The 110003-nt window shown below is 66.0% G+C and carries 112 protein-coding genes and 4 tRNA genes (1 of these 116 running past the window's edge); 81 read left to right on the forward strand and 35 right to left on the reverse strand.

Features of this window, described 5'->3' with window-relative positions; genetic code table 11:
• Nucleotides 1-643 (forward strand): EF-Tu C-terminal domain-related protein (locus tag RSW2DRAFT_RS03895; protein WP_008028250.1); only part of this gene is annotated, 643 nt, incomplete at its 5' end.
• A 246-nt stretch (nt 644-889) separates the two neighbouring features.
• Nucleotides 890-965 (forward strand) — tRNA-Trp (locus tag RSW2DRAFT_RS03900).
• A gap of 40 nt (nt 966-1005) precedes the next feature.
• Here RSW2DRAFT_RS03900 and RSW2DRAFT_RS03905 read toward each other — a convergent pair.
• A complete protein-coding gene (locus tag RSW2DRAFT_RS03905; protein WP_008028252.1) occupies nt 1006-1776 on the reverse strand; it encodes an alpha/beta fold hydrolase in 771 nt (256 codons plus the stop codon).
• Between the two features lie 95 nt (nt 1777-1871).
• Here RSW2DRAFT_RS03905 and RSW2DRAFT_RS03910 point away from each other — a divergent pair, with 95 nt between their 5' ends.
• A complete protein-coding gene (locus RSW2DRAFT_RS03910; RefSeq protein ID WP_008028255.1) occupies nt 1872-2240 on the forward strand; it encodes a hypothetical protein in 369 nt (122 codons plus the stop codon).
• 93 nt (nt 2241-2333) lie between these two features.
• Here the strand turns inward: RSW2DRAFT_RS03910 and glyA are convergent, their stop codons facing one another.
• On the reverse strand, nt 2334-3620 hold the full coding sequence (glyA, locus tag RSW2DRAFT_RS03915; RefSeq protein ID WP_008028258.1) for a serine hydroxymethyltransferase: 1287 nt from the start codon (nt 3618-3620) through the stop codon (nt 2334-2336).
• A 163-nt stretch (nt 3621-3783) separates the two neighbouring features.
• Here glyA and RSW2DRAFT_RS03920 point away from each other — a divergent pair, with 163 nt between their 5' ends.
• Nucleotides 3784-4539, forward strand: coding sequence for an NAD kinase (locus tag RSW2DRAFT_RS03920; protein ID WP_008028260.1), 756 nt, complete (start codon nt 3784-3786; stop codon nt 4537-4539).
• Between the two features lie 41 nt (nt 4540-4580).
• On the forward strand, nt 4581-6590 hold the full coding sequence (locus RSW2DRAFT_RS03925; protein WP_008028262.1) for a M3 family metallopeptidase: 2010 nt from the start codon (nt 4581-4583) through the stop codon (nt 6588-6590).
• Nucleotides 6591-6660: 70 nt separating this feature from the next.
• On the opposite strand, the gene RSW2DRAFT_RS03930 is transcribed toward RSW2DRAFT_RS03925, so the two are convergent.
• Nucleotides 6661-7623, reverse strand: coding sequence for a GlxA family transcriptional regulator (locus tag RSW2DRAFT_RS03930; protein WP_008028265.1), 963 nt, complete (start codon nt 7621-7623; stop codon nt 6661-6663).
• A gap of 72 nt (nt 7624-7695) precedes the next feature.
• Between RSW2DRAFT_RS03930 and RSW2DRAFT_RS03935 the strand changes: the two genes are divergently transcribed.
• The 7 genes from RSW2DRAFT_RS03935 to RSW2DRAFT_RS03965 all read left to right on the forward strand — a co-directional run bounded on the left by RSW2DRAFT_RS03935 (nt 7696) and on the right by RSW2DRAFT_RS03965 (nt 16329).
• Nucleotides 7696-8610 (forward strand): BKACE family enzyme, encoded by a 915-nt coding sequence (locus tag RSW2DRAFT_RS03935; protein WP_008028268.1) that lies wholly within the window; start codon nt 7696-7698, stop codon nt 8608-8610.
• Nucleotides 8607-8900: a hypothetical protein gene (locus RSW2DRAFT_RS03940; protein WP_008028270.1), complete on the forward strand. Its 294-nt coding sequence runs from the start codon at nt 8607-8609 to the stop codon at nt 8898-8900. The genes RSW2DRAFT_RS03935 and RSW2DRAFT_RS03940 overlap by 4 nt, the downstream gene beginning before the upstream one ends.
• Nucleotides 8901-8941: 41 nt before the next feature.
• Nucleotides 8942-10399, forward strand: a complete 1458-nt coding sequence (locus RSW2DRAFT_RS03945) for a carnitine 3-dehydrogenase (RefSeq protein WP_008028271.1) — start codon at nt 8942-8944, stop codon at nt 10397-10399.
• The gene (locus RSW2DRAFT_RS03950) at nt 10399-11562 is read left to right on the forward strand and encodes an acyl-CoA dehydrogenase family protein (RefSeq protein WP_008028273.1); all 1164 of its coding nucleotides are present in this window, start codon (nt 10399-10401) and stop codon (nt 11560-11562) included. Before RSW2DRAFT_RS03945 ends, RSW2DRAFT_RS03950 begins: the two co-directional genes overlap by 1 nt.
• Nucleotides 11563-11813: 251 nt before the next feature.
• Complete coding sequence (locus tag RSW2DRAFT_RS03955; protein WP_040671572.1) at nt 11814-13811, forward strand: acetate--CoA ligase family protein; 1998 nt, start codon at nt 11814-11816, stop codon at nt 13809-13811.
• On the forward strand, nt 13808-14605 hold the full coding sequence (locus tag RSW2DRAFT_RS03960) for a carnitinyl-CoA dehydratase (protein ID WP_008028276.1): 798 nt from the start codon (nt 13808-13810) through the stop codon (nt 14603-14605). Before RSW2DRAFT_RS03955 ends, RSW2DRAFT_RS03960 begins: the two co-directional genes overlap by 4 nt.
• Nucleotides 14606-14715: 110 nt before the next feature.
• Nucleotides 14716-16329 (forward strand): GMC family oxidoreductase, encoded by a 1614-nt coding sequence (locus tag RSW2DRAFT_RS03965; RefSeq protein ID WP_008028278.1) that lies wholly within the window; start codon nt 14716-14718, stop codon nt 16327-16329.
• 100 nt (nt 16330-16429) lie between these two features.
• Here the strand turns inward: RSW2DRAFT_RS03965 and betC are convergent, their stop codons facing one another.
• The gene (betC, locus tag RSW2DRAFT_RS03970) at nt 16430-17950 is read right to left on the reverse strand and encodes a choline-sulfatase (protein WP_008028280.1); all 1521 of its coding nucleotides are present in this window, start codon (nt 17948-17950) and stop codon (nt 16430-16432) included.
• Between the two features lie 190 nt (nt 17951-18140).
• Here betC and RSW2DRAFT_RS03975 point away from each other — a divergent pair, with 190 nt between their 5' ends.
• From RSW2DRAFT_RS03975 to RSW2DRAFT_RS04000, 6 genes are all read left to right on the forward strand, one after another.
• Nucleotides 18141-19577: an alkaline phosphatase PhoX gene (locus tag RSW2DRAFT_RS03975; protein WP_008028282.1), complete on the forward strand. Its 1437-nt coding sequence runs from the start codon at nt 18141-18143 to the stop codon at nt 19575-19577.
• 151 nt (nt 19578-19728) lie between these two features.
• A complete protein-coding gene (locus RSW2DRAFT_RS03980) occupies nt 19729-21726 on the forward strand; it encodes a CocE/NonD family hydrolase (RefSeq protein WP_008028283.1) in 1998 nt (665 codons plus the stop codon).
• A gap of 101 nt (nt 21727-21827) precedes the next feature.
• A complete protein-coding gene (locus RSW2DRAFT_RS03985) occupies nt 21828-23411 on the forward strand; it encodes an ABC transporter substrate-binding protein (protein WP_008028285.1) in 1584 nt (527 codons plus the stop codon).
• Nucleotides 23408-24376: an ABC transporter permease gene (locus RSW2DRAFT_RS03990; protein ID WP_008028287.1), complete on the forward strand. Its 969-nt coding sequence runs from the start codon at nt 23408-23410 to the stop codon at nt 24374-24376. Before RSW2DRAFT_RS03985 ends, RSW2DRAFT_RS03990 begins: the two co-directional genes overlap by 4 nt.
• On the forward strand, nt 24373-25191 hold the full coding sequence (locus RSW2DRAFT_RS03995) for an ABC transporter permease (protein ID WP_008028290.1): 819 nt from the start codon (nt 24373-24375) through the stop codon (nt 25189-25191). Before RSW2DRAFT_RS03990 ends, RSW2DRAFT_RS03995 begins: the two co-directional genes overlap by 4 nt.
• Nucleotides 25184-26830 carry an ABC transporter ATP-binding protein gene (locus RSW2DRAFT_RS04000; protein ID WP_008028292.1) on the forward strand — a complete coding sequence of 549 codons (1647 nt, stop codon included), beginning with the start codon at nt 25184-25186 and terminating at the stop codon, nt 26828-26830. The genes RSW2DRAFT_RS03995 and RSW2DRAFT_RS04000 overlap by 8 nt, the downstream gene beginning before the upstream one ends.
• A 114-nt stretch (nt 26831-26944) precedes the next feature.
• Here RSW2DRAFT_RS04000 and RSW2DRAFT_RS04005 read toward each other — a convergent pair whose 3' ends face one another.
• Nucleotides 26945-27859, reverse strand: a complete 915-nt coding sequence (locus tag RSW2DRAFT_RS04005) for an alpha/beta hydrolase (RefSeq protein ID WP_008028294.1) — start codon at nt 27857-27859, stop codon at nt 26945-26947.
• Between the two features lie 220 nt (nt 27860-28079).
• Between RSW2DRAFT_RS04005 and RSW2DRAFT_RS04010 the strand changes: the two genes are divergently transcribed.
• On the forward strand, nt 28080-28460 hold the full coding sequence (locus RSW2DRAFT_RS04010) for a hypothetical protein (RefSeq protein WP_008028297.1): 381 nt from the start codon (nt 28080-28082) through the stop codon (nt 28458-28460).
• A gap of 79 nt (nt 28461-28539) precedes the next feature.
• On the opposite strand, the gene RSW2DRAFT_RS04015 is transcribed toward RSW2DRAFT_RS04010, so the two are convergent.
• Entirely contained in the window at nt 28540-28746 is a 207-nt protein-coding gene (locus RSW2DRAFT_RS04015) for a cold-shock protein (protein WP_008028299.1), read from the reverse strand.
• 290 nt (nt 28747-29036) lie between these two features.
• Here RSW2DRAFT_RS04015 and RSW2DRAFT_RS04020 point away from each other — a divergent pair, with 290 nt between their 5' ends.
• From RSW2DRAFT_RS04020 to RSW2DRAFT_RS04040, 5 genes are all read left to right on the forward strand, one after another.
• A complete protein-coding gene (locus tag RSW2DRAFT_RS04020) occupies nt 29037-29564 on the forward strand; it encodes a PhnA domain-containing protein (protein WP_008028301.1) in 528 nt (175 codons plus the stop codon).
• A 128-nt stretch (nt 29565-29692) separates the two neighbouring features.
• Nucleotides 29693-30985, forward strand: coding sequence for a crotonyl-CoA carboxylase/reductase (gene ccrA, locus RSW2DRAFT_RS04025; protein WP_008028302.1), 1293 nt, complete (start codon nt 29693-29695; stop codon nt 30983-30985).
• A 164-nt stretch (nt 30986-31149) separates the two neighbouring features.
• Nucleotides 31150-31344 (forward strand): hypothetical protein, encoded by a 195-nt coding sequence (locus RSW2DRAFT_RS04030; protein ID WP_008028305.1) that lies wholly within the window; start codon nt 31150-31152, stop codon nt 31342-31344.
• A gap of 45 nt (nt 31345-31389) precedes the next feature.
• The gene (locus tag RSW2DRAFT_RS04035; protein WP_008028307.1) at nt 31390-32916 is read left to right on the forward strand and encodes an ATP-dependent DNA helicase; all 1527 of its coding nucleotides are present in this window, start codon (nt 31390-31392) and stop codon (nt 32914-32916) included.
• Between the two features lie 55 nt (nt 32917-32971).
• Entirely contained in the window at nt 32972-33208 is a 237-nt protein-coding gene (locus RSW2DRAFT_RS04040; protein ID WP_008028310.1) for an Lrp/AsnC family transcriptional regulator, read from the forward strand.
• 73 nt (nt 33209-33281) lie between these two features.
• Here RSW2DRAFT_RS04040 and RSW2DRAFT_RS04045 read toward each other — a convergent pair whose 3' ends face one another.
• Together RSW2DRAFT_RS04045 and RSW2DRAFT_RS04050 are read right to left on the reverse strand one after the other, a co-directional pair.
• The gene (locus tag RSW2DRAFT_RS04045) at nt 33282-34343 is read right to left on the reverse strand and encodes a quinone-dependent dihydroorotate dehydrogenase (RefSeq protein ID WP_008028311.1); all 1062 of its coding nucleotides are present in this window, start codon (nt 34341-34343) and stop codon (nt 33282-33284) included.
• Nucleotides 34340-34678 (reverse strand): DUF952 domain-containing protein, encoded by a 339-nt coding sequence (locus RSW2DRAFT_RS04050; RefSeq protein WP_008028314.1) that lies wholly within the window; start codon nt 34676-34678, stop codon nt 34340-34342. The genes RSW2DRAFT_RS04045 and RSW2DRAFT_RS04050 overlap by 4 nt, the downstream gene beginning before the upstream one ends.
• A gap of 156 nt (nt 34679-34834) precedes the next feature.
• Between RSW2DRAFT_RS04050 and RSW2DRAFT_RS04055 the strand changes: the two genes are divergently transcribed.
• Nucleotides 34835-36355, forward strand: a complete 1521-nt coding sequence (locus tag RSW2DRAFT_RS04055) for a bifunctional metallophosphatase/5'-nucleotidase (RefSeq protein ID WP_008028316.1) — start codon at nt 34835-34837, stop codon at nt 36353-36355.
• Between the two features lie 81 nt (nt 36356-36436).
• On the opposite strand, the gene RSW2DRAFT_RS04060 is transcribed toward RSW2DRAFT_RS04055, so the two are convergent.
• The gene (locus RSW2DRAFT_RS04060; RefSeq protein ID WP_008028318.1) at nt 36437-37339 is read right to left on the reverse strand and encodes a choline/ethanolamine kinase family protein; all 903 of its coding nucleotides are present in this window, start codon (nt 37337-37339) and stop codon (nt 36437-36439) included.
• On the opposite strand from RSW2DRAFT_RS04060, the gene RSW2DRAFT_RS04065 reads away from it, so the two are divergent.
• The 3 genes from RSW2DRAFT_RS04065 (at nt 37338) to RSW2DRAFT_RS04075 (ending at nt 38995) form a co-directional block, all read left to right on the forward strand.
• Nucleotides 37338-38057 carry a class I SAM-dependent DNA methyltransferase gene (locus RSW2DRAFT_RS04065; RefSeq protein WP_232209646.1) on the forward strand — a complete coding sequence of 240 codons (720 nt, stop codon included), beginning with the start codon at nt 37338-37340 and terminating at the stop codon, nt 38055-38057. The two genes, RSW2DRAFT_RS04060 and RSW2DRAFT_RS04065, sit on opposite strands and share 2 nt — an antisense overlap.
• A gap of 149 nt (nt 38058-38206) precedes the next feature.
• A complete protein-coding gene (locus tag RSW2DRAFT_RS04070) occupies nt 38207-38878 on the forward strand; it encodes an SOS response-associated peptidase (protein WP_008028322.1) in 672 nt (223 codons plus the stop codon).
• 43 nt (nt 38879-38921) lie between these two features.
• Nucleotides 38922-38995: transfer RNA gene (locus RSW2DRAFT_RS04075), tRNA-Gly, on the forward strand.
• A 20-nt stretch (nt 38996-39015) separates the two neighbouring features.
• On the opposite strand, the gene RSW2DRAFT_RS04080 is transcribed toward RSW2DRAFT_RS04075, so the two are convergent.
• Genes RSW2DRAFT_RS04080 through fabA form a run of 5 tightly spaced genes read right to left on the reverse strand, consistent with a single transcriptional unit; the run spans nt 39016 to nt 42544 of the window.
• Nucleotides 39016-39414: a VOC family protein gene (locus RSW2DRAFT_RS04080; protein WP_008028324.1), complete on the reverse strand. Its 399-nt coding sequence runs from the start codon at nt 39412-39414 to the stop codon at nt 39016-39018.
• Between the two features lie 56 nt (nt 39415-39470).
• On the reverse strand, nt 39471-40259 hold the full coding sequence (locus RSW2DRAFT_RS04085; protein ID WP_008028326.1) for an enoyl-ACP reductase FabI: 789 nt from the start codon (nt 40257-40259) through the stop codon (nt 39471-39473).
• A 7-nt stretch (nt 40260-40266) separates the two neighbouring features.
• Complete coding sequence (gene fabB / locus RSW2DRAFT_RS04090; protein ID WP_008028328.1) at nt 40267-41496, reverse strand: beta-ketoacyl-ACP synthase I; 1230 nt, start codon at nt 41494-41496, stop codon at nt 40267-40269.
• A 10-nt stretch (nt 41497-41506) separates the two neighbouring features.
• Complete coding sequence (locus tag RSW2DRAFT_RS04095; RefSeq protein ID WP_008028330.1) at nt 41507-42022, reverse strand: YfbU family protein; 516 nt, start codon at nt 42020-42022, stop codon at nt 41507-41509.
• A 12-nt stretch (nt 42023-42034) separates the two neighbouring features.
• The gene (gene fabA, locus RSW2DRAFT_RS04100; RefSeq protein WP_008028331.1) at nt 42035-42544 is read right to left on the reverse strand and encodes a bifunctional 3-hydroxydecanoyl-ACP dehydratase/trans-2-decenoyl-ACP isomerase; all 510 of its coding nucleotides are present in this window, start codon (nt 42542-42544) and stop codon (nt 42035-42037) included.
• Nucleotides 42545-42708: 164 nt separating this feature from the next.
• Here fabA and irrA point away from each other — a divergent pair, with 164 nt between their 5' ends.
• Entirely contained in the window at nt 42709-43125 is a 417-nt protein-coding gene (irrA, locus tag RSW2DRAFT_RS04105; RefSeq protein WP_156790625.1) for an iron response transcriptional regulator IrrA, read from the forward strand.
• A 100-nt stretch (nt 43126-43225) separates the two neighbouring features.
• On the opposite strand, the gene RSW2DRAFT_RS04110 is transcribed toward irrA, so the two are convergent.
• Together RSW2DRAFT_RS04110 and RSW2DRAFT_RS04120 are read right to left on the reverse strand one after the other, a co-directional pair.
• Entirely contained in the window at nt 43226-43888 is a 663-nt protein-coding gene (locus RSW2DRAFT_RS04110) for a hypothetical protein (protein ID WP_156790626.1), read from the reverse strand.
• An 88-nt stretch (nt 43889-43976) separates the two neighbouring features.
• Nucleotides 43977-44846: a hypothetical protein gene (locus tag RSW2DRAFT_RS04120; protein WP_008028337.1), complete on the reverse strand. Its 870-nt coding sequence runs from the start codon at nt 44844-44846 to the stop codon at nt 43977-43979.
• A 141-nt stretch (nt 44847-44987) separates the two neighbouring features.
• Between RSW2DRAFT_RS04120 and miaB the strand changes: the two genes are divergently transcribed.
• The 3 genes from miaB (at nt 44988) to RSW2DRAFT_RS04135 (ending at nt 47430) form a co-directional block, all read left to right on the forward strand.
• Nucleotides 44988-46310: a tRNA (N6-isopentenyl adenosine(37)-C2)-methylthiotransferase MiaB gene (miaB, locus tag RSW2DRAFT_RS04125; RefSeq protein WP_008028339.1), complete on the forward strand. Its 1323-nt coding sequence runs from the start codon at nt 44988-44990 to the stop codon at nt 46308-46310.
• 179 nt (nt 46311-46489) lie between these two features.
• Entirely contained in the window at nt 46490-47062 is a 573-nt protein-coding gene (locus RSW2DRAFT_RS04130; RefSeq protein ID WP_008028341.1) for an OmpA family protein, read from the forward strand.
• A 5-nt stretch (nt 47063-47067) separates the two neighbouring features.
• A complete protein-coding gene (locus tag RSW2DRAFT_RS04135) occupies nt 47068-47430 on the forward strand; it encodes a hypothetical protein (RefSeq protein ID WP_008028344.1) in 363 nt (120 codons plus the stop codon).
• A 241-nt stretch (nt 47431-47671) separates the two neighbouring features.
• Here the strand turns inward: RSW2DRAFT_RS04135 and RSW2DRAFT_RS04140 are convergent.
• From RSW2DRAFT_RS04140 to RSW2DRAFT_RS04150, 3 genes are all read right to left on the reverse strand, one after another.
• A tRNA-Cys gene (locus RSW2DRAFT_RS04140) sits at nt 47672-47745 on the reverse strand.
• Nucleotides 47700-48686, reverse strand: a complete 987-nt coding sequence (locus RSW2DRAFT_RS17110) for a DMT family transporter (protein ID WP_008028346.1) — start codon at nt 48684-48686, stop codon at nt 47700-47702. The genes RSW2DRAFT_RS04140 and RSW2DRAFT_RS17110 overlap by 46 nt, the downstream gene beginning before the upstream one ends.
• Nucleotides 48683-49570, reverse strand: a complete 888-nt coding sequence (locus RSW2DRAFT_RS04150; protein ID WP_008028348.1) for a LysR family transcriptional regulator — start codon at nt 49568-49570, stop codon at nt 48683-48685. The genes RSW2DRAFT_RS17110 and RSW2DRAFT_RS04150 overlap by 4 nt, the downstream gene beginning before the upstream one ends.
• Nucleotides 49571-49925: 355 nt before the next feature.
• On the opposite strand from RSW2DRAFT_RS04150, the gene ffh reads away from it, so the two are divergent.
• The 12 genes from ffh to RSW2DRAFT_RS04210 all read left to right on the forward strand — a co-directional run bounded on the left by ffh (nt 49926) and on the right by RSW2DRAFT_RS04210 (nt 57129).
• Nucleotides 49926-51419, forward strand: coding sequence for a signal recognition particle protein (gene ffh, locus RSW2DRAFT_RS04155; protein WP_008028351.1), 1494 nt, complete (start codon nt 49926-49928; stop codon nt 51417-51419).
• Nucleotides 51416-51922, forward strand: coding sequence for a GNAT family N-acetyltransferase (locus RSW2DRAFT_RS04160; protein WP_008028353.1), 507 nt, complete (start codon nt 51416-51418; stop codon nt 51920-51922). Before ffh ends, RSW2DRAFT_RS04160 begins: the two co-directional genes overlap by 4 nt.
• Nucleotides 51919-52434, forward strand: a complete 516-nt coding sequence (locus RSW2DRAFT_RS04165) for a GNAT family N-acetyltransferase (RefSeq protein ID WP_008028355.1) — start codon at nt 51919-51921, stop codon at nt 52432-52434. Before RSW2DRAFT_RS04160 ends, RSW2DRAFT_RS04165 begins: the two co-directional genes overlap by 4 nt.
• Nucleotides 52431-52715: a chorismate mutase gene (locus tag RSW2DRAFT_RS04170; RefSeq protein ID WP_008028357.1), complete on the forward strand. Its 285-nt coding sequence runs from the start codon at nt 52431-52433 to the stop codon at nt 52713-52715. Before RSW2DRAFT_RS04165 ends, RSW2DRAFT_RS04170 begins: the two co-directional genes overlap by 4 nt.
• A 41-nt stretch (nt 52716-52756) precedes the next feature.
• Nucleotides 52757-53110, forward strand: a complete 354-nt coding sequence (rpsP, locus tag RSW2DRAFT_RS04175) for a 30S ribosomal protein S16 (RefSeq protein ID WP_008028359.1) — start codon at nt 52757-52759, stop codon at nt 53108-53110.
• Between the two features lie 12 nt (nt 53111-53122).
• Nucleotides 53123-53755 carry a 5,6-dimethylbenzimidazole synthase gene (gene bluB, locus RSW2DRAFT_RS04180; protein WP_008028361.1) on the forward strand — a complete coding sequence of 211 codons (633 nt, stop codon included), beginning with the start codon at nt 53123-53125 and terminating at the stop codon, nt 53753-53755.
• Entirely contained in the window at nt 53756-54259 is a 504-nt protein-coding gene (gene rimM, locus RSW2DRAFT_RS04185; protein ID WP_008028363.1) for a ribosome maturation factor RimM, read from the forward strand.
• Nucleotides 54260-54317: 58 nt separating this feature from the next.
• Nucleotides 54318-54905 carry a hypothetical protein gene (locus RSW2DRAFT_RS17115; protein WP_008028365.1) on the forward strand — a complete coding sequence of 196 codons (588 nt, stop codon included), beginning with the start codon at nt 54318-54320 and terminating at the stop codon, nt 54903-54905.
• A gap of 76 nt (nt 54906-54981) precedes the next feature.
• Nucleotides 54982-55716 (forward strand): tRNA (guanosine(37)-N1)-methyltransferase TrmD, encoded by a 735-nt coding sequence (trmD, locus tag RSW2DRAFT_RS04195; protein ID WP_040671612.1) that lies wholly within the window; start codon nt 54982-54984, stop codon nt 55714-55716.
• A 249-nt stretch (nt 55717-55965) separates the two neighbouring features.
• The gene (gene rplS / locus RSW2DRAFT_RS04200; protein WP_008028369.1) at nt 55966-56349 is read left to right on the forward strand and encodes a 50S ribosomal protein L19; all 384 of its coding nucleotides are present in this window, start codon (nt 55966-55968) and stop codon (nt 56347-56349) included.
• 11 nt (nt 56350-56360) lie between these two features.
• Nucleotides 56361-56582 (forward strand): 50S ribosomal protein L31, encoded by a 222-nt coding sequence (gene rpmE / locus RSW2DRAFT_RS04205; RefSeq protein WP_008028370.1) that lies wholly within the window; start codon nt 56361-56363, stop codon nt 56580-56582.
• 124 nt (nt 56583-56706) lie between these two features.
• Nucleotides 56707-57129 carry a hypothetical protein gene (locus tag RSW2DRAFT_RS04210; RefSeq protein ID WP_156790627.1) on the forward strand — a complete coding sequence of 141 codons (423 nt, stop codon included), beginning with the start codon at nt 56707-56709 and terminating at the stop codon, nt 57127-57129.
• A gap of 4 nt (nt 57130-57133) precedes the next feature.
• Here RSW2DRAFT_RS04210 and RSW2DRAFT_RS04215 read toward each other — a convergent pair whose 3' ends face one another.
• Entirely contained in the window at nt 57134-57751 is a 618-nt protein-coding gene (locus RSW2DRAFT_RS04215) for an NYN domain-containing protein (RefSeq protein ID WP_008028376.1), read from the reverse strand.
• 184 nt (nt 57752-57935) lie between these two features.
• On the opposite strand from RSW2DRAFT_RS04215, the gene RSW2DRAFT_RS04220 reads away from it, so the two are divergent.
• Nucleotides 57936-58745, forward strand: a complete 810-nt coding sequence (locus RSW2DRAFT_RS04220; protein WP_008028377.1) for a division plane positioning ATPase MipZ — start codon at nt 57936-57938, stop codon at nt 58743-58745.
• On the opposite strand, the gene RSW2DRAFT_RS17810 is transcribed toward RSW2DRAFT_RS04220, so the two are convergent.
• Complete coding sequence (locus tag RSW2DRAFT_RS17810; protein ID WP_008028380.1) at nt 58714-58866, reverse strand: hypothetical protein; 153 nt, start codon at nt 58864-58866, stop codon at nt 58714-58716. The two genes, RSW2DRAFT_RS04220 and RSW2DRAFT_RS17810, sit on opposite strands and share 32 nt — an antisense overlap.
• A gap of 186 nt (nt 58867-59052) precedes the next feature.
• Between RSW2DRAFT_RS17810 and RSW2DRAFT_RS04225 the strand changes: the two genes are divergently transcribed.
• Nucleotides 59053-60561, forward strand: coding sequence for a malonate--CoA ligase (locus tag RSW2DRAFT_RS04225; RefSeq protein ID WP_008028382.1), 1509 nt, complete (start codon nt 59053-59055; stop codon nt 60559-60561).
• 56 nt (nt 60562-60617) lie between these two features.
• Here the strand turns inward: RSW2DRAFT_RS04225 and RSW2DRAFT_RS04230 are convergent, their stop codons facing one another.
• Nucleotides 60618-60956, reverse strand: coding sequence for an ArsR/SmtB family transcription factor (locus RSW2DRAFT_RS04230; protein ID WP_008028383.1), 339 nt, complete (start codon nt 60954-60956; stop codon nt 60618-60620).
• A 229-nt stretch (nt 60957-61185) separates the two neighbouring features.
• Here RSW2DRAFT_RS04230 and RSW2DRAFT_RS04235 point away from each other — a divergent pair, with 229 nt between their 5' ends.
• From RSW2DRAFT_RS04235 to RSW2DRAFT_RS04255, 5 genes are all read left to right on the forward strand, one after another.
• On the forward strand, nt 61186-61530 hold the full coding sequence (locus tag RSW2DRAFT_RS04235; RefSeq protein WP_008028384.1) for an AtpZ/AtpI family protein: 345 nt from the start codon (nt 61186-61188) through the stop codon (nt 61528-61530).
• A 2-nt stretch (nt 61531-61532) separates the two neighbouring features.
• A complete protein-coding gene (locus RSW2DRAFT_RS04240; protein WP_008028387.1) occupies nt 61533-62279 on the forward strand; it encodes a F0F1 ATP synthase subunit A in 747 nt (248 codons plus the stop codon).
• Nucleotides 62280-62334: 55 nt separating this feature from the next.
• Nucleotides 62335-62571, forward strand: coding sequence for a F0F1 ATP synthase subunit C (locus tag RSW2DRAFT_RS04245; protein WP_008028390.1), 237 nt, complete (start codon nt 62335-62337; stop codon nt 62569-62571).
• A gap of 72 nt (nt 62572-62643) precedes the next feature.
• Complete coding sequence (locus RSW2DRAFT_RS04250) at nt 62644-63195, forward strand: F0F1 ATP synthase subunit B' (protein ID WP_040671584.1); 552 nt, start codon at nt 62644-62646, stop codon at nt 63193-63195.
• A complete protein-coding gene (locus RSW2DRAFT_RS04255; RefSeq protein WP_040671586.1) occupies nt 63192-63755 on the forward strand; it encodes a F0F1 ATP synthase subunit B in 564 nt (187 codons plus the stop codon). Before RSW2DRAFT_RS04250 ends, RSW2DRAFT_RS04255 begins: the two co-directional genes overlap by 4 nt.
• Before the next feature lie 114 nt (nt 63756-63869).
• On the opposite strand, the gene RSW2DRAFT_RS04260 is transcribed toward RSW2DRAFT_RS04255, so the two are convergent.
• Both RSW2DRAFT_RS04260 and RSW2DRAFT_RS04265 read right to left on the reverse strand, forming a co-directional pair.
• On the reverse strand, nt 63870-64526 hold the full coding sequence (locus RSW2DRAFT_RS04260; RefSeq protein WP_008028397.1) for an OmpA family protein: 657 nt from the start codon (nt 64524-64526) through the stop codon (nt 63870-63872).
• A 106-nt stretch (nt 64527-64632) separates the two neighbouring features.
• Nucleotides 64633-65490 (reverse strand): methylated-DNA--[protein]-cysteine S-methyltransferase, encoded by an 858-nt coding sequence (locus RSW2DRAFT_RS04265; RefSeq protein WP_008028399.1) that lies wholly within the window; start codon nt 65488-65490, stop codon nt 64633-64635.
• Nucleotides 65491-65592: 102 nt separating this feature from the next.
• Between RSW2DRAFT_RS04265 and nth the strand changes: the two genes are divergently transcribed.
• Both nth and RSW2DRAFT_RS04275 read left to right on the forward strand, forming a co-directional pair.
• On the forward strand, nt 65593-66237 hold the full coding sequence (gene nth, locus RSW2DRAFT_RS04270; RefSeq protein ID WP_008028401.1) for an endonuclease III: 645 nt from the start codon (nt 65593-65595) through the stop codon (nt 66235-66237).
• Nucleotides 66234-67223 (forward strand): adenosine kinase, encoded by a 990-nt coding sequence (locus RSW2DRAFT_RS04275; RefSeq protein ID WP_008028402.1) that lies wholly within the window; start codon nt 66234-66236, stop codon nt 67221-67223. Before nth ends, RSW2DRAFT_RS04275 begins: the two co-directional genes overlap by 4 nt.
• 286 nt (nt 67224-67509) lie before the next feature.
• Here RSW2DRAFT_RS04275 and RSW2DRAFT_RS04280 read toward each other — a convergent pair whose 3' ends face one another.
• The gene (locus RSW2DRAFT_RS04280) at nt 67510-68328 is read right to left on the reverse strand and encodes a sulfotransferase family protein (RefSeq protein WP_008028404.1); all 819 of its coding nucleotides are present in this window, start codon (nt 68326-68328) and stop codon (nt 67510-67512) included.
• Nucleotides 68329-68477: 149 nt separating this feature from the next.
• Between RSW2DRAFT_RS04280 and RSW2DRAFT_RS04285 the strand changes: the two genes are divergently transcribed.
• Together RSW2DRAFT_RS04285 and RSW2DRAFT_RS04290 are read left to right on the forward strand one after the other, a co-directional pair.
• On the forward strand, nt 68478-70055 hold the full coding sequence (locus RSW2DRAFT_RS04285) for a DUF5928 domain-containing protein (protein WP_008028405.1): 1578 nt from the start codon (nt 68478-68480) through the stop codon (nt 70053-70055).
• Nucleotides 70056-70058: 3 nt separating this feature from the next.
• Entirely contained in the window at nt 70059-70430 is a 372-nt protein-coding gene (locus RSW2DRAFT_RS04290; RefSeq protein WP_008028407.1) for an HIT domain-containing protein, read from the forward strand.
• A 1-nt stretch (nt 70431) separates the two neighbouring features.
• Here RSW2DRAFT_RS04290 and RSW2DRAFT_RS04295 read toward each other — a convergent pair whose 3' ends face one another.
• Together RSW2DRAFT_RS04295 and mnmD are read right to left on the reverse strand one after the other, a co-directional pair.
• Entirely contained in the window at nt 70432-71304 is an 873-nt protein-coding gene (locus RSW2DRAFT_RS04295) for a DMT family transporter (RefSeq protein WP_008028410.1), read from the reverse strand.
• Nucleotides 71301-72002: a tRNA (5-methylaminomethyl-2-thiouridine)(34)-methyltransferase MnmD gene (gene mnmD / locus RSW2DRAFT_RS04300; protein WP_008028411.1), complete on the reverse strand. Its 702-nt coding sequence runs from the start codon at nt 72000-72002 to the stop codon at nt 71301-71303. The genes RSW2DRAFT_RS04295 and mnmD overlap by 4 nt, the downstream gene beginning before the upstream one ends.
• A gap of 84 nt (nt 72003-72086) precedes the next feature.
• Here mnmD and RSW2DRAFT_RS04305 point away from each other — a divergent pair, with 84 nt between their 5' ends.
• From RSW2DRAFT_RS04305 to RSW2DRAFT_RS04360, 13 genes are all read left to right on the forward strand, one after another.
• Nucleotides 72087-73139: an NAD(P)/FAD-dependent oxidoreductase gene (locus RSW2DRAFT_RS04305; protein WP_008028413.1), complete on the forward strand. Its 1053-nt coding sequence runs from the start codon at nt 72087-72089 to the stop codon at nt 73137-73139.
• A 126-nt stretch (nt 73140-73265) separates the two neighbouring features.
• The gene (gene infA / locus RSW2DRAFT_RS04310; RefSeq protein ID WP_008028414.1) at nt 73266-73484 is read left to right on the forward strand and encodes a translation initiation factor IF-1; all 219 of its coding nucleotides are present in this window, start codon (nt 73266-73268) and stop codon (nt 73482-73484) included.
• Nucleotides 73485-74063 (forward strand): Maf family protein, encoded by a 579-nt coding sequence (locus RSW2DRAFT_RS04315; protein WP_008028416.1) that lies wholly within the window; start codon nt 73485-73487, stop codon nt 74061-74063. It begins immediately after the preceding gene.
• The gene (locus RSW2DRAFT_RS04320; RefSeq protein ID WP_008028418.1) at nt 74060-75103 is read left to right on the forward strand and encodes a ribonuclease E/G; all 1044 of its coding nucleotides are present in this window, start codon (nt 74060-74062) and stop codon (nt 75101-75103) included. Before RSW2DRAFT_RS04315 ends, RSW2DRAFT_RS04320 begins: the two co-directional genes overlap by 4 nt.
• Nucleotides 75100-75276, forward strand: a complete 177-nt coding sequence (locus RSW2DRAFT_RS04325; RefSeq protein WP_008028420.1) for a DNA gyrase inhibitor YacG — start codon at nt 75100-75102, stop codon at nt 75274-75276. The genes RSW2DRAFT_RS04320 and RSW2DRAFT_RS04325 overlap by 4 nt, the downstream gene beginning before the upstream one ends.
• 108 nt (nt 75277-75384) lie before the next feature.
• A tRNA-Phe gene (locus RSW2DRAFT_RS04330) sits at nt 75385-75460 on the forward strand.
• A 404-nt stretch (nt 75461-75864) separates the two neighbouring features.
• Nucleotides 75865-76764: a UTP--glucose-1-phosphate uridylyltransferase gene (locus RSW2DRAFT_RS04335; protein ID WP_008028422.1), complete on the forward strand. Its 900-nt coding sequence runs from the start codon at nt 75865-75867 to the stop codon at nt 76762-76764.
• Between the two features lie 30 nt (nt 76765-76794).
• A complete protein-coding gene (locus tag RSW2DRAFT_RS17815) occupies nt 76795-76962 on the forward strand; it encodes a hypothetical protein (RefSeq protein WP_008028424.1) in 168 nt (55 codons plus the stop codon).
• A complete protein-coding gene (locus RSW2DRAFT_RS04340; protein WP_008028426.1) occupies nt 76959-85259 on the forward strand; it encodes a GH36-type glycosyl hydrolase domain-containing protein in 8301 nt (2766 codons plus the stop codon). Before RSW2DRAFT_RS17815 ends, RSW2DRAFT_RS04340 begins: the two co-directional genes overlap by 4 nt.
• The gene (locus RSW2DRAFT_RS17820) at nt 85256-85672 is read left to right on the forward strand and encodes a hypothetical protein (RefSeq protein WP_040671588.1); all 417 of its coding nucleotides are present in this window, start codon (nt 85256-85258) and stop codon (nt 85670-85672) included. The genes RSW2DRAFT_RS04340 and RSW2DRAFT_RS17820 overlap by 4 nt, the downstream gene beginning before the upstream one ends.
• A gap of 7 nt (nt 85673-85679) precedes the next feature.
• Complete coding sequence (locus RSW2DRAFT_RS18220) at nt 85680-86273, forward strand: Fic family protein (RefSeq protein ID WP_269629441.1); 594 nt, start codon at nt 85680-85682, stop codon at nt 86271-86273.
• Between the two features lie 12 nt (nt 86274-86285).
• The gene (locus tag RSW2DRAFT_RS04355; RefSeq protein WP_008028428.1) at nt 86286-87608 is read left to right on the forward strand and encodes an ABC1 kinase family protein; all 1323 of its coding nucleotides are present in this window, start codon (nt 86286-86288) and stop codon (nt 87606-87608) included.
• An 18-nt stretch (nt 87609-87626) separates the two neighbouring features.
• Entirely contained in the window at nt 87627-88634 is a 1008-nt protein-coding gene (locus RSW2DRAFT_RS04360; protein WP_050786772.1) for an SLAC1 anion channel family protein, read from the forward strand.
• 25 nt (nt 88635-88659) lie between these two features.
• On the opposite strand, the gene RSW2DRAFT_RS04365 is transcribed toward RSW2DRAFT_RS04360, so the two are convergent.
• The 4 genes from RSW2DRAFT_RS04365 to RSW2DRAFT_RS04380 form a co-directional block, all read right to left on the reverse strand.
• Nucleotides 88660-89040 (reverse strand): NifB/NifX family molybdenum-iron cluster-binding protein, encoded by a 381-nt coding sequence (locus tag RSW2DRAFT_RS04365; RefSeq protein ID WP_008028432.1) that lies wholly within the window; start codon nt 89038-89040, stop codon nt 88660-88662.
• 84 nt (nt 89041-89124) lie between these two features.
• The gene (petA, locus tag RSW2DRAFT_RS04370) at nt 89125-89694 is read right to left on the reverse strand and encodes a ubiquinol-cytochrome c reductase iron-sulfur subunit (protein ID WP_008028436.1); all 570 of its coding nucleotides are present in this window, start codon (nt 89692-89694) and stop codon (nt 89125-89127) included.
• 262 nt (nt 89695-89956) lie between these two features.
• The gene (locus RSW2DRAFT_RS04375; protein WP_008028438.1) at nt 89957-90559 is read right to left on the reverse strand and encodes a cytochrome b/b6 domain-containing protein; all 603 of its coding nucleotides are present in this window, start codon (nt 90557-90559) and stop codon (nt 89957-89959) included.
• A gap of 3 nt (nt 90560-90562) precedes the next feature.
• Nucleotides 90563-91018: a c-type cytochrome gene (locus RSW2DRAFT_RS04380; protein WP_008028440.1), complete on the reverse strand. Its 456-nt coding sequence runs from the start codon at nt 91016-91018 to the stop codon at nt 90563-90565.
• Nucleotides 91019-91462: 444 nt separating this feature from the next.
• Between RSW2DRAFT_RS04380 and RSW2DRAFT_RS04385 the strand changes: the two genes are divergently transcribed.
• The 8 genes from RSW2DRAFT_RS04385 to RSW2DRAFT_RS17365 all read left to right on the forward strand — a co-directional run bounded on the left by RSW2DRAFT_RS04385 (nt 91463) and on the right by RSW2DRAFT_RS17365 (nt 100303).
• Nucleotides 91463-92944, forward strand: a complete 1482-nt coding sequence (locus tag RSW2DRAFT_RS04385; protein WP_008028442.1) for a sugar ABC transporter ATP-binding protein — start codon at nt 91463-91465, stop codon at nt 92942-92944.
• Nucleotides 92945-92970: 26 nt separating this feature from the next.
• Nucleotides 92971-93966 (forward strand): ABC transporter permease, encoded by a 996-nt coding sequence (locus tag RSW2DRAFT_RS04390; protein ID WP_008028445.1) that lies wholly within the window; start codon nt 92971-92973, stop codon nt 93964-93966.
• A 95-nt stretch (nt 93967-94061) separates the two neighbouring features.
• Entirely contained in the window at nt 94062-95048 is a 987-nt protein-coding gene (locus RSW2DRAFT_RS04395) for a substrate-binding domain-containing protein (RefSeq protein ID WP_008028448.1), read from the forward strand.
• Between the two features lie 78 nt (nt 95049-95126).
• Entirely contained in the window at nt 95127-95894 is a 768-nt protein-coding gene (locus RSW2DRAFT_RS04400; RefSeq protein WP_008028450.1) for a GolD/DthD family dehydrogenase, read from the forward strand.
• A gap of 10 nt (nt 95895-95904) precedes the next feature.
• Nucleotides 95905-96897, forward strand: a complete 993-nt coding sequence (locus RSW2DRAFT_RS04405; protein WP_008028452.1) for a dihydroxyacetone kinase subunit DhaK — start codon at nt 95905-95907, stop codon at nt 96895-96897.
• Nucleotides 96898-96906: 9 nt separating this feature from the next.
• A complete protein-coding gene (dhaL, locus tag RSW2DRAFT_RS04410) occupies nt 96907-97545 on the forward strand; it encodes a dihydroxyacetone kinase subunit DhaL (protein WP_008028454.1) in 639 nt (212 codons plus the stop codon).
• Nucleotides 97546-97583: 38 nt separating this feature from the next.
• Nucleotides 97584-98228, forward strand: a complete 645-nt coding sequence (dhaL, locus tag RSW2DRAFT_RS04415; protein WP_008028456.1) for a dihydroxyacetone kinase subunit DhaL — start codon at nt 97584-97586, stop codon at nt 98226-98228.
• Nucleotides 98228-100303: a bifunctional sugar-binding transcriptional regulator/dihydroxyacetone kinase subunit DhaK gene (locus tag RSW2DRAFT_RS17365; RefSeq protein WP_008028458.1), complete on the forward strand. Its 2076-nt coding sequence runs from the start codon at nt 98228-98230 to the stop codon at nt 100301-100303. Before dhaL (RSW2DRAFT_RS04415) ends, RSW2DRAFT_RS17365 begins: the two co-directional genes overlap by 1 nt.
• Before the next feature lie 175 nt (nt 100304-100478).
• Here the strand turns inward: RSW2DRAFT_RS17365 and RSW2DRAFT_RS04425 are convergent, their stop codons facing one another.
• From RSW2DRAFT_RS04425 to RSW2DRAFT_RS04440, 4 genes are all read right to left on the reverse strand, one after another.
• On the reverse strand, nt 100479-101786 hold the full coding sequence (locus RSW2DRAFT_RS04425; RefSeq protein ID WP_008028460.1) for an AMP-binding protein: 1308 nt from the start codon (nt 101784-101786) through the stop codon (nt 100479-100481).
• A 95-nt stretch (nt 101787-101881) separates the two neighbouring features.
• Nucleotides 101882-103153, reverse strand: a complete 1272-nt coding sequence (locus tag RSW2DRAFT_RS04430) for a bifunctional folylpolyglutamate synthase/dihydrofolate synthase (RefSeq protein WP_008028462.1) — start codon at nt 103151-103153, stop codon at nt 101882-101884.
• Nucleotides 103150-104319 carry an acetyl-CoA carboxylase, carboxyltransferase subunit beta gene (gene accD / locus RSW2DRAFT_RS04435; RefSeq protein WP_008028465.1) on the reverse strand — a complete coding sequence of 390 codons (1170 nt, stop codon included), beginning with the start codon at nt 104317-104319 and terminating at the stop codon, nt 103150-103152. The genes RSW2DRAFT_RS04430 and accD overlap by 4 nt, the downstream gene beginning before the upstream one ends.
• A 186-nt stretch (nt 104320-104505) precedes the next feature.
• Nucleotides 104506-105249 (reverse strand): sulfotransferase family 2 domain-containing protein, encoded by a 744-nt coding sequence (locus RSW2DRAFT_RS04440; protein ID WP_198008069.1) that lies wholly within the window; start codon nt 105247-105249, stop codon nt 104506-104508.
• 157 nt (nt 105250-105406) lie between these two features.
• Here RSW2DRAFT_RS04440 and RSW2DRAFT_RS04445 point away from each other — a divergent pair, with 157 nt between their 5' ends.
• From RSW2DRAFT_RS04445 to RSW2DRAFT_RS04465, 5 genes are all read left to right on the forward strand, one after another.
• Nucleotides 105407-105988, forward strand: coding sequence for a cation transport ATPase (locus tag RSW2DRAFT_RS04445; RefSeq protein WP_156790628.1), 582 nt, complete (start codon nt 105407-105409; stop codon nt 105986-105988).
• 148 nt (nt 105989-106136) lie between these two features.
• Nucleotides 106137-106910: a DUF6478 family protein gene (locus RSW2DRAFT_RS04450; RefSeq protein ID WP_008028470.1), complete on the forward strand. Its 774-nt coding sequence runs from the start codon at nt 106137-106139 to the stop codon at nt 106908-106910.
• Nucleotides 106911-106919: 9 nt separating this feature from the next.
• Entirely contained in the window at nt 106920-107294 is a 375-nt protein-coding gene (locus RSW2DRAFT_RS04455) for a hypothetical protein (RefSeq protein ID WP_008028472.1), read from the forward strand.
• A gap of 167 nt (nt 107295-107461) precedes the next feature.
• On the forward strand, nt 107462-109477 hold the full coding sequence (locus RSW2DRAFT_RS04460; protein WP_008028473.1) for an NADPH-dependent 2,4-dienoyl-CoA reductase: 2016 nt from the start codon (nt 107462-107464) through the stop codon (nt 109475-109477).
• A gap of 81 nt (nt 109478-109558) precedes the next feature.
• Nucleotides 109559-110003, forward strand: partial view of a DUF6544 family protein gene (locus tag RSW2DRAFT_RS04465; protein WP_008028475.1) — the 5' portion only. It continues 386 nt past the right edge of the window; the window shows 445 of its 831 coding nt (coding positions 1-445); its start codon is at nt 109559-109561; its stop codon lies off the right edge, out of view.

The following is a 110003-nucleotide window of genomic DNA, read 5'->3' on the forward strand; positions in this document are numbered from 1 at the left end:
TCCGGAAATCGGTGAAAGCTCGGTGCGCGCGCTGATGAAGGCGGTGGACGAGTATATCCCGACCCCGGCCCGCGCCGTTGACCAGCCGTTCCTGATGCCGGTCGAAGACGTGTTCTCGATCTCGGGCCGCGGCACCGTTGCCACCGGCCGGATCGAGCGCGGCATCGTCAAGGTCGGCGAGGAAGTCGAAATCGTCGGCATCCGCGCCAACAAGAAATCGGTCTGCACCGGCGTGGAAATGTTCCGCAAGCTGCTGGACCAGGGCCAGGCGGGCGACAACGTCGGCCTGCTGCTGCGCGGCATCGACCGCGAGGGCATCGAGCGCGGCCAGGTGATCTGCAAGCCGGGTTCGGTGAAGCCGCACACCAAGTTCGAGGCTGAAGCCTATATCCTGACCAAGGAAGAGGGTGGCCGTCACACGCCGTTCTTCGCCAACTACCGGCCGCAGTTCTACTTCCGCACCACCGACGTGACTGGCACTGTCCAGTTGCCCGAGGGCACGGAAATGGTGATGCCGGGCGACAACCTGAAGTTCAACGTCGAGCTGATCCAGCCGATCGCCATGGAAGAAAAGCTGCGCTTCGCCATCCGCGAAGGCGGCCGCACGGTTGGGGCAGGGGTCGTTTCCAAGATCATCGCATGATGATCCGGGAAACTCGGGGCGGCGCCGGCGTCGTTTCGAAAATCATCGCCTGATTTCGGCGACATCGCGTAGGAAAGGCCGTCCTTCGGGGCGGCCTTTTCGTTTGCACCCGGCGTTACCGCCGTCCGGAACCAAAATCCTTCGAAGGATTTTTGCCAAGGCTTTTGCAAAAGCCTTGTTCTTTCCCGACCGCCAAAAAGCCCTCTTGATTTCCGCGCCCTGCTGCAATACCTCCCGCTCAGGCCTAGGAGTTTAGCTCAGTTGGTAGAGCATCGGTCTCCAAAACCGAGGGTCGTGGGTTCGAGTCCCCCAACTCCTGCCAGCCTGTTTCCTGCATGGCGTCTGAGGTTTTTCGTGTCGCCTCAGGCGTTCAGGAAGGCCCGCAGGGTTTCCTCGAATTCGCGCGGCTTGTCGGCGTGCAGCCAGTGTCCGGCACCGGTGATGCGGGCAAAGCGGGCCTTGGGAAACAGCGCCAGAATCGCCGGGCGGTGTTCGGCGCGGACATAATCGGACAAGCCGCCGGTAACGAACAGCGTCGGGCCGTCGAACCGGCCTTGCGGGTTGGGCCAGCCGACGATCTTGCCCATCTCGGCGGCCAGCACGGGCAGGTTCAGCCGCCAGCGGACCGGATGCGCCTTCAGGTCCAGCGATTGCAGGAAGAACGCCCGCAGCGCCGGGTCTGGGATGCTGGCGGCCAGCCGCCGGTCCGCCTCGCCGCGCGTGGTCAGCCCGTCCAGCGGCAGCGCCAGCATGGCCGCGACATGGTTGCTGCGGTCATGGCCGTAGGCCACCGGGGCGATGTCGGCCACCACCAGACGGCGCACCAGATGCGGGGCGGTCACGGCCAGCATCATCGCCGCCTTGCCGCCCATCGAATGACCCAGCACATCGGCTTGCCCGCCGTGGGCCACGATCACCTCGGCCAGATCGGCGGCCATCTCGGCATAGCCTTGGGTGGCAAAACGCGGGCTGTCGCCGTGGTTGCGCATATCCACCGCCAGCACCTCGCGGTCGTCGGCCATGCGGCGGGCGATCACCCCCCAGTTGCGCGCCGAGCCGAACAGGCCGTGCGCGATCAGCAACGGCGGGTTGCCTTGCGGGGTGACGGCGGGGTGATGGAGGGTGTGCAACATTCTGCCTCAATACCGCGCAGGTGGGCGGTCAGCCAGAGGTGTTGATGCAAGGCCCGCGCTGGCGTAGAGTTTGCCAGCAATTCCAAGGGGCCAGCATGGGCGCGGTAACGATACAGCAGATGGCCGACCGGGTGGCCGGGCTGATGGAGGAACGCTTGGGCGTCAAGGGCACCGGGCTGGCGGAAAAGCTGGCGCGGGGCGGGCGGGGGTTGCCGCGCAAGGTGCGAAACGCGGCCGAGGATCTGGCGAAGTTTGCCGAAATGGCGCAGAACCCCAGGCTGCTGTTGCAGGTCGATGAGGCGGCGGTGGCCGAGGCCTATGACATCTGCGTCCGGCATCTGGGCGGGCTGGCAGTCGCCGGGCGTGGCTTGGCGCTGGCGGGGCTGCTGCCCTCGGTGCTGGGCAGCCTGCTGGTGCTGGCGGCGCTGGTGATCGGACTGCTGGCCTGGCGCGGCTTTATCTGAGCCGCTCCTCAGGCCGGGGACGGCCTTCCTCGCTTGCGCGGGTTCAGCGAGGAAAGCCCGGCCGGGCTTGACGAGCGCCCGGCCAGGGCTGTTTCACAGCGTCGGGTAGATCGGGAAGGCGCGGCACAGCGCCTCGACCTTGGCCTTCACCGCCGCCTCGATCGCGGCATTGCCGTCCTCGCCGTTCGCCGCCAGCCCATCGACCACTTCGACGATCCATTTGCCGATCTGGCGGAACTCGGCCTCGGCAAAGCCGCGGGTGGTGCCGGCAGGCGTTCCCAGCCGCACGCCCGAGGTGATGGTGGGCTTTTCCGGGTCGAACGGGATGCCGTTCTTGTTGCAGGTGATGTTGGCCCGGCCCAGCGCCTTTTCGGTGGCATTGCCCTTCACGCCCTTGGGCCGCAGATCGACCAGCATCACATGGGTGTCGGTGCCGCCGGTGACGATGGCGAGGCCACCCTTCATCAATTCATCCGCCAGCGCCTGCGCGTTGCGGATGACCTGCGCCGCGTAGGCCTTGAATTCGGGCCGCAGCGCCTCGCCAAAGGCCACCGCCTTGGCGGCGATCACATGCATCAAGGGGCCGCCCTGGATGCCGGGGAAAATGGCAGAGTTGACCTTCTTGGCGATTTCCTCGTTGTTGGTCAGGATCATGCCGCCGCGCGGGCCGCGCAGGGTCTTGTGCGTCGTGGTGGTCGCCACATCGGCATGGGGGAAGGGCGAGGGATGCGCGCCACCCGCCACCAGCCCGGCAAAATGCGCCATGTCCACCATGAGGTATGCCCCGACCTTGTCGGCAATGGCGCGGAAGCGGGCGAAGTCGATCTGCCGCGGGATGGCCGACCCGCCGGCGATGATCAGCTTGGGCTGATGCTCAATCGCCAAAGCCTCGACCTGGTCATAGTCGATCAGATTGTCTTGCGGGCGCACGCCATACTGGATGGCGTTGAACCACTTGCCCGACTGGTTGGGCGCCGCGCCATGGGTCAGGTGGCCGCCCGAGGCCAGGTTCATCCCCAGAATGGTGTCGCCCGGCTTGATCAGCGCCTGGAACACCCCCTGGTTGGCCTGCGAACCGGAGTTGGGCTGCACATTGGCAAAGCCGCAGCCGAACAGCGCCTTGGCCCGCTCGATCGCCAGATTTTCCGCCACATCGACGAATTCGCAGCCGCCATAGTAGCGCTTGCCCGGATAGCCCTCGGCATATTTGTTGGTCATCACCGAGCCTTGCGCCTGCATCACCGCGCGGGAAACGATGTTCTCGGAGGCGATCAGCTCGATCTCGTGGCGCTGGCGGCCCAGTTCGCTGGTGATGGCGGCGAACAGCGCCGGGTCCGAGGTGGCAAGGTCTTCGGTGAAGAAACCTGATTGGGCGGGCATCGGCGGCTCCTGTGCGGTGGCTTGGGTTGGCGGCTATGTAAAGCACGGCGGGCGGCGCAGAAAGGGGGGAATGCGACGCACGGCATGGTTTGCGCGAAATCGGCGGGGGTTGAGTTCGCCGCCCGGCGCGGTCAAGGTGCACGGGGCACAGCGGAGGCGGCGGATGCGGATCGGCTTTACGGCAAGCACGGCAGAGGCGGCGCAGGTGGCGCTGGCCGATCTGGTGGCGGCTTACGGCCAGTCGCCGCTGGACAAGGCCGAGGTGATCGTGGCGCTGGGCGGCGATGGTTTCATGTTGCAGACGCTGCACGACACCCAGAAGCTGGGCCTGCCGGTTTACGGCATGAACTGCGGCACCATCGGCTTTTTGATGAACGCCTACGAGGCCGAGGGTCTGCCGGAACGGCTGGCGGCGGCGGTGGAGGAAGTGATCCATCCGCTGGCGATGCGGGCGGTAACGTCCGAGGGGCATGTGCACGAGGCGCTGGCGATCAACGAGGTCAGCCTGCTGCGCGCAGGCCCGCAGGCCGCCAAGCTGCGCATCAGCATCGACGGGCGGCAGCGGCTGGCCGAACTGGTCTGCGACGGCGCGCTGGTGGCGACGCCTGCGGGATCGACCGCCTACAACTATTCGGCGCATGGGCCGATCTTGCCGATCGGTTCGGGTGTGCTGGCGCTGACGGCGATGGCGGCGTTCCGGCCGCGGCGCTGGCGCGGCGCGTTGTTGCCGCAGACCGCCGTGGTGCGGTTCGACGTGCTGGAGCCGGAAAAGCGCCCGGTGATGGCCGATGCCGATGGCCGCTCGGTGCGCGATGTGGTGATCGTCGAGATCCGCTCGGAAGCCGGGGTCAGCCACCGCATCCTGTTCGACCCCGGCCACGGGCTTGAAGAACGGCTGCTGAACGAGCAGTTTGCCTGACACCCCGCGGCGCCATGCCGAATTTCATGACGGAGACTGCCATGCCCAATGCCTTGCTGGACCCCTGGACCACGCCCTTTGGCTTGCCGCCGTTCGCGGCGATCCGGGATGAGGATTTCGGGCCGGCCTTCGATGTGGCGCTGGCCGAAGCGCGGGCCAATATCGCGGCGATTGCGGGGGCGGCGGAAGCGCCGACATTTGCCAACACCATTGCGGCGATGGAACTGGCCGAGGCGGCGTTGGACCGGGTGTCGGGGGTGTTCTACAATCTGGCGGGGGCCGACAGCACACCGGCGCGCGAGGCGTTGCAGCGCGATCTGGCGCCGAAGCTGAGCGCCTTTGCCTCGGAAATGACCAACAACCGGGCGCTGTTTGATCGGGTCGAGGCGGTCTGGCAGGGGCGCGAGGCCTTGGCGGGCGAAGAGCGGCGGGTGCTGGAGTTGTATCGGCAGATGTTCGTGCGGTCGGGTGCCAAGCTGGAGGGCGAGGCTGCGGCGCGGCTGACGGCGGTAAAGTCGCGGCTGGCGGTGCTGGGCACGCAGTTCAGCCAGAACCTTTTGGCGGATGAACGCGAGTGGTTCATGGAACTGGCCGAGGCCGATCTGGAAGGCCTGCCGGATTTCGTGCGGGATGCGGCGCGGGCGGCGGGGGTGGAAAAGGGTGCCTCGGGGCCGGTGGTGACGCTGAACCGATCCTTGATCGTGCCGTTCTTGCAGTTTTCGCCACGGCGGGATTTGCGGCAAAAGGCGTATGCTGCCTGGGGCGCGCGCGGGGCGAATGGCAATGCCACCGACAACCGCGGGGTGGCGGCGGAAATTCTGGCGCTGCGCGACGAGCGGGCCAAGTTGCTGGGCTATGCCAGTTTTGCCGATTACAAGCTGGAGCCGGAGATGGCCAAGACCCCGGCCGCGGTGCGCGATCTGTTGCTGCGGGTCTGGGAACCGGCCAAGCGGCAGGCCGAGGCCGATGCGGCGGTCTTGCAGGCGATGATGGCCGCCGATGGGGTGAACGGGCCGCTGGAGGCCTGGGACTGGCGGTATTATTCCGAGAAACGCCGCAAGGCCGAGCATGATCTGGATGAGGCGGCGCTGAAGCCGTATCTTTCCCTGGAGTCGATGATCGCGGCGGCATTCGACTGTGCCAACCGCTTGTTCGGGCTGGAGTTTCGCGCCCTGCCGGGGCCGTTCTACCATGCGGACGTGCGGGGCTGGGAGGTGACGCGCAAGGGCGCGCATGTGGCGGTGTTTCTGGGCGATTACTTCGCGCGCGGCTCGAAACGTTCGGGGGCCTGGTGTTCGGCGATGCGCAGCCAGCGCAAGCTGGGGGCGGATGTGCGGCCGATCGTGGTGAACGTCTGCAACTTCGCCAAGGGCACGCCTTCGCTGCTGTCTTATGACGACGCGCGCACGATGTTCCACGAGTTCGGCCATGCGCTGCATCAGATGCTGTCGGATGTGACCTACGGCTTCATCTCGGGCACCTCGGTAGCGCGGGATTTCGTCGAATTGCCAAGCCAGCTTTATGAGCATTGGCTGGAGGTGCCGCAGGTGCTGGAGCGGCACGCGCGGCACTGGCAGACCGGCGAGCCGATGCCTGCCGACATGTTGAAGCGGCTGCTGGCGGCGGGGACTTACGATCAGGGCTTTGCCACGGTGGAGTTTGTGGCCTCGGCACTGGTGGATCTGGCGTTTCACGAGGGCGCAGCCCCGGCGGACCCGATGGCGATGCAGGCGCAGGTGCTGGAAGGGCTGGGGATGCCACGGGCGATTTCCATGCGCCACGCCACGCCACATTTCGCGCATGTGTTTTCCGGCGACGGCTATTCCTCGGGCTATTACAGCTACATGTGGTCCGAGGTGATGGACGCCGACGCCTTTGCTGCCTTCGAGGAAGCGGGGGATGCATTTGATCCTGCGGTGGCGGCGCGGCTGGAGAAGTTCATCCTGTCGGCGGGTGGCAGTCAGGAGGCCGAGGCGCTGTATCTGGCGTTTCGGGGGCGGATGCCGGGGGTGGAGGCTTTGCTGAAGGGGCGTGGGCTGGACGCGGCTTGAGTGTGGCAGGCGCCGGGGGTTTCACACCCCCGGGCCCCCGTGGGATACTTTTGCAGAGAAGAAACCGGGGTTAGCGAAGTGCGCTGGGTGGCTGGCCAAAGGCACGGCGGAAGGCGCGGCTGAGGCTGGCGGCGGAGGAAAAGCCGGTGCGCAGGGCAATCTCGGCCAGCGGGTGGTGGGTGTCGGTGGTCAGGCGGCGGGCGGTTTGCAGCCGCAGGTGCAGCACATAGGCGCCGGGGGTCAGGCCGAGGTTTTCGCGGAAAAGCTGTTCAAGGCGGCGGGGCGACAAGTTCAGGGCGGCGGCAGTGGCGCTGACGGGTTCGGGGGCGTCGATGCGGGCTTCCATCCGGGCGATGGCGGCGGCGACGCGGGGGTTCAGGCGGGTTTTCGGCGGCTGGGGGCCGAGTTGTGGCTCGTGGCCGGGCCTCGCGGTGGTGATGAACGAGGCCGCCACTGCAAGTGCCAGCGCCGGGCCGTGGCGGGCGGCGATCAGGTGCAGCATCAGGTCGGCGGCGGGGGCGGCACCACCCGCGGTAAAGCGGTTGCCCGACAGCACGAAACGGTCCGGCGCCACCTCGATCTGCGGGTGGGCGGCGGCGAGGTCTTCCAGATCCTCCCAATGCACGGTGGCGCGGTGGCCGTTCAGCAGGCCCGCGCGCGCCAGCACCCAGGGCCCCGCGTCGATGCCGCCGATGGCGGTGAACCGCGGCGCCATGCGGGAAAGGTCGCGGATCAGCGGCGCGGTGGCGACCTGCGACTGGCGGAACCCGGCGATCACGATCAGCACATCGGCCCCGGCGGCGGTTTGCAGCGGGCCAGCGGAGGGCAACTGGATACCGCAGGTCAGCGGCACTGGCTGGCCATCGGGCGACACCACGCGCCAGCGGAACGCGTCCTGCCCCAGATGCCGGTTGGCGGAGCGCAGCGGGTCCAGCGTGCTCGCCACCTCCAGGATCGAGGATTGTGGCAGCACCAGCAGGGCGATCGACAGCGGCTGCGTTGACGGGGCAAAGATCGTTGCGGTTTTTGACATGTTTCTTTCGTAAAACGCCAAGCGCCGGTCTGCAAGGGCGTTAGGGTTGGCGGTAACATCTGGAGGACGCCCATGCCGCTTGCCATCAACCGCGAGGTTTTCATCACCTGTGCCATCACCGGCTCGGGTGGCACGCAAGACCGCTCGCCGCATGTGCCGCGCAGCCCGGCGCAGATTGCCGAAAGTGCTATTGCGGCGGCCCAGGCCGGGGCGGCGGTGGTGCATTGCCATGTGCGCGACCCCGAAACCGGCAAGGCCGCGCGCGATCCGGCGCTTTATCGCGAGGTGACCGAGCGCATCCGCGACAGTGCCACCGACGTGGTCTTGAACCTGACGGCGGGGATGGGCGGCGATCTGTTGTTCGACGGCACCGAGGCGATGGGGCGGCCCTCGCCGCGCAGCGACATGGCGGGTGCTGCCGAACGGGTGGCGCATGTGGTGGAGTGCCGGCCCGAGATCTGCACGCTGGATTGCGGCACGATGAACTTCAACGAGGCCGATTACGTGATGGTCAACACCCCCGGCATGTTGCGCGACATGGGCGCACGGATGCGCGATTCCGGCGTGCGGATCGAGATCGAGGCCTTTGATACCGGGCATCTGTGGTTCGCCAAGGAACTGGTCAAGGAAGGCATCATTCCGGCGCCGGTGCTGGTGCAACTTTGCATGGGCGTGCCCTGGGGGGCGCCGGACGATCTGAACACCTTCCTCGCCATGGTCAACAACGTGCCTGCCGACTGGCACTGGTCGGCGTTCTCGATCGGGCGGCACCAGATGCCCTATGTGGCGGCCGCCGTGCTGGCCGGGGGCAACGTGCGGGTGGGGCTGGAGGACAACCTCTGGCTGGACAAGGGCGTGCTGGCCACCAACGCGCAACTGGTGGAGCGGGCGGTTTCCATCATCTCGAACCTGGGGGCGCGGGTGATCACGCCTGCGGAGGTGCGGGCGAAACTGGGGTTGGAGAAACGCGCGCCGGTCGCAAAATGAGGCGGGTTCTGGCACTGGCGTTGCTGCTTGCGGCCTGCGTGCCGCAATCGAAAGCCGAGGATGCCGGGCAGCCGCAGGCCGACTGCCCGGGCGGCAAGATGGTGGTCACCATGTCTGGGCCGACCTGCGTCAGGCTGCTGCCGGATGCGGGCAAGGCCTGCACCTCGAACGACCAATGCGAGGGGTCGTGCATGGCCGACAGCCGGACCTGTTCGGCCTCGACGCCGATGTTCGGCTGTTTCTCGACGCTGGAAAACGGCGTCGCCACCCCGATGCTCTGCGTCGATTGAACGGAATTGCGGTGCGGCTGCACCGATGCGGGAGAAGTTTCATGGCGCGCAAGGCGGCAATCATTGGCGGCGGGGTGATCGGTGGCGGCTGGGCGGCGCGGTTCCTTCTGAACGGCTGGGATGTTTCGGTGTTCGACCCCGACCCCGAGGCGGGCCGCAAGATCGGTGAAGTGCTGGCCAACGCCCGCGCCAGCCTGCCGGCACTTTCTGACGTTCCCATGCAATCCGAGGGTGCGCTGTCGTTTGCCACCAGCATCACCGAAGCCGTTGAAGGTGCGGATTACATTCAGGAATCGGTGTCGGAGCGGCTGGACCTGAAGCACCGGGTTTTTGCACAGATCCAACAATCCAGCCACGGCGTGCCGATCGGCTCTTCGACCTCGGGGTTCAAGCCCAGCGAGTTGCAGCAGGGGGCGGCGGATCCATCGGTGATCTTTGTCGCCCATCCGTTCAACCCGGTTTACCTTTTGCCGCTGGCCGAAGTGGTGCCCTCGGCGCAGACCGACGCGGGCCTCGTGGAACGCGCCAAGGAAACGCTGCGCGAGATCGGCATGTTCCCCTTGCATGTGCGCAAGGAGATCGATGCCCACATCGCGGATCGGTTCCTGGAGGCGGTGTGGCGCGAGGCCTTGTGGCTGGTGAAGGATGGCGTCGCCACCACCGAGGAGATTGACGAGGCGATCCGCATGGGCTTTGGCTTGCGCTGGGGCCAGATGGGGCTGTTCGAGACCTACCGCGTGGCGGGTGGCGAGGCCGGGATGAAGCATTTCATGGCGCAGTTCGGGCCGTGCCTGACCTGGCCCTGGACCAAGCTGATGGACGTGCCGGAGTTCAACGACGAGTTGGTGGACCTGATCGCCGGGCAGTCCGATGCGCAATCGGGGATGCACAGCATCCGCGAGCTGGAACGCATCCGCGACCAGAACCTGATCGGTTTCCTGCGGGTCTTGAAGGAACGCAACTGGGGTGCAGGCAAGGTGCTGCTGGAGCATGACGCGCTGCGGCGGGCGGCGCTTCCCGTGCCCGTGCCGGGCACTGGTCCGCTGGAAATGGCGCACCTGACGGTGCTTCCGGGCTGGATCGACTACAACGGCCACATGACCGAAAGCCGCTATCTGTTCGCGGCTTCGGAAACCTCGGACGCTTTCTTGCGCTTTATCGGGGCGGATGTGGCCTATGTCGGCACCGGCTACAGCTATTACACCGCCGAGACCCACATCATGCATCTGGGCGAGGCGAAGCTGGGGGATGCACTGACGGGCTCGGTGCAGGTGCTGGCGGCGGATGAAAAGCGGCTGCACATCTTCATCCGCATCCTGAAAGGCGGCGAGGCGGTGGCGACGCTGGAACAGATGCTGCTGCATGTCGATATGGCGGCGGGCAAGACCTGCGCGGCACCCAAGGCGATCCTGGACCGGCTGCTGCCGATCGCCGCCGCCCATGCACCGCTGCCGCGCCCCGAGGCGGCGGGTCGCCACGTCGGCCAAAGGAAAGCGTGATGGATTTCGGCCTGTCCGACGAACAGCGGATGATCGTCGCCACCACGCGGGCCTTCGTGGAGGCCGAGTTGTATCCGCATGAGGCGATGGTCGAACGCACCGGCCATCTGCCGATGGAGGTGATCCGCGAGGTGCAGGCCAAGGCGATTGCCGCCGGGCTTTACGCCGCCAACATGCCCGAGGAGGTGGGTGGTGCCGGTCTCGATACCCTGACCTGGCTTTTGTATGAAAAGGAACTGGGCCGAGCGAATTATGCGCTGCACTGGACCTGCGTGGCGCGGCCCTCCAACATCCTGCTGGCGGGCACGGCCGAGCAGCGCGAGCGGTATCTGCTGCCTTGCGTGCGCGGCGAGAAATGGGATTGCCTGGCGATGACCGAACCCGGCGCCGGGTCCGATCTGCGCGGCATGAAAGCCACGGCGCGGCTGGAGGGCGGCGACTGGGTGCTGAACGGCACCAAGCATTTCATCAGCCACGCCGATCTGGCGGATTTCGCCATCGTGTTCATGGCGAGCGGCGAGGAAGACACTCCGCGTGGGCGAAAGAAGCGGATCACCGCGTTTTTCGTGGACAAGGGCACGCCGGGCTTCACGGTGCGCGACGGCTACCGCAACGTCAGCCACCGGGGCTATACCAACGCGATCCTGGAGTTCGACAACTGCCGCCTGCCCGCGGCGCAAGTGCTGGGCGAGGCCCACAAGGGGTTTGATGTCGCCAACACCTGGCTGGGGGCGACCCGGTTGCAAGTCGCCTCCACCTGCCTTGGCCGCGCCGAACGGGCGCTGGGGCTGGCGATCAGCTATGCCGCCGAGCGTCGGCAGTTCGGCCAGCAGATCGGCAAGTTCCAGGGCGTGTCGTTCAAGCTGGCCGATATGGCGATGGAGTTGAAGGCGGCAGAACTGCTGACCCGCGAGGCGGCGTGGAAGTTCGATCAGGGCACGGTGACCGAGGCCGACATGTCGATGGCCAAGCTGAAGGCGACCGAAGTGCTGGCAATGGTGGCGGACGAGGCGATCCAGATCCATGGCGGCATGGGGCTGATGGACGAGTTGCCGCTGGAACGGATCTGGCGCGACGCGCGGGTGGAGCGGATCTGGGAGGGCACCTCGGAAATCCAGCGCCATATCATCAGTCGCGAGCTGCTGCGGGCGGTGGATGGCTGACAGGCCGGGGGTTTTCCACCCCCGGACCCCCGGAGGATATTTGAGAACAGATGAAACGAAATGTTAACCTTGAGTCGGCAGATTGGTTGCACGGTACAGGCGGGGACGCCGATGACCGTAACAGGTGAAGATTCCCTGCTCCCTTGGCTGGGGGCAGGGCGTCTCCTTTCCTCATTCATCTGTTTGAAGATATCCTCGGGGGTCCGGGGGCAGACAGCCCCCGGCTGGTTCAGCCAGCGCGGGCACCAGACATGACAGACCTGTCGCGCCTGCTGCGCCCGAGGTCTATTGCGGTGCTGGGCTCGGTCTGGGCCGAGAATGTGATTGCGCAATGCCGCAAGATGGGGTTCGCGGGGCCGGTCTGGCCGGTGCATCCCTTAAAGCAGAACATCGGCGGTCTGCCTGCTTATCCCTCGCTGGCCGATCTGCCCGGCGTGCCGGATGCCACCTTCATCGGGGTGAACCGGCATGCCACGGTCGAGGTTGTACGCGAGCTGGCGGCGATGCGGGCGGGGGGGGCGATCTGTTTTGCTTCGGGCTGGACCGAGGCGGGCGAGCCGGGGTTGCAGGCGGCTTTGGTAGCGGCGGCGGGGGAAATGCCGATCCTGGGGCCGAACTGCTATGGGGTGATCAACTACCTCGACGGCGCGCTCTTGTGGCCCGACCAGCATGGCGGGCGGCGGGTGGAGCGCGGGGTGGCGCTGCTGTCGCAATCCTCCAACATCGTGATCAACCTGACGATGCAGGCCCGCGCTTTGCCGGTGGCCTATGTGGCCTGTCTGGGCAATGCCGCACAGGTGGGGTTGGCGGAACTGGCGGGCGCCTTGCTGGATGACGAGCGGGTGACGGCCATTGGCATGTATGTCGAGGGTATCGACGATGCGCCCGGCTTTGCGGCTTTGGCGCAAGCGGCGCGGGCGGCGGGCAAGGGCGTGGTTTGCCTGAAATCCGGCAAGACCGAGCTTTCCCGCACCGCGGCGGCCTCGCATACCGCGTCCTTGGCGGGGGGCGGCGCGGCCTCCAGCGCCTTTCTGCGGCAGGCGGGGGTGGCGGAGGTTTCGACCTTGCCGGAACTGCTGGAGACGCTGAAAATCTTCCACGCCCACGGGCCGCAGATCGGCACGCGGCTTTGTTCGCTGTCGTGCTCGGGCGGCGAGGCGGGGTTGGTGGCGGACCTCGCGGCGCCGTTCGGGATCGACTTTCCGCCGCCCTCGGCAGAGCAGCGGCAGCGGTTGGGCGAGGTACTGGGGCCGATTGTCACCATTGCCAACCCGCTGGATTATCACACCTTCATCTGGGGCGACGGGCCGCGCACCACCGAGGTTTTCACCACCATGCTGGCGGGCTATGACGCGGGCATCTTCATTATCGACCCGCCGCGGCCCGACCGCTGTGACCCGGCAAGTTTCGGCCCGGCGCTGGAGGCGATTGTTGCGGCGGGGCAGGCGACCGGAAAACCGGCCTTTGCCGTGGCCTCCTTGCCGGAGAATTTCGACGAGGCATTGGGCGAGGACATGCTGGCGCGCGGCGTGGTGCCGCTGATGGGGCTGGAGGCGGCTTTGGGGGCGATCAAGGCGGCGCAGACGCCGGGCGGGGTGCCGGGGTGGCGGCCTTTGGCGGCGGGGCCGGAGCGCGACGCGCGGCTTTTGTCGGAGGCCGAGGCCAAGGGGTTGCTGGTGGCGGCGGGCGTGGCGGTGCCGCTGTTCGTGGCGGCGGAGACGTTGGCGGAACTGATGCCGAAGGCTGCGGCTTTGGTGCCGCCGTTGGCGCTGAAAGGCTTGGGGTTTGCCCACAAGACCGAGGCTGGGGCGGTGAGGTTGGGGCTTGCCACGCTGGCAGGTCAGGCCGAAATGCCGGGGGCCAGCGGTTATCTGGCCGAGGAGATGGTGACGGGTGCGGTGGCCGAGGTGCTGCTGGGGCTGCGGCGAGACCCGGTCTATGGGGTCAGCCTGACGCTGGGCCTCGGCGGGGTGACGGCGGAACTGCTGGCGGATACGGTGACGCTGATCCTGCCGGTGACCGAGGCCGAGGTGCTTGCGGCCTTGCGACGGCTTCGGCTGTGGCCGTTGCTGGACGGCTATCGCGGCCGGGTGCGGGCGGATGTGCCGGCGCTGGTTGCGATGGCGATGCGGCTGGCGGCGCTGATGCAGGCCGACGCCAGCCTTGAGGAAATTGAGCTTAACCCGGTGCTGCTGCGCGAGACCGGTGCCGTGGCGGTGGATGCGCTGATCAGAAAGGTGATGCCATGATGCAGATGTTGACCGATGGCCCGATCCGCACCCGGCGCGAGGGGGCGGTGCTGGAGGTGACGCTGGACCGCCCGAAAGCCAACGCAATTGACCTGATCACCAGCCGGATCATGGGGCTGGTGTTCCGGGATTTCCGCGATGACGACAGCCTGCGCGTGGCGATCCTGCGGGCGGCGGGCGAGAAATTCTTCTGCCCCGGCTGGGACTTGAAGGCGGCGGCGGGTGGCGATGCCGTGGACGGCGACTATGGCGTGGGCGGCTTTGGCGGCCTGCAGGAACTGCCCAATCTCAACAAGCCGGTGATTGCGGCGGTGAACGGCATCTGCTGCGGTGGCGGGCTGGAACTGGCGCTGTCTTGCGATCTGATCCTGGCGTCGGCCACCGCAACCTTCGCGCTGCCGGAGATCCGGTCGGGCACGGTGGCCGATGCTGCCAGCATCAAGCTGCCCAAGCGCATCCCCTATCATGTGGCGATGGACCTGCTGCTGACCGGGCGCTGGTTCGATGCCGAGGAGGCCCTGCGCTGGGGCCTGCTGCGCGAAGTTTGCGCGCCGGGGGATTTGCTGGCCAAGGCCTGGGATCTGGCGCGGATGCTGGAGGCCGGGCCGCCGCTGGTCTATGCCGCGATCAAGGAAGTGGTGCGCGAGGCCGAGAACATGCGGTTTCAGGACGCGCTGAACCGCATCACCAAGCGGCAGATGCCGACAGTGGACCGGCTCTATTCCAGCGAGGATCAATTGGAGGGGGCCAAGGCATTCGCCGAAAAGCGCGACCCGGTGTGGAAGGGGCGCTGATATTTGCGACGGTTTTGTGTCGCGGATGCGCGGGGGCGCCCGGCCTTGCGGCGCTAGTCTGGTGGCAAGGCCGCATCGGGTATGTGTGCCGGAAAAACGCCGGAGCGGGTGTGGACGAGACCGATTTCATCATCGTGGGCGCGGGGTCAGCGGGATGCGTGCTGGCCAACCGCTTGACGGAATCCGGCAAATTCCGGGTGACGCTGCTGGAGGCGGGCGGCTCGGACCGGCGATTTTTCGTGGCCTTGCCATTGGGTTACGGCAAGCTGTTCTACAACCCTGCGGTGAACTGGCTTTACAAAACCGAACCTGACCCCGGTCTGGCCGGGCAAAGCGACCACTGGCCGCGGGGCAGGCTGCTGGGCGGGTCGTCCTCGATCAACGCGATGGTGTGGATCAGGGGGCACCGGGCGGATTACGAGGAATGGGGGGCCGAAAACCCCGGCTGGGGCTGGCCGGACGTGCTGGCCGCCTATCGCGCCATCGAGGATACCGAGGCTGGCGGCGATGACTGGCGCGGCACCGGCGGGCCACTGTTCATCGCGGCCAATCGCTCGGGTTTGCATCCGCTGGTGCAGGACTATGTGGCGGCCTGCGAAAGTGCGGGGCTGCCGTTCAACCCGGATTTCAACGGCGCCGAGCAGGAAGGTTGCGGCAGCTACCAGATGACCATCAAGGCCGCGCGACGCAACTCGACGGCGCGGGCGTTTCTGCGACCGGCGATGCGGCGGGCCAATCTGCGGGTGGAAACCGGGGCGCAGGTGACGCGGGTGCTGATCGAGCAGGGCCGCGCGGTGGGGGTGGAATACCGGCAGAGCGGGGTGACGCGCGTCTTGCGGGCGCGGGCCGAGGTGATTTTGGCGGGCGGCGCGGTGAACTCGCCGCAGCTTTTGCAACTGTCGGGCATCGGGCCGGGTGGGCTGTTGCAGGGCCTTGGCATCCCGGTGCTGCGCGACAACCCCAATGTCGGCGACCATCTGAGTGACCATCAGGGCATCAACTACACCTGGCGGATGCAAGTGCCGACCTATAACGACCAGTTGCGTCCGTGGTGGGGCAAGCTGCGGGCCGGGTTGCAATATGTCTTGGGCGGGAATGGGCCGCTGGCGAAATCCATCAACCACGGCGGCGGGTTCTTCCGCACCTCGCCTGATTTGCCACGCCCCAACATGCAACTGTATTTTCAGGCGTTTTCCACCCTGATCCCGCGCAATGGCGAACGGCCCTTGCTGACGCCCGACCCGTTTTCCGGCATGTCGATCGGGCTTTCCAACTGCCGCCCGACCAGCCGCGGCCATATCCGCATCCGCTCGGCCGACCCATTGGCGCATCCGGCAATCACCGCCAATGCATTTGCCACTGAACATGACGTGGCCGAAATGCTGGCGGCGGTGAAGTTCCTGCGCCGGATCGCGGCACAACCGGCGATGGCCCGGCTGATCGCCGAAGAATTGCGCCCCGGCCCTGCGGTCACCAGCGACGAGGCGCTGACCGACGATTTCCGCCACCGCTCCGGCACGGTCTATCACCCCTCCTGCACGGCGCGGATGGGGCCGGACCCGGCGACGTCCGTAGTCGATGCCCGGCTGCGGGTGCATGGCGTGGATGGCCTGCGGGTGATCGACGCCAGCGCCTTTCCCAACCTGATCGCCGGCAACACCAACGCGCCCGCGATCCTGATGGGCTGGAAAGGTGCCGATCTGGTGCTGCAAGACCGGCGCTAAGGCTTTCACCTTTGCACAAATATCCCCCGCGGAGCGTCCTGCCTCTGCCGCAAGAACCGCCGCTCATCGGGCGTGACCGCCCTCTTCGCAATCCGGCGTCCTATTCGCCGCGCGGAAACCGCTTGAACTCTTCCAGCACGTTCAGGTCCATGTGGTTGCGCATGTAGCGTTCCGAGGCCTGCTGCAACGGCTGATGATCCCAGGGGAAATACGCCCCGTTGCGCAGCGCCTCGTAAACCACCCAGCGCCGCGCCTGGCTTTCGCGCACCGCCGCGTCGAACCGCGGCAAGTCCCAGCGGGCATCGGCCAGGCCGCGGAAATGCGCCAGCATCGCGGCCCCCCGCGGGTCGGCGGCGAGGTTGTGGCGTTCCTCGGGGTCGGTTTCCAGATCGAACAGCACCTCGGGGTCGGCAGCGCAACGGACATATTTCCAGCCTCCCTGCCGCAGCCCGACCATCGGGGTGATCGAGCCTTCGGCGGCATATTCCATCGCCACCGGGCTGCTGCGGGCAAAGCCGCGCGCCAGCGGCACCAGGCTTTCGCCGTCCGTCCACGGCATCACCGCTTCCATCGAAATCCCCGCCAGATCGCACACCGTCGGCGTCACATCCAGCGTCGAGACCGGGGTTTCCACCAGGCCGGGCTCCAACCCTGCCGCGGAAATCATCAGCGGCACCCGGGCCGCGCCTTCGAAGAAGTTCATCTTGAACCACAGCCCGCGCCGCCCCAGCATCTCGCCGTGGTCGGACACGAACACCACCACCGCTTCCTGTCGTGTCGCCTCCAGCACCGCCAGAACCTCGCCGATCTTGTCGTCGATATACGAGATGTTGGCGAAATAGCCCTGCCTTGCGCGGCGGATATGCTCGGGCGTCACCTCGGTGGCGCGGAAGTCGCAGGCATCCAGCAGGCGTTGGGAATGTGGGTCCTGATCTTCGTAGGCGATGGCCTCGGGCGGCTCCAGATGGGCGCAATCGTTGTAGAGATCCCAGTATTTGCGCCGCGCCACGAAGGGGTCGTGCGGGTGGGTGAACGACACCGTCAGGCTCCAGGGCCGGGGGTCGGCGCCGCGGGCCAGATCGTAAAGCTTCTGGCAGGCCATGTGGGCCACGTCGTCGTCATATTCCAACTGGTTGGTGATCTCGGCCACGCCGGCACCGGTGACCGAGCCGAGGTTGTGATACCACCAGTCGATCCGCTGCCCCGGTTTGCGGTAATCGGGGGTCCAGCCGAAATCGGCGGGGTAGATGTCGGTGGTCAGGCGTTGCTCGAAGCCGTGCAACTGGTCGGGGCCGACGAAATGCATCTTGCCGGACAGGGCGGTCTGATAGCCCGCGCGGCGCAGATGGTGGGCGTAGGTCGGGATGTCCGAGGCGAACTCGGCGGCGTTGTCATAGACCCTTGTGCGGCTGGGCAGTTGCCCCGACATGAACGACGCGCGGGCCGGGGCGCAGAGCGGCGAAGCGGTATAGGCATTGGCAAAGCGCACCGAGCGGTCGGCCAGCGCCCGCAGGTTGGGGGCATGCAGCCAATCCGCCGGGCCATCGGGGAACAGCGTGCCGGTCAGTTGATCCACCATGACGACCAAAATGTTGGGCAGGATGTTGGGTTGGTCGGTCATGGCGGGCTCCGGCTGTGGCGGTTGGGGTGCAGCCTAGCCATCCAACCGACCGGGCGATAGCGCAGAAAAGACCGCTCCGGGCGCGGATACGAACTGCGCAGGCCCGTCATCAAAGCGTCTTTGGCGGGTCAAATGGGCGTTACCGAAAGCCGTCATGGCTCGGGCGACCCTCGCAGCCATGGAGACCATGATGAGAACGACGATCCTCGCCACCCTGCTTCTGACCGCCGCTCTGCCCGCCGCCGCCGAAGATTTCGGCGTCATGGTCGATCAGATGCTGGCCGAGAAATCCGCAGCCCTGTTCGGCATTGCCAAGCCGCTGGCCGAAAGCGCCGCGGAAAGTGCCGAATTCGGCTATCGCAAGCCCGAATCCACGGCTGCCGACAGTGTCGCGCTGGCCGAGGGCCTGACCGCCAGCTTCCTGACCCGCGATGCCGCCGATTCCACCGACATGATGGCGTTCTTCCCGGCTGACAATCCGACCCACATCATCGCCTGCGTCGAAGGCGATGCCGAAGAGGTGGCGGCCGGCAAGATGCAGCCCGGCGTGCAGCGCATCGCACTGGCGGATGGCAAGGTTGAAACCATCGTGCGCGGCACCTCGTCCTGCGACGGCATCCGCACCACCGCCTGGGGCACCATCCTGTTCACCGAAGAGGATGACCGCGGCGGCGCCTACGAGCTTTACGATCCGCTGACCACCACCAACGTCACCATCCTGGACCGCGACACCGGCGAAAGCTCGGACCCGGCCAAGGTGGTGCGCCGCATGGCGCTGCCGACGATGGCCTGGGAAGGCATCGAGGTGATGGCCAATGGCGTGGTCTATGCCGGCGACGAGTTGCGCCCCGGTGACGGCGACCTGATCGGCAATGACGGCGGCGCGATCTTCAAGTTTGTGCCCGAAACCCCGGCTGCGGGCGGCATGATCACCGATCCGGCGGCCTCGCCCTTCGCGGCGGGCAAGCTCTATGCGATGCAGGTGTCGTGCTATGGCGACAAGGTGCAGTTCGGTCAGGGCTGCGAAACCGGCGTTGCCGGCTGGATCGAGGTGAAGGCCAACAAGGCGCGGGCCGAGGCGAACTTCAAGGGTGCGACCGGCTATTATCGCCCCGAGGACCTGCACGCCGACTCCAGCTATACCGGCGAAGGCCTGCGGTTCTGCTGGACCAACACCGGCAACGAAGGCGCGCAAAACTTTGCCGAAACCATGTGCGCGGTCGATCTGGCGCCGATGGAAGTGAAGATGGGCGAGAAAGACGGCAAGGAGTTCTTCAACACCTCGGTCGTGCGCTTCATCGAGGGTGACAAGGACATGAACGCGATGGACAACCTGGCCTTCCAGCCCGGCACCGGCGTTCTTTACGTCATCGAGGACCATGACAACGGCGATATCTGGGCCTGCCTGCCCGATGGTGCTGACCGCAACCTCAAGACCGACGGCTGCATCAAGGTTCTGTCGGTGAAGGACACCGGTGCCGAGCCGACCGGCTTTGTTTTCGCGCCGGATGGCAAGACCGCCTATGTCTCGATCCAGCATTCCGACGACAGCGCGATGCCGAAGGTCGATGATTACGGCACCGACGATGTGCTGGTGATCTCGGGCTTTGGCGACGTGGCCAAGTAACGCCAGCAAACGTTGTGAAGCGATAGGAAGGGGGGCGGAAACGCCCTCCTTTGTCGTATTCCGGCCGGGAAGTGGCGCGAACGGGCGGGGATGTTGCGGGTCTGCGGCATCAGATGAGGCAGCACGTCAGAAAAACCGGGAAAGGCAGGGCATGGCCGTCAGAACCGCGTTTGCACATTCGATTGTCGAACATGAGGACATGGGCATCGTGATGTCCGATGGTTGCCGGTTGTCGGCGCGGGTGTGGATGCCTGTTGATGCCGGGGAAAACCCGGTTCCGGCGGTGCTGGAATACATCCCCTACCGCAAGCGCGACGGCACGCTGCCACGGGACGAGCTGATGCACCCCTATGTCGCGGGGTATGGTTATGCCTGCGTGCGGGTGGACATGCGCGGCAATGGCGACAGCGAAGGGCTGATGGACGACGAATACACAGCACTTGAACTGGCGGATGCCTGTGCGGTGATTGGCTGGCTGGCGGCGCAGCCGTGGTGCAGCGGCTCTGTGGGGATGATGGGAAAAAGCTGGGGTGGCTTCAACTGTTTGCAGACCGCCGCCCTGCGCCCGCCGGCGTTGCGGGCGGTGATTTCGGTCTGTTCGACCACCGACCGTTTTGCCGATGACATCCATTTCAAGGGCGGGTGTCTCTTGAATGAAAACCTCGGCTGGGGGGCGGTGATGTTGTCCTATTCCTCGCGCCCTGCGGACCCTGTGTTGCGGGCGGATTGGCGCGCGGATTGGCTGAAGCGGCTGGAGGCGCAGCCGTTTCTGGCGCCGCGCTGGGCCGGGCATCAGGCGCGGGATGGCTATTGGAAACACGGCTCGATCTGCGAGGATTGGGCGGCGGTGCAGGTGCCGGTGCTGTCGATCGGCGGCTGGGCCGACAATTACATGAACACCGTGGGGCATCTGCTGGAACATCAGCAAAGCCCGGTGCAGGGGATCATCGGGCCTTGGGTGCATCAGTATCCGCACACGGCGGTGCCGGGGCCGGCCATCGGTTTTCTGCAACTGGCGGTTCGGTGGTGGGACCGCTGGCTGAAGGGCATCGCCAATGGGGCCGAAAACGACCCGGCGTTGCGGGCCTACATGCTGCACTCCGCGCCGCCCGACGCCAGCGCCGCGCATCGCGCCGGGCATTGGCTGACCGAGGCGGAGTGGCCGTCCTCGCGGGTGCAGCGGCGGGTGATGCCGCTGTCGGCGGGCGGGGTGCTGGGCGGCGAGGGCGGGTCTCTGGCGGTGAAGGTGAAAACCCCGCAGCACCTTGGCCTGCATACCGGCGAGTTCTTCCCGATGGGGCTGAACGCCGAAATGCCGGGCGATCAGGCGGCGGATGATGCGCTGTCGGTGTGTTTTGATACCGCACCGCTGGACGCAGCGCTGGACCTGCTGGGAGCGGCGCGGCTGTCGTTGCGGCTGACCTGCGATCAGCCGTTTGCCTTTGTGGTGGCGCGGCTGTGCGATGTGGCGCCTGATGGCAAATCGGTGCGCATCTGCCATGGCATGCTGAACCTGCGGCACCGCGACAGCATGGAAGCCCCGATACCGGTGCCGGTGGGGGCTGCGTTTGGCGCAAGTTTCGATCTGGACCTGACCGGCTACCGCCTTGTCCCCGGGCACCGGCTGCGGCTGGCGCTTTCGACGACCTATTGGCCGTTCGTCTGGCCCAGCCCGAAGGCCGCGACGTTGACGCTGCTTTCGGGGGCGCTGGACTTGCCGGTGCATCGGGGCAGCGATGCCGAATGGACGCCGCCCGAACCCGAAGCCGCAGCACCCTGGAAACACCGGGTGCTGCGCCAGGGCAAGGCGGTGCGGCGGATCGAGACCGATCTGATTACCGGCCGCGTGGCGCTGCTGGTGGAAGACGACGGCGGCACGGTGGAGAACCTGACGCACGGCCTGATCACCGGCGAGACCATGGCCGAGCGCTGGCGCATCCATCCCGACGATCCCACCCAAGCCCATGCCGAAATCCGCTGGACGCAAAGCCTTGCGCGCGGGGCGTGGTCGGTGCGCACCGAGGCCGAGGCCGAAATGCGTGCCAGTGGCGATTCCCTGACTTTGACCGCGCGGCTGCGGGCTTGGGAGGGCGAGGCGCTGGTGTTTGACCGCAACTTTGCCGAGCAAGTGAGACGCGACCACATTTAGGCGGAATCCGACGCTTCTGGCCCGCGAAAAAGATTGTCGCAAACCGCCCGGATGCGCCATGCTCGGGCAAAACATAACAAGACATTCAGGGAGGAACACCAATGAAAGACGATCTTGCACGACTTGTGGACCGGATCGACGCCGCGCGGATCAGCCGCCGGTCGTTTCTGAACCGCACCGCGGCTTTCGGGCTGACGGCGGCGCTGGGCACCTCGTTCCTGCCGGGGTCGGCGCGGGCCGAACCGAAGCAGGGCGGTATCCTGAAAATCGGTCTGGGCGGCGGCGAGACCACCGATGCGCTGGACCCGGGGCTGGCCGATGGTCCGGCCTCGTTCGCGGTGGGGCGGCAGTGGGGCGACACGCTGGTCAACGTGACGGCCACCGGCGAGATCGAACCGTTGCTGGCGGAATCCGTGACTGGCAATGCCGAAGGCACGGTCTGGACCTTCGCGATCCGTCAGGGCGTGAAATTCCACAATGGTGCGGCGCTGACCACAGATGACGTGGTGGCAACGCTGAAGCGCCATTCCGACGAGGCCTCGAAATCCGGGGCCTTCGGGGTGATGCAGGGTATTACCGAGATCAAGGCCGATGGCACCAACGTGGTGGTGACGCTGGCCGCCGGCAACGCCGACCTGCCGTATCTGATGGCCGATTACCACCTGATCGTGCAGCCCAACGGCGGGCTGGATGACGTGAACGCCGCCATCGGCACCGGGCCTTACAAGCTGGTCACCGCCGAGGCCGGGGTGCATTACAGCTTTACCAGAAACACCGACGACTGGAACACCGCGCGCGGCCATTACGACGAGGTCGAGCTGCTGATCATCAACGATGCCACCGCGCGGTCTTCGGCCCTGCAATCGGGCCAGGTTCACATGATCAACCGGGTGGAGCCGAAGGTGGCCAAACTGCTGGGCCGCTCGCCCGGCGTCATGGTCAAGAACGTCTCGGGCCGCGGGCATTACGTGTTCATCATGCATTGCAATACTGCGCCGTTCGACAACAAGGACCTGCGGCTGGCGCTGAAATACGCCATCGACCGGCAGGAGATGGTCGACAAGATCCTCGACGGCTTTGGCGGTATCGGCAACGACATCCCGATCAATGCCTCGTATCCGCTGTTCGACGAAACGCTGGAGCAACGCCCGTTCGACCTGGCCAAGGCCACCGAGCATTACAAGGCCTCGGGGCATGACGGCAGCCCGATCGTGCTGCGGGTGGCCGATGGCGCATTCCCCGGTGCCGTGGATGCGGCGGCGCTGTTCCAGCAATCGGCGGCCAAGGCGGGTATCCCGCTGGAGATCAAGCGCGAGCCCGACGATGGCTACTGGTCCAACGTCTGGAACGTGCAGCCGTTCTGCGCGTCCTATTGGGGCGGGCGGCCGGTGCAGGACCAGATGTATTCCACGGCCTATCTTTCCACCGCCGACTGGAACGACACCAAATACAACAACCCCGAGTTCGACGCGCTGATCCTGCAGGCAAGGTCGGAAACCGACCTGGCCAAGCGCAAGGAGCTTTACAGCAAGGTGGCCCACATCCTGAACGACGACGGCGGCGTGATCTGCCCGATGTTCAACGACTTCATCGATGCCCATACCGACCAGGTCACCGGTTGGGAGGGCGATCCCAACTACGAAATGATGGGTGGCTTTGCCTCGTCGAAAACCTGGTTTGCGTGAGCCATCCCGGGCATCCGATCATCAAACTCGTGGTCCAGCGCCTGGCGCTGGGCCTGATACTGCTGTGGGCGGCCTCGGTGCTGATTTTCGTCGGCACCCAGATCCTGCCCGGCGATGTGGCGCAAAGCATCCTGGGCCAGTCGGCGACGCCGGAGACCCTAGCCAACCTGCGGGCCGAACTGGGGCTGAATGAACCAGCACTTGGCCGCTATCTGCACTGGGCTGGCGGCGTGCTGCATGGCGACCTGGGAAAGGCGCTGACCAACGGCCAGGACATCGCGCACGAGATGGCCGGGCGGCTGGCCAACACGCTGTTTCTGGCTGGTTGCGCCGCGGCGATCGCGGTGCCGCTGGCGATCTTTCTGGGCTTGCTGGCGGTGCGCTACCAGGGGCGCTGGCCCGACCGGCTGATTTCCGGGGTGACGCTGGCGACGGTTTCGGTGCCCGAGTTCCTTTTGGGCTATATCGCGATCTACTTCCTGGCGGTGCGGTTCCGGCTGCTGCCGTCGCTGGCCACGATCTATGACGGCATGACTCTGGGCGAGAAGATTTACGCGATTTCGATGCCGGTGCTGGTGCTGGTGCTGGTGGTGCTGGGCCACATGATGCGGATGACCCGCGCCGCCATCCTGAACGTGATGCAGTCGCCCTACGTGGAAACCGCCGAGTTGAAGGGCCTGCGCCCGTTCACCGTGATCGCCCGCCACGCCCTGCCCAACGCGGTGGCGCCGGTGGTCAACGTGGTGATGTTGAACCTCGCTTACCTCGTGGTGGGCGTGGTGGTGGTCGAGGTGGTGTTCGTCTATCCCGGCATGGGGCAGTACCTGGTCGATCACGTCAGCAAACGCGATGTGCCGGTGGTGCAGGCCTGTGGCCTCGTGTTCGCCGCGGTCTATATCGGGCTGAACCTGCTGGCGGATGTGATCTCGATCCTGGCCAACCCGCGGCTGAGGCACCCGAAATGAGGCGCATCCCGCTGGCAGCGCTGATCGGCCTTGTGTTCACCGGCGGCTATTTCTTCTGCGCCATCTTTGCCGGATGGATCGCCCCCTACGGCATGGCCGAAGTGGTGGGCGACAGTTGGGAGCCGTGGTCGGCCACCCATTGGCTTGGCACCGACTCCATCGGCCGCGACCTGCTGAGCCGGATGATCTGGGGTGGCCAGACCACGATTTTCGTGGCCACCGCCGCCACGGTGCTGTCGTTCACGCTGGGTGCCAGCCTTGGGTTCCTCGCGGCGGTGCGCGGCGGCTGGGTGGATCAGGTGCTGTCACGGCTGGTCGACCTGGTGATGTCGATCCCGTCGCTGATCTCGGCGCTGGTGGTGCTGTCGGTGATGCCGGTGACGCTGCCGATCCTGATCCTGGTGATGGGGCTGCTGGACGCCACCCGGGTGTTCCGCCTGAGCCGCGCCGTGGCGGTGGACATCACGGTGATGGATTATGTCGAGGCGGCACGGCTGCGCGGCGAGCGGCAGGGCTGGATCATCTTCCGCGAGATATTGCCCAACGCCCTGTCGCCGCTGATCGCGGAAATGGGGCTGCGCTTCATCTTCATGGTGCTGTTCATCTCGACCCTGTCGTTCCTCGGCCTTGGCGTGCAGCCGCCGATGGCCGACTGGGGCGGCATCGTGAAGGAAAACAAGGAGGGCATCGTCTACGGCATCCCGGCGGCGCTGATCCCGGCGTTTGCGATTTCCACACTGGCGATCTCGGTCAACCTGGTGGCGGATTGGGTGCTGACCCGCACCACCAGCCTGAAAGGCGGGCGCGGTGCCTAAACCCCCCGAAATCGTGCTGAAGGTGCAGGGTCTGCGGATCGAGGCCACCTCCTATCCGCCGGGCGAGGCGCCGCGCGAGGTGGTGCTGGTGCAGGATGTGTCCTTCGCGCTGGAAAAGGGCAAGGTGCTGGGGTTGATCGGCGAATCCGGGGCGGGGAAATCGACGATTGGTCTGGCCTCGATGGCCTACGGGCGCGGCGGGGTGCGGATCACCGGCGGCCAGGTCTGGCTGAAGGGCCGCGACATCCTGCAGGGGCGCGCCCGTGATCTGCGCGACCTGCGGGGGCGGCAGGTCACCTATGTGGCGCAATCGGCGGCGGCGGCGTTCAACCCGGCGCGGCAGTTGATGGAACAGGTGATCGAAACCACCCTGAGCCATGGCCTTGCCACCCGCGCCGAGGCCGAAGCCCGCGCCGTGGCACTGTTCACCCGGCTTGGCCTGCCCAACCCCGAAAGCATCGGCAAACGCTATCCGCATCAGGTGTCGGGCGGCCAGTTGCAGCGGGTGATGACGGCGATGGCGCTGTGCCCGCAGCCCGACCTTGTGGTGTTCGACGAGCCGACCACGGCGCTGGACGTGACCACGCAGATCGAGGTGCTGGCGGCGATCAAGGAGGCGATCCACCTGACCGGCGTTGCGGCCTTGTATATCACCCATGACCTTGCCGTGGTGGCGCAGGTCAGCGACGACATCATGGTGCTGCGCGGTGGCCGGATGGTGGAATACGGCACGGTGCAGCAGATCATCGAGGAGCCGCGCGAGGAGTATACCCGCGCGCTGGTCTCGGTCCGTTCCATTGATCATGCCGAAAAGGCCGATGGCGCGGCGGCGGTGCTGTCGGTGGCCAATGTCACCGCGCGGTATCGGGGGACGAAGTTCGACGTGCTGAAGACCGTCACGCTCGATCTGCCTGCCGGGCAGACCCTTGCCGTGGTGGGCGAAAGCGGGTCGGGCAAATCGACACTGGCGCGGGTGATCACCGGGCTTTTGCCCGCCGCCAAGGGACGGATCACCTTTTCGGGACGCGTGCTGGCCCCGGCCTTGGCCGACCGCAGCAAGGACGATCTGCGCGAGTTGCAGATGATCTACCAGATGGCCGACGTGGCGATGAACCCGCGCCAGACCGTCGGCACCATCATCGGCCGACCGCTGGAGTTCTATTTCGGCCTGAAGGGCGAGGCCAAACGCGCCCGGGTGCAAGACCTGCTGGAGCAGATCGAGATGGGCCGCGGCTTCATCGACCGCTACCCGGCGGAACTGTCGGGCGGCCAGAAGCAGCGGGTCTGCATCGCGCGCGCCCTGGCCGCCAAGCCGCGGCTGATCATCTGCGACGAGGTGACTTCGGCGCTGGACCCGCTGGTGGCCGATGGCATCCTGAAGCTGCTGTTGAACCTGCAAGCGCAGGAAGGCGTGGCCTATCTGTTCATCACCCACGACCTTGCCACCGTGCGCGCCATCGCTGACCGCATCGCAGTGATGTATCGCGGCGAGGTGGTGCGCTATGGCCCTAAAAGCCAGGTGCTGGCGCCGCCGTTCGACGACTACACCGACCTTTTGCTGTCCTCGGTGCCCGAGATGCAACTGGGCTGGCTGGAAAACGTCATCGCCACCCGCAAGATGCACAGCGCGGGCAACTGACCTACGCTTGCTTCAACTCTGCCCGGCGCTCGGCGCGTTCCGGCCTGAAACGCTCCACTGGAGCGTTTCCGAGACGGCCTTCACCCCCGCCGGAGGCTCCCGCAGCGCGGCCACTCACCGGCCTGCCAATTGCGAGATCGCCGCACAGATGCGGCCAAAGCTGGCAGCGGCGCGCGGCACGGTTGTGCGGGCGCGCAGGTAGCCATGTACCAGCCCCGGCTCCAGATGCCACTCCGCCCAACCACCGGCGGCCAGAAGGACGTCGCGGTAGTCGCGGCCATCATCGGCCAGCGGGTCACATTCGGCCGAGAAGATCACCGTCGGCGGCAGGCCGGTGAAATCGGTATCCTGCAACACGGCGGCGGTGGGGTCGGCCTTGGGTTCCTGCCCGGCATGGCGGATTGCGGCGTAGTAAAGCACGTCCTCGCGCGTCAGCATCGGCGCATCGGCATGGGTCAGGTAACTGCCGCGGTCGCGGTTGCCGCCAAGGCCGGGATAGATCAGCACTTGTCCCGTGATCTGCGGCCCATTTCGGCAGGCATGGGCAACCGAAGCCGCCAATGCGCCCCCGGCGCTGTCGCCTGCCAGAAGCAACGGGCCGGGAAAGGCCACAGCCGCGGCGCGGGTGGCGGCCAGACAATCGTCAAAGGCAGCGGGGTGGGGGTGTTCAGGCGCGAGGCGGTAATCGACGCTGATCACCCGCAACCCGGTGGCGGCGCAAATCTCGGCGCAGACATCGTCGTGGCTGTCCAGACCGCCGACCACAAACCCGCCGCCGTGAAAATACAGCAGCGTGGCGGCGGGATTGGCCGGTTCATAGCGCCGCACCAGCACGCCGGACATGGCATGATCGCTGACCGCCACGCCCGCCGGGATGCCACGGTGGAAGGCGCAGCACATCCGGTCATAGACCGCGCGCTGCGCGGCGATCGACAGGCCAACCGCATCCGGCGGATAGAAATCGGCGGTCTGGCGGATGAAATCCCAGGTCGGGCTGTCGATAAGGGTTTGGTAATCCGGCTGCGGCATGATGGGTCATCCTCGGGTTTGCCGGGCCTTGCGTCAACCGAATCGGATTGGCCGGGTGGGTGCTGCGGATATGGGCAAGAATTGCCGCAATTCTCTCAAATTTTAGCCTTGAACAGATGTTAGCAGAAAAAGGTCACAAGGCTTCTCCTTGCCCGGAGGTTACGATGCAGGTCTTTCGTCCCATTGAACAGGATTCCACGCTCGTCGGTTGGGGGTTCGGGTGCTTTTGCTCGGCAAGACCGATTCGGAGGGCGTCGTCACCGCCAGCAAGCGAATCGCGGGCTTTGGTGGCACGGTGGAACTGGAGACCGAGATGTATGCGGCGCTAAGCGCGCTGCTGGAGGATCCGGTCAATTACGGCCTGTTCGTGATGGATTGCGACGCATTTGGCGGCATCGAGGCCGGGATGAAGGCCTTTGCCATGCTGGGGATGCTGCGGGCGCAGATGCCGGTGATCCTGATTTCGAAGGACTGCGCTGTGCAGACCTTCCCCGAGGACCGCTCGGCGCCGATCCAGTTGCGGGCGCCGTTGTCGGCGGTGTCGCTGCGGGTGGGGTTCGAACATGCGCTGCGCGAGCGGCGTCTGTGGCGGGCTGCTTAAGATATTGATCTGAAAGCAAACGGGGCGGATCCTGCGATCCGCCCCGTTGCTATTTCGCGGGTCCGAAGACCCTTGCCAATCAGGCCAGAGCCAGGTTGGTGGCCGATTCACGACCGTCACGACCGGCTTCGATATCGAAGGTCACGGCTTGGCCATCGGCCAGCGAACGGATGCCGGCGCGCTCAAGCGCGGTGATGTGAACGAACACGTCCTTCTTGCCGCCTTCCGGGGCGATGAAACCGAAACCTTTGGTGGCGTTGAACCATTTCACGGTGCCTTTGGCCATCGTGATGTCTCCTTCAAGTGGGCCGCCCGCGGAAGTGCGGCGGTGTGGCTCGTCAGGGCAAGATCGATAGACTGTTGCCTGGGAAGGAAGACAGTGGTCGATAGAGATAACGTCGCGAGATGGATATTGGGCCAATTGGGCAAAAAAGCAAGGAAATTTGCGCAGCCAGTCGGTGCGGCACATGCAGCCTGAGCAAGAATTTGCCGCAATTTGCGCTAAATCTCTGGCGCATTGCCTTGGCACGGGGGGCGGGTTATGGCCGGGAAAACCCATCGAAAAGGACCGGTGCCGTGGCAAATGACGATCTGATGACCCGCGCGGGCGGGGTTTGCGAGTTCTGTGGCGCGGCCGAGGCGCTGGCCGCGGTCGATATGCCGCCTGCGGGCGAGGTGCTGCTCTGCGCCATCTGCCGCGACGAGGCCGAGGCACCGGCCGGGCACTGGCGTTGTCTGGAAGGTGCCGCCTGGTCGGGCGAGCCTGCGGTGCAACTGGCGGTCTGGCGCAAACTGGGGACGCTGGAGGAAACCTGGGCCATCGAGGCGCGTGACGGCATGGACCTATCGCCGCAGGTGCGGGACTGGGCCGAGGCGGTTTCGGTCGGTGGCATCGAGCACCGCGACAGCAACGGTGTGCTGCTGGCGGCGGGCGACACGGTGGTTCTGATCAAGGATCTGGTGGTCAAAGGCGCCAATTTCACCGCCAAACGTGGCACTTCGGTGCCCCGGATCGCGCTGGTGGCCGACAATGCAGCACAGATCGAGGGCCGGGTCGAAGGCCAGCGCATCGTCATCCTGACCGAGTTCGTCAAGAAGCGCTGACGCTGCGTTGCGGCGGACATAAAATTACAAAACTACCGGCGCAACTATTGCAATCTTGCGCAAACCCGATATTTCTTGCCGCAAGCCTGCGCCGATTCTGCGGCGCGGCATTCGCATGTGAGGACGCCATGGCACTCGACACCCAGCCCGAAATCGCCGCCTACGACGCGCCGCAGAAAGACCTGTATGAGGTCGGTGAAATGCCGCCGCTGGGCTATGTGCCCAAGTCGATGTATGCATGGGCAATTCGCCGCGAACGCCACGGCGAGCCCGATACCGCGATGCAGGTCGAGGTGGTCGATACTCCCACCATCGACAGCCACGAGGTGCTGGTGCTGGTGATGGCGGCGGGGGTCAACTACAACGGCGTCTGGGCGGCCTTGGGTATTCCGATCAGCCCGTTCGACGGCCACAAGGCGCCGTATCACATTGCCGGATCGGATGCCGCGGGCATCATCTGGGCGGTGGGCGACAAGGTGAAACGCTGGAAGGTCGGCGACGAGGTTGTGGTGCATTGCAACCAGGACGACGGCGACGACGAGGAATGCAACGGCGGCGACCCGATGTTCAGCCCCAGCCAGCGGATCTGGGGCTACGAGACCCCGGATGGGTCGTTTGCGCAGTTCACCCGGGTGCAGGCGCAGCAGTTGATGCCGCGGCCGCGCCACCTGACCTGGGAGGAATCGGGCTGCTACACTTTGACGCTGGCCACCGCCTACCGGATGCTGTTCGGCCATCGGCCGCACATCCTGAAGCCGGGTGACAACGTGCTGGTCTGGGGTGCTTCGGGTGGCTTGGGCTCGTTTGCCATCCAGTTGATCAACGCGGCGGGCGCCAATGCCATCGGGGTGATTTCCGAGGAAGACAAGCGCGGTTTCGTCATGGGGCTGGGCGCCAAGGGCGTGATCAACCGCAAGGATTTCAACTGTTGGGGCCAGATGCCCACCGTCAACACCCCGGAATATGCCGCCTGGTTCAAGGAAGCCCGCAAGTTTGGTGCGGCGATCTGGGCGATCACCGGCAAGGGCAACAACGTCGATATGGTGTTCGAGCACCCCGGCGAGGCGACGTTTCCGGTGTCGGTGTTCGTGGTGAAGCGCGGCGGCATGGTGGTGATCTGCGCCGGAACCACCGGTTACAACCTGACCTTCGACGTGCGCTATCTGTGGATGCACCAGAAGCGGGTGCAGGGCAGCCACTTTGCCAACCTCAAGCAGGCGGCGGCGGCCAACAAGCTGATGCTGGAGCGGCGGATCGACCCCTGCATGTCCGAGGTCTTCCCCTGGGAGGAAATTCCCGCGGCCCACATGAAGATGCGGCGCAACCAGCACAAGCCGGGCAACATGGCCGTGCTGGTGCAGGCACCGCGCACCGGCTTGCGCACTTTCGAGGACACGCTGGAAGCCAGTCGCGACCGTTGATCGCTGCTGGCGCAGCACATCCGCCGCAGGTCAGCCCGCGCTGCGGCGGATAATTGCGTTGCATTTTACCTTTTGGTGACAATCTATTGACCTCTTGCCGGATACTGTCACGTTGAAACGGACTCTTTGTTTCCGATTCATAAACAGTGAGTGGCGGAGGCTTCATGCGCAATGAGTGGATTTTTGATGTTCTGAGCGACCTGAGGTCCTTTGCGCAGAAGAATAACCTACCGGCACTGGCGGCGCAGGTGGACATGGCGCTGAACGTGGCGCGGGCCGAAATCGCTGATCTGCAAGGCCATGCAACCGGCGAGGCCGACGGGCAGAACAGCGCGCCAACCTGCGGGCGACCGCACTGAAAGCGGGGTCTCGCCTCGGGCGGCGGGCTCGACTATGGTCGCGCCATGAATTTGCCGTCCCTGTCGTTTTCCGAAGATCAGGCCGAGGCCTTTGACCGCGTGGCCGATGCGCTGCGCGGCATGGGCATTGATCTGGAAAACTCTGCGCTGACCCCGATGGCCGAGGGCAAAGCCTCGGTGCTGGCGGTGGTGGGCAAGGCGGGGTCGGGCAAGACCATGCTGCTGGGCAGTCTTTACAAGGCGCTGGTGGCGGCGGGGGTCGAGGTGGTCTCGGGTGATTACGAGGGCAAGCGCCGCAAGGACCGCCGCACGCTGGCGGTGCTGGCGCCGACCAACAAGGCGGCCTCGGTGCTGCGGCTGCGCGGGGTGCCCGCGACCACGATCCACCGCATCCTGTATACCCCGGTTTATGACCCGCAATACGAGAAGATCGCCGAATGGCTGGCCGGCAACGGCCCGCGCCCGGCGGTGGAGGGGTTGACCGAACTGGCGCTGGACCGCGCGCAGGCGTTTTATGCGCAGGTGGCCTCGATCCCCGGCGCGCTGGCGGCGGCGGGGTTGCGCGGCAGCGATTTCATCAAGGGCTGGAAGCGCCGCGAGGAGCCGCTGGATGTGGGGTTCGTCGATGAAAGCTCGATGCTGGACGAGCGGCAGTTCGACGACCTGCGGGCGATCTTTCCGACGCTGGTGCTGTTTGGCGACCCGGCGCAGTTGGCCCCGGTCGGCCAATCGGGCGAGATGGTGTTTGACCGGCTGGAAGGCGCGGCGCGGCTGAATCTCAGCCGGATTCACCGGCAGGCGATCGGCAACCCGATCCTTGATCTGGCACATGCGCTGGCCGACCCCGCCATCGGCTTCGAGGCCTTCGAGCGGTTGGTGGAAGCCGCCGCCGCGCGCGACGACCGGGTGGTGGTGGCGCAGCGGGTGGACAGCGATCTGATGGCGCGATCCCCGGTGCTGGTCTGGCGCAATGCCACCCGCATCCGGCTGATCACCGCGTTTCGCGCAGCCCAGGGCGCGCCGGAGTTCGAGCTGCTGCCCGGCGAGCCGCTGATCTGCGACGGCATCGAACTGCCGCTGAAACACCGCAAGAAGCGGATCGATCTGGAGGCGCGCGGGCTGATCAAGGGGGCGCAGGTCATCTATCTTGGCCCCGGCAACCGCGACGGTTTTGCCAAGCTGCATGTGGTGGGCGCCGAGGAGCCGCAGGTTTCCGCCGCCTCGATCATCAAGATCGAGAAGCCCGACGAGGCCGAGCCGTTCATCCCCTCGGCCGCGCGGATGGGGGCGGCGTTTCTGCATGGGGCGGCGGTGACGATCCACAAGGCGCAGGGCAGTCAGTGGGAAACCGTGCAGGTCTTCGCGCCCGACCTGTGGGCGGCCAGCCAGTCGGGGCGGATGGAGGCCGGGTTGCCGCTGTGGAAACGGCTGGCCTATGTGGCGATCACCCGGGCGGAAAAGCGGTTGCTGTGGGTGGTGCGCAACCGTTTGGGGCGGCCGGTGCAGCCCTTGGGGGTGGAGGATCTGCGCGCAGGCCCGGCACCGATGGTGCTGAGCGGCGGCGAAGACTGAGGCTTTCGCTGCCGCGGTTGCGGCGTTAGCATGGGCAAAAAATGAGGAAGCTGCCATGATCTGTGTCTTTGTCCAATTCCGCTGCACCCCCGGCCAGACCTACCAGGTGGCCGATGCGATCTATGACCGCGAGGTGGTTTCGGAGCTGTTCTCGACCTCGGGAGAGTATGACCTGATTGCCAAGATCTACATCCCCGATGGCGAGGATGTGGGGCATTACCTGTCGGGGCGGCTGTTCGACATTCCGGGGATCGTGCGGACGCTGACCACGATGACGTTCAAGGCGTTCTGAGCGTGGCAGGCGCCGGGGGCTGTCTGCCCCCGGACCCCCGAGGATATTTTCCCAGAGGTGAATGAGTGAAGCCTTAGAGCCAGCTTGCCCGGTCGGTGCCGATGGCGGCTGACAGGGTGGCGTGGCCGTCGCGGGCCAGCAGGGCGTCGAGGCCCTGGGCGATTTTTGGAATCAGGCTGAGACCTTCATAGACCATGGCGGTGTAGATCTGCACCGCGCAGGCGCCGGCGCGGATCTTGGCATAGGCCTGTTCGGCGTTGCCGATGCCGCCGACGCCGACCAGCGGCAGGGCGCCATCGGTCAGTTGCGACAGCCGCGCCAGCACGCGGGTGGATTTTTCGAACAATGGTGCGCCGGAAAGCCCGCCTTTTTCGTCGCGGTCTGCACTTTTCAAACCTTCACGCGAGAGCGTGGTGTTGGTGGCGATGATGCCCGAGATGCCGGTGGCAAGCGCCACTTCGGCAATGTCGGCCAGATCGTCGTCATGCAGGTCGGGGGCGATCTTCAGGAAGATCGGGATGGCGCGTGGCAGCCGGGCGCGGGTGTCCATCACACCCGACAGCAGGGCGGTCAGCGCGGCCCGGCCTTGCAGGTCGCGCAGTTTCTCGGTGTTGGGCGAGCTGACATTGACGGTGGCGAAATCGACATGCGGGCCGCAGGCGGCCAGCACGGCGGCGAAATCGGCGGCGCGGTCGGGGCTGTCCTTGTTGGCGCCGAGGTTCAGGCCCACCGGCACCGGGCCGGGCGGGCGCAGCGCCAGCCGTGCGGCGATGGCGGCGGCACCCTCGTTGTTGAAGCCGAAGCGGTTGATGGCGGCGCGATCCTCGGTCAGGCGGAACAGCCGGGGTTTGGCGTTGCCGTCCTGCGGGCGCGGCGTCGCGGCCCCGACCTCCAGAAAGCCGAAACCGGCGCGCATCAGGGGGGCCAGCGCCACGGCGTTCTTGTCGAACCCGGCGGCAAGGCCGATCGGGTTGGACAGTGCCAGCCCGGCCAGCGTGCAGGCCAGCCGCGGCGAGGTGATGACACCCGGCAGCGGCACCAGCCCGCAGCGCAGCGCCTGCAACGACAATCCATGTGCGGTTTCCGGATCGACCCGGTGCAGCAGGGCCAGGCCCGCGCGTTCGGTCAGGCTCACCACAGGCCCTCGGGGAAAATGTGGCCGCTGAGGCCGAGGGGCAGCGATTTGTCCCACAGCACGTCAGAAAGCGTCATGGGGCGGTAAAGATGCGGGAACAATGCGTTACCGCGCGATGGCTCCCATTTCAGATCCGCGCCGAGCGCGTCCGCCTGCAAGGCCAGCAGCACCAGATCGCTTTGGGTGGCAAAGTGCCTGGCGGCGGTTTCGGCCACCTGGGCGGCGGTGGAAAAATGGATGAAGCCATCAACGAGGTCGATGCCGAAACCGGCAGTGGCACCCGCGGCGCGGAAAGCATCCCAGTCGGGGCGGCGAAGGATCTTGAAGATCAGCATGGCGGTTTCATGCACGTTGGCGGCAGCGCGGTCAATGGCGGATGCGGGCTGTCATTTGCCCGTGATGATGGCACGGCAAGCTGCGGCGAAGGCCTTTGACTCAACCGCAAGGGCGGCGCAATGTGGCGCCATTCATACCCGATAAAGGAGTTCGCGATGTTCCTTCCTGTGCGTCGTTCGACGGTTTCGCTGCTGGGGGCCTGCGCCCTTGGTGCCCTGATGGCAGCGCCAGCGCTGGCTGAAACCGTAAAGCTGACCATCCTCGGGGTGGGCGATGTCTATGAATTCGGTGGCGAAGAGGGGCGCGGCGGCTTCGCGCGGCTGAACGCGGTGGCGCGGGCGGAACGGGCCGCCAACCCCAACACGCTCTATCTGTTCGACGGTGACATGTTGTCGCCTTCGCTGTTGTCGGGGTTCGACAAGGGGCAGAACACAATTGATCTGACCAATCTGGTGCCGTTCGATCTTGCGGTGCCGGGCAATCACGAGTTCGATTTCGGGCCGCAGAATTTCCTCGAGAAGATGGCGGCGTCGAAATACCCCTGGGCTGCGATCAACATCACCAATGCCGATGGCAGCCCGATTGCCGGTCTGGGCGGGGTGATGGTGAAGGACATGGGTGGGGTGAAGGTGGCGCTGATCCCGGTGGCGCAGGACACCACGCCCGAAGTGGCAAGCTCGGGCGATCTGAAATTCCTGCCGACGGTCGAGGGCGGCATTGCGGCGGCGAAAGCGGCGCGCGAGGCCGGGGCCGATCTGGTGGTGGGCGTGTTCCAGACCAACAATGACAATGACCGGGCGCTGATCGCCAGCAAGGCGTTTGACGTGATCCTGTCGGGGGATGACCATTCCTACGGCACCTATTACGACGGCATCACCGCCTATGTGGAAACCTCGCTGGATGCGCGGTTCCTGTCGCCCGTCGATCTGACCGTGGAGATCGGCGAGAAGGACGGCGAGCGCACGGTGAAATGGGTGCCGAACTTCCGCTTTATCGACACGGCGGCAGTGACGCCCGACCCGGAAAGCCAGGTGCTGTCGGATGCGCTGGCCAAGCAGTTGGACGATTCGCTGAATGTGGTGGTGGGCACCACCGAAGGGCCGCTGGATTCGCGGCGCAACGTGGTGCGGGCCGAGGAATCGGCGATGGGCAACCTGATTGCCGATGCGATCCGCGATGCCACCGGGGCGGATGTGGCGATCACCAATGGTGGCGGCATCCGGGCCGACCGCACCTATGATGCGGGCACGGTGCTGACCCGTCGCGACATCCTGTCGGAACTGCCGTTCGGCAACGTGACGGTGGTGACGGAACTGCCGGGCAGTCAGGTGCTGGCGGCGCTGGAGAACGGCTTTTCTCAGGTCGAGAAGGGGGCGGGGCGGTTCGTGCAGGTCTCGGGGATCGAGGTGGTTTATGATCCGACTGCCGAGCCGGGCAGCCGCGTGGCGCAGGTCAAGATCAACGGTGCCGATCTGGAGCCGGACAAGCTCTACAAGGTGGCGACCAACGATTACATGCTGGGTGGCGGCGATGGGTTCTCGGCGCTGGGTGGCGGCAAGGTGCTGACCAACACCGGCGAGGGCGGGCTGATGGCAAATGACGTGATGCGCTATATCGAGAAAACCGGCAAGGTCACGGCCAAGGTCGAGGGCCGGATTCAGGTGGTGGGCAAGTAACTTACGAGCGCTCTTCCCTTCCTGCCGGTCGGTCATCGCGGGGATAGCGATGACCGGCCGCACGGGCGGGAAGAGCGGCCTTCAGGCGGAGATCGCGGCCAGGTGGCGGGCAAAATCGTCGGTCGCCATCAGCGCCTTGCAGCGGGCGAACCGGGTGTCGGCATAGGCGCGGAAATCATCCGCTGGGTTGGCGTTGGCCAGTTGGATCAGGCCCCACAGCGTCCACAGCAGATCGCACATCGCCTTGTAGATCACCATGCGGCCATGGTCGGCGGCAGAGGCAAGACCCTCGAAATAGGCCTGCAGCAGTTCGGCGTCCTGTTCGGCGTCGAAGCCTGCTTCCACCGACAGATCGCCCAGATCCCACATCGGGTCGTTCATGCCGGAATATTCCCAATCGACGATCCACATCCGCTCGCCGGTATCGAGGAAATTCTCGCACAGCGGGTCGCAATGGCACGGGGCCAGCGGCAGCGGTCTGGCGGCAAGGGCTGCGCGCACCGCACCCGAGGCGGCCAGAATATCGTGATAGCCGTCCGGCAGGGCGACATCCTTTCCCGCCAGCAGCCGCAGGTAATCGTCGATCATCGCGAACAGCTCGAACCGGCTGGGGAAGCGGGCACCCGAGCTGTGCAGCCGGTGCAGGGCCGCAGCCGCCCGTGCAGGCGCACCTTTGCGCTGGCGAAAGCCTTCCGGCGTCAAGGTGGTGGCACCGGCGATGAAGCGGGTGACCATGATGCCGGAGGCTGGATCGACATGCAGCAGTTCCGGGCTGACCCCGGCATCGGCGGCGGCGCGCGAGGCCACGGCTTCGGCCTTGCGGTCGATATATTCCTCGGTTCCCGTCCCCGGCACCCGCAGGCAGGTATCGCCCAGCCGATAAACCCGGTTGGTCAGCCCGCCCAACCGCTCGATCGGGCCGGAATATCCGGCAAGGCCGGGGATGGTGGCGATCAGGTCGGGCAGGTCGGGGCTTTGCGGCATGGGCGGGCCTTTCGCTGGCGGTGCGATTCTGGTTGGTCAAAGCATCGGCGGTGGGTATCGTTTCGGCAAGGATCAATGGGAGAATGGCATGGCGGCCAAGCATGACGGGCATCTGGGGGCGGTTTATGCGGCCTCCAAACCCGAGGAGATCGCCGGGGTCTATGACGCCTGGGCGGAAAGCTATGACGCCGAGATGGCGGTGGCGGGGTATCGGCATCCCTCCATCGGGCTGGCGCTGCTGGCCCGGCATCTGCCGCGCGGGGCGGGGCCGTTGCTGGATGCAGGCGTCGGCACCGGGCTGATCGGGCCGTGGCTGGGGATCATCGGTTACGGACCGGTGGAGGGCCTGGATATTTCCGCCGGCATGCTGGCGGTGGCGGCGCGCAAGGGGGCCTATGCGGCGCTGCACCATCTGGCGCTGGGCGGGGTGCTGCCCTTTGCCGATGGCGCCTATGCCGGGATCATTTCCACCGGTGTGTTTACCACCGGCCATGTCGGGGCCGAGGCTTTGGCGGAACTGGTGCGGGTGTGCAGGCCGGGTGGCGTGCTGGTGCTGACGGTGAAGGATACGGTCTGGCAGGGCGGTTTTGCCGCCGAGGTGGCGCGGCTGGTGGCGGCGGGGCGGATTGCGGTGGCCGAGGAAACCGCGCCTTACGTCTCGATGCCGGGCGAGGTGGGCACGGTGCCCAGCCGGGCGGTGGTGTTGCGGGTGCTTTAGGCATCCATTCTTCGATGGTGGTTCTGGCCACGCTTGGGGTGCCTCCGGCGGGGGTGAAGGCCGTCTCGGAAACGCTCCAGTGGAGCGTTTGAGGCCTGAACGCGCGGAGCGCCGAGAACAGATGAAAGCCGGAGCGCAAAGGGGCGGCGATGTGCGGGCGGTTCACCATGACGCATCCCGATACGGCGATGGCGCAGTTGTTCGATGCGGTGCTGGGCAACGATCTGCCGCCGGTGCCGCGGTTCAACATTTGCCCCACTCAGCCGGTGGCGGTGGTGACAGCCGACGGCGGGCGGCGGCTGCGGGCGATGCGTTGGGGGTTTCTGCCGGTCTGGTATGACACGCCGAGTGGAGGGCCGCTTTTGATCAATGCCCGCGCCGATACCGTGGCGGTGAAGCCCGCGTTCCGCGAGGCGGTACGGGCGCGGCGCTGTCTGGTCCCGGCCTCGGGGTTCTATGAGTGGAGTGCGGGAAAGGACGGGGCGCGGCTGCCGTGGTATGTGACGCGCAGCGATGGTGGCGTGATGGCCTTTGCGGCGATCTGGCAGTCTTGGGAGCGGGGAGGCGTGGCGATGGACACCTGCGCCCTGATCACCACCGAGGCCGGGCCGGACATGGCCGCTATTCACCATCGCCAGCCGGTGCTGGTGCCGCCCGCCGACTGGCCGCTTTGGCTGGGCGAGGCCGGGCATGGCGCGGCTGTGCTGATGCAGGCCGGGGCGGCGGGGGAATTGCGGGCGCATCGGGTGGGAATGGCGGTCAATTCCAACCGGGCCGTGGGGCCGGAGTTGATCGAGCCGCTGATCCAACCGCTGGCCTGAGCCGCTTGCGTGCCCGGCGGTGGCTGGGTATAGGAGGCGGGTCGCGGGTGTAGCTCAATGGTAGAGCAGAAGCCTTCCAAGCTTATGACGAGGGTTCGATTCCCTTCACCCGCTCCAGCAATTCCCCGATCATCGTTTCAGGTGGCGCTGGCCTCCATCCAGAACGGCTCGAACACGTTGCCGTCGGGGTCGTGGATGGTGCGGGCATACATGAAGCCATGGTCCTGCGGCGGCCTGGTTTCGCTGCCACCGGCGGCAAGGGCGGCTTTGCAGAAGGCATCCACCGCATCGCGGCTGTCGCGCGACAGGGCGATCAGCGCGGCGGTTGTGCGGCCGGTATCGGCGCGCGGCAGGCTGGAAAACCCCTGAAACCGCTCGTGATCCAGCAGCATCAGGAAAATCGTCTCCGAGACCACGACGCAGATGTTGCTGGCGCTGCTGAAGCCTTCGTTGATGCTGAAGCCCAGCGCCGTATAGAACGCCCGCGCGCGGTCGATGCTGGCCACGGGCAGGTTGACGAAGACGGTCTGGTTCATGGCGAAGCCTCCCTGTCTGGAAGGCTGCCACAGTTCCGCCAAAAGGCAAGTCTGAGCTACAGGTTTTCCGCCTGCGGCATGCCCAGCACATGATAGCCGCCATCCACCCGCAGGATCTCGCCGGTGGTGCATTTGCCGTAGTCCGAGGCCAGGAACACCGCAGCCCCGCCCACCGCTTCCAGCGTGGCATTCACCCGCAACGGCGCGTTGGCTTCGGTGTGGCGGAAGGTCTGACGCGCGCCGCCGATCGCCGCCCCTGCAAGGGTTTTCATCGGCCCGGGCGAGATGGCGTTGACCCGGATGCCCTGCGGCCCCAGATCGTTGGCCAGATAGCGCACCGAGCTTTCCAGCGCCGCCTTGGCCACGCCCATCACGTTGTAATTCGGCGTCACCCGGTTGGAGCCCTGGAAGGTCAGGGTGATCAGACTGCCGCCATCCGGCATCATCTCGGACGCCCGCCGCGCCACGTCGATGAAGCTGAAGCACGAGATGGTCAGCGAGGTCTTGAAATTCTCGCGGCTGGTGTTGATGAACCGGCCGGTCAGCTCGTTCTTGTCGGAAAAGGCGATGGCATGGACCAGAAAATCCATGCTGCCCCATTCGGCCTTCAGCTTGGCAAAGCAGGCCTCAAGGCTGTCGTCGTTCACCACATCGACATCGACCAGAAGGTTCGACCCGACCGAGGCCGCCAGCGGTTCCACCCGCTTGCCGAACGCCTCGCCCTGATAGGAGAACGCCAGTTCCGCGCCTTCGGCGGCCAGCGCGCGGGCGATGCCCCAGGCAATGGAACGTTCATTCGCGACGCCCATCACGAGCCCGCGTTTCCCCTGCATCAGTTCGGCCATGCTTCCCTCAGTCCCTGAATTTGCTCATCACCAGGGTGGCGTTGGTGCCCCCGAAGCCAAAGCTGTTCGACAGGATCGAATCCATCTCGACCCCTGTGCGATACTGCGTGGCAATCTCGTCCGGATGCAACTCCGGGTCGAGTTGGGTGATGTTGGCCGAGGCGGTGATGAAGCCGCCCTGCAACATCAGCAGGGAATAGATCGCCTCGTGCACGCCGGTGGCGCCAAGGCTGTGGCCGGTCAGCGATTTGGTCGAGGAAATCGGCGGGGTGTGGCCCTCGCCGAACACCCGGCGGATCGCCTTGACCTCGGTCACGTCGCCCGCCACGGTCGAGGTGCCATGGGCGTTGATGTAGCTGATCTTGCGGCCCTCGGGCAGGGTGGCGATGGCCAGCTTCATCGACCGCTCGCCGCCCTCGCCCGACGGGGCGACCATGTCGCTGCCATCCGAAGTGGCGCCATAGCCGGTGACTTCGGCGTAGATTTTCGCGCCGCGCGCCAGGGCGTGGCTCAATTCCTCCAGCACCACCACGCCACCGCCGCCGGCGATCACGAATCCGTCGCGCGTGGCGTCAAAGGCGCGGGCGGCGGTGGTCGGTGTGTCGTTGTAATGCGACGACATTGCGCCCATGGCGTCGAACAGGCAGGACAGCGTCCAGTCCAGTTCCTCGCCACCACCGGCAAACACGATGTCCTGCTTGCCCATCTGGATCTGCTCGACGCCGTTGCCGATGCAATGGGCCGATGTGGAACAGGCCGAGGTGATCGAGTAGTTCACGCCCTTGATCTTGAACGGCGTGGCAAGGCAGGCCGAGTTGGTGGACGACATGCAGCGCGTCACCATGAAGGGGCCCATCTTCTTGGGCGCGCCCTTTTCGATCACCGTCTCGAAGGCCTTGAAGAAGTTCGAGGTGGACGGCCCACCTGACCCCATGATCAGCCCCGAGCGCGGGTTGGAAACGTCGGCCTCCTCCAGCCCGCTGTCGGCAATCGCCTGTTGCATGGCCAGAAAGTTGTAGGCCGCCCCCGGCCCCATGAAGCGCAGGTCGCGCTTGTCGATGTGGTCTTCCAGCACGATCTGCGGCATCCCGTGCACCTGGCTGCGGAAACCGTGCTCGGCATATTGCGGCGCGAAGATGATGCCGGATTTGCCGCTGCGCAGACTGGCTTCGACCTCGGTCACATTGTTGCCGATGGACGAGATGATGCCGATCCCGGTGATGACGACGCGACGCATGGCTGTCTTCCTATATTCCGAGGATGGATTTGACTTCTTCAGAAGTAAGCGGATCGCGCATGGAATCAGTCCTTGCCGATTTTACTTCCTCGTAACGCACAAGCATTTTTCGATACTTTCCGATAGAGCCTGCCGAATGTGAGTTGTTCGTGGCGCCATGAACGTCGGACCAACTCCCCAAGTCTTCGACGAGAACACTCGCAACATGATAATGTTCATCATTGTTGCCATCGAAGCCCTCAAAGCTCACATGGTTTGCCGCCAGACCAAGCGCTTTGTAGATCGCGGGGTCTGCCTGTTGAAGAAGGCGATACATCTCAAAGATGGCTGACGTTTCCTTCACTGTCGAATCCAAGGGATGTTTCTCGTCATCGAAATAATCATACTCATAGGACAAAGCCCACTCGTGGCCATGTGACACCCATTTGGCGACCATCTCTACGTCAACGAACTTTTCCTTGAGGTCGGGACTCGCGCTCGCTGCGACCAGAATAGACAAACGCTCGAAGTTGTTGAATTTTCTCATCTGAATCTCCCTTTAGCTGGCGGACAGCGCGACCTTCATATCCTTGACGAGGTAGATCACCTCGCCGTCAGCCTCGACGCGACCATCGGCCACGCCCATGGTCAGGCGGCGGGTCTCGATGGCCTTGGTGAAATCGACGTAATAGCGCAGCAGCTTGCGGTCGGGGCGCACCATGCCGGTCAGCTTGACCTCGCCCACACCCAGCGCATAGCCGCGCCCCTGCCAGCCGCGCCAGCCCAGATTGAAGCCGGTCAACTGCCACAGCCCGTCCAGCCCAAGGCAGCCCGGCATGATCGGGTTGCCGGGGAAATGGCAGGCGAAAAACCACAGATCGGGGTGGATGTCGAACTCGGCCACCACATGTCCCTTGCCATGCAGGCCACCGTCGCCCGAGATTTCGGTGATGCGGTCCATCATCAGCATCGGCGGCTCGGGCAGTTGTGCATTGCCGGGGCCGAACAATTCGCCGCGCGCGCAGGCCAGCAGCGCCTGTTTGTCAAAGCTGTTCGGATATTCCGCCATGGTCTGCCCCCCGCAATCTCACCTTAGGCCCCCCTTAGCATCCGCATCCTTGCACTGGCAAGGGTGGCGGGTCGCCGCAAAGCCGTGCGGCAGATGCAGAATTGGGTTTGATAAGACAGTTGCGAATGCTTATCATTGCAAAAGGCAGGGAAAGCGGCAGCGCGATGAAGGATACGGCAGTGATCAACAGCACCGAGTGGCTGGCGCGCGGCGGGCTGCGGCCCACCCGGCAGCGGCTGGCGCTGGCCAACCTGCTGGTGGGCGACGGCATCGACCGCCACGTCTGCGCCGAAAGCCTGTATGCCGCCAGCCGCCAGACCGACGAGCGGGTCAGCCTGGCCACCGTCTACAACACCCTGCGGGCGTTCTGCGAGGCGGGGCTTATTCAGGAAGTGGTGGTGGACGGGGCGAAAAGCTATTTCGACACCCGCATGGACGATCATCCGCATTTCTTCTGGGAAGACACCGGCGAGTTGGTCGATGCCGCGAAAGACCAGCTTGAGATTGCCCGCCTGCCGCAACTGCCCGAAGGGGCGGCACTTGCCCGCGTCGATGTGGTGATCCGGTTGCGGCGGGTTTAAGCCGCAAGGGCAGAGCCTCCGGCGGGGATATTTTCACAGAGGTGAATGGGGTTTCTGCCCGGCTTGAATACCCCCTTGACGCCGCTGCCGCCAAGACGCCCTAAGGCGTGCAATGCTGTCGGGTCAGCACCGGAATCTCGGCGATGCTCAGCGGTTCTGCTGGCCGCCCGAGCGGGTCTTGGTCGATACTGAACACCGCACAACCTACGGGATCGGCGTCGGTTTCGCCGCTTTCAATGCGCAGTCCGAACTGCGGCACCAGTCGGTCTCCGGTCAGCCGGTAGCGGGCCACGCCCCAGGCGCAGCAGCTTTCGCGCGCCGAGGCCACTATCATCCCGTCCTGATCCCGAAAGATGTCTACCCCGCCAAGTTCGCCCAACGAGACAAAGGCCCGCCGGTCGGGGTTGAAATGGAAAATCTCGAAGCTGCTGTTGACATTGCCGGTGCCCAGATAGCGCCAGAGATCGGGCCAGCCGTCCTCGTCAAGATCGGCCAGCGTCGGCGGAACCTGAAATTCCGGGTCGTTGAAAGGCAGGGTCTGGACTGCCGCACCTGTTACCACCCATTGCATCGGGGCTGCATTGGCAGCGGGCGTGTAGTCCAGCCGGAAGTCCTTTCCATGCGCCTGCCAGATCAGGGTGCAGGCGGCCATTGGCGACTCGGGGTTGAAGAAGGCGCCATCGGTGCAGGCCGGGGCGGCCACAGATGCGCCGCCCCACAAAAGCGCCAAAGCCGTCGATGCAGCAAACTGGTCGATGTTCACGGCGCCCAACCCCGGTGCAGGGCACCAAGGCCGGGCGCGCGGGCTCGATGCCCGCAAGCGCGGCGGCTTCTTCCGGCATCGGTAGTCCTCAGAACCACTGCCCCGGCTCCATCAACCCTAGGTCCAGCAGTTGCTGCGAATGCCACTGGAACCCGGTCGAGTTGTGCCAGCGGAAATCGTTGATGTCCCAGCGCGAGCCGGGGTTGGTTTTCAGCGCCTTGGCGGTGCGGAACGAACAGACCGCGGCGGTCAGGTTGTGGTGCCAGGGGCAGGCATAGGTGTTGTATTCCTCGTCGGAAAAGGTGAAATCGGCCCGCAGTTTCAGCCCCGGTTTGGCCTTGAAGATCGAAATGCGGTCGATGCGCCGCTTGCCGGGGGTCACATGTTCCTCGAACCGCCAGCGCAGCCCGCCAAAGAAATCCAGCTGGCGTTCTTTCGGGTGGTTGTGGTTGGCCGCATCGGTGCGCGCCAGCGCGTAATAGCCCGAGCGGTCCAGTTGTGCATCCTCCAGCGACACCGCGTTGGGAAAGCGGTTCAGATCGCCGGCGTAAAGGTCGATGACATAGGTCAGCATGGCGTCGCGGCGTTCCTCGGCGTGGAAGGCCAGCATGTCGCGGATGGTGCGGTTTTCGCAGAACGGAAAGAACAGGTATTCGGCGTTGAAGCAGTAATACAGCCACTGGCCCGGTGCGGCCTCGATCAGCCGGTTCACCGCGTCGGGCAGCGCCTCATCGGCATGCACATCATAGCCGATGCGGTGGACCTTTGCCTCCAGCTCGGCGGGCAGGGCGATCTCGTCGGGGGCCAGCAGCAGCACGGCGGCAAAGCCTGCGCCAAGGTGGTGGCGCAGCGTGGTATCGACCTCGACCGCGTCTTCCGCCATCACGATCGCCAGCGGCCCCTTGGCCAGCACCGCCTTGGCTTCGCTCAGAAACTCGGAAAGCCCCGCGTAGCGCATTACTGACCCTTTGCCTGCCTGCCGGTGTTTTGCGCAGAATCGGGTAAGCAATCCGATAATGCAAGCCCGTGTCGGGGGCTGGCGTTGCCTCGGGGGGCGGTTTTCGCTACAACCCCGGCTTCAGTTGCAACGGGGCGTGCGATGTCGGAAGCCAAGAAGCTGTTCATCAAGACCTATGGCTGCCAGATGAACGTCTATGACAGCGAACGCATGGTCGAGGCGCTGGGGGTCGATGGCTATGTCACCACCGAGGTGGTGGAAGACGCCGACATGGTGCTGATCAACACCTGCCACATCCGCGAGAAGGCCTCGGAAAAGCTGTTCTCGGACCTTGGGCGGCTGAAGCCGTTGAAGGTCGCCAGGCCCGATCTGAAGATTGGCGTGGCCGGCTGCGTGGCGCAGGCCGAGGGCGCCGAGATTTTGCGGCGGATGCCCCTGGTCGATCTGGTGGTGGGGCCGCAAAGCTATCACCGCCTGCCTGCGATGGCGCGGGCGGCGGGGCAGGGCGCGCAGGCGATCGACACCGACTTTCCGGCCGAGGACAAGTTCGACCATCTGCCGCAGCGCAAGGCCCAGCGTGGCCCGGCGGCGTTTCTGACTGTGCAGGAAGGCTGCGACAAGTTCTGCGCCTTCTGCGTGGTGCCCTATACCCGCGGCGCCGAGGTCAGCCGCCCGGTTTCCCGCCTGCTGGCCGAGGCCCGCGATCTGGTGGGGCGCGGCGTGCGCGAGGTCACCCTGTTGGGGCAGAATGTGAACGCCTATCACCATGTGGATGACGCCGGAACCTGGGGTCTGGCGCGGCTGTTGCGCGAGATGGCGCAGATCGACGGGCTGGTGCGGCTGCGCTACATGACCTCGCACCCAAATGACATGGAAGACGACCTGATTGCCGCGCATGGCGACCTGCCCGCTCTGGCGCCCTATCTGCATCTGCCGGTGCAGTCGGGGTCGGACCGGATTTTGCGCGCCATGAACCGCAAGCATACCGCCGCACAGTATCTGGCGCTGGTGGCGCGGGTGCGGGCGGCGCGGCCGGATATCCTGCTGACCTCGGATTTCATCGTGGGCTTTCCGGGCGAGACCGAGGCGGATTTCGAGGCGACGCTGGCGCTGATCCGCGCGGTCAATTTCGGCATGGCCTATTCGTTCAAATATTCCGCCCGTCCCGGCACCCCGGCGGCCGAAAAGCCCGAGGTCGATCCGGCGGTGGCCGACGCCCGGCTGCAACGTCTGCAAGCCTTGCTGACCGCACAGCAGCGGGCGGCGCAGGAGGCCATGGTGGGGCGCGAGGTGTCGGTGCTTTACGAAAAGAAGGGCCGCCTGCCGGGGCAGATGGTGGGAAAATCCGACCACCTGCATGCCGTGCATGTGACCGACCCGCAGGGGGCCGTGGGCGATCTGGTGCGGGTGCGCATTACTGCGGCCTCCAGCAATTCGCTGGCCGGAGAGCCGCTGGCACTTTAAGCTTTGTTTCCATCCCATTGGCAATCATGAGATTCCGCCGCAAACCATAGCAATACACGCAACAATTAGCGTCTGCACCCCGGCAAAGCCCATAGATTCTGCTTTACATCAGACCCTAGTCTGGGCATTTCTGACAGCAAGATGAATGGTTTGTTTATGATCAGGGGGAGTTTCTTCTCGTGGAACGGCGAATTTCCAACACAGTGCGAACGGCCATTGGCGCGCTGGCCCTGACGGTGGGTCTGGCCGGTGCCACCACGGTTGCGGCCCAGACCGGCCCGACCGTGGCCGGCAAGATCGAATGGGGCATGTGGGTCGATGACGACGGCTGCCAGCATTGGTGGGCCGATGGCGGTCTGGAAGGCTACATGCTCGACCGGGTCAATCCGCGCACCGGCAAGCCGGTCTGTCTGAAGAAGAACACCTGTCTGGTGGAAAATACCGACACGCTGTTTGCCACCGACAGCGCCACGCTGACCGCCCATGGCCGCAGTTTCCTGACGCAATTCTTCCAGCAGGCGGGCGCCTTCGGCTATGCCATCTACGGCCATACCGACAGCCGCGCCTCGGATGAATACAACATGCGGCTGTCGCAGCGCCGCGCGGCTTCGGTTGCCAATATCGCCCGTTCGGTGGGGGCAGTGGTCGAACGCGAGATCGGCTTTGGCGAACGTCAGCCGATCGCATCCAACGGCTCGGCGTCCGGCATGCAGCAGAACCGCCGCGTCGAAGTCGTTTGCTACAGGTGGTGACAGATATGACCAAGTTTCTTCTTCCCGGCGCAAGCCTGCTGGTTGCCTCGCTGCTTGCTGGTTGCACCGACGGGCTGACGCCCTATGCACAAAGCCCCGACACGGTGATCGCCACCGCGCATGACCGGGGCCGCGATAGCGGCGTGCTGACCAATGGCAATGCGGCCATCGCCTATGACCCGGATGGCTGCCAGGGCTGGATCATGGATGACGGGGTCGAGGGCTATTCGGGCCGTCGCTTCGACCCGGTGTCGGGCCTGCCGATCTGCAACAACCGCTATCCGCCGGGCACGGTGCTGAAGAATTACCAGACCCAGCATCCGGGCATCACCGACTATGTGCCCAGCGCTGGCCGCGCAAGCAACTGACATTGCGTCAGTGGGATAACAGGGGACCGTTGGGCAACCAGCGGTCCCCTGCTGCATTTGAAGGCCCGGTTTCCGGAACGATCAAGGTGCAGCAGACATGGGCTGCCGCTTGAAATGCCCGACCATTGGCCCCGGTGTCCTTGCGGTTTGCCACATCCTGCCGGCTCAGGTGCCGAACTCCCAGGACCGCATGGGACAGCGGCCCCGAAAGGTCAAAAAGTCAAAGAGATACTGGGAAATCTGGAGGCGGGTACCGGAATCGAACCGGTCTACTCGGATTTGCAATCCGGTGCATAGCCTGCCTGCCCACCCGCCGTCCTGGGCGCTTCATTAGGATTTCCGTCCTGCGCCGTCAAGCGGTGATCAACCCGGGTTTCGTCCTTCAGCAGCAGCCACAAGGCCAACAGGCAAAGCCCGATGCCCCCCAACACCAAGGCGGGCGGGGCGGGATGGCCCAAGGCTGTCTGCCACAGGATCACCCAGGCGGGCGTCAGATAGGTATAGGCCATCACCTTGGCCGCAGGCAGCCGCAGCGCCGCGTATTGCAGCAGCACGAAGGTCATCGCACTGGCCGCCACCGAGACATAAAGCAGCGTCACCCAGACGATCCCCGGCAGCGCCGTCCAGTCGGTGGCCAGCACGTCGCGCCAGCCCCAGGCCAGCAGCACCGCGAACCCCGCCACCATCATGCCGAAGGTGAACACCAGTGCGGGCTCGCCGCGGTTCAGCTTGCGCACCATTGGCGCGTAAATGGCATGCGCGGCACAGCCCCAGAAATAGATCACCTCGCCTTGGCCGATCTGCAGCCGCAGCAGGCTGGCGATGTCGCCGCGAAAGATAACCCAAAGCGCCCCCGCCGCCCCCACGGCCAATGCGAGGGCCATCCGCGCCGTGGTGATCTGGCGCAGCAGCAACCAGCCGAACCCCGCCGCCATCAGCGGTGTCAGGGTGAACACGGCGGCGGTGGAGACGGCCGAGGCGGTCTTCAACCCCTCGAACATCAGCACGAAATAAATGGCCAGCAAACTGCCCAGCACCAGATAGCGCCAGGGCGCAACCCAGGCGCTGCGTGGCAACCCGCAGGTCGCCAAAGCCGCCGCCCCCACCAGCGCCCCGGCGATGGCAAAACGCACCACCGTCAGGGCGGCGGGGGCGATCAGCGGTGCCGCCAGCGCCCCCAGCGAGAACGACCCCGCCACCAGCGCCGAAAACGCCAGCATCGCCAGATGGCCACGCGGACCGGGCGACAGGCTCATATGTTGGCCCAGCCCGCCGCCGCCTGTTTCAGATGCGCGAGGAAGCTTTGCACCTTCAGCGTGCGGTGCAGATCGACATGGGTGACGATCCACAGATGCCCCGCCCAATCGGGGCGCGGCGGCAACACCTCGACCAGATCGGGGTCGCCTGCGGCCAGATAGACCGACATGAACCCCAGCCCCGCCCCGGCCCGCACCGCCGCCTCCAGCCCGGCCGGCTCGCTGGCGCGGTAGGTGATGGCCTCTGGCGGCACCGAGTCCTGCAGCCAGCGCTGGAACGGCGCGCGGCTCAGCGCGTTGTCGGCGGCGATGAAGTGGTGCCCGGCAAGGTCAGCCTCGCCCGCGGGCAGGCCATGCGCCGCAATATAGCTGCGGGCGGCATAAAGCCCGGTGCGGATGCGCACCAAAGGTTGCACCACATTGTCTGGCTCCTCGGGCGACGCCCCGGCGCGGATCGCCACATGAGCCTCGCCATAGTCCAGCCGAAACAGCCGCATGTCGGTCAGGAACCGCACCGTCAGCCCTGGATGCAGGGCCTGAAACCCCGCCAGCACCGGGGTCAGCAGCCCCGCGATGCCGGAGATCGAGGTCACCACCAACTCGCCCGAGACTGTCTCGCCCTGCCCCTTGATCCGGCTGGCCAACTGGTTGAACTGCTCTTCGGTGGCCTGCGCCACGCCCAGCAGGTCGCGCCCGGCCTCGGTCGGGGTATAGCCGCGGGCATGACGCTGGAACAACCGCGCCCCCAGCCGCTTTTCCAGCGCGTCGATATGGCGGATCACCGTGGCATGATGCACCCCCAGCACCTCGGCGGCGCCCGAAACCGTGCCCATCCGGGCCACCTGAAAGGCGGTGCGGATCTCGTCCCAGGTCTCGATGCTCATGGCGGCCCCCTGTGCTATCGTCTGCGAGTTTAGCCGCTGCCCCCGCCGCCACAACCGGCTTCTTCATGGCTTCATCTGTTGAAAAATATCCCCGCCGGAGGCTCCTGCGGAAGGGCCGGGTGCCTCCGGCGGGGATATTTGAGAACAGATGAAAGCCAAGGGAGAGTGGCGGCACTTGACTCTGGCGGCGCTTGGCACTACCCGCAGGGCCATTCCGGAGGTCTGTCATGCCTTCGGTCCCCGGCCGGACCGGGGATCGCCACCCATCAGCGCGTTGCGCCCATGGGTGACGTTGGCGTTTGAGGCGCGCCGGTCAGGTCCGGGGCAGGGCAACCGGGTTTGCGGGAGACGGGCGATGTTTGAGAATCTTTCCGAACGCTTGGGCTCGGTGTTCGAGCGGCTGACCAAGCAGGGCGCGCTGTCCGATGCCGACGTGGCCACCGCCCTGCGCGAGGTGCGGGTGGCGCTGCTGGAGGCCGACGTGTCCCTGCCGGTGGCGCGCGATTTCGTGGCCGCCGTGCAGGCCAAGGCCACCGGCCAGTCGGTGACCAAATCCGTCACCCCCGGCCAGCAGGTCGTCAAGATCGTGCATGACGAGCTGATCCGGGTGCTGGCGGGCGATGGCCCGGCGGATGCGCTGAAGATTGACAACCCGCCGGCCTGCGTGCTGATGGTCGGTCTGCAAGGCTCGGGCAAGACCACCACCACCGCCAAATTGGCCAAGCGGCTGCACGACAAGCAGGGCAAGCGGGTGCTGCTGGCCAGCCTTGACACCAACCGCCCCGCCGCGATGGAGCAGTTGCAGATTCTGGCAGCGCAGGTCGGCGTGGACAGCCTGCCGATCGTCAAGGGCGAATCCGCCACCCAGATCGCCAAGCGCGCCAAGGCGCAGGCCACCATGGGCGGCTATGACGTGCTGTTTCTGGATACCGCAGGCCGGTTGCACATCGACGAGGCCCTGATGGCCGAAGTGCAGGCGGTGCGCGACATCGCCCAGCCGCGCGAGACCCTGCTGGTGGTCGATGGCCTGACCGGGCAGGACGCGGTCAACGTTGCCACCGAGTTTGACGGCAAGGTTGGCATCACCGGCGTCGTGCTGACCCGGATGGACGGCGACGGTCGCGGCGGCGCGGCGCTTTCCATGCGCGCGGTCACCGGCAAGCCCATCCGTTTCGTCGGCATGGGCGAGAAGATGGATGCGCTGGAAACCTTTGAACCCGACCGGGTTGCGGGGCGCATCCTTGGCATGGGCGACATCGTGGCCCTGGTCGAAAAGGCGCAGGAAAACTTCGAGGCCGAGCAGGCCGAGCGGATGATGAAGCGGTTCCAGAAGGGTCTGTTCAACATGAACGACCTGAAATCGCAGCTGGAGCAGATGCTGAAGATGGGCGGCATGCAGGGGTTGATGGGCATGTTGCCGGGCATGGGCAAGATGCAGAAGGCGGCACAGGATGCCGGTTTCGACGACAAGATGCTGCGCCGCCAGATCGCGCTGATCAACTCGATGACCAAGAAGGAACGCGCCAACCCGGACCTGTTGGCGGCCAGCCGCAAGAAGCGGATCGCCGCCGGGTCGGGGCTGGATGTGTCGGACCTGAACCGCCTGCTGAAGCAGCACAAGCAGATGGCCGACATGATGAAGAAGATGGGCAAGGGCGGCATGATGAAGGCCGCGATGAAGCAGATGATGGGCAAGGGCGGGCTGCCTGATCCCAGCAAGATGAACCCCGAGCAGTTGGAAGAGGCCGCGAAAGCGATGAAATCCGGCATCGGCGGCGGCATGGGGATGCCCAAGGGGCTGACGCTGCCGCAGGGGCTTTCGGGCTTTGGTTTCGGCAAGAAGAAATGACCGCACCCAGCCTGCAAACCGCGCGCCTGACGCTGCGCATGCCGGTGCTGGCCGATTTCGGCCCGCGCGCCGATTTCTATGCGTCGGGGCGCTCGGTCTGGGAGGGCGGGCCGGTTGACCGGCGCCAGGCATGGCGGCTTTGGGCGTCAGAGGTCGGTCAATGGCCGCTACTGGGCTTCGGGCCGTTTTCGGTCGATGACCGGGTAAGCGGCGCCTATCTGGGCGAGGTCGGCATCTATCAGCCCGAGGGCTACCCCGAGCCGGAGCTTGGCTGGTTCGTGGTGCCGGCGGCCGAGGGCAGGGGCATCGCCACCGAGGCCGCCCGCGCCGTGATGCTCTGGGCGCGGCAGACCCATGGCTGGGACCGGCTGGTGAACTACATCGCACCCGGCAATGCGCGGTCGATCGCGCTGGCGCTGCGGCTGGGCGGGGTGCGCGCCGATCTGCCGGGGGTCGATGCCGGTGACCTGGTGCTTGCCCATGACCTGCGGGGGCTGGCATGAGCCTGGCTTTCCATATTCCCACGCTGGCCACCGAACGGCTGCGCTTGCGTGAACCGCACGAAAGCGATCTGGACGCGATGGCGGCGTTTGGCGCTGGCCCCCGCAGCCATTTCATCGGCGGGCCGCAGGGGCGGCGCGATGCCTGGCGCGGGCTGCTGGCCAATATCGGCCATTGGGCGCTGCGCGGCTATGGCTTCTGGTCGGTGGACACGGCGCAGGGCGATTTCGTCGGTCGGGTCGGGGTGATCTTTCACGATGGCTGGCCGGAACCCGAACTGGCCTGGCATCTGTTCGACGGTTTTGAAGGCCGGGGTTACGCCCATGAGGCGGCGCTGGCGGCGCGGGCCGATGCCAAGACCCGGCTGGGCCTCGGGCCGCTGATCTCGATGATCGACCCGGAAAACGCCCGCTCGATCGCGCTGGCCACCCGGCTTGGCGCGCGGCTGGAGCGCACCGATCCGGGCGAGCGCAAGCCCTTCCACATCTTTCGCCACCCGGAGGCCGTGCAATGACCGACGCCGCCAACCTGCTGAAAGACCACCGCGACAGCATCGACCGGCTGGACGCGATCCTGCTTTACACGCTGGCCGAACGCTTCAAGCAGACCCAGGCCGTGGGGCGGCTGAAGGCCGAACATGGTCTGCCGCCCTCGGATCCCGCGCGCGAGGCCCGGCAGATCGCCCGGCTGGAGGCGCTGTCGAAAGAAGCCGACCTCGACCCCGAATTTGCCCGCAAATTCCTGACCTTCATCATCTCTGAAGTCATCAGGCATCACGAAAAACTGCAGAAATAGCCGCGCGCCGCGTGGTTCAACCCAACCCAAGGAGACTACATATGTCGATGAAAATCCGTCTGGCCCGTGGCGGCAGCAAGAAGCGCCCGTTCTATTCCGTCGTCGCCACCGACAGCCGCATGCCGCGCGACGGCCGCTTTCTGGAAAAGCTGGGCACCTACAACCCGCTGCTGGCCAAGGACAGCGAAGACCGCATCAAGCTGAACCTGGAGCGGGTGCAATACTGGCTGGGTCAGGGCGCGCAGCCGACCGACCGGGTGGCGCGTTTCCTGGAAGCCGCTGGCGTGATGGCGAAAACCGTGCGTAACAACCCGAAATCCGCCGTCCCCGGCAAGCGCATGGCGGAAATGGCGGCCAAGAAAGCGGCCCGCGCCGCGGCTCCGGCCGAAGAATAAGCGGGGGCTGCCGTGGACGGCAGCTATTCGGCCGATTTCAGGGCGGAACTTGCCGATCTGATGCGGTGGCGGCGCGACGTGCGCCGTTTCCGCACCGATCCGGTGCCGGCGGCGGTGCTGGAGCGCTGTCTTGCCGCCTTCCGGCTGGCCCCTTCGGTGGGGCTGTCGGAACCCTGGCGGCTGATTTCGGTGCAAAGCCCCGTCGCCCGTGCGGCGGCGCTGGAGAATTTCAGGGCGGCCAATGCGCAGGCTTTGGCGGGCTATGCCGATGAAAAGGCGCAGCTTTATACGCGGCTGAAGCTATCGGGCATGGCCGAGGCACCGGTGCAACTGGCGGTGTTCTGCGATGACGCCACGCCGCAGGGTGCGGGGCTGGGGGCGGCAACCATGCCCGAAACCCGGGCCTATTCGGTGGTGGGCGCCATCAGCCTTTTCTGGCTGGCGGCACGCGCCGAAGGGCTGGGGGTGGGCTGGGTGTCGGTGCTGGACGCGGACCAACTGACCCGCGATCTGGCGGTGTCCGCGGGCTGGAAGCTGGTTGCCTATCTTTGCGTCGGCTGGCCAGAGCAAGTGCTGGACACGCCCGAGCTGGAAATCGTCGGCTGGGAAAAGCGCCAGCCTGCGCTGTGGCTGGAGGAACGCTGAATGACCGACCGCATCTGTGTGGGCGCAATTGCCGGATCCTTCGGGGTCAAGGGCGAGGTGCGGCTGAAATCGTTCTGTTCGGACCCCGAGGCGATTGCCGGTTACGGCCCGCTTTTCACCGAGGATGGCACGCGGCAGTTCAGCGTGAAACTGACCCGGCCGGTGGCGGGCGGTCTTGGCGCGCGGCTTTCCGGCGTGGCCACCAAGGAAGAGGCCGATGCCCTGCGCGGCACCAGCCTTTATGTTGACAAGACCCGGCTGCCCAAATTGCCGGATGACGAGTTCTACCATGCCGACCTGATCGGGATGGAGGTGCGCGACACCGGCGGCGTGCTGCTGGGCCGGGTGCAGGCGGTGCATAACCACGGCGCGGGCGACCTGCTGGAAATTGCGGGCGCGGGGCTGAAAGAGCCGATCCTGCTGCCCTTCACGCTGGCGGTGGTGCCGACGGTCGATCTGGTCGCAGGCCGGATCGTCGTTGATCTGCCCGAAGTGCTGGACTAGCGCCGCATCTCGCGGCACTGTGGTCGCCAAAACGGGCCAGAACGGGACAGTGAAAATCATGCAAAATCGGCTTCGCTTGCTGAGGGGCGCCAACGCGCTGTTGTATTTCGGGCCGCTGCTGGCGGGACTGGGCGGCTTTGGCTGGCCGGTGGTGCCGGTGTTCGTGGTGATCTTCATGCTGTGGCTGGTGATCCTGAAGCCGCAGGAATGGCCGCGCAGCATGGCCGAATGGTCACAGCCGGAAACCCTGGTGGCGCTGGCGGCGCGCGGGGCGGTGCAGTTGTTGCTGGTGCTGGTCAGCTTTGGCATCGGTCGCGGTCTGGGCGGGGTGACCGGGGCGCTGCCGAACCTGCCGACCATGCTGCCGATCGCGATTTCCTTCCTGTCGATCCCGCTGGCGCGGATGATCTGGGACCCCTGGACGATGACGCGGATCGCGGCCCCGGAAACGGTGGCACCAGAGGCGCCCGACGCCGACCCGGCAGCCCGGAAAAAGGATTATACCGTGGCACCCGTCATGGTTCCGGATGCGGACAACGCCGACTGTCCGGCTCCGGGGCCCGTTCTGGCCGATGCGCTTTGCGCCGACAGCCCGGCCAGCAGCGGCGATACTGGTGGCGATTCGGGCAGCAGCAGTGCCGATTGACCCACCCGAACGCGCGGCCAGGGGCAAGTCACACGGGCGGCTGAGCATCTCGGCCTCGTTGCAGCCGCGCGATCTGATGGCGCCGCAGCGGGTCAAGGGCGCCTGGACCGCCCGCGTCATCACCCTGTTCCCCGAGGCGTTTCCCGGCACGCTGGGCCTGAGCCTGACCGGCAAGGCGCAGGATCTGGGGCTTTGGGCGCTGGAGACCTTTGATCTGCGCCCCTTCGGCATCGGCAAGCACAAGAATGTCGATGACAACCCGGCGGGTGGCGGGGCCGGCATGGTGCTGCGGGCCGATGTGGTGGCGGCGGCGCTGGATCAGGCGTCCATCGGCACGCCCACCGACCGCAAACGCTGGCCGGTGATCTACCTTTCGCCGCGCGGCACGCCGTTTTCGCAAGCCATGGCTCACACGTGGGCGGCGGCGGATGGGGTCACGCTGCTGTGCGGCCGCTTTGAAGGCGTCGATCAGCGGGTGCTGGACGCCTATGACATCACCGAGGTCAGCCTGGGCGACTTCGTGCTGACCGGCGGCGAGATCGCGGCGCAGGCGATGCTGGATGCCACGGTGCGGCTGCTGCCGGGCGTGCTGGGCAATCAGGCCTCGACCGAGGAGGAATCCTTTTCCACCGGCCTGCTGGAATTTCCGCAATACACCCGCCCGACCGTCTGGGCCGACCGCCCGATCCCGGATGTGCTGCAATCGGGCCACCACGCCGAGATCGCCAAATGGCGGCAGGCGCAGTCGGAGGCGATCACCCGGGAAAGGCGCCCCGACCTGTGGGCCGCCCATCAGCGCCGCAAGCCCTGAACACTTGACCGGGGCCCCGCCGCCGCCTATACGCCGCCTGTCCGGGGCTCGCATGCCCATCGGACCCGATTCCTTTTGGCCGATGTGCCTGCCTGCTTCGTCAGGCGTGGTTTGGAAGGGGCGGTTTACAGAACGCAGGTGCCATCTCTGGCGGGCTTGCCCTTTTTGGGCCGGGACCCGATCGAAGACCGGAAGCTCTGGCGCGGCATCACTTCGGGGGCAAACCCTGAGCATTGGAAAGGACCAGGCATGAACCTGATCGAACAACTCGAGGCGGAACAGATCGCCGCCCTCGGCAAGACCATCCCCGATTTCAAGGCCGGCGACACCGTCAAGGTCGGCTACAAGGTGACCGAAGGCACGCGCAGCCGCGTGCAGGCCTATGAGGGCGTCGTGATCGGCCGCAAGGGCGGCGCCACGATTTCCGCCAGCTTCACCGTGCGCAAGATCTCGTTCGGCGAGGGCGTGGAACGGGTGTTCCCGCTGTATTCGACCAACATCGACAGCATCGAAGTGGTCCGCCGTGGCCGCGTGCGCCGCGCCAAGCTGTATTACCTGCGCACCCGTCGCGGCAAATCGGCCCGGATCACCGAAGACACCAATTACAAAGCCAAAAACGGCGCCAGCGCGTAAGGACCGGGACCATGAAAAAAGGCATCCACCCCGACTATCACTTCATCGACGTCAAGATGACCGATGGCACCGTGTTCAAGACCCGCTCGACCTGGGGCAAAGAGGGCCAGCAGATGGCGCTGGAGATCGACCCGACCGTGCACCCGGCATGGACCGGCGGCTCGGCCAAGCTGATGGACACCGGCGGCCGCGTGTCGAAGTTCAAGAACAAATACGCAGGCCTGGGGTTCTGAGAACCAAGGCACGGCAGGAATGGGGGCGCATCTTCGGGTGCGCCCTTTTTGCTGGGCGATGCCTGCGGGCGCCGGTCACGCAGATTTCATTTCCGTCCTGACGGGATGCGCGCATGCTTTCACCATGCGCACCCTGCTTCTGAGCCTTTGCCTTGCCAGCCCCGCCACGGCACAGACCGTGTTCGAGCGGGCTGCGGGAACCTATGGCTCGGCCAGCGATCCGGCGCTGTCCTGTGCCAGCAACCCGCATACCCTGTCGTTCGAGCAAAGCCCGCCGCATGCGATCTTTCGCTGGAACGTGCCACGCCCCGACCCCGATGGCCGGATCAGCCATGAAGACATCTTCGATCTGCGCGGCAGCACCGACACTACCCTGTCGATGCAGCGCGAGGGCGAGGCGCGGTTGCCGGAAACCGGCCGCCGCCCGACCTGGATATTGCGGCTGACAGCGAACCCCGCGGGCTATTGCTGGGGGCGGCAGGATTGGCCACTGGTGCGTTGCGTGAACCCGGCGGTCAGGTGCGACAGCGAAACGCCGACCTCGTGACGCTTCAAGCGTCCAGCCACAGCTTGCCGTCGCGGTAGCCGCCGCGCAGCACATGGCCGGGGGTCAGCACTTCGGGGTAGGTTTCGGCCCAGTCGCGGTAGCGGTCGTTGCTGACCACGCGGGCGCCAAGATCGCGGGCGGCGGCCAGAATCGTCGGGTCGGCGGGGGTGCCTTTGGCGACCACCATCACCCGTTCCTCGGGCAGGCCCAGCAGCCGCCCCAGCGCGCCATCGTGCTGATAGCTGCCGGTGATCTTGTAGCCGGCGTTGGCGTCGAACACCACGCCGGGGGCATAGCCAAGGCCGGTCAGGTGCTTGACCACCTCTTGCACCGTGCCGATCTGCGGCACCTCGTCCTTCCAGTGCATGACGTTCGAGCCGTCGATCACGATCCATTTCGGCGCCGCATTGGCAGGCTGGCGCGACCGGATAGACGGCTTTCGCGCGGCCCGCGGCTTTTCCGGCGCTTTCGCCGGGCGGCGCAACCAGCCTTGCAGCAGCAGGATCAGGCTGGCCAGCGCGCAAGGCCCCGCCAGCAGCAGCAAATCCGACATTCCGGGCAGCGCAAGGGCTGCAACAATCCCCGCAAGTGCGGCAAGCAATAGGATAAAGGGCACAATCATCAGGCGAGCCTAGCGTGGCGTCCAAGGCCTGCCAAGAGCCTCGCTCCCGCCACGGCTGACCACTTTCGCCGCATCCTCCCCCTTGCGCAACGCCCCTTCCTTCGGTAGCCCCTTCCCCCTATCGTGACGGTGCGCCGTGTGGCGCAGGGGACGACGCGCCAAAGGCGCAGGGGCGGAGTGGGACGTGGCGCATATCATCGTGGTCGGCAACGAAAAGGGCGGGTCGGGGAAATCGACCACCTGCATGCATGTGGCCACGGCACTGGCGCGGATGGGCCACAAGGTCGGCGCGCTGGACCTTGATCTGCGGCAGCGCAGCTTTGGCCGCTATATCGAGAATCGCCGGGCCTATCTTGACCGGGCCGGGCTGAACCTCGCGACGCCCGACTACCGCGAACTGCCCGAAGCGGTGGCCAGCGATCTGGCGCCGGGCGAGAATCCCTATGACCACCGGTTGTCGGCGGCGGTCGGCGCGTTGGAGCCGATCTGCGATTTCATCGTGATCGACTGCCCCGGCAGCCATACCCGTCTGAGCCAGGTGGCCCATTCGCTGGCCGACACGCTGATCACGCCGCTGAACGACAGTTTCGTCGATTTCGACCTGCTGGCGCGGATGGATCTGGAAACCGGGCGGGTCAAGGGTCCGTCGATCTATGCCGAAATGGTGTGGAACGCCCGGCAGTTGCGCGCGCAAGCCGGGTTGAAGCCGATCGACTGGATCGTGCTGCGCAACCGCCTTGGGGCGCAGCAGATGCACAACAAGAAGAAGGTCGGCGCGGCTTTGGAAGAGCTGTCCCGGCGCATCGGTTTCCGCGTGGCGCCGGGGTTTTCCGAACGGGTGATCTTTCGCGAGCTGTTCCCGCGCGGGTTGACGCTGCTCGATCTGAAAGACACCGGGGTGGACCAGTTGAACCTTTCCAACATCGCGGCCCGGCAGGAGGTGCGCGATCTGCTGCGGGAACTCAGGCTTCCGGGTGTGGCCGTAGATTTCTGAACAGCTGCCAGGTCGGATCGCTGCGGCGGCCCCGCATGGCGTTCAGCCGCAGATCGAAGGCGTCGGGCTGCGGCGTTTCGGTGGTCTTGAAGCGTGCCAGAAGCTTGGTCACGAACTGCATGGCGTCTCTCCCTCGGTGCTGTTGAGATAAATTTGCGCCAGATCGGGGCGAAACTGCGGCACCCATGCGGGGAAGCTGTGCCCTTGCCGTGGCGCGGCGAAACAATCGGTTTCCCTTCCTGTGGCGAGGGTGCTTGAGCCTGCCGCCCGGCCCGTGCCAAATGGCGGCAGTTGCAAGGAGCCTGCCATGGCCAATCCGCTGTACGACGCGCTGTTCGCCCCGCTGGAAGGGCGGCAAACCGATTTCCTGATCCTGGCCGATGGGCGGCGGATCAGCGGTGACGCCTTTCTGGCGCTGGTTGCCCGCACCGCCCATGCACTGCGGGCCGCCGGGCTGGGGCAGGGCGACCGCATCGCCGTTCAGGTGGCCAAATCACCCGAGGCTTTGGCGGTTTACGGCGCTGCGGTGGCGCTGGGGGCGGTGTTCCTGCCGCTGAACACCGCCTATCAGACGGAAGAACTGGAGTATTTCATCGGCAACGCCACGCCGCGGATTTTCCTTTGTGATGGTGGCAAGGCGACGGCGCTGGCGCCGATCTGTGCTGACCACGGCGCGCACCTGCTGACGCTGAACGCCGATGGCAGTGGCAGTCTGGCCGATCTGGCGGCAGGGCAGCCCGGAGCGATCACGCCGGTGGACCGGGAAGCCGGTGATCTGGCGGCGCTGCTTTATACCTCGGGCACCACAGGGCGTTCCAAGGGTGCGATGCTGACCCAGCGCAACCTGTTGTCCAACGCCGAAGTGCTGGCCGACCTCTGGCGCTTTACCGACCGTGACGTGCTGCTGCACGCCTTGCCGATCTTTCACAGCCACGGGCTGTTTGTCGCCTGCAACGTCAGCCTGCTGGCCGGGGGGGCGATGATCTTCCTGCCGGGGTTCGATCTGGAGGCGGTGCTGCGGTTGCTGCCGCAGGCGACGGCGATGATGGGGGTGCCGACGTTTTACACCCGGCTGCTGGACGATGCGCGGTTCGACCGTGGCTTGGCGGCCCACATGCGGCTGTTCGTTTCAGGCTCGGCGCCGCTGCTGGCGGAAACCCATGCGAGTTTTGCGGCCCGCTCTGGCCACCGGATTCTGGAACGCTATGGCATGACGGAAACCAACATGAACACCTCGAACCCCTACGAAGGCGACCGGCGGGCGGGGACGGTGGGGTTGCCGCTGCCGGGGGTGGAGGCGCGGATCATGGCCGAGGGGGTCGAGGTGCCGCCCGGCGAGGTGGGCGTGATCGAGGTGCGCGGGCCCAACGTGTTTCAGGGCTATTGGCAGATGCCGGAAAAGACCGCCGAGGAGTTGCGCGCCGATGGCTGGTTCATCACCGGCGATCTGGGGGTGGTGGATGCCGAGGGCTATGTGCAGATCGTCGGGCGGCAGAAGGATCTGGTGATCTCGGGTGGGTTCAACGTCTATCCGAAGGAAGTCGAACTGGTGCTGGACGAGGTGCCGGGGGTGCTGGAATCGGCGGTGATCGGGGTGCCGCATCCCGACTTCGGCGAAGCGGTGTTCGCCGTGCTGGTGCCGCGGCCGGGGGTGGTTTTGCAGGTGGACGCGGTGCTGGCGGCGATCGAGGCCCGGCTGGCGCGGTTCAAGCAGCCGAAGGCGGCGGTGGTGCTGGCGGAGTTGCCGCGCAATGCCATGGGCAAGGTGCAGAAGGCGCAGTTGCGGGCGGAATATGGCGGGTGGTTCTTGCGGTGAAGGGCGGGGGCTCTGCCCCCGCACCCCCGGGATATTTGGGCAAAGGTGAAGGGGGGTCAGGGCGTTCCTTCGTTGTCGCCCAGTTCGGCTTCCAGGAAGCGTTCGAAATCGTCGAGGTCCACCGGCTCGAACTGGCCGAAGCCCTGCATCCAGACCGAGGCGGCGCGCAGGGCATCGGGCTCCAGCTTGCACCATTTCACCCGGCCGCGCTTTTCCTGGGCGATCAGCCCGGCCTCGGCCAGCACCATCAGATGCTTGGAAATGGCGGCAAGCGACATCGCGAAGGGTTCGGCCACGTCGGTCACCGCCATGTCGTCTTCCAAGAGCATGGTCAGGATCGCCCGGCGGGTCGGGTCGGACAGGGCGGCGAAAGTGGCGTCCAGCTTGGGGTTCATGGCAAGGATGTAGCGCCGGGGCGGCGGGATCGTCAACCGGATGGTTGAATGACGCCGATTGCCGAAAAGCGCCGGATGCTTCGGAAAACGGCGGCGAACAGGCCGGGCGGCGGATCGGAAATCAGCGATTTTTCATGGGGTTATGGCCTAATCCCCAAGCCGCATCCTTGCTTGACTCGGATGCTGCACCTGCGTAGGTTCCGCCCGACTGTCGAAGGGATGTTTTGCCATGGCACCAGACCCCGACCCGGACCGGCTGCGCGCGCTTGAGGCTCGGCTGGCGAAGGTGCAGGGGGCGCCGGAAGTGAAGCAGTCCGAGACGGGCAAGGCATTCTCGCAGGGCGAGCTGGCCTGGCGGATGGTGATCGAGCTGGTGTCCGGCGTGTTGCTGGGTCTCTTGATCGGCTACGGGTTGGACACGCTGTTCGGCACGCTGCCCGTCTTCCTGGCGATCTTCGCGCTGTTCGGGTTTGCGGCCGGGGTGAAAACCATGCTGGGCACCGCCCGCAAGATGGCCGCGGATCAGGCGGAAAGTTTCAAGGCGGGGCAACCCGACCACACTGAGGGAAGTTGACGATGGCGGCGGAAGCGGAAAGCGCACTTCAGATCCACCCGATGGACCAGTTCGTGGTTCATCCGATGTTCGGTGCCACCGAGATCCATTGGTACACCATCACCAACGTGACGGTCTGGATGGGTCTGGCGATCCTGGGGATCATCGCGCTGATGGTGCTGGGCACCCGCCGCCGCGCGATCATCCCGTCGCGCACCCAGTCGATTGCCGAACTGGCCTACGGCTTTGTTTACAAGATGATCGAGGATGTGACCGGCCATGACGGGGTGAAATACTTCCCCTACATCATGACGCTGTTCCTGTTCATCGTGTTCTCGAACTTCCTGGGCCTGATCCCGATGTCATTTGCCACCACCTCGCATATCGCGGTGACGGCGATCCTGGCGCTGCTGGTGTTCTGCACCGTGACCATTCTGGGCTTTGTGAAGAACGGCCCGGGCTTCCTGGGGCTGTTCTGGGTGTCTGCCGCCCCGCTGGCGCTGCGGCCGGTGCTGGCGGTGATCGAGGTGATCTCCTACTTCGTGCGCCCGCTCAGCCATTCCATTCGTCTTGTCGGCAACATCATGGCTGGCCACGCGGTGATCAAGGTGTTCGCGGGCTTTGCCGCCGTTGCCCTGATCTCGCCGCTGTCGATCCTGGCGATCACCGCCATGTATGGCATGGAGGTGCTGGTGTCGTTCATCCAGGCCTATGTCTTTACCATTCTGACCTGCGTCTATCTGCGCGATGCGCTGCATCCGCACCACTGAGGCGCCGGTTTCCTACCCACAATCAACCAATTCCAAAACCTGAGGAGTGACGAACATGGAAGGCGATATCGTTCAAATGGGGGCCTACATCGGCGCTGGTCTGGCTTGTACCGGCATGGGTGGCGCTGCCATCGGTGTGGGCAACGTGGCTGGCAACTTCCTGTCGGGAGCCCTGCGCAACCCGTCGGCCGCCCCCGGCCAGACCGCCATGCTGTTCATCGGCATCGCGTTCGCGGAAGCCTTCGGGATCTTCTCGTTCCTGGTTGCTCTGCTGCTGATGTTCGCCGTCTGACCCTGAGAACCAATGCTTGTGGCCGGTGGGGATGCCCTCCGGCCGGGTTTCCGAGGGACGTGAGGGAAAGACATGGCGACTGAAGCAGCGCAAGAAGCAGCGGCAGGCGCGGCTGGCCACGGTGGTGGCGAGGCCGTGGGCATGCCGCAGCTTGATTTTTCGACCTGGGCCAACCAGATTTTCTGGCTGGTTGTCACATTGGTCGTGATCTACCTCGTGCTGACGCGCGTGGCGCTGCCCCGGATCGGGGCGGTGCTGGCCGAGCGTAACGGCACGATCACCAACGACCTTGCGGCGGCCGAAGAGCTGAAGAAAAAGGCCGTGGCGGCGGAAAAATCCTATCAGGAAGCCCTGACCAATGCCCGGGCAGAGGCCGCCAAGATCGTGGCCGCCGCCAAGGCCGACATCCAGAAGGATCTGGATGCCGCGATCACCCGCGCAGATGCCGAAATTGCTGCGAAGGCGGCTGAATCGGAAAAGTCGATTTCCGAGATCCGGGCCGGCGCAGTGCAAAGCGTGACCGAAGTGGCGCAGGATACCGCGCGCGAGATCGTGGCGGCGCTGGGCGGCAAAGCGGATGTCCGCGCCGTGACGGCTGCGGTTTCGGCACGGCTGAAAGGATGAGGGCGATGAAAAAACTCAGCGTTCTGGCTGCGTTGGCGGCTACGCCTGCCGCGGCCTCGACCGGTCTGGAATTTTCGCTGCACAACACCAACTTCGTGGTGCTGGTGGGCTTCCTGATCTTCCTGGCGGCGCTGGTCTATTTCAAGGTGCCGGGGATTCTGGGCGGCTTGCTGGACAAGCGGGCGGTGCAGATCAAGTCCGACCTTGAAGAGGCGCGGGCGCTGCGCGACGAGGCCAAGGAGATTCTGGCCTCTTACGAGCGCAAGCAGCGCGAAGTGCAGGCGCAATCGGATCGCATCGTCGCCTCGGCCCGCGAAGAGGCGGTTGCGGCAGCGACGCAGGCCAAGGCCGATCTGGCCGAAGCCATTGCGCGCAGGCTGGCGGCGGCAGAGGACCGCATCACCTCGGCGGAAACCGCAGCGGTGCGCGAAGTGCGCGAGCGGGCGATTGCCGTGGCGATTGCCGCGGCGGGCGATCTGTTGACCAAACAGATGACGGCGGATGCGGCGGCAGCCTCGATCGACGCGGCCATCGTGCAGGTCGAAGCCAAGCTGCACTGAGCTTGGCCACATAGTTTGCGAAAGAACCCGGCCCTTGCGCCGGGTTTTTTCTTTTGCAGCGCCCATGAAAAAGGCGGCAGACCCGCAGGCCTGCCGCCGATCCTTGCGCCGGTCTTAGCGGTTGGACGGGTGAATGATGATCTCGACCCGGCGGTTCTGCGCCCGGCCATTCACCGTCTGGTTCGAAGCGATCGGCTGATCCTCGCCGCGGCCATAGGCCGAAATGCGGCCGCCCGGTACACCACCGTTGCGCAGCACTGCGGCAACCGCCCGCGCCCGCCGTTCCGAAAGGTCCTGGTTGTAGGCGGCAGAGCCGGAATCATCGGTGTGGCCCACCACTTCGATGGTGCTGTCAGGATAGTCCAGCAGGTTGTTCGACACCGCCCGCAGGTCGGCTTGCAGATCGGGGCGCAGGTTGGCGCTGTCCAGCGCAAACAGGATATCCTGCGGCATCGTCACCACCAGGCTGTTGCCAGTGTTGGTGACCATGGTGCTGTTGCTCATCTGGCTGCGCAGATCGGCGGCCTGCTGATCCAGCGTATTGCCGATGGCACCGCCGACCAGGCCCCCAAGCGTGGCGCCAAGCAGGGCGTTGCCAAACCGGTTGCGGCCATGCTGGGTGGCCCCCAGAGTGCCACCGATCAGGGCACCCGCAACGGCGCCGTTCCGAGTGCGCGCCTGCGGGTCATCGGGATACTTGTTGGGGTCAACGCAAGCCGTCAGGGCCAGAAGGCCGATGCTGCCAACGATAAGCGGGGTCTTGGAAATCATCTCTGCGCCTCATGCTTGGGGGCCCGTTGGTCGGGCTCATGCCGCGTTATACCAGCACGTCCAGCCTGCGGAAAGAGTGGCGCTTGTCTGCGCAAGTTTCCGCCAATCACGTTCCGGTGTTGGCATCTGCTGCCGAATCCGCCCGCGCGGCCTCCCAGGCCAGCATGGCGCGCTTGACCGGCAGCCCCCAGTGATAGCCGCCCAAGCCGCCGGATTTGCGCAGTGCCCGGTGGCAGGGGATCAGCCAGCTGATCGGATTGCGCCCCACCGCCGTGCCCACCGCCCGCATCGCATTGGGGTGGCCGACCGCGCCGGCAATCTGCGAGTAGGTGCTGACATGCCCCGAGGGGATGCGCAGCAGCGCCTCCCAGACCTTGATCTGAAACGGCGCGCCGATCAGGTGCAGCCGGGTGTCGCCCCCGGCGAAAGCCTGTGTCACCAGCGGTGCGATGGTGGCCGCATCCTCGACATAAGTGGCTCCCGGCCAGCGGCCCTGCATGTCGGCCAGCGCCGCGTCCAGCCCACATTCCTCGGTGAAGGCCAGCCCGCACAGCCCGCGGTCGGTGGCCATCGCCAAGGCCTGCCCGAACGGCGAGGCAAACAGCCCCCAGCGGATCACCAGCCCGGCGCCACCACGGGCATAATCGCCGGGACTCATCGCCTCCCAGCGCAGGAACAGATCGTGCAGCCGCCCGCCGCCCGACAGCCCGGTGGCAAGGGCGGTATCCAGCACGGTGAAGCGGTCTGCCAGCAGGCGGCGGGCGTGATCAAGGCTGAGGTATTGCTGATACCGCTTGGGCGAGACGCCGACCCATTGCGAAAACAGCCGCTGGAAATGCGCGGGGCTCATGTCCATCTTTGCGGCCAGTTCCTCCAGCGTCAGGCCGGGGCCTGCGGCGTCGATCAGCGCCAGCGCGCGGGCGATCACGGCGTAATGATAGGCGGGGCGGGTGTCGTCGGGCATGAGCGGCCTCCTTTGGGGCAGGATAGGCCAGCGGCTGCGGCCAAGCGACCCGAAACTTGCGGCATCGCTTGCGGGGCGCCTGCGGTTTTGGCATAGGGGGCCATGGCGCAGCAGCTTGACTATCAGACCCTCCAGCAGATTTTCAGCCGGTTTCAGGCGCTTGAGCCGGAGCCTGTGGGCGAGCTTTTCCACACCAACGCCTATACCCTGCTGGTGGCCGTGGTGCTTTCGGCGCAGGCCACCGATGTGGGGGTGAACAAGGCGACAAGGCCGCTGTTCGCCACTGTGGACACGCCTCAGGCAATGCTGGCGCTCGGGCTCGACGGGCTGACCGAGGCGATCAAGACCATCGGCCTTTACCGCCAGAAGGCGCAGAACGTCATGCGCCTCAGCCAGATTCTGGTAGATGACTATGGCGGACAGGTGCCCTCCAGCCGTGCCGCCCTGCAATCGCTGCCGGGGGTGGGGCGAAAGACCGCCAATGTGGTGCTGAACATCTGGTGGCATATCCCGGCGCAGGCGGTCGATACCCATATCTTCCGGCTGGGCAACCGCACCGGCATCTGCCCGGGCCGCGATGTGGCGGCTGTGGAGCGCGCCATCGAGGACCATTTGCCCGCCGAATTCCAGCAGCACGCGCATCACTGGCTTATCCTGCATGGCCGGTATATCTGCACCGCACGCAACCCCAGATGCGGCATCTGCCCGATCCGCGATCTGTGCCCATTCGAGGACAAGACGATATGAAGAAGTTTCAGGTGGTCGGCATCGGCAATGCGATGGTTGATGTGCTGGCCCATGCCGACGACGCCTTTCTGGCGGAAAACGGCATCGGCAAGGGCATCATGCAGTTGATCGACATGCCGCGCGCCGTGGCGCTTTACGACCGGATCGGCCCGGCCGAGGAGGTCTCGGGCGGCTCGGCGGCCAATACCATCGCCGGGGTGGCGCATCTGGGTGGCCGCACCGCTTATGTCGGCAAGGTCAAGGACGACCAGTTGGGCCGGATCTTCGCGCATGATCTGCGCGCGCAGGGCGCGGTTTACGAAACGCCGATGGCGACCGGCGACGCGCAGGAAACCGGGCGCTGCATCGTGCTGGTGACCGGCGATGGCGAGCGGTCGATGAACACCTACCTCGGTTGGTCGGAGTTTCTGACCCCGGCCGATATCTTTGACGAACAGATGGCCGAGGCCGAATGGATTTACCTGGAAGGCTACCGCTTTGACGGCCCGGCCAGCCACGAGGCCTTTGCCAAGGCGATCCGCGCCTGCCGTGGTGCCGGGGGGCGGGTGTCGCTGACCCTGTCGGACCCGTTCTGCGTCGAACGCCACCGCGACGCCTTCCGCCGGATGATCGTGCAGGACGTGGACCTGTTGTTCGCCAACCGCGCCGAGATCCTGTCGATGTATCAGACCGAGGATTTCAACGCAGCCCTTGCCGCCGCCGCGGCCGAGGTCGCGATCGTGGCCTGCACCGATGGCGCGAACGGCGCGCATATCCTGTCGGGCGGCGAGGTCTGGCATGTGCCGGCGATCCCGACGCAGATCGTCGATGCCACCGGCGCGGGCGACCTCTTCGCCGGCGCCTTCCTCTGGGGCATCACCCATGGCCATGACTTGCCGACCGCCGGCCGCATGGGCTGCATCGCCGCCTCCGAGGTGATCAGCCACATCGGCGCCCGCCCCGAGGCGGATTTGCAGGCATTGTTTGCCCGGCACGGCGCTTTGTAAGGCAGGGGGGGCTTCGCGCCCCCCTCCGTTCCGGGCTGCGCCCGAAACGCCCCCCGCGGGATATTTTCACAGAGAAGAAGCTGGAAGCGGAAGTCCAGCGCCCCGACGGGGGATTTCTCCAGCCGCGGGGCGCCTTCTCCTCTGACGGTCATCGGCTTCCCGGCCTGTACCGTTAGAGCAGGATTGCAGAGCAGGGTTAACGAATCTCTTAGATCGGGCTTCTTCTCTGTCTAAATATCCCACGGGGGGTCCGGGGGTGTGAAACCCCCCGGCCTTGGCCAGAAGATCAGTCGCCCAGCTTGGCGTGCACCTCGTCAAGGTCCACCTCTCCCAGCGGCATCTTGTTGGCGGGATTGTCGAAATCGTATTTGAACAACTGGAAATCGCGCTTGTAGATTTCCCAGACCAGATGCCGCGACAGGTCGTCGAAATAGTCCTCGACCGGGTGCAGGCGCTTGGGCCCATGGCCTTCGCTTTCGTTGAACTTGGGGATCTTCTTCAGGTTCACCTTGTGCTTAGTCTTGATGGCGTTCAGCACCACCTGCATCCCCTCGTCGAACTTCTCGGTAAAGAAGATCTGGTCGTAGCGCCCGCCGTTGGCGATGAAGGTCGAGACATGGCCCGACATCGCCGACCAGTGGATGTCCGGCTCCATCGGCTTTTTCCAGCGGATGGTGTCGCGGGTGAACAAAAGAAACCGCCGGAAACTGGCGATCTGGTCGAACTCGGCGCGGCCATCTTCGCCGCCGACCTCGATGCCGTATTTCTGCGTCAGCAGCGGCACCAGATTGCCGCGATAGCGTTTGCCGTTGCGCTGGATGCCGCAGATCTTGTCGAAGAACGACGACAGGACGCGGGTGTAGGGGTTGCGCACGCAGGTGAAGGCATAGGACTTGTGGCCCTTGACGTTCTTCTCGATCTTCGCCTGACTGGCCTCGATCGCCCATTTGTGCATGCCCGCCGTTGCGTCGTGGATGTCACCATCGAAGAACACGCCGTGATCGGAATAGAACATGATCTGGCCGATGGTCGAGCAGGCGCATTTCGGCACCACGCGGTAAACCACGCTTTCGCTTTCCGTCATCCAGGTGCCGGGAAACCCCATGAAAAACCGCCTCCAACCGTTTCTTGGCCGCCAACGCAGCGCGCTGCCGAACATTACGCCACAAAAAGCAAACAAACTCTGTCTTTTCAATGGTTGATAAAGCTATTTAAGGAAACAATGACTCGCTGAGGGTGCCAAGAGTTTCCACAATGGCAAAAATCGCCTACATCCTGCTTTGCCACAAGGACCCGGAGGGCATCATCGCGCAGGCCGAACGGCTGACGGCGGCGGGCGATTTCATTGCCATCCACTTCGATGCCAACGCCAGACGCGAGGATTACGACCGCATCCGCGAGGCGCTGGACGGCAACCGCGCGGTGGCCTTCGCCGCCCGGCGGGTGAAATGCGGCTGGGGCGAATGGAGCCTGGTCGAGGCCACCTTGCAGGCGGTAACGGCGGCCGAGGCGGCGTTTCCGCGCGCCACGCATTTCTACATGCTGTCGGGCGACTGCATGCCGATCAAGACCGCCGAATACGCCCATGCCTTTCTGGACCGCGACGACGTGGATTACATCGAAAGCTTCGATTTCTTCCAGTCGGACTGGATCAAGACCGGCATCAAGGCCGAGCGGCTGATTTACCGCCACTTCTTCAACGAGCGCAGCCACAAATGGGCGTTCTACACCTCGATGAAGCTGCAGGACCGCTTTGGTTTGACGCGCAAGATTCCCGCCGACTTGCAGATTCAGATCGGCAGCCAGTGGTGGTGCCTGCGGCGGCGCACCATGGAATGGCTGCTGGATTTCATCAAGCGGCGCGGCGATGTGATGCGGTTCTTCCGCACCACCTGGATCCCCGACGAGACGTTTTTCCAGACCCTGGTGCGGCATCTGGTGCCCGAACACGAGATCCGCACCCGCACGCTGACCTTCCTGATGTTCACCGATTACGGCATGCCGGTGAATTTCTACAACGACCAGTATGACCTGCTGACCAGCCAGGATTACCTGTTCGCCCGCAAGGTCTCGCCTGACGCCAAGGCGCTGAAAGACCGGCTGGGCAAGCTTTATGCCGCCACCGGCGTGTCCTTCCCGATCTCGAACGAGGGGCGCAGCCTGTTCAAGTTCCTGTCGGGGCGCGGCCGGGTCGGGCGGCGGTTCGCGCCGCGGTTCTGGGAGACCGAGGCCAGCCTGGGCCGCGAGCGCACGCTGCTGATCGTGGTCTGCAAGAAATGGCACATCGCCAAGCGGCTGGTCGAGCGTATTCGCCAGGTCACCGGTCTGCCTGCGGTGGACTATCTGTTCAACGAAGCCAACACCGCGCTGCCCGATCTGGGCGGCATCCAGACCACGCTGGAAAAGCGCACGCGGCACCGGCGGGCGCTGGTGCGGATGCTGTTCGACTATTGGCAGACCGATCAGCTGGTGATCTGCATCGACCCGGCCAATGTCGATCTGATGCAGGATTTCTACTCCGACCGTTCCAACACCCGGCTGCTGGAGGTGGAGTGCGATTTCACCGACGACTATCTGATCGGCCATGCCCGCCGCGTTGGTCTGGCGGGGGATCGTACCCCGCCCGAGACCATCGACAAGCTGCTGCCGACCATCCGTTACGATGTGCGCTTTGAATCCGACCGTATCCGCGACGCCGATTTCGCCGGGTTCCAGCGCATCCGCCAATCGGTGCCGCCGCAGGAAAACATCGTGCCTCTGGCGGCATTTCTTGGTATTTCGGCAGACAAGGCACGCGAGATTGCCGAGACCGACTATCTGTTTGTGGATTGAGCCATGGCCTATACCTACGACCCGCAGAACATCTTTGCCCGTATCCTGCGCGGCGAGATTCCGAACAAGACCGTGCTGGAAAGCAAGCACAGCCTGTCATTTCACGACATTCACCCGCAGGCGCCTTTGCATGTTCTGCTGATTCCCAAGGGTCCATATGTCAATTTCGATCATTTCGCCGCCGAAGCCTCGGCCGACGAGATCGTCGATTTCCACCGCACCGCCGCGGCGGTCTGCGCCCTGCTGGGGGTAACAGGACCGGACGGCTACCGTGCCATCACCAATGCCGGCGCGCATGGCATGCAGGACGTGCCGCATTACCATCTGCACATCCTGGGCGGACGGGTGCTGGGGCGGCTGGTCGAGCCGGTCTGACTCAGGTCGCCGCGGCAACGCGTTGGCGCCACAGGGTGAACAGGCTGGCCGCGACCACCACGGCGGCACCGATCACCATGTTGGGGGCCAGCGTCTCGTCGAACAGGCTGATGCCGAGGATCGCGACGAACACCAGTTGCAGATAGGCAAAGGGCTGGATGGCCGAGGCTTCTGCCACCTCCAGCGCCTTGATCAGGCACCAGTGGCCGGCAGCGGCCAGGCAGCACAACGCCGCCATCCAGCCCCAGTCGGCGCCGGTCATCGGTTCCCAGAACCAGACGCCGACGCAGGTCATCGCAAGCGCGCCGACCATGCCGGTCCAGAAAAAACTGACCGAGGCCGCGTCGCCCCGCGCCACATAGCGGGTGAGAAGGCCGTAAAGCGCGAACAGCAACGCCGCCAGCAAGGGCATCAAGGCCCAGGGCGAGAATACCGCATAGCCCGGTTGCAGGATGATCAGCACGCCGAGGAAGCCGACGCCGATCGCCGTCCAGCGCCGCCAGCCGACCTTTTCGCCCAGCACCGGGCCGGACAGGGCGGCGACCAGCAAGGGGTAACAGGTGAAGACCGCGTGGCTGGGCACCAGCCCCAGATGCACGAAACCCAGCACCATGACGCAGACCTCGACCACCAGCAGCAGCCCGCGCAAGCTTTGCAGCAGCGGGTAATGCGAGCGGATGGCGCGGCGCAGGCCACCCGGCGCACGGGCGGCCAGCAGCATCACGAAGGCGGCAAAGAACCAGAAGCGGATCATCACCACCATATAGACGTTGTATTCGCCCGCCAGATGCCGCGACACGCCGTCCTGCACCGCGAAGATGGCCGAGGTCAGCACCATCAGCCCGATGCCGAGGCGGGTGTTCTGGCCGGTCATGCGCTGCGCACTCCGACCGACATGTGGCGTTTGGCGCCGTGGCCGGGGATGCGTTGCACGGCAAAGCCCGCCGATTGCAGGGCGCGGCGCACATGGCCTGCGGCGGTGTAGGTGGCGAAGCTGCCACCGGGGGCGGTGTGGCGGGCGACCTCAGCCAGTAGGGTGTCGGACCACAGCTCGGGGTTTTTGGCGGGGGAAAAGCCGTCCAGATACCAGGCATCGGCGCGGCCTTGCCAGGTGGGCAGGGTCTCGCGGGCGTCGCCCAGAATGATCTCGGCCTCGATGCCGTCCAGCGCCAACAGAGTCTGCCCCGCGCCCCATTGGGCAAGAAAGGGTGCGGCGACGGCCTCGGCCTTCGGGAAATGCGCCAGCGCGCGGGCGATATCGGGGGCGGCCAGCGGGTAGGCCTCGAACGAGGTATAGCGCAGGGTGCCGGGCTGACCGCTGGCCTGCCACGCCAGCAGCGTTGCCAGCAGGTTCAGCCCGGTGCCAAAGCCCAGTTCTGCGATGTGAAAGCCATCACGCAGCCGCGCAGGCAGGCCGTTGCCGGCCAGAAACACATGCCGGGTTTCGGCCAGCCCGTCATTGCGCGAGAAATACGGATCATCGAACCGGGTCGAGACCGGCACGCCGTCGTCACGCCAGTCCAATGTGCCGCACTGGTCTGCCGGGGGGATATGGCTTAGGCCTTGATGCATGGGCGCAGATTGGCCAAGCCGGGGGGGAATGGCAACGCCGTATCCGCCCGCAAACGATGGTTCAGTGCGATTCGGAGGGATGACATGGGCAAGCGCAAGGCGGCACCGGATGTGACGGTGATGGGCGGCGGCATCTTCGGGCTGGCCTGTGCCTGGGCCTGCCTGAAGCGCGGCGCCCGGGTGCGGCTGATCGAGACAGTGGGGATCGGTGCAGGCTCCAGCGGCGGGCTGGTGGGGGCGCTGTCGCCGCATGTGCCCGAGGCGTGGAACGACAAGAAGGCGTTCCAGCTGGACAGCCTGCTGATGGCGGAAAGCTGGTGGGCCGAGGTGACGGCGCAATCCGGCGTGGGCAGCGGCTATGCGCGGCTGGGGCGGTTGCAGCCGCTGGCCGATGCGCAGGCGGTGGCGCTGGCGCAGCGGCGGGCGGAGACGGCGGCAGAGCTGTGGCAGGGCCGCGCCACCTGGCGGGTGATCGAAGCGGGCGGGTCGGACTGGCAGCCGCCCAGTGCCTCGGGCTGGCTGGTCGAGGATACGCTGACCGCGCGGATGGCGCCACGGCGGGCCGGGGCGGCGCTGCTGGCGGCGATCAAGGCCAAGGGCGGCGAGGTGATCATCGGCGAGGGCGAGGCGCGGGGGGCGGTGATCTGGGCCACCGGTTTTGCCGGGCTGGCCGAGTTGTCGGCAGACCTGGGGCGCGCGGTGGGTGGGGCGGTGAAGGGGCAGTCGCTGGCCCTCGCCCATGACGCGCGCAATTGCCCGCAGATCTTCATCGACGGCTTGCATATCGTGCCGCACGAGGATGGCACCGTGGCGATCGGCTCGACCAGCGAAAGGGTTTGGGATGACCCGGTCAGCACCGATGCGCAGCTTGAGGCGCTGCTGGCCCGGGCGATCGCGGCCTGCCCGCAACTGGCCGACGCACCGGTGCTGACGCGCTGGGCGGGCTTGCGGCCACGCGCCCATTCGCGCGCGCCGATGCTGGGGGAATGGCCGGGGCGGCCGGGGCAATATGTGGCCAACGGTGGCTTCAAGATCGGTTTCGGCATGGCACCCAAGGTGGCCGAGGTGATGGCCGATCTGCTGCTGGAGGGGCGCGACGGCATCCCCGAAGGCTTCCGGGTAGAGGCCAGCTACTAGGCGCAGGCGGCTGATTTGCGGCCTCTGGCGGGTGGTTCTGGCATTTTCCCCTTGAAAAACAGCCAAACCCGGCGCAATGAACCGCCGATGCCTGCGACCAGCGGGCGATTCCCTATTGGAGTGACCATGGCCAAAGAAGAACTGCTCGAATTCCCCGGTGTCGTGAAGGAACTGCTGCCCAACGCGACATTCAAGGTCGAGCTCGACAATGGCCATGAGTTGATCGCCGTGATGGCGGGCAAGATGCGCAAGAACCGGATCCGGGTGCTGGCGGGCGACAAGGTTCAGGTCGAGATGACCCCCTACGATCTGTCCAAGGGCCGCATCAACTATCGCTTCAAGTAAGTGCGGCTGATCCTCGGCTCTGCCAGTCCGCGCCGCCGCGAGTTGCTGGCCCAGCTTGGTGTCACGCCTGACGCCATCGTGCATCCCGACATCAACGAAGACCCGCATCGCGCCGAACTGCCGCGGCCCTATGCGCTGCGCGTGGCGCGGGAAAAGGCGCTGGCGGTGCAGGCTGACGCCGATGACATCGTGCTCTGTGCCGATACCACCGTGGCTTTGGGGCGGCGTATCCTCGGCAAGCCTGCCGACGCGGGCGAGGCGGCGGCGTTTCTGCTGGCGCTTGGCGGACGGCGGCATCAGGTGATCACCGCGCTGGCGTTGCGGCGCGGCGACAAGCTGTGGTGCCGCGACGTGGTGTCGGTGGTGCGGATGAAGCGGCTGTCGGATGCCGAGTTGAACGCCTATCTCGACAGCGGCGAATGGCAGGGCAAGGCCGGCGGCTATGGTATTCAGGGGCTGGCCGGCGCCTTCATCCCGTGGATTTCCGGCTCGTTCAGCGCCGTCATGGGCCTGCCGGTGGCCGAAACCGCGGCGATGCTGGTGACCGCGGGCTACCCATTGTATCGGAGAGACGCATGAAAGGCCGTGTTGTGGCGCTGGATCTGATGAACGGGCGCCCGGCGGCGGCGCTGATCGTCGATGGCCAGTTGCAGGATTTCCTGATCGACCCGGCGGAGGATGAACCGCTGCCCGGTGCAATCTTCCGCGCCGTGGTGGACCGCCCGATCAAGGGCCAGGGCGGGGTGTTCGTGAAGCTTCCCGGCGGTCTCAGCGGCTTTCTGCGGCAGGTTTCCGGCCTTGCCCCCGGCCAGCGGGTGCTGGTGCAGGTCTCGGGCACCACCGAACCCGGCAAGGCGCTTCCCGTCACCACGCGGCTGTTGTTCAAAAGCCGTCTGGCGATCGTGACGCCGGGCGCGTCGGGCCGCAACATCTCGCGCCGTATCCATGATGAAGACACCCGCGCCGGGCTGGCCGAACTGGCCGAAGCCGCGATGCAGGGCGCGGACCCGACGCTGGGGCTGATCCTGCGGTCGGCCTGCGACGGGGCCGAGGCCGACGAGATCGCGGACGACATCACCGCGATGCGCGATCTGGCGCAGGCGGTGCTGGCCGATCTGGAGGGCGGGCCGGAACTGCTGGTCGAAGGCCCGCTGGCGCAGGAAATCGCCTGGCGCGACTGGTCCGACCCCGCGCCCGACGAGGTGGCCGACGCGCCGGGTGCCTTTGCCGCGCATGGTGTGGCCGAGATGGTCGATGCATTGCTGGTGCCGCAAGTGGCGCTGCCCGGCGGTGGCCACATGATGCTGGAGCCGACCCGCGCCCTGCTGGCGGTCGATGTGAACACCGGCCCCGACACCTCGCCCGCAGCCTCCCTGAAGGCCAATATCGCCGCCGCGCGTGACCTGCCGCGACAGTTGCGGCTGCGCGGGCTTGGCGGTCAGGTGGTGGTGGATTTCGCGCCGATGTCGAAGAAAGACCGTGCCGTGCTGGACCAGGTGCTGCGCGCCGCCTTCAAGGGCGAGGCGGCGGAAACCAGTCTGGCGGGCTGGACGCCGCTGGGGCTTTACGAGCTGGTGCGCAAGCGCGACCGGGTGCCGCTGGCCGAGGCGGTGCGATGACCTGCCCGATCTGCGCCAAGCCTACCGACCCGAAATACCGCCCGTTCTGCTCGCGCCGCTGCGCCGATGTCGATCTGGGGCGCTGGCTGGCAGGCAGCTACGTCATCCCCGCCGAGGCTGCGGAGGACGATGACCAATCCTCCGATTCCAACCCCGATACGCCGCTGCACTAGCTTTGGTCAAAAGCCCCGGCACCGGAAAATTTCGCCAAAATCCACTGGACAGCCCCGCCGCCCTCGCATAATACCGCTCCACCCGAACGGCCTGCCGTTCGACAGCGTGCCCAGATAGCTCAGTTGGTAGAGCAGCGGATTGAAAATCCGCGTGTCGGCGGTTCAATTCCGTCTCTGGGCACCACTAAACACTCCGAAACATTATGATTTTCATTTGCTTCGTGCGTCGAGCCGAGCAACGATCCCACCGTGGGCTTCATCTGGGCCACATTCGGCGCGCCAGGCCAAAGGTGCCAAGGCGCATGGCGATCTGCTGCTGGTGATAGAAGGCGTGGCAGATGCCACCGTTTGCTGGACCCGCGTCCGGCAACGGCTTTGGGCATTGCTCGCTGACCTACGTTAAGGCCAGCCAATATCGAAAAGCGTAATTTCAAAAAGCTGCGGTGCTGCCCCCGATTCCACCCCGCAAGGCTGTGACCCCATCCGAAAAGCCAATGCTGCATCTGGATCCGCATCGCGGATGTTGGGTGATCTGGCTGCGGCACCGCGCGTCGGTCTGCGCAGATTTACAGACAGGAGACTGCTGCCATGCATATTCGATCCATCCTCATCCCGGCGGCGGGCCTGGGAACGCGGCTGCTGCCCGCCACCAAATCGGTGCCGAAAGAGCTGTTGAACATCTATGACCGCCCGGTGCTGCAATTTGCCATCGACGAGGCGATCGCGGCGGGGGTCGAGCGGGTGGTGGTGGTGATCCACCCCGACAAGCTGGCGATCCGTGACTATCTGCGACCCGCCGACGCCTTGCTGCGCAGCCTGAATGCCGGGGGCAAGGCCGAGCTTGGCGCCCGGCTGGCCGCCGTGCAGGTGCCGGACACGCTGGAACTGGTGTTCGCCTTCCAGAACCATCCGGCGGGGCTTGGCCATGCGATTTCCTGCGGCGCCGGGCTGGTGTTGCCGGGGCCGGTCGGGGTGATCCTGCCCGATGACGTGATCCTGGGCGCGCCCTGCATTGCGGAAATGGCCGAGGCCTATCGCGGCGGTCACATGGTGGCGGCGATGACCGTGACGGCGGCCGAGGCGCGCAGCTATGGCATGTTCCGGCTGCTGGGGGCCACGGGCGGGCGCAGCATCGCGGTGTCCGGCATGGTGGAAAAGCCAAAGCCCGGCACCGAGCCGTCGCTGCTTGCGGCGGTGGGGCGCTATATCCTTGATCCGTCGATCTTTTCGACGCTGGAGGCCACCGGGCGCGGCGTGGGCGCCGAGATCCAGTTGACCGACGCCATCGCGCAGGACGCCTGCCGCCTGCCGCTGACCGCCTTCCGGTTCTCGGGCCAGCGCTATGACTGCGGCAGTTATGACGGGCTGCTGGCGGCGGCACAGGCACGGCAGCGCGAGGTGAAGCAACACCGCAACGGCCATGCGGCACCGCCGGGAACCGAAGGGCGGATGGGCCGTTGCTTCGGCAAGGCCAACGCCGCGCGATGACCGCAACGACAGGACCGAAAGGAGATGCAGATGCGCTGGGAAGAAATTGAAGCAGGCTGGATGGCGATGACCCGCCGCGTGCGGGCCGACTGGCCTTGTGCCGTGGCCGACAGCGCGCCGGTGGTGGCATTTCTTGATCCCGGCCGGGCGACGGATGCCAAAGCCGCCACCCCGCCGTTGGACGGGCCGATGCCGTGACATTGCGCTTTGGCTGGCACCCGCGCCGGGCCAGCCCTGACTTCTGGCAAGACCGGCGCGCCATCCGCGCCGACCTGTTCGGCACCGAACGGCTGGAGCATCATGCGCTGTCGCTGGCGGCGGTGCAAAAGCTGGCCAGTGGCCGGCCAGTCTCGGTGCGGCGGCTTTCGGCGCGGCTGAAGGATAATGCCGACACCCTGCTGGCCGCCTATCGCAGCAATGCCGCGGCCTTGCAGGCGGGTCAGCCGATCACCCCGGCGGCGGAATGGCTGCTGGACAATTTCCACACCGTCGAGGCGCAGGTGCGCCAGATCCGCGCCGACCTGCCGCCCGGCTATTACCGGCAGTTGCCCAAGCTGGCGGCGGGGCCGTTCGCCGGTTATCCGCGGGTGCTGGAACTGGCCTGGGCCTATGTCGCCCATACCGACAGCCTGTTTGCCGCCCCGGCGCTGACCCGTTTCGTGCAGGCCTATCAGACCGTGCAGCCGCTGACGATCGGTGAGCTTTGGGCCGTCGCCATCACCCTGCGCATCGTGATGATCGAGAACATGCGGCGGCTGTCGGTGCAGATCGTCGAGGCGGGGGTGGTGCGGTCGCAGGCCGATGCGCTGGTGGACAAGGTGCTGGCGGGGGCGCGTGGTGCGATGGCGGCGGTGGACCGCGGGCTGGCGGCACAGGGCGGTGAGGATGGCCCCGACATCTTCCTTGCCCAGATCGCCAAGCGGCTGCGCGGCGCCGACCCCAGCGACACGCCGCTGCTGGGCTGGCTGGAGGGGCGGCTGGCCGGGCAGGGCGCTTCGATCGACGCGGTGGTGACGGGGGCGCAGCAGCGGCAGGGCGCTGCCAACGTGACGATGCGCAATCTGGTCACCTCGATGCGGCTGCTTTCCGAACTGGACTGGGCCGAGTTCTTCGAGGCGGTCAGTCTGATTGATGTGCAACTGCGCCAGGGCAGCGATTTCGCCGCGATGGATTTCGCCACCCGCAACCAGTATCGCACCGCGATCGAGACTTTGGCGCGCGGCTCGGATTACAGCGAGACCGCGGTGACCGAGGCGGCGCTGGCCACCGGTAATCCGGGCAAGGCCTTGATCGGGCAGCAAAAACGGCTGCTGGAAACCGCGCTGGGGTTTCGCCCGCCGTGGCGGCTGCGGTTGCGGCGGCGGGTGCGCGGGCAGGGCCTGCCGGGATATCTGGGCGCGCTTGGCCTGGCCTCGGCCGCGGTGCTGGCCTTGGCTTTGGCGGCCAGCGGGGCCGGGGGCTGGAGTCTGGTGGCCCTGGCGCTGACCGGGCTTGCCGTGGCGGTTGAGGCCGGAACGGCGCTGGTCAATCTGGCGGTCACCCGCAGCCTCGGGCCGCGGCTGTTGCCCGGCATGGCACTGGAACATGGCATCCCGCCCGATCTGCGGGTGCTGGTGGCGGTGCCTGTCTTGCTGTCCGACGCCGCCGATCTGGCCCAGCAGATCGAGCGGCTGGAGGTGCATTTCCTGTCCTCGATCGGCGGGGCGGTGCATTATGCGCTGCTGTCGGATGGCCCCGATGCCGCCCTTGAGACCACGCCGCAGGATGCCGCGCTGTTTGCGCTTGCCACCGAAGGCATCGCCGCGCTGAACGCCCGCCACCCCGGCGAAGGCGGCAACCGCTTTTACCTGTTGCACCGCCACCGGCTGTGGAACCCCGCCGAGGGCGTCTGGATGGGGTGGGAGCGCAAGCGCGGCAAGCTGGTGGAACTCAACCGGCTGTTGCGCGGGGCCACCGACACCAGTTTTGCCCTGGGCCCGCCGCTGCCGCAGGACATCCGCTTTGTCATCACGCTGGACGCCGACACAAGGCTGATGCGCGACACCGTGCGGCGGATGGTCGGCAAGCTGGCGCATCCGTTGAACCGCGCCCGGCTGGACCCCGGCTTGCAGCGGGTGGTTTCGGGCTATGGCATCCTGCAGCCACGGGTCACGCCGTCGCTGCCGCTGGGGCAGGACGGCTCGATCTACCAGAAGGTATTCTCCAGCCCCGGGGGGATCGAGCCCTATGCGGCGGCCACCTCGGATGTCTATCAGGACCTGTTCGACGAGGGGTCGTTCACCGGCAAGGGCATTTATGATGTCGATGCCTTCCGGGCGGCGCTGGCCGGGCGGGTGCCGGAAAATGCGCTGCTCAGCCATGATCTGTTCGAAGGCGTGTTCGCGCGGGCGGGCCTCGCGTCCGACATTCAGGTGGTCGAGGATTTCCCGGCGCGGCAGGATGTCGATGCCCGCCGCCAGCACCGCTGGGTGCGCGGCGACTGGCAGTTGCTGCCGTGGTTGACGGGCAGGCGGCGGACGGTGGGGGGCCTGCCTGCGGTCGGGCGCTGGAAGATGGTGGACAATCTGCGCCGGTCGCTGCTGGCGCCGCTGACCTTAGCCAGCCTGCTGGCCGGGTGGCTGTTGCCGCAGGCGGGGGCCTGGACGCTGGCGGTGCTGGCGATGCTGGCCTTGCCGCATCTGCTGGCGCTGCCCTTTGCCATTTTGCCGGGGCGGGCGGGCATCACCTCGCGCAGTCATCTGGTGGCGTTGTGGGGCGATACCAAGGCGGCGCTGGCGCAGATCGGGCTGTCGCTGGTGTTGCTGGCCGATACCGCCTGGTTGCGGCTGGATGCGGTGGGGCGCAGCCTGATCCGGCTGGGTCTGACTCGGCGGCATCTGCTGGAGTGGATGACGGCGGCGCAGTCCGGCGGCGGGGCGGTGCCGGGGTTTGCCGCGCAATACCGGGCGCGGGCGGGCGGGGTGGTGCTGGGTCTGGGATGCTGCGGGTTGGCGCTGGCGGTGAACCCGGCCAGCCTGCCGGTGGTGCTGCCGTTCGCGCTGCTGTGGCTGGCCGCCCCCGAGGTGGCCCGCCGCATCAGCCTGCCGCGCGCGCCGCGGGCCGCAGCCCCGTTGTCGCCCGCCGAAGCGCAAGCCCTGCGGCTGATCGCCCGCCGCACCTGGCGCTATTTCGAGACCTTCGTGACCGAGGCCGACAGTTTCCTTCCGCCCGACAACTTTCAGGAAACCCCGCGCCCCGCGGTGGCGCATCGCACCTCGCCCACCAATATCGGGCTTTATCTGTTGTCGGTGACGGTGGCGCAGGACATGGGCTGGATCGGTGCCGCCGAGGCGGTGACCCGACTGGAACAGACCTTGCAGACCCTGCACCGCATGCCGCGGCATCGCGGTCACCTGTTCAACTGGCACGACACCCGCGATCTGCAAGTGCTTGCGCCGGCTTATGTTTCCTCGGTCGATAGCGGCAATCTGGCCGGCCATCTGATCGCGGTGGCGCAGGCGGTCGAGGCGATGCAGCCGGTCGATCCGATGGCCGGGGCGCGGGATGTGCTGCTGCTGGCGCAGGCTTGCGACCCCTGCCCACCGCTGGCCGAGGCGCTGGCGCGGCTGGCGGCCGACCCGCTGAACCTGACCCTTGCCACCGAGGCGGTGGTGCTGGCCGAGGCGCAGGGCGCCAACCCCGAGGCGCTGTTCTGGACCCGGGCAATGGCCGCCAGCCTTGCCGGTGACCAAGGCCAAGTGGCGCCCGACCGGCTGCGCGGCGTGGCGCAGATGGCCCGCAGCTTTGCCATGGCGATGGATTTCGGCTTTCTTCTGCACCCGGAAAAGGAACTGCTGTCGATCGGCTTTGACGTGTCCACCAACGCGCTGGACACCAATTGCTATGACCTGCTGGCCTCGGAGGCCCGGCTTGCCAGCCTGTTTGCCATTGCCAAGGGCGATGTGCCGACCCGGCACTGGTTCCGCCTTGGCCGTGCCGCCACGCCCATCGGTGCCGGGTCGGCGCTGATCTCGTGGTCGGGCAGCATGTTCGAATATCTGATGCCGGCGCTGGTGATGCGCGCCCCGGTGGGGTCGGTGCTGAACGAGACCAACCGCCGGGTGGTGCAGCGCCAGCGCGCTTACGCTGATGGCATCGGCCTGCCCTGGGGCATCTCGGAATCCGCCTTCAACGCCCGCGATCTGGAGATGACCTACCAGTATTCCAACTTTGGCGTGCCGGGGCTGGGGCTGAAACGCGGGCTGGCCGAGAACCGGGTGATCGCCCCCTATGCCACGGCGCTGGCGGCGATGGTGGACCCAAGGGCGGCGTTGCAGAACTTTGCCCGGCTGGCAGCGATGGGTGCCACCGGCCCGCACGGCTTTTACGAGGCGCTGGATTTCACCGCTTCGCGGCTGCCTGCCGATGGGCAGATGGCCATCGTGCGCAGCTTCATGGCGCATCATCAGGGCATGACCATCACCGCGCTGGCCAATGTGGTGCAAAACGGGCGGCTCAGGGCGCGGTTTCATGCCGAGCCGATGATCCAGGCGGTCGAGCTTTTGTTGCAGGAACGGGTGCCGCGCGATGCCAATGCCGCAGCGCCGCGCGCCACCGATGTGCAGGTCTCGCCAGCAGCCCAGGTGCCGCAGGCCCGGGCGCGGCATTTCGACAACCCGGCAGCGGCGGTGCCGACGGCGCATCTTTTGTCGAACGGCAGCTATGGCGTGATGCTGACACCGACCGGCGAGGGTTTCAGCCGCTGGCGTGACATGGCCATCAGCCGCTGGCGGCCCGAGGGTGGCCATGGCGGTTTCGTGTTCCTGCGCGATACCCGCAGCGGCGCGCTGTGGTCGGCGGCCTTGCAGCCCACCGGGCAGGACGCCGCCCACCATGCGGCCAATTTCGCCGAGCATCACGCCGCCTTCACCCATCACGGGCCGGGGCTGACCACCCGCACCGAGGTCGTGGTCTCGGGCGAGGATGATGCCGAGGCGCGGCGGGTGACGCTGACCAACACCGGACGGCGGGGCCGTGAGATCGAGGTGACCTCTTACGCCGAACTGGTGCTGGCCAGGGCTGCCGCCGACCTCGCGCATCCGGCGTTTTCCAAGCTGTTCGTGGTGACCGATTTCCTGCCGGAACTGGGCGTGCTGATCGCCAGCCGCCGCCGTCGCGACCCTGCCGACCCCGAGGTTTGGGCGGCCCACATCGCCGTGGTCGAGGGCGAGGAAACTGCCCCGCTGCAATACGAGACCGACCGCGCCGCCTTTATCGGTCGCGGCCAGAACATGGCGACGGCGGCGCTGGCCGCACAGCCGTTGACCGGCAGCATCGGCACGGTGCTGGACCCGGTGTTCAGCCTGCGCCGCCGGGTTCTGGTGCCGCCGGGCGGGCGGGCGCGGGTGACGTTCTGGACCATGCTCGCTGATACCCCCGAGGCGCTGCTGGCGCTGGTGGACCGCCACCGCGAGCCTTCGGCCTTTGGCCGGGCGGTGACGCTTTCGTGGACCCAAAGCCAGGTGCAGTTGCGCCATCATGGCGTGACCGAAGCATCGGCGGTGGATTTCCAGCGGCTGGGCGGCATGCTGATCCGCCATGACGCGCGGCTGCGGGCGTCGGCTGCGAAAATCCTGGCCGGGGCGGCGGCGCAATCGCGGCTTTGGGGCATGGGGATCTCGGGCGATCTGCCGATCCTGCTGCTGGTGATCGGTGATACCGAAGACCTGTCGCGGCTGCACGAGGCTTTGGCCGCGCAGGATTACTGGCGGATGCGGCAACTGGCGGTCGATCTGGTGATCCTGAACGACCATTCCTCGTCTTATGTGCAGGATTTGCAGATCGCCATCGAAACCGCCGTGCGTTCGGTGCAGGCGCGCCCGAAGATCGAGGGCCACGGGGTGCAAGGGGCGGTGCATCTGGTGCGCGCCGATCTGGCGCCGCCCGAGGCCCGCGCGCTGCTGTTCGCCGCCGCCGATGTGGTGCTGCTGGCCAGCCGTGGCGGCATTGCCGAGCATCTGGACCGGCTGCCCGAGACCCTGGTCGCCGCACCGCCCGCGCATCTGGTGGCACTGCGCCCCGATGCGCCGCAGCCCATGCCGGCGCTGGAGTTTTTCAACGGCATCGGTGGTTTTGCCGATCAGGGCCGCGAATACGTTACCGTGCTTGACGGCGGCGCCACCACCCCCGCGCCCTGGATCAACGTGATCGCCAATCCGACCTTCGGCTTTCAGGTTTCGGCCGAGGGCAGCGGGTTTACCTGGGCGGAAAACAGCCGCGAGAACCAGGTGACGCCGTGGTCGAACGACCCGGTCAGTGATCCTTCGGGCGAGGCGTTCTATCTGCACGATCTGGAAACGGGGCAGGTCTGGACCCCAACCGCGCTGCCGATCCGCGGCCCGGGCCGTTATACCGCCCGGCATGGCTTTGGCTATTCGGTGTTCCAACACGCGGGGCAGGGTATCGACGCGGAGCTTTTGCAGTTCGTGCCCATGGATGCGGCGGTCAAGGTCAGCCGGTTGCGGCTGCGCAATGGCTCGAACCGGCTGCGGCATCTGGCGGTGACCGGCTACGCCACTTTGGTTCTGGGGCCATCGCGCAGCGCCACCATGGGGCATCTGATCACCAGCGTCGATGCGGCCACTGGTGCTGTGCTGGCGCAGAACCCGCGCAGCGATGCCTTTGCCGGGCGGGTGGCCTTTGCCGACTTCGGTGGCCAGACCAGCCTGACCTGCGACCGCGCCGGGTTTCTGGGGCGCGGCGGCATGGCCGACCCTGTGGCGCTGCATGCGGGGCCTTTGAACGGGCGTTGCGGCCCGGCGCTGGACGCCTGTGCCGCCCTGCAACGCCGCATCACCCTGCAACCCGGCGAGGCGGTGGACCTGACTTTCCTGCTGGGGCAGGCCGGTTCGGCGGAAGCGGCCAGCGCCCTGATCCTTGCCACCCGCGCCCGCGGTCCGCAGGCCATGCTGGATCAGGTGACGGCGCATTGGACCGGGCTGTTGGGGTCGGTGCAGATCACCTCGCCGGATCGGGCGATGGACATAATGCTGAACGGCTGGCTGCTGTATCAGACCCTCGCCTGCCGGATCTGGGCGCGGGCCGGGTTCTATCAGGCCAGCGGCGCCTATGGTTTCCGCGACCAGTTGCAGGACGGCATGGCGCTGACCAGCCTGCGCCCCGAGATCACAAGGGCGTATCTTTTGCGCGCCGCCTCCCGGCAGTTCCCCGAGGGCGACGTGCAGCACTGGTGGCTGCCACATTCGGGGCAGGGGGTGCGCACCCGCATCTCGGATGACCGGGTGTGGCTGGCCTATGCGGCGGCGCAATATGTGCAGGTGTCGGGCGACCGGGCGGTGTTCGACGAAGTGCTGCCGTTCCTGGACGGCCCGCCGCTGGCGCCCGGCGTGGCGGATGATTTCTTTCAGCCGCAGGTGTCGGACACCACCGCCAGCCTGTTCGAGCATTGCGCGCTGGGCCTCGATCAGGCCATTTCCCTGACCGGCGCCAACGGCATGCCGCTGATCGGCACCGGCGACTGGAATGACGGGATGAACCGGGTGGGGGCGGGTGGCCGCGGCACCAGTGTCTGGCTGGGCTGGCTGCTGATCGCCACCTTGCGGGCGATGGCGCCGCATGCCGAGAGCCGCGATCCGGCGCGGGCGGTGGCGTGGCTGGCGCATGCGGATGCCGTGGCTGCGGCGATCGAGCGCGACGGCTGGGATGGCGAATGGTATCGCCGCGGCACCTATGACGACGGCACGCTGCTGGGCTCGGCCAGTTCCGAGGAATGTCGCATTGATCAGATTGCCCAAAGCTGGGCAGTGCTGTCGGGTGCCGCCGACCCTGCCCGTGCCGCCACCGCCATGGCCTCGGTCAACCAGCAGCTGATCCGCCCCGCGCCCGGCCTGGCCCTGCTGTTCACCCCGCCGTTCGAGCGCAGCCTGCAAGACCCCGGCTATATCAAGGGCTACCCGCCCGGCCTGCGCGAGAACGGCGGGCAGTATTCGCACGCCGCGATGTGGGCGATTCTGGCGCAGGCGCGGCTGGGCCATGGTGACGCGGCGCAGGGGCTGTTCGCGCTGCTGAACCCGATCAACCACGCCCTGACCCCCGCCGCCGCTCACCGCTACAAGCTGGAGCCCTATGTCATTGCCGCCGATGTCTATTCCACCGCCCCGCACGAGGGTCGCGGCGGCTGGAGCTGGTATACCGGCTCTGCCGCCTGGATGTATCGGGCCGGGATCGAGGGAGTGGCGGGGCTGACCGCGCAGGGCGACGTGCTGACCTTCGATCCCTGTATTCCCAAGGCCTGGCCGTCGCTGACCCTGCGGCTGGCGCAACCCGGGATCGCGGTGACCATCACCATCCTGAACCCCGACCACAGCGGCACCGGCGTGCGGCGTGCCACGCTGAACGGTCGCGAAATGGGCGTGCAGTCCGGACGCCTGACCCTGCGCCGCGCCGATCTGCAAGGGCATCTGGAGATTGTTCTGGGGCATCTCGGGCGGGGTTGACCTGGGTCGGCTTCGTCGAGAAGGCATGTCGGCACAGGCAGCCGAGGTTCGAAGGCAGGTCGGTGCTCTGGCGGCCGATCAACCTTGACGATCTTGGCTTTCGAGCCGTCATCGACTGGATCGAAATTCAGGTCAAGCGCGGCGGGCGCACCCAGGTTCAGTGGGTTCAAGGTGACTTGAAGACCTTCCTGCCGCGCGACAGCTGGATCGACCCCATCACTCCCGGAGAGCCGTTCGATGTCGGGCCCATCGGTGGCGGCGGCAGGTGGCTTGTTTGCGCCGTGATGGCGTTCCACCGACGATTTCGTGAAGCAATCTTGCAGCCGGTCTGCCGGAGAGCGAGGGCGCGCGCCGCGAGGTCAGGTCAGAGAGAATTCCGCCGCGTCATGTCAACGGACCGCCATTTTCCCTGACATGTGCATGCTGTCATGTAAAAGAAATCGCGTTTCGCCAACATATCGCGGAGCACATTCAAAGCCGACCAAAACGGTCCCCGACCTGCCACCTCAGGACGCAAACGAAATCCTGGCGCAGATGACCGCGCTGGAGCGATTTATCAACGATGACACGGTTTGCGACCTTGATCCGCTGATCAAGATGGCGCTGATCCATCACCGGTTCGAAAGCATCCACCCGTTTCCCGATGGCAACGGGCGGATCGGGCGCATCCTGAACGTGCTTTACCTGCCGCGCCACATCACCCGGAACACGCCCGACTCGGCGGCGCCACTCCCCAAGGCAGGGCTGGCATGGGGCGCTTTTTTTCAACACGCAACAGCCCCTCTGGCATGTCGCCCGGTATCGGGGCTTCAAACCCAAAACCCGTGTTGCCCTGCTCGAATTTCTGCACCTGCGGCGATTTCCGGTCGCCTCCCGAGTGGAAAACCAACCGCGGCTTTTTACGGTATTCGACGCCACATCGGCCGGTCTGTGACAACGTCACCGACGCGGCGGCGAAATGCGGTTAAGCCACGGGTTCTCCGACCGTTCCCGGCCCGATCTGCCCGCATTTGAAGGAAGCCCCCCTTGCCGCATCGCAAATATCAGGCCCCCGGCCTTGCCGTTCCCAGCGGCCGTCTGTCCAGACTGGCGCGGTTTGGCGGGCTGGCCTCGGGCATTGCCGGCAACATGGTGCTGGATGGGGCAAAGCAGTTTGCGCGCGGCAAGCGCCCAAGCATGAGCGACCTGTTGCTGACCCCGGCCAATGCGCTGAAAGTCACGCATCAGCTGGCGCAATTGCGCGGGGCGGCGATGAAGATCGGCCAGCTGATGTCGATGGACGCGGGCGAGTTGCTGCCGCCGGAACTGGCCGACATTCTGGGGCGGCTGCGCGCCGATGCCCAGCACATGCCGCAGGGGCAACTGACGGCGGCGCTTGGCCTGCGCTGGGGCAAGGGCTGGCAGGACCGTTTCGCGCAGTTTTCGCTGGCGCCGATGGCGGCGGCCTCGATCGGGCAGGTGCACCGGGCGCAGACCGTCGATGGCCGTGATCTGGCGATCAAGATCCAATACCCCGGCGTCCGGCACAGCATCGACAGCGACGTGAACAACGTGGCGGCGCTGATGAAGATGTCGGGGATTCTGCCGAAAACGCTGGACATCACGCCGATGCTGGCCGAGGCCAAGCGGCAGTTGCATGAAGAGGCCGACTACAAGCGCGAGGCGCATTATCTGGCGCGGTTCGGCACGTTGCTGGCCGATGCGCCTGAATTTCAGGTGCCGGACCTGCACCGCGACCTTTCCACCGATACCATCTTGGCGATGACCTATCTGGAGGGCGTGCCGGTGGAATCGCTGGTCGATGCGCCGCAGGAAACCCGCGACCGGGTGATGACGCTGCTGGTCGGCCTGCTGTTCCGCGAGCTGTTCGAGTTTCACTTGATGCAGACCGACCCGAACTTTGCCAACTACCGCTACAACCCCGACACCGGGCAGATCGTGCTCTTGGATTTCGGTGCGACGCGGGAATTTACCCCCGAACTGGTTGCGGCCCACCGGGCGCTGATGCGGGCGGGGCTGGAGGGTGACGGCGCAATGGTGCGGCAGGCGGCGCTGGATATGGGCCTGCTTAGCCCCAGCACCCCGGCTGATGTGGTCGATACCGCCATGGCGATGTTCGAGCTGGCAATCGAGCCGATCCGGCGCGGTGGCGCCTATGATTTCGCCAACACCGACCTGACCTCCCGGATGCGCGACGAAGGCATGGCGCTGGCGACCCGGCGCGACGTCTGGCACATTCCGCCGATCGAGACGCTGTTCCTGCAGCGCAAGTTTGGCGGCGTGTATTTTCTGGCCAGCCGCCTGAAGGCGCGGGTCGATGTGCGGGCGGTGCTGGAGCAATACCTGTAGCCCGCCCTTGCAATGCCGATGAAAAAGGAGATCACCGTGATCACCACCGCGCCGACCCTTCCGGCCCGCCACAGCCGTCTGGAACATTTTCCGATCACCTTCTTTGCCACGACCATGGGGCTTGGCGGCTTTACGCTGGCCTTGCGGGCGGCGGCGGTGCCGCTTGGGCTTGGCCCCACGCCGTTCCGGGTGGCGCTGGCGACCACCGCCGGGGTGTTCGCGCTGCTGGCGCTGGTCTATCTGCTGAAAGCCGCGTTCCACTGGCGCGCCGTGGCGGCCGAATGGCAGCATCCGGTGCGGCTGGCGTTCTTTCCCACCATCTCGGTGTCGATCCTGCTGTTGGCCAGCGCGCTGCTGTCCGAGGCACCAAGGCTGGCCGAGGCGTTGTGGATCTTTGGCACCGCGTTGCAGGCGGTGCTGACGCTGGCGGTGATTTCAAGCTGGATCGGCACCCGCGCCTTCCAGCATGGCCATCTGAACCCGGCCTGGTTCATTCCGGCGGTGGGCAACGTGATCGTGCCGATTGCCGGGGCGCAACTGGGGTATATGGAACTGTCGTTCCTGTTCTTCTCGGGCGGGCTGATCTTCTGGCTGGTGCTGCTGACCATGGTGTTCAACCGGCTGGTGTTTCACGACCCGATGCCGGGGCGGTTGCAACCGACGCTGGTGATCATGATCGCCCCGCCGGCGATTGCCTTCATCGCCTGGGTGCGGATGAGCGGTGCCACCGGCGGTATTGATGCCTTCGGCCACATCCTGCTGAGTCTGGGCTATGTGTTTGCCGCCCTTGTGGTGCTGCAACTGCCGCGCATCCTGCGGCTGCCATTTGCGATGTCGTTCTGGGCGCTCAGCTTTCCGGTGGCGGGGCTGACCATCGCCAGCTTCCTTTACGCCGAACGGGCCGGATCAGCGCCGCATCTTGTGATCGGCGCGGGCCTGCTGATGGTGCTGGCGCTGATCATCGTTTCGCTGGTTCTGCGCACCCTGCTGGCGATGATCCGCGGCCAGGTCTGCGTGCCCGAATAGGGCGCACAGTCTTGCGGGGCAGGTCTTAGTGACCCGGCCCGCCACAGCCGCAGCCGTCGTCATCGTCATGGTCATGCGGTGCGGCGGCAGACAGGCTGCCCGCCAGATAGCCGGTGATCGCCGCCACCGGGTCGGTTTCGGCGGTGGCCACCGCAATCACCCCGCGCGCCGCCAGCCGCCGCACGAAGCCGTCACCGGCACTGGCGGCAATCACCACGGCCACACTGTCCAGCGGATGCGGGCCATCGCCGCGAAACTCGTGGATCGAGAGGTCCTTCGGCAGATCGAACCGCTCGACCTCGCGCGGCGTTTGACCGGTTTCGGCTTCATACACCAGAAAGCGGCGGGTCTTGCCGGCGTGGCCGGTGACGGTGCGGAAGTTCTGGCTGGCAATGGCAAAGCGCATGGGTGTTTTCCTTGGGTGGTATCGGCAAATATGATGCGCGCCCGGCGTCGTGCCGGGCGGCGCGCAGGTCATGGCCGGGGCGGGTCAGACGTTCTCGCCAAGCTGGATCGTGGTGTCATCGACGAATTTCGACACCGGAACCGGCAGGTTTTCCGGCGCCGGGCCTTTGCGGATGCGCCCGGCGCTGTCGTAATGCGAGCCGTGGCAGGGGCAGAACCAGCCACCGAAATCGCCGGCATCGCCCAGCGGCACGCAGCCCAGGTGGGTGCAGACCCCCATCATCACCAGCCATTCGCCCGCCGCATCAATGGTGCGGTTGCCGTCGGCGGCATCGGCCGTCCTGGCGATATTGGCGTTGCGCGCCACCGGATCGACCAGTTCGTTCAGCGCGATCGAGCGGCCAAGCGCGATGTCGGCCTCGGTCCGCCGACGGATGAACACCGGCTTGCCGCGCCATTTGACGGTCAATTGGGTGCCGACCTCGACACCGCTGACATCGACCCGCAGAACCGAAAGCGACAACACATCTGCCGAGGGATTCATCTGGTCGATCATCGGCCAGACTGCGGCGCCCGAGGCGACAACTCCGGCGCCGATGGTGGCATAGGTCAAAAGATCCCTGCGACCGCTGTCGATTTCTTCGGACATGGACATGAGATGTTCCTTCGTTGATAGGGGATTGCCGGGAAAGACCGCCCAAACGGACTCCCGCAGGTTCTGTGCCGATTGTCGCAAACATCGCCGCGGGCACCTTGCCATTGCGGCGGTTCACCGGGTGATGCGTTGACTTACGCAGCACCCGGATGGTTTGTATGTGACATTATCACATTACAGAGCCGATCCTGCCGCATCTGCCCGCGACAAACCGGCGCGGCATTGGCAAGGGCAGTGTAACTGGATGAAATTGCATCTGATTTCAGCCCTTCTTCAGCACGGCCTTGCGGCCGGTCAGCATCGGGCGGATCAGGTCTTCGTGCTTCCACAGGCGGTAGAAATAGATCACCGCGACATGCAGCAGCACCATGGCCGCCAGCAGATTGCCCAGAATGTCATGCAGCCCCAGCGCGGTGCGCGCGGTATCGGTTCCCACAAGCCCGGCCAGCGGGCCTGCGTTGATGTAATCCTCGGGGTCGGCAATCAGGCCGGTCGCGACCTGCGCCAGCAGCACCGCAAGCAGGCCGATCACGAACAGCCCGCCCATCGGATTGTGGCCGGGCCAGTAACTGGGCTTTCGTGCGCCCATCTTGCGCAGATACGCCAGCACGGCGCGCGGACCGTAGATAAAGCTGGAAAACCGCGCGCGGCGCGGGCCGAACAGCCCCCACAGCACGCGGAAGGCCAAAAGCCCGATCACCGCATAGCCGAACCAGAAATGCAGCGTCATCTGGTCCGGGCCAAAGCGGCCAAGACCCCAGGCCGCCGCAACGCTGATCGCCAGCGCCCAGTGGAACACCCGCAGCAGCGGATCCCACAACACCACGGTCTCGACGGGTTCGGAAGGCAGGATCGGGCTGGTCATGGCTTAGTAGTCCTTGGCGCGGTAGTCGTCGTGGCAGGACTTGCAGGCACCGCCCAGCTTGCCGACCGCAGGGGCCAGCGCCTCGACGCCGTTGCCCGCAACCGCGGCCAGTTCGGTGATGGCTTCGCCCATGGCTTTGCCTTTCGCGCCATAGCCGGCCATGTCTTCCCAGATCTTCGGCAAGGCACGGGTCTTGCCCGGCAGGTCGGCGTTCGAGGTGCCGGGCACCAGCAGATCGTCGTGCAGATAGGCCGTCAGCGTCACCATGTCGGCGGCATGCGCCTGAGCGATGGTAGCGTCATAGGGCATGTCGCCCTTGGCCATGGCCGCCAGCGGACCCATTTCGGTGCCCAGCAGGGTGAAATAGGCAATCCGCGGCGCGGCCGGGTTCCGGGCCTCCTCGGCGCAAGCAATGCCAGGCAAGGCAAGGGCCAGAGTGACGAACAGGGCTTTCTGCATCGGTGTCTCCTTTTTGATCAGACAAGATTGGACGTAGTCATTGAACGCGCCGGTCCTACCGATCCGGCGCAACTTTCGCGGGTTCTGGCTGCGACAGATTGACAGGTTCCGGCTGGCAGCCGCGAAACGGGCCTGGGTGGCCGCCTTTCCCGATCGCTGACCAAAACCTTGGCTGGTCCGGTTGCCCCGGATTGGTCGGAAATCCGCGCGAGGCAAGCTTGGGTTTCATCGGCATCCAACTGGCCTTGAGCGCGCGATTCGCGGCTGCGAACTGGCCACAATCGGGCATTGATCAATCCTGGCGCCATTAGATGGCATTCAATTATATGATTCGAAATGATTTTATAAGAAACCGAACAAAATTCGGATTTCTTTTGACAATAGTCAGAACCAGCAGACAATATCAACTTGTCGGCTGTGTCGGGCGACATGAGGGGGGAGATTTTGGCAGAAGCTCTGCTCCAGGTCCGGGGGCTGAAGAAGCACTTCGGTGGTGTTGCTGCGCTCAGCAACGGCCAGTTCTGCCTGATGCCGGGCAGTGTTCATGCCTTGTGCGGCGGCAATGGTGCGGGCAAATCGACCTTTCTGACCATCGTGATGGGCATCCAGGACCGTGACGCCGGCATCATCCTGCGCAATGGCCGCGAGGTGGTTTTTGCCAAACCGTCAGACGCCCACGCCGCCGGCATCAGCATCATCGAGCAGGAGCTTGGCCCGATTCCGGCAATGACCGTGGCCGAAAACATCTTTCTTGGCCGCGAGCCGCTGGCCCGGTTCGGGAGGGTGGATTTCGCCTCGATGAACCGCCGCGCGCAGGAATTGCTGGACAGTCTGGAGTTCGGCATTTCGGCCAGAACCGTGATGATGGACCTGACGGTGGCCGAAATGCAGCTGGTCGAGATTGCCAAGGCGCTGTCGCATGATGCCGAGGTGATCATCATGGACGAGCCGACCTCGGCGCTGGGCGGGGCCGAGGCGAGCCGGCTGTTTGCCGCGATTGGCCGGCTGAAGGCGGCGGGCAAGGGCATCATCTATGTCAGCCACCGGCTGTCGGAAATCTTCCAGATCGCTGACAGCTACACCGTGTTCCGTGACGGCGAATTCGTCGGTGAAGGCGCGATTGCCGACGTCAGCCGCGAGGCGCTGATCCAGATGATCGTCGGGCGCCCGCTGACCGAGGAATTCGTGAAGGAAAACACGCCCGGCGACGAGGTGGCGCTGTCGGTGCGGCATCTGAATGCGCTGGACTGGGTCAAGGACATCTCTTTCGACGCGCATCGCGGCGAGATTCTGGTGCTTTACGGGCTGATGGGGTCGGGACGCAGCGAGGTGTTCGAACGCCTCTGGGGGTTAAGCGAGGACCGCGGCGGCGAGGTGCGGCTGTTCGGCCAGCCGACCAACATCCGCAAGCCGGCGCAGGCCATCGCGCAGGGGCTGGCCTTCGTCACCGAGGACCGCAAGGAAACCGGGCTGGTGCTGACCTCGGACGTGCGTGCCAACCTGTGCCTGGCGCATCTGGACCAGTTGCGGCTGGGGCCGGTGATGCTGAAGCGGCGCGAGGCGGCGGCGTCGCAGCGGATGATCGACGCCTTCTCGATCAAGACCCCGTCCGACCGGCTGGAGGTTTCCGGGCTGTCGGGCGGCAATCAGCAGAAGGTGGTGCTGGGGCGCTGGTTCATGACCGATCCCAAGGTGCTGATGCTGGACGAGCCGACCCGCGGTGTCGATGTCGGTGCCAAGCGCGAGATCTACCGCATCATGTCGGAATTCGCCAAGGCGGGCGGGGCGGTGGTGATGATCAGTTCCGAAGCCGACGAGGTGCTGGGCATGGCCGACCGCGTGGTGGTGCTGCGCGACGGCCGGATCAGTGGCGTGCTGGAACGGGCCGAACTGTCGGCCGAATCCCTGCTGCATCTGGCGGCATGACCATGACCCCCAGAGGAACGCCCCAGATGCCCGGAACACCCAGCCAGAGCCGCAATTTCAAGCTGCTGGTCGCGCAATACGGCCAGAAATACGGCATCCTTGTCGCCCTGGTTCTGGTCTGCGTCATCCTTGCCTTTGCCAACGAATACTTCCTGACCACACGCAATCTGGTCAACGTGCTGCGGCAGACCTCGATCAACGGCATCCTGGCGATCGGGATGACCTTCGTGATCCTGACCCGGGGCATCGACCTGTCGGTGGGGTCGGTGGTGGCGCTGGCCGGGGTGGTTTCGGCGTCGTTTGCCACCACGGCAACCACGGCGATGGTGCCTGGCGGGCCTTATCCGGCGGTGTTCGCGCTGGCGATCGGCGTGCTGGTGGGGGTGGTTTGCGGTCTGATCAACGGCGTGATCGTGGCGTTTTTCCGGGTGCCGTCGTTTGTGGCCACGCTGGGCATGCTGTCGGCGGCGCGCGGGCTGACGCTGCTTTATGCCGGTGGCAAGCCGGTGCCGGCGCTGACCGACAGTTTCCGCTACATCGGCACCGAGTCGATCCTTGGGGTGCCGATGCCGGTGGTGCTGTTCGCGCTGGTGTTCTTTGCCTCGCTGTGGGTGCTGACCTCGACCCGGTTCGGCCGCCATGTCTATGCCGCCGGCGGCAACCCGCATGCCGCCCGGGTGTCGGGGGTGAACGTCAACCGGGTGCGGCTGCTGGTCTATGTGATCTCGGGCGGGCTGGCGGGGGCGGCGGGGATGATCCTTGCGGCGCGGACCGGCTCGGCGCTGACCCAGGCGGGGATTGCCTACGAGCTTGACGCGATTGCCGCGGTGGTGATCGGCGGCACCTCGCTTTCGGGCGGCGTCGGCAAGGTGACCGGCACGCTGATCGGCGCGCTGCTGATTGCCGTCGTCAACAACGGCCTCGATCTGATGGGGGTGGAGTCCTACTACCAGCAGGTCATCAAGGGGATGCTCATCGTTGCCGCGGTCATGCTTGACCAGGCGCGCTCGAAGCAGGCCTGACCACAAGGGCAGGCCTGACCGTAACCAAGACCATCTGGCCCTCCCGCAGGAGGCGGGCCGTCAGGTGACGCGCAAAACAGAAGGAGGAGAGACCCATGACCAACCGGATAATGACCCTGACCGTCGCGGCCACGCTGCTTGCCAGCACCGCCGCCATGGCCCAGGACAAGCCGAAGATCGGTGCCGCCGTCTATGGCCTGAACGCCGAGTTCATGCAGATCTGGGCCGCAGCCCTGGAGCAGCACCCGGCAGTGAAGCAGGGCCTGGTCGAGGTGACCGTGTTCGACGGCCGCTATGACGCGCTGGTGCAGCAGGAGCAGTTCGAAACCATGGTCACCCAGGGCTTCGACGCCATCATCTTCGTGCCGATCGACATCGAAGCCGGTGCCGCCGCGGTAAAGGTGGCCAGCGACGCCGGTATCCCGGTGTTCGGCTCGAACACCCGGGTCAACAGCGACCTGCTCAGCGCCTATGTCGGGTCCGACGACGTGCAGTCGGGCTACATGGAAGCGAAATACGTGCTCGACAAGATCGGCTGCAAAGGCAACGTCGTGGTGATCGAAGGCCCGATCGGCCAGTCGGCGCAGATTCAGCGGCTGGAAGGCAACATGAAGGCGCTGGCCGAATGTCCCGATGTCAAGGTGCTGGAAGACCAGACCGCCAACTGGAGCCGCGCCGAGGCCCAGACCCTGATGGAAAACTGGCTGACCGCACATCCCGGCGAGATCAACGGCGTGATCGGCCAGAATGACGAGATGGCGCTGGGGGCCATCGAGGCGATCAAGGCCGCCGATCTTGACGTGAAGTCCTTTGCCATTGCCGGTATCGACGGCGTGACCGACGCGCTGCTGGCGGTGAAGGCCGACCAGATGGCCTCGATCCTGCAAGACGGTGCCGCGCAGGCGCAGGGTGCGCTTGATCTGGCGATCAAGGCGGTCGATCCGACCTACGAGCCGATGTCGGAGATCTGGAAAACCTACGCCGACATGCCGTGGAACAACGGTGCCGACAAGGAATACTCGGTGCCGTGGACCCCGGTGACGCTTGAAAACGTCGATGCGCTGCTGGCGCTGCGGCAATAACACCGCCACGCCCTGTCCTGCCCGACCTTGCATGGGCCGGGCAGGGCAACCATGATCCATTCTTCGGGGTAGACAGCCATGGCAACCAGTCCTGCAACACTCGACTATGATTTCCCGCTTGCCGGCAAGACCGCCTTCGTGACCGGCGCGGCCTCGGGGATCGGCGCCGCGATTGCCGAAGCCTTCAGCGCCAAGGGGGTGCGCGTCGCCGTGGTCGATCTGAAGGCCGAGGCTGCCGCCGCCCGCGCCGCCACGCTGAACGGTGCCATCGCGGTGGCCTGCGACGTGGCCGACCCGGCTTCGGTCGCCGCCGCCGTGGCAGCGGTGCAGGCCGCGTTCGGCCGCATCGACATTCTGGTCAACAGCGCCGGCATCGTCGATCTTGCCCCCGCCGCCGACATCGCGCTCAGCGCCTGGAGCCGCACGATGGACATCAACCTGACCGGCAGTTTTCTGGTCGCACAGGCGGTGGGCCGGGGCATGATCGCCCAGGGCAGCGGCCGGATCATCAACCTGGCCTCGCAGGCCGGAACGGTGGCGATCGACGGCCACATCGCCTATTGCGCCTCGAAATTCGGCGTGATCGGCCTGACCAAGGTGCTGGCGCTGGAATGGGGCCAGCACGGCATCACCGTCAATTCGCTGTCGCCCACCGTGGTGCTGACCGAACTGGGCAAATCGGCCTGGGCCGGGGAAAAGGGCGAGGCGATGATCCGCCAGATTCCCGCCGGGCGCTTTGCCGAACCCTGCGAGATTGCTGCGGCGGCGGTGTTCCTTGCCTCGGATGCGGCGGGCATGTTCAATGGCGCCGACCTGATCATCGACGGCGGTTTCACCATCAAGTGAGGGCAGAAAGATGCAACGTTTCCTGAACGACCCTGACGACATCGTCGATGAAACCGTGGCCGGTTTCGTGCGCGCCCATGCCGATCTGGTGCGGCTTGACCCCGGCAATCCGCGGGTGGTGGTCTCGCGCCTCGCCGGACAGCAGGGCCGGGTCGGCATCGTGACCGGCGGCGGCTCGGGGCACGAGCCTGCCTTCATCGGCTATACCGGGCGCAACATGGTCGATGCGGTGGCGGTGGGCGAGTTGTTCTCGTCGCCCACGGCAAAAAGCTTTCACGACGCGATCCGTGCCGCTGATGGCGGGGCGGGCGTGGCGGTGCTGTATGGCAACTATGCCGGCGACAACATGAACGTGAAGATGGCCCGCAAGATGGCCGTCAAGGATGGCATCGCGGTCGAAACCGTGGTGGCCAATGACGATGTCAGTTCCGCCCCGTTGGCCGAGCGCGAAAAGCGCCGTGGCGTGGCGGGCGAGATATTCATGTGGAAGATCGGCGGCGCCAAGGCCGCCACTGGCGCCCCGCTGGCCGAGGTGATTGCCGCCGCACAGAAGGCGATCGACAACTGCCGCTCGGTCGGGGTTGGTCTTGGCCCCTGCACCCTGCCTGCGGTGGGGCATCCGAACTTCAGCATCGCACCGGGCAAGATGGAGGTCGGCATCGGCCATCACGGCGAACCCGGCGTGCGCATCGAGGACCTGAAAACCGCCAATGCGATTGCCGACGAGATGACCGCCATCGTGCTGGATGACCACAACCTGCCCGCAGGCACCGAGGTGGCGGTGCTGCTGTCGGGGCTGGGGGCCACGCCGGTGAACGAGCTTTACGTGCTTTTCAACCGCATGGCCCAGCAGATCGAGGCGCGCGGGCTGGTGATCTACCGCCCCTTCGTCGGCAATTATTTCACCTCGCTGGAAATGGTTGGGGCCACGCTGACGGTGATGGCGCTGGACGCCGAACTGAAGCTGCTGCTGGATATGGAGACCGCCTGTCCGGGGCTGTAGGGGGAAAAGATGCAGAGCATCGACAACAGGGGCGCGGGCGAGATCATCCGCGAGATCGCGGCGGTGATCGTCGCCAACAAGGCTTACCTGTCGGATATCGACGGGTTGATCGGCGACGGTGATCACGGGGTCAACATGGCCAAGGGCTTTGCCCGCGCCGCCGAACGGCTGGACCCGGCGGGCACGCTTGGCGATGCGATGGCGGTGCTGTCGGATGTGCTGATGTCCGAGATCGGCGGCTCGATGGGGCCGCTGTATGGCACGCTGTTCGGTGACATGGCCGAGCATCTGGGCGAGGCTGCGGTGCTGGATGCGGCGGCCTTCGGCGCCATGGTCCGCGCCGGTCTGGCGGGGGTGCGGGACATCGGCGCGGCGAAGGTGGGCGACAAGACGCTGCTGGATGCGCTGGTGCCGGCAATTGACGCCTTTGACGCGGCGATTGCTGCGGGCCAGCCGTTCGCTGCGGCGCTGGGCGCGATGAAGGCGGCGGCGGAAACCGGGCGCGACAGCACCATCGACATGGTGGCGCGGGTGGGCCGGTCGGCGCGGCTGGGCGAACGCTCGCGCGGGGTGCTGGACGCCGGTGCCACCTCTTGCGCGCTGATTATGGGCGGTTTTGCCGATGGCATCGGGCGGCGGCTTGCATAGCGCTTGCAAAGGTGCGTCGGCTTTGCACAAGGTTCGGCATGTCCAGCATTGACAGCGCCTTTCTGATTGCGGTGTTCCGCCGCGCCGCCGACCGGCTTGAAGCCGAGCGTCAGGCGCTGTGCGCGCTGGATGGCGAGATCGGCGACGGTGATCACGGCACCTCGATGGCCAACGGTTTTGCCGCCATCAACGACCACCTGCGCGGCATGGCCCGGCAGGAGGCAACGCCCGCCGCGGTGCTGCGCGACGCCGCCTCGACCTTTCTGGCCGAGGTCGGCGCCACGGTCGGGCCGCTGTATGCCACCGCCTTTCTGCACGGCGCGCGGCTGCTGGAGGCGGGCGATCTTGACCGGCAGCAGATCGGCCGGCTGGTGGTGGCGATGGCCGACGGCATCAAGGCGCGCGGGCAGGCCGAACTCGGTGACAAGACCATGATCGACGTGTGGTATCCCGCAGGTCACGCCGCCATCGCCGCAGCCGCCGAAGGCGGCAGCCCCGCCGAGGTGGCGCGGGCGCTGCGCATGGCAGCCGAACAGGCCCGCGAAACCACGGTCACGATGATCGCCGCCCGCGGCCGGGCCTCGCGTCTGAAAGAGCGCAGCCTTGGCCATCTTGACCCCGGCGGCGCTTCGGCGGCGATCATTCTGGCGGCCATCGCCGACACTCTGGCAAGCGCCGCCTGATGGCCGCCCCGCGCCCCCGCAGCGTCAAGGACATGGCCCGGCTGGGCCGCCCGCCGCTGCGCTTTGGCGACGACCCGCTGCTGCTGGCAAGCTGGCTGTATTACGAAGAGGGGCTGACCCAAAGCGAGATTGCCGACCAGCTTGGCGCCTCGCGCCCCACGGTGAACGCCTATCTGGCCGACGCGCGGTCCAGCGGCATCGTCAACATCTCGATCTCGGCGCCACGGCTGCGCGCGCTGTCGATCGCCCGCGCCATCGAAGAGCATTTCGGCATCGACGATTGCCTCGTGGTGCCCGGCGAGGGCGGCGAGCGGTCGATCTTCGACCGGCTGGGCGGGGCGGGGGCGCTGGCGGTGAAGTCGGTGATCCATTCGGGCGACATCATCGGCATCTCGTGGGGGCGCACCATGCTGGCGCTGGCCAATGCGGTGCGCGATATCCACGTGATCGACGTGACGGTGGTGCAATCCACCGGCGGCACCACGGCGGCGATCAACTACACGCCCGAGGCCTGTGCCACAAGGCTGGCCGAACGGCTGAACGCCAGCTTCGTGCCGATCTCGGCCCCGGCCATCGTGTCGTCGCCCGAAGCCAAGCGGATGCTGGAACGCGAGCCGGTGATCGCCGAGCAATTGCAGAACCTGCAACGGCTGGACCGCATCTTCTTTGGCGTCTCCAGCCTGCGGCCTTCATCGACGATCTACAATTCCGGCTTTTTCGATTCGCACCTGCAGCAGGTCTATGCCGGGGCGGTCGGCTCGATGCTGGGCCGGATCATTGACGCGCAGGGCAACGAGGTGGACGGACCGCTGCGCGACCGCACCATCGGGCTTGATCTGGACCAGTTGCGCAAGGTGCCGACGCGGGTGCTGATTGCCGGCGGCTATGACAAGGTGCCGCCGATCCTGGCAGCCTTGCACGGCGGCGCGGTGACGACGCTGGTGACCGACGTGGCCACCGCCGAGGGCATCCTGCGCGCCGACGGGGTGGCGGTGGAAAAGATCGGGGTGCGGCGTGCTTCGGCCACCCCGGCCAGAAGCGACCTGCTGCGCAGCCGGATCAAGAAATTCCTGAACAGCCCGAAAGACGCGGTGAACGAGGCGCTGGAAGGGGCTTTCGCCGCCTTTCCCGACCATATCGAGCCGATCGACGGCTCGCCCCGCGCCATCCGCGCCCGGGCCGCCAAGCCTGCCGGCAAGGTTGGCGTGGTCATCGGTGGCGGCGCGGGGCACGAACCCAGCTTTCTGGGCTTTGTCGGCCCGGGGCTGGCGGATGCGGTGGCAGTCGGCAACGTCTTTGCCTCGCCGCCGCCCGACCGGGTGCTGGCCTGCACCCGCGACGCGCACCGTGGCGCAGGCGTGCTGTATGTTTATGGCAACTATACCGGCGACGTGATGAACTTCGACATGGCGGCCGATCTGGCCGGGGCCGAGGGCATCGAGGTGCGCACGGTGCTGACCAGCGACGACATCGCCTCGGCAGCGCACGACGACCGCGCGGCGCGGCGCGGCACGGCGGGCAATGTCTTCGTGTTCAAGATCGCCGGGGCGGCCAGTGCCCGGATGTATGGGCTGGCCGAATGTGAGCGGCTGGCGCGCAAGGCCAACGACGCCTGCCACACCATCGGCGTGGCGATGGAAAGCTGCTCGATGCCCGACACCCAGCGGCCCAGCTTCAAGATCGGCGAGGACGACATGGAATTCGGCGTCGGCGTCCATGGCGAGCCGGGGGTGACGCGGGTGCCGATCGAAAGCGCCGACCGCATCGTGGACCAGATCTGCGACCGGATCTTTGCCGAGATGCAGCCGCGTCCCGGCGACCGGGTGGCGGTGCTGGTCAACTCGCTGGGTGGCACGCCGATGATGGAGTTGCTGATCCTGAACCGGCGGCTGCGCAAACGGCTGGAAGCGCGCGAGATCGCAGTGCACAGCACGCTGGTCGGGCATTACTGCACCTCGCTTGACATGATCGGGGCCTCGATCACGCTGATGAAGCTGGACGACGAGCTGACCGGCCTGCTTGACGACCCCTGCGACGGCTTTGCCTGGAGCTTTTCCGGGCGCAGGCCAAGCTGAAGCTTGCAGGCCAGAATAGACCGGGTGGGTCTTGTCTTGGTGCCCACGAAACCGGCTGTGCCCTGTTCCGGGTGGGCAGGACGGCGCTTTTCCTGCGGTGAAACCGAGGCCTGGTGCGGTTGTTTTGTGGCCCTTGCGCGTTTGGCAAAGACGGCAGTCGGTTGGGCTGTGCGACCTAGCCTTTCGGCCGCAAATCCACCACCCGCAGCGCCTTGCCCGCACTGCGCGCCACGCTGCCCGGCGGCCCCACCCGGATATCGGCCGACATCCCCAGCGTCTGCTTGATCCGCTTGCCCAGCCGTGCCGCGATCTGCGCCCGGGTTGCGTCATCGCAAGGGCTGGCGGTTTCCACCAGCACCGCCATGCCGTCCATCCGGCCCTGACGGCTGAGTTCGATCTGGAAATGCGGCGCAAGGCCGGGTTGCGCCAGCACCTGCTCCTCGATCTGCCCCGGAAACAGGTTGACGCCGCGCAGGATGATCATGTCGTCACTGCGCCCCAGCACCTTGTCGATCCGCCGCATCGTGCGCGCCGTGCCAGGCAACAACCGGGTCAGATCGCGGGTGCGATAGCGGATGATCGGCAGCGCCTCCTTGGTCAGCGAGGTCAGCACCAACTCGCCAAAGGCACCATCGGGCAGCACGGCGCCGGTGTCGGGGTCGATGATCTCGGGGTAGAAATGGTCCTCCCACAGATGCGGGCCATCCTTGGTTTCCACACATTCCATCGCCACCCCAGGCCCCATCACCTCGGAAAGCCCATAGCAATCAATGGCATGCATGTCGAACGCGCCCTCGATCTCGGCGCGCATGGCGTTGGTCCAGGGCTCGCCGCCCAACATGCTGGTTTGCAGCGGGCTGGCCACCGGGTCGCGGCCTTGCGCGCGGTATTCATCCAGAATCGACAACAGGTAGCTGGGCGTCACGCAAATCGTGGTGGCACCGAAATCCTCGATCAGCGTCACCTGTCGCGGCGTCATGCCACCCGACACCGGCACCACGGTGCAACCCAGGCGTTCCGCTCCGTAATGCGCGCCGAAGCCGCCGGTAAACAGCCCGTAGCCATAGGCCACATGCACCACATCGCCCGGACGGGTGCCCGCCGCCCGCAGGCTGCGCGCCATCAGCCCCGACCAGGTGTCCAGATCGCGGGCGGAATAGCCGACCACCGTGGGCTTGCCGGTGGTGCCCGAGGAGGCGTGCAGCCGCACCAGCTGTTGCCGCGGCACGGCAAACATCCCGAACGGATAGGCCGCCCGCAGATCGGCCTTTTCGGTGAAGGGAAAGCGGGCGATATCGTCCAACTGGCGCAGGTCGCCCGGATGCACGCCCGCGGCTGCAAACTTCGCCGCCACCCCTGGCATGTTGGCATGGGCATGGCGCAGTGTGGCTTGCAGCCGCGTCCGTTGCAGCGCCGAAATCTCGTCGCGCGAGGCGGTCTCGATCGGGTCCAGATCGGCGGGGTTCGGGGTCAGGTCACGCATGGGCAGGCTCGCTGGGGGCGTTTCGCAACGGTTTGCGCCGGGTTTCTGACGATCCTGTGGCGGGATGCAAGTCTGCGCGCGATATTTCGCGTCTGTCAGCCGTTTTCCCGCAGGATGCTGCCCGCCAGATACAATGAGCCGCAGATCAGCACCCGCGCTGCGGGGTCATCTGCCGCAATATCGGCCAGCGCGGCGGCAACCGAAACCGCCGTGGTGGCCTGCATCCCGGCGGCAAGGGCGGCGGCACAGGTGGCTTCGGCGGGCAGGGTGTTGGCCTCGCCGGGGATCGACACCGCGTGCAGGCTTTGCACCTGTGGCGCCAGCGGCGCCAGATAGCCACCGATGTCCTTGGTGTTCAGCATGCCGCAGATCAGATGCGTCGGGCGCTTTGGCATTGCCGCCAGGGTTGCGGCAATCGCCTGGCCGCCCGCCGGATTGTGGCCGCCGTCCAGCCAAAGCTCGACCCCCGGCGCGCTTGCGGCCAGCGGCCCCGTGCGCAACCGCTGCATCCGGGCCGGCCATTCGGCGCGGGTCACCGCGGCTTCGCAGGCGGCGGCGTCAAAGCCCAGAAACCGCAAGGCCGCCAGCGCCGCCCCGGCATTGTCGATCTGATGCGGGCCGGGCAGGTTGGGCAGCGGCAGGTCCAGCAAGCCATTGCCATCCTGAAACACCAGCCGCCCGGCCTCGGCCCAGACATGCCAATCCTGCCCCTGCGCCAGCAGCGGTGCCCCCAGCCTTGCGGCGCGAGTCTCGATCACCACCAGCCCGTCTTCGGCCTGCGGGCCGACCACGCAAGGGGTCAGGCGCTTGATAATCCCGGCTTTTTCGCCAGCGATTTCCGCCAGCGTCTCGCCCAGATACTGCTGATGGTCGATGGAAACCGGGGTGATGATGCACAGCGCCGGGTGTTCCACCACATTGGTCGCATCCAGCCGCCCGCCAAGGCCGACCTCCAGTAGGGTGTAATCGGCGGGCGTGCGCGCGAATGCCAGAAACGCCGCACAGGTGGTGATCTCGAAAAACGTGATCTCGTCAGGGCCGTTGGCGGCCACGCACTCATCCAGCAAGGCGGTCAGCGCCGGTTCCGAGATCAGTTCCCCCGCCAGCCGGATGCGTTCGTGAAACCGCGCCAGATGCGGCGAGGTATAGGCGTGAACGGTTTTGCCAGCCGCCTCCATCCCGGCGCGAATCATCGCCTGGGTCGAGCCTTTGCCATTGGTGCCCGCGATATGAATCACCGGCGGCAGCCGCCGCTCGGGGTTGCCAAGGGCGGTCAGCAGCCGGTGCACCCGGTCCAAGGTCAGGTCGATGACCTTGGGATGCAGGGTCATCATCCGTTGCAGAACGGCATCCGAGCCGGAGGTCATTTCTCGGCGGTGGCGGTTTCGTCCGGGATTTCGGTCGGCGCGTCTTCCGGCATCGATTCCGGCAGGTCGATCGGCATCTCGACCGGCGGCTGCGGTGCGGGCTCGGGCTGCGGTTCCGGCACCGGCACCGGCTCGGGCACCACCACGGGTTCCGGTTCCACCGGCACTTCGACCGGGGCGGGTTCCGGCGCAACTGCGGCAGCGGCAGCGGCGGCCACGACCACCGGCACCACTTCGGGTTCCACCACCGGCGCAGGCGTCACCACCGGGGCGACAGTGCTGGCATCCGGTGCCGGCAGATCGCCCGCCACTGCCGGCGGCAAGCCGCACAGCATGCGCAGGATGGTCACCAGCTCGTCCTTCAAGGCCTTGCGATGGGTCACGCGGTCCAGCATGCCATGGTCCAGCAGGTATTCGGCGCGCTGGAAGCCCTCGGGCAGCTTTTCGCGGATCGTCTGTTCGATCACCCGTGGCCCGGCAAAACAGATCAGCGCGCCCGGCTCGGCAATCTGCACGTCGCCCAGCATGGCATAGGAAGCCGTCACACCACCGGTGGTGGGGTGGGTCAACACGACCACATACGGCAGCCCCGCCTCTTTCAGCATCTGCACCGCCACGGTGCTGCGCGGCATCTGCATCAGGCTGAGAATACCTTCCTGCATCCGTGCACCGCCAGCAGCGGCAAACAGCACCAAGGGCCGGTTCAGCGCCACGGCGCGTTGGGCGGCGGCAATGATCGCATTGCCGACATACATCCCCATCGAGCCGCCCATGAACGAGAAATCCTGACCGATGGCCACGATCGGCGTGCGGCCAATCTCGCCCTCGGCCACCAGCATGGCGTCTTTCTCGCCGCTGGCTTTCTGCGCGGCCTTCAGCCGTTCGGGATATTTCTTCTGGTCGCGAAAATGCAACGGATCGGCGGCCACATCGGGCACGCGGACCTCAAGAAACTTGCCATTGTCGAACAACGCCTTGAACCGCTCGCGCGGGGTGATCGCCATGTGGTGATCACAACTGGTGCACACGTTCAGATTGTCCGACAGTTCGCGGTGGAACAGCATGGTCCCGCATTCGGGGCACTTGGTCCACAGATTTTCCGGCACCTCGCGGCGGGAAAACAGCGAATTGATCTTCGGGCGGACGTAGTTGGTGATCCAGTTCATGGTGGGGGCCCTTTGATCGTTCAGGTTTGGACCGCAATAAGCCGCAGGGGGCAAAATTGCAATCGGGATGGATACGGGTGCGACGCCATGGCGCCTTTTCCGGGCTGAAATCCGCTCTAGCCGCCCTGGTGGATTTGCAAGTGCGATCCCGCCGAATTCGCGGCGGGTTCGGCGTGCCCGGTTGCGTCAGACCGGGTAACCCAGCGCCGCGAAATCGGCGGCATAGATCCGGGCGATGCTGGCGCGGGCTTGCGGCGTCATCAGCGCGTCGGCGCGACCGCCGTAGGCCGAGGGGTTGTTGCGTGGCACGGCCTTCACGCGGTCCAGCATCTGTGATGGCAGGCCAAAGCCCGCCATGGCATCACGGAAATCGGCGTCAAGGTTTTCCAGCCGGAACAAATGCGCATAGTGCAGCTTGTCCAGTGCCAGCAGCTCTGATTGCAGGGCGTAATGCGCATCAAACCCCGGTCCATGCTGTTCCAGCCCATCCAGCAGCGCCTGAAAACTCAGATGCCGCTGCATGTAGGCATTGCCGCGTGCCACCCGGCGCCAGGATTTCGGACCTTCCATGAATTGCCGCAGCTTGCCATAGGCATAAATGCCAAAGGCATATTGCTTGGTGTAGCGGTTGAGCTTGTTGTAATAGTTCGAAAGCACCCGGTCGGCAGGATTGCGGATATTCGCCAGCAGCTTGTGTTCGGGGAATTCCGCGTGGCTGCGCAGCACGCCGGCAGTATCGGTGTTGCTGAAGAACAGCCCCTGCGCTGCAAGCGTGCTTTCGGTCGAGGCCGAGCGGGCCAGTTTGCGGATGCCGTGCTCGCGCGGGTCAAATCCGGCCATGGTCAGGAAGATGTTGACCATGCTGCTCGAGCCGCATTTCGGCGTCAGCACATACAGGATTTTCGCGGGCTCGAAGCGGATGAGGTTCAAGGACTGTTCCATGGCGCGTGTCTAGCCCGGTTCCTTTCGGCTGGCAAACTGACATTTTGGCCGCTGATCCGGTCTTGCCCGTGCCTGGCGGGCCGCTTATCGCTGAGGCCGGGCGGTTCGGGCGTGGAAGGTGGTTATGGTGATGCGGTTTGGTGCGGTGCGTGGAAGAATCGCTTGGCTGGCATGTCTGCCGCTGTTGCTGGCCTGCGTGCCCGGAGCGGGGATGCGGGTGCAGCCGGTGTTGGGCGGTGCGGTCAAGGTGGCAGCACCCGGCGGGTACTGCATCGACCCGACGGGGGTGATGCAAGGCGACGATTCGGCGCTGGTGCTGATCGGGCGCTGCACCGGCGGGCCGGGCACGCCGCAGGCCCGGGCGATTCTGACGGCGGCGGTGGCGGCGGCGGGCAGCGGCATGGACATTGCCGCCAACGGTCCGGCGCTGGCGGCCTATTTCGGGTCGGATCAGGGCAGGGCGGCGCTCAGCCACAGCGGGCGGGCCGCAGCGGTGACGGTGCAGCAGGCGGCCGTTGCGGGGGATGCGTTCGTGATGCGCGTCACCGACACCAGCCCCAACCCCGACAGTCCGGCCGAGGCGGCAAGCTGGCGCGCGGTGCTGGGGGTGGCGGGGCATCTGGTGACGCTGACCGTCACCGGCACCCAGGCGGCCCCCTTGTCGGCCACATCCGGGCGGGCGCTGCTGGACGGGTTTGTTGCCGCCACGCGGGCCGCAAACCGCTGACGTGGCGTCCCTTGCCAATTTTCTTTGTCACAGGCGGGCCGGTGGGGTGGAGTATTCACACTTTTGCAGCAATAAAAGAATCGTTTCCTCCTGAGCAACAATTCGGAGCAATTGGCAGTGAAACGGCAGGATTGCGAGTAGCGCGGCGATGGCAGGCAAGTTCAACAGCGTCCTCGACCGGATGACCAACCGGCGCTTTCTGCGGCGTTGGGAAAAGCTGGCCGACGAGGCTGACAATCTGAATCTGGAAGACCTGCGCGATCTGCGCGGCCGGGCGCGGCAGGTGCGCCGGCAGTTGGACCGGGTGATCCATGTGGCCGAACACCGGCTGGCGCTGCCGGTGATCGGCTCGAACGCCATCCGCAAGCCGATGGGCGCCGACTGGGTCTGGCGCCCCGATCTGTGGCGCGGCGAGATTCCGGTGCCGGGGTTTTCCTCGGTGCCCGGCAAGGCCGAGATCTGCAACGGGGCCACGGTGTTCCACGACTGCCGCCGCAGCGAGCTGACGGTGCGCCAGATCCGCAACAACCGCGAGGTCGATCTGGCGCCGTTCGGGCTGCGGATGGACGTGTTCCGCTTTGACGGCAGTTTCCTGTCGCTGGTGCTGGATTTCCCGCCCGAAGGCATCGAGGGGCTGAAGCTGAAGCATCTGATCCGGCTGGATGCGGTGGTGGAGATGGAGAAGCCGCTGGAAATCTTTGCCCGGCTGAACATCAAGCACGGGCCGAACGTCGAACAGATCGTGCGCGAACTGCCGCTGGCCGCCGAAGAGGTGATGGTGGAGTTCGATCTGACCTATTCCAAGATGAACGAAAAGCGGGTGGAGAAGATCTGGGTCGATCTGATCTTCGAAGGGCCGGAGATGAACCAGATCATCCTGCGTGACGTGACCTTCTGCCGCCACCCGCGCGCCGATTTGTAAGGAGGAATGATGTCCGACATCCGTCTGACCAAGACGCGCATCCGGGCCGGGGTCTGGGAAGGTGTGCTGAGCGGCAGCCCGGTGCGGCCGGCGCTGGAGGTGCTGCATCAGCAGGCGGTGCTGGGTGGCGTGGGCATCTCCGAACTGACCGAGCGGCCCGGCGAATGGGCGGTGCGGGTGCCGATCCCGCCGCAGTTGTTGAGTGAGGGGGTGCAGACCTTCCTGATCCGCGACAAGACCAGCGGCGAGACGCTGGCGCATTTCACCGTGATCACCGGTGTGGCGATGGAGGACGATCTGCGCGCCGAGGTCGATCTGCTGCGGGCGGAGCTGGACATGCTGAAGCGGGCGTTCCGGCGGCATTGTCTGGAGACGGCGGGCTGACAGACGGGGGGCTGTCTGCCCCCCACGCCCTGGCCGGGGCCAGGGCTCCCCCCGAGGATATTTTTCCAGAGAAGAAGCAGGAAGTGGTGACGTGGCGTAGGCCCGTGACAGGGCATGGGCTTGCGGGCAGGATGGCGGTCTGACGGGAGCCATGCGGGGAAGACATGATGGCCGAATTTCCGCATCTGCTGGCGCCGCTGGACCTGGGGCATCTGGTGTTGCCCAACCGGGTGCTGATGGGCTCGATGCACACCGGGCTGGAGGAACGCGGCGACTGGGGTGCTGTGGCGGAGTTTTACGCGGCGCGGGCGCGGGGCGGCGTGGCGCTGATGGTGACCGGCGGTATGGCGCCAAACCGCGAGGGCGGGGTGTTTCCCGGTGCGGCGGGGCTGTTTGACGCGGGCGATATTGCCAACCACCGGCAGGTGACAGATCGGGTTCACGGGGCGGGCGGGCGGATCGCGATGCAGATCCTGCATGCCGGGCGCTATGCCTATGGCAAGGATTGTGTGTCGGCTTCGGCGGTGCGCTCGCCGATCTCGCCGTTTGCGCCTGCCGCGCTGGACGCGGCGGGAATCGAGAAACAGATCACCGATATTGTGACGGCGGCGGTGCGGGCGCGTGATGCGGGCTATGACGGCGTCGAGATCATGGGGTCGGAAGGCTATTTCCTGAACCAGTTTCTGGTGCGGCATGTCAACCGGCGCACCGACGATTGGGGCGGCAGTTACGCCAACCGGATGCGGCTGCCGGTCGAGGTGGTGGCCCGGGTGCGGGCGGCGGTAGGGCCGGATTTTCTTATCATCTACCGGATTTCACTGATTGATCTGGTGCCCGATGGCAGCAGTTGGGACGAGGTTGTGCAGCTTGCGACAGCGGTGCAGGCGGCGGGGGCCAGTCTGTTGAACACCGGCATCGGCTGGCACGAGGCGCGGGTGCCGACGATTGCCACAAGCGTGCCGCGGGCGGCGTTTGCGCATCTGACCGGTCGGCTGCGGCGGGCCGTGACGATCCCGGTGATCGCTTCGAACCGGATCAACGCGCCCGAGGTGGGCGAAACGATCCTGGCCGAGGGGCTGGCCGACATGGTGTCGATGGCGCGGCCGTTTCTGGCCGATCCCGACTTTGTGGCCAAGGCGGCCAGCGGGCGGGCGGGGCAGATCGCGCCCTGCATCGCCTGCAATCAGGCCTGTCTGGATCATACCTTTGCCGGGAAACTGACCTCCTGTCTGGTGAACCCGCGCGCCTGCCACGAGACCTCACTGGTTTATGCCAAGGCCGAGGTGCCCAAAAGGGTGGCGGTGGTCGGCGGTGGGCCTGCCGGGATGATGTGCGCCATGGTGGCGGCGGAGCGTGGGCATCGGGTGGTGCTGTTCGAGGCTTCGGCGGCCTTGGGTGGGCAGCTTGATCTGGCGCGGCGGGTGCCGGGCAAAGAGGAATTCGACGGGTTGCTGCGTTGGTTCACGGCGGAAGTGGTGCGGCTGGGGGTCGAGGTGCGGCTGGGGCGGTGCGCCGGGGTAGCCGATCTTGCGGGCTTTGATGACGTGGTGGTGGCGACCGGGGTGGTGCCGCGCGATCCGGGGATTGCCGGGCAGGATGCCGCGAACGTGCGGGGTTACGCCGAGGTGCTGCGCGGGGCCGCGGTGGGGCGTCGCGTCGCGGTGGTCGGCGCGGGCGGCATCGGTTTCGATGTGGCGGAGTTTCTGGTGCAAGGCGGGGTCAGCCCGACGCTGGATCCCGGCCTGTGGCGGCGCGAATGGGGGGTGGGCGATCCGGGGCTGGTGCCGGGCGGGCTGGCTGTTGCCGGGCCGCAGCCGGAACCTGCCGCCCGCGAGGTCTGGCTGTTGCAGCGCAAGCCGGAAAAGCCGGGGCGGACCTTGGGTAAGACCACCGGCTGGATTCACCGCGCGGCCCTGGCGGCGAAAGGTGTGCGGATGCTGGGCGGGGTCAGCTATCAGCGCATCACGCCCGAGGGCCTTGAGATTCTGCGCGACGGCCAGCCCGACCTGCTGGCAGTTGACACCGTGGTGCTGTGCGCGGGCCAGTTGCCCCAGCGCGGGCTTTCCGATGCGCTGACCGCCGCGGGCATCGCGCATCGCCGCATTGGCGGGGCCGAGGATGCAGGCGAGCTGGATGCCAAGCGGGCGATTGATCAGGCTGCAAGGCTGGCGGCGGTGCTTTAGGGGCGGCAGCACTGCGCTGTATCAGCCTTTGCCGGGTGCAGCCCTGCTACCTTGATGCCGGATTGAGCCGGAGGCGACACGATGGGTATTTGGCTGCTGTTGGGGCTTGGTGCTGTGGCAGCGGCGGTTCTGGCCGCTTTATGGCGCAAGGCCATGGACACCAAACACGCCGAAACGGTCTGGCAGGCGTTGCGCGCCACCCGCGATCCGGCGCCGCCTTTGTTCGACCCCGCCACGCTGCAGGATCAGCCCGAGATCGTGCGGCGGTTCTTTGCGCAGGCCATCGCGCCCGGAACACCGCTGCATCGCGTGGTGGAAATCACGATGACCGGAGAGTTCATCCTGAACGGACGGGCGCTGCCGATGCAGGCCAGCCAGATCATGGCGCCGCCGCAGGGGTTTGTCTGGCGTGCCAAGGTGGGCCGCGGCCTGTTCGGGTTTTCCGGGGCCGACGGCTATCTGGCGGGCCAGAGCAGTTGGATGCGGTTCTGGCTGGCCGGGGTCGTGCCGCTGGTGCGGGCTGGCG

The organism is Rhodobacter ferrooxidans, assembly GCF_000176015.1.
Taxonomy (GTDB): domain Bacteria; phylum Pseudomonadota; class Alphaproteobacteria; order Rhodobacterales; family Rhodobacteraceae; genus Pseudorhodobacter_B; species Pseudorhodobacter_B ferrooxidans.

Coding starts and splice junctions, on each gene's coding strand:
- RSW2DRAFT_RS04380 (WP_008028440.1), bottom strand. CDS start 91,018: ATGCAGAAAGCCCTGTTCGTCACTCTGGCCCTTGCCTTGCCTGGCATT.
- RSW2DRAFT_RS04335 (WP_008028422.1), top strand. CDS start 75,865: ATGCATATTCGATCCATCCTCATCCCGGCGGCGGGCCTGGGAACGCGG.
- RSW2DRAFT_RS04400 (WP_008028450.1), top strand. CDS start 95,127: ATGGCAACCAGTCCTGCAACACTCGACTATGATTTCCCGCTTGCCGGC.
- mnmD (WP_008028411.1), bottom strand. CDS start 72,002: ATGCATCAAGGCCTAAGCCATATCCCCCCGGCAGACCAGTGCGGCACA.
- RSW2DRAFT_RS04060 (WP_008028318.1), bottom strand. CDS start 37,339: ATGCCGCAAAGCCCCGACCTGCCCGACCTGATCGCCACCATCCCCGGC.
- RSW2DRAFT_RS04160 (WP_008028353.1), top strand. CDS start 51,416: ATGACCGCACCCAGCCTGCAAACCGCGCGCCTGACGCTGCGCATGCCG.
- fabB (WP_008028328.1), bottom strand. CDS start 41,496: ATGCGTCGCGTCGTCATCACCGGGATCGGCATCATCTCGTCCATCGGC.
- RSW2DRAFT_RS04165 (WP_008028355.1), top strand. CDS start 51,919: ATGAGCCTGGCTTTCCATATTCCCACGCTGGCCACCGAACGGCTGCGC.
- dhaL (WP_008028456.1), top strand. CDS start 97,584: ATGTCCAGCATTGACAGCGCCTTTCTGATTGCGGTGTTCCGCCGCGCC.
- RSW2DRAFT_RS04320 (WP_008028418.1), top strand. CDS start 74,060: ATGAAAGGCCGTGTTGTGGCGCTGGATCTGATGAACGGGCGCCCGGCG.
- RSW2DRAFT_RS04005 (WP_008028294.1), bottom strand. CDS start 27,859: ATGCCGCAGCCGGATTACCAAACCCTTATCGACAGCCCGACCTGGGAT.
- RSW2DRAFT_RS04265 (WP_008028399.1), bottom strand. CDS start 65,490: ATGCCCGACGACACCCGCCCCGCCTATCATTACGCCGTGATCGCCCGC.
- RSW2DRAFT_RS04455 (WP_008028472.1), top strand. CDS start 106,920: ATGTCCGACATCCGTCTGACCAAGACGCGCATCCGGGCCGGGGTCTGG.
- RSW2DRAFT_RS04280 (WP_008028404.1), bottom strand. CDS start 68,328: ATGGGGTTTCCCGGCACCTGGATGACGGAAAGCGAAAGCGTGGTTTAC.
- RSW2DRAFT_RS04135 (WP_008028344.1), top strand. CDS start 47,068: ATGACCAAGTTTCTTCTTCCCGGCGCAAGCCTGCTGGTTGCCTCGCTG.
- RSW2DRAFT_RS04275 (WP_008028402.1), top strand. CDS start 66,234: ATGAAGAAGTTTCAGGTGGTCGGCATCGGCAATGCGATGGTTGATGTG.
- trmD (WP_040671612.1), top strand. CDS start 54,982: ATGGCGCCGCAGCGGGTCAAGGGCGCCTGGACCGCCCGCGTCATCACC.
- RSW2DRAFT_RS17810 (WP_008028380.1), bottom strand. CDS start 58,866: ATGCAGTTCGTGACCAAGCTTCTGGCACGCTTCAAGACCACCGAAACG.
- RSW2DRAFT_RS04365 (WP_008028432.1), bottom strand. CDS start 89,040: ATGCGCTTTGCCATTGCCAGCCAGAACTTCCGCACCGTCACCGGCCAC.
- RSW2DRAFT_RS04325 (WP_008028420.1), top strand. CDS start 75,100: ATGACCTGCCCGATCTGCGCCAAGCCTACCGACCCGAAATACCGCCCG.
- RSW2DRAFT_RS03960 (WP_008028276.1), top strand. CDS start 13,808: ATGATGCAGATGTTGACCGATGGCCCGATCCGCACCCGGCGCGAGGGG.
- ccrA (WP_008028302.1), top strand. CDS start 29,693: ATGGCACTCGACACCCAGCCCGAAATCGCCGCCTACGACGCGCCGCAG.
- rpsP (WP_008028359.1), top strand. CDS start 52,757: ATGTCGATGAAAATCCGTCTGGCCCGTGGCGGCAGCAAGAAGCGCCCG.
- RSW2DRAFT_RS04255 (WP_040671586.1), top strand. CDS start 63,192: ATGAGGGCGATGAAAAAACTCAGCGTTCTGGCTGCGTTGGCGGCTACG.
- RSW2DRAFT_RS04430 (WP_008028462.1), bottom strand. CDS start 103,153: ATGACCTCCGGCTCGGATGCCGTTCTGCAACGGATGATGACCCTGCAT.
- petA (WP_008028436.1), bottom strand. CDS start 89,694: ATGTCCATGTCCGAAGAAATCGACAGCGGTCGCAGGGATCTTTTGACC.
- RSW2DRAFT_RS17815 (WP_008028424.1), top strand. CDS start 76,795: ATGCGCTGGGAAGAAATTGAAGCAGGCTGGATGGCGATGACCCGCCGC.
- rpmE (WP_008028370.1), top strand. CDS start 56,361: ATGAAAAAAGGCATCCACCCCGACTATCACTTCATCGACGTCAAGATG.
- RSW2DRAFT_RS03980 (WP_008028283.1), top strand. CDS start 19,729: ATGGCCGTCAGAACCGCGTTTGCACATTCGATTGTCGAACATGAGGAC.
- accD (WP_008028465.1), bottom strand. CDS start 104,319: ATGAACTGGATCACCAACTACGTCCGCCCGAAGATCAATTCGCTGTTT.
- RSW2DRAFT_RS04040 (WP_008028310.1), top strand. CDS start 32,972: ATGATCTGTGTCTTTGTCCAATTCCGCTGCACCCCCGGCCAGACCTAC.
- RSW2DRAFT_RS04460 (WP_008028473.1), top strand. CDS start 107,462: ATGGCCGAATTTCCGCATCTGCTGGCGCCGCTGGACCTGGGGCATCTG.
- RSW2DRAFT_RS04260 (WP_008028397.1), bottom strand. CDS start 64,526: ATGATTTCCAAGACCCCGCTTATCGTTGGCAGCATCGGCCTTCTGGCC.
- RSW2DRAFT_RS03955 (WP_040671572.1), top strand. CDS start 11,814: ATGACAGACCTGTCGCGCCTGCTGCGCCCGAGGTCTATTGCGGTGCTG.
- dhaL (WP_008028454.1), top strand. CDS start 96,907: ATGCAGAGCATCGACAACAGGGGCGCGGGCGAGATCATCCGCGAGATC.
- RSW2DRAFT_RS04065 (WP_232209646.1), top strand. CDS start 37,338: ATGGGCGGGCCTTTCGCTGGCGGTGCGATTCTGGTTGGTCAAAGCATC.
- RSW2DRAFT_RS04285 (WP_008028405.1), top strand. CDS start 68,478: ATGGCAAAAATCGCCTACATCCTGCTTTGCCACAAGGACCCGGAGGGC.
- RSW2DRAFT_RS04245 (WP_008028390.1), top strand. CDS start 62,335: ATGGAAGGCGATATCGTTCAAATGGGGGCCTACATCGGCGCTGGTCTG.
- RSW2DRAFT_RS04215 (WP_008028376.1), bottom strand. CDS start 57,751: ATGATTGTGCCCTTTATCCTATTGCTTGCCGCACTTGCGGGGATTGTT.
- RSW2DRAFT_RS04080 (WP_008028324.1), bottom strand. CDS start 39,414: ATGAACCAGACCGTCTTCGTCAACCTGCCCGTGGCCAGCATCGACCGC.
- RSW2DRAFT_RS04425 (WP_008028460.1), bottom strand. CDS start 101,786: ATGCGTGACCTGACCCCGAACCCCGCCGATCTGGACCCGATCGAGACC.
- betC (WP_008028280.1), bottom strand. CDS start 17,950: ATGACCGACCAACCCAACATCCTGCCCAACATTTTGGTCGTCATGGTG.
- RSW2DRAFT_RS04210 (WP_156790627.1), top strand. CDS start 56,707: ATGCGCACCCTGCTTCTGAGCCTTTGCCTTGCCAGCCCCGCCACGGCA.
- RSW2DRAFT_RS03975 (WP_008028282.1), top strand. CDS start 18,141: ATGAGAACGACGATCCTCGCCACCCTGCTTCTGACCGCCGCTCTGCCC.
- RSW2DRAFT_RS04120 (WP_008028337.1), bottom strand. CDS start 44,846: ATGCGCTACGCGGGGCTTTCCGAGTTTCTGAGCGAAGCCAAGGCGGTG.
- RSW2DRAFT_RS18220 (WP_269629441.1), top strand. CDS start 85,680: ATGCTGTCATGTAAAAGAAATCGCGTTTCGCCAACATATCGCGGAGCA.
- RSW2DRAFT_RS03930 (WP_008028265.1), bottom strand. CDS start 7,623: ATGTCAAAAACCGCAACGATCTTTGCCCCGTCAACGCAGCCGCTGTCG.
- RSW2DRAFT_RS04305 (WP_008028413.1), top strand. CDS start 72,087: ATGGGCAAGCGCAAGGCGGCACCGGATGTGACGGTGATGGGCGGCGGC.
- infA (WP_008028414.1), top strand. CDS start 73,266: ATGGCCAAAGAAGAACTGCTCGAATTCCCCGGTGTCGTGAAGGAACTG.
- ffh (WP_008028351.1), top strand. CDS start 49,926: ATGTTTGAGAATCTTTCCGAACGCTTGGGCTCGGTGTTCGAGCGGCTG.
- RSW2DRAFT_RS04225 (WP_008028382.1), top strand. CDS start 59,053: ATGGCCAATCCGCTGTACGACGCGCTGTTCGCCCCGCTGGAAGGGCGG.
- RSW2DRAFT_RS03905 (WP_008028252.1), bottom strand. CDS start 1,776: ATGTTGCACACCCTCCATCACCCCGCCGTCACCCCGCAAGGCAACCCG.
- glyA (WP_008028258.1), bottom strand. CDS start 3,620: ATGCCCGCCCAATCAGGTTTCTTCACCGAAGACCTTGCCACCTCGGAC.
- RSW2DRAFT_RS04295 (WP_008028410.1), bottom strand. CDS start 71,304: ATGACCGGCCAGAACACCCGCCTCGGCATCGGGCTGATGGTGCTGACC.
- RSW2DRAFT_RS04085 (WP_008028326.1), bottom strand. CDS start 40,259: ATGGCCGAACTGATGCAGGGGAAACGCGGGCTCGTGATGGGCGTCGCG.
- RSW2DRAFT_RS04035 (WP_008028307.1), top strand. CDS start 31,390: ATGAATTTGCCGTCCCTGTCGTTTTCCGAAGATCAGGCCGAGGCCTTT.
- RSW2DRAFT_RS04030 (WP_008028305.1), top strand. CDS start 31,150: ATGCGCAATGAGTGGATTTTTGATGTTCTGAGCGACCTGAGGTCCTTT.
- RSW2DRAFT_RS04170 (WP_008028357.1), top strand. CDS start 52,431: ATGACCGACGCCGCCAACCTGCTGAAAGACCACCGCGACAGCATCGAC.
- RSW2DRAFT_RS03920 (WP_008028260.1), top strand. CDS start 3,784: ATGCGGATCGGCTTTACGGCAAGCACGGCAGAGGCGGCGCAGGTGGCG.
- RSW2DRAFT_RS04250 (WP_040671584.1), top strand. CDS start 62,644: ATGGCGACTGAAGCAGCGCAAGAAGCAGCGGCAGGCGCGGCTGGCCAC.
- RSW2DRAFT_RS04375 (WP_008028438.1), bottom strand. CDS start 90,559: ATGACCAGCCCGATCCTGCCTTCCGAACCCGTCGAGACCGTGGTGTTG.
- nth (WP_008028401.1), top strand. CDS start 65,593: ATGGCGCAGCAGCTTGACTATCAGACCCTCCAGCAGATTTTCAGCCGG.
- RSW2DRAFT_RS17110 (WP_008028346.1), bottom strand. CDS start 48,686: ATGAGCCTGTCGCCCGGTCCGCGTGGCCATCTGGCGATGCTGGCGTTT.
- RSW2DRAFT_RS04240 (WP_008028387.1), top strand. CDS start 61,533: ATGGCGGCGGAAGCGGAAAGCGCACTTCAGATCCACCCGATGGACCAG.
- RSW2DRAFT_RS04390 (WP_008028445.1), top strand. CDS start 92,971: ATGCCCGGAACACCCAGCCAGAGCCGCAATTTCAAGCTGCTGGTCGCG.
- RSW2DRAFT_RS04405 (WP_008028452.1), top strand. CDS start 95,905: ATGCAACGTTTCCTGAACGACCCTGACGACATCGTCGATGAAACCGTG.
- RSW2DRAFT_RS04395 (WP_008028448.1), top strand. CDS start 94,062: ATGACCAACCGGATAATGACCCTGACCGTCGCGGCCACGCTGCTTGCC.
- rplS (WP_008028369.1), top strand. CDS start 55,966: ATGAACCTGATCGAACAACTCGAGGCGGAACAGATCGCCGCCCTCGGC.
- RSW2DRAFT_RS04055 (WP_008028316.1), top strand. CDS start 34,835: ATGTTCCTTCCTGTGCGTCGTTCGACGGTTTCGCTGCTGGGGGCCTGC.
- RSW2DRAFT_RS17115 (WP_008028365.1), top strand. CDS start 54,318: ATGCAAAATCGGCTTCGCTTGCTGAGGGGCGCCAACGCGCTGTTGTAT.
- RSW2DRAFT_RS04015 (WP_008028299.1), bottom strand. CDS start 28,746: ATGGCCAAAGGCACCGTGAAATGGTTCAACGCCACCAAAGGTTTCGGT.
- miaB (WP_008028339.1), top strand. CDS start 44,988: ATGTCGGAAGCCAAGAAGCTGTTCATCAAGACCTATGGCTGCCAGATG.
- RSW2DRAFT_RS03995 (WP_008028290.1), top strand. CDS start 24,373: ATGAGGCGCATCCCGCTGGCAGCGCTGATCGGCCTTGTGTTCACCGGC.
- RSW2DRAFT_RS17365 (WP_008028458.1), top strand. CDS start 98,228: ATGGCCGCCCCGCGCCCCCGCAGCGTCAAGGACATGGCCCGGCTGGGC.
- RSW2DRAFT_RS04150 (WP_008028348.1), bottom strand. CDS start 49,570: ATGAGCATCGAGACCTGGGACGAGATCCGCACCGCCTTTCAGGTGGCC.
- RSW2DRAFT_RS04360 (WP_050786772.1), top strand. CDS start 87,627: ATGAAAAAGGAGATCACCGTGATCACCACCGCGCCGACCCTTCCGGCC.
- RSW2DRAFT_RS04235 (WP_008028384.1), top strand. CDS start 61,186: ATGGCACCAGACCCCGACCCGGACCGGCTGCGCGCGCTTGAGGCTCGG.
- RSW2DRAFT_RS03985 (WP_008028285.1), top strand. CDS start 21,828: ATGAAAGACGATCTTGCACGACTTGTGGACCGGATCGACGCCGCGCGG.
- RSW2DRAFT_RS03950 (WP_008028273.1), top strand. CDS start 10,399: ATGGATTTCGGCCTGTCCGACGAACAGCGGATGATCGTCGCCACCACG.
- RSW2DRAFT_RS04290 (WP_008028407.1), top strand. CDS start 70,059: ATGGCCTATACCTACGACCCGCAGAACATCTTTGCCCGTATCCTGCGC.
- RSW2DRAFT_RS04070 (WP_008028322.1), top strand. CDS start 38,207: ATGTGCGGGCGGTTCACCATGACGCATCCCGATACGGCGATGGCGCAG.
- RSW2DRAFT_RS04450 (WP_008028470.1), top strand. CDS start 106,137: ATGGCAGGCAAGTTCAACAGCGTCCTCGACCGGATGACCAACCGGCGC.
- RSW2DRAFT_RS03925 (WP_008028262.1), top strand. CDS start 4,581: ATGCCCAATGCCTTGCTGGACCCCTGGACCACGCCCTTTGGCTTGCCG.
- RSW2DRAFT_RS03935 (WP_008028268.1), top strand. CDS start 7,696: ATGCCGCTTGCCATCAACCGCGAGGTTTTCATCACCTGTGCCATCACC.
- RSW2DRAFT_RS03910 (WP_008028255.1), top strand. CDS start 1,872: ATGGGCGCGGTAACGATACAGCAGATGGCCGACCGGGTGGCCGGGCTG.
- RSW2DRAFT_RS03940 (WP_008028270.1), top strand. CDS start 8,607: ATGAGGCGGGTTCTGGCACTGGCGTTGCTGCTTGCGGCCTGCGTGCCG.
- RSW2DRAFT_RS04050 (WP_008028314.1), bottom strand. CDS start 34,678: ATGCTGATCTTCAAGATCCTTCGCCGCCCCGACTGGGATGCTTTCCGC.
- RSW2DRAFT_RS03945 (WP_008028271.1), top strand. CDS start 8,942: ATGGCGCGCAAGGCGGCAATCATTGGCGGCGGGGTGATCGGTGGCGGC.
- RSW2DRAFT_RS04230 (WP_008028383.1), bottom strand. CDS start 60,956: ATGAACCCCAAGCTGGACGCCACTTTCGCCGCCCTGTCCGACCCGACC.
- fabA (WP_008028331.1), bottom strand. CDS start 42,544: ATGGCGGAATATCCGAACAGCTTTGACAAACAGGCGCTGCTGGCCTGC.
- irrA (WP_156790625.1), top strand. CDS start 42,709: ATGAAGGATACGGCAGTGATCAACAGCACCGAGTGGCTGGCGCGCGGC.
- RSW2DRAFT_RS04095 (WP_008028330.1), bottom strand. CDS start 42,022: ATGAGAAAATTCAACAACTTCGAGCGTTTGTCTATTCTGGTCGCAGCG.
- rimM (WP_008028363.1), top strand. CDS start 53,756: ATGACCGACCGCATCTGTGTGGGCGCAATTGCCGGATCCTTCGGGGTC.